This window comes from Mucilaginibacter phenanthrenivorans (assembly GCF_024721155.1).
Lineage (GTDB): Bacteria > Bacteroidota > Bacteroidia > Sphingobacteriales > Sphingobacteriaceae > Mucilaginibacter > Mucilaginibacter phenanthrenivorans.
On record NZ_JAHVAP010000015.1, the window covers coordinates 1 to 115,343 of the forward strand.

The 115,343-nt window shown below is 43.7% G+C and carries 100 protein-coding genes; 42 read left to right on the top strand and 58 right to left on the bottom strand.

Annotated elements, in window-relative coordinates:
* Window positions 1-128: 128 nt before the first annotated feature.
* From KXD93_RS26605 to KXD93_RS26620, 4 genes are all read right to left on the bottom strand, one after another.
* Window positions 129-2,675, bottom strand: coding sequence for a TonB-dependent receptor (locus tag KXD93_RS26605; protein WP_258140573.1), 2,547 nt, complete (start codon window positions 2,673-2,675; stop codon window positions 129-131).
* A 209-nt stretch (window positions 2,676-2,884) separates the two neighbouring features.
* Window positions 2,885-3,373: a TlpA family protein disulfide reductase gene (locus KXD93_RS26610; protein WP_258140574.1), complete on the bottom strand. Its 489-nt coding sequence runs from the start codon at window positions 3,371-3,373 to the stop codon at window positions 2,885-2,887.
* Between the two features lie 43 nt (window positions 3,374-3,416).
* Window positions 3,417-4,433: a Gfo/Idh/MocA family oxidoreductase gene (locus KXD93_RS26615; RefSeq protein WP_258140575.1), complete on the bottom strand. Its 1,017-nt coding sequence runs from the start codon at window positions 4,431-4,433 to the stop codon at window positions 3,417-3,419.
* A gap of 145 nt (window positions 4,434-4,578) precedes the next feature.
* The gene (locus tag KXD93_RS26620; protein ID WP_258140576.1) at window positions 4,579-7,008 is read right to left on the bottom strand and encodes a zinc-dependent metalloprotease; all 2,430 of its coding nucleotides are present in this window, start codon (window positions 7,006-7,008) and stop codon (window positions 4,579-4,581) included.
* 189 nt (window positions 7,009-7,197) lie between these two features.
* On the opposite strand from KXD93_RS26620, the gene KXD93_RS26625 reads away from it, so the two are divergent.
* Window positions 7,198-7,617, top strand: coding sequence for a response regulator (locus KXD93_RS26625; protein ID WP_258140577.1), 420 nt, complete (start codon window positions 7,198-7,200; stop codon window positions 7,615-7,617).
* Here KXD93_RS26625 and KXD93_RS26630 read toward each other — a convergent pair.
* Window positions 7,614-8,384: an MBL fold metallo-hydrolase gene (locus KXD93_RS26630; RefSeq protein ID WP_258140578.1), complete on the bottom strand. Its 771-nt coding sequence runs from the start codon at window positions 8,382-8,384 to the stop codon at window positions 7,614-7,616. The two genes, KXD93_RS26625 and KXD93_RS26630, sit on opposite strands and share 4 nt — an antisense overlap.
* A gap of 252 nt (window positions 8,385-8,636) precedes the next feature.
* Here KXD93_RS26630 and recJ point away from each other — a divergent pair, with 252 nt between their 5' ends.
* The 3 genes from recJ to KXD93_RS26645 all read left to right on the top strand — a co-directional run bounded on the left by recJ (window position 8,637) and on the right by KXD93_RS26645 (window position 12,957).
* Window positions 8,637-10,340: a single-stranded-DNA-specific exonuclease RecJ gene (recJ, locus tag KXD93_RS26635; RefSeq protein ID WP_258140579.1), complete on the top strand. Its 1,704-nt coding sequence runs from the start codon at window positions 8,637-8,639 to the stop codon at window positions 10,338-10,340.
* 240 nt (window positions 10,341-10,580) lie between these two features.
* Window positions 10,581-11,348, top strand: coding sequence for an LPS export ABC transporter ATP-binding protein (gene lptB / locus KXD93_RS26640; protein WP_258140580.1), 768 nt, complete (start codon window positions 10,581-10,583; stop codon window positions 11,346-11,348).
* A gap of 88 nt (window positions 11,349-11,436) precedes the next feature.
* Complete coding sequence (locus KXD93_RS26645) at window positions 11,437-12,957, top strand: GH3 auxin-responsive promoter family protein (RefSeq protein WP_258140581.1); 1,521 nt, start codon at window positions 11,437-11,439, stop codon at window positions 12,955-12,957.
* A gap of 21 nt (window positions 12,958-12,978) precedes the next feature.
* Here KXD93_RS26645 and KXD93_RS26650 read toward each other — a convergent pair whose 3' ends face one another.
* From KXD93_RS26650 to KXD93_RS26660, 3 genes are all read right to left on the bottom strand, one after another.
* On the bottom strand, window positions 12,979-13,185 hold the full coding sequence (locus KXD93_RS26650; protein WP_258140582.1) for a hypothetical protein: 207 nt from the start codon (window positions 13,183-13,185) through the stop codon (window positions 12,979-12,981).
* Window positions 13,182-13,619, bottom strand: coding sequence for a PIN domain-containing protein (locus KXD93_RS26655; RefSeq protein ID WP_258140583.1), 438 nt, complete (start codon window positions 13,617-13,619; stop codon window positions 13,182-13,184). Before KXD93_RS26655 ends, KXD93_RS26650 begins: the two co-directional genes overlap by 4 nt.
* Window positions 13,620-13,783: 164 nt before the next feature.
* A complete protein-coding gene (locus tag KXD93_RS26660) occupies window positions 13,784-14,272 on the bottom strand; it encodes a YtxH domain-containing protein (protein ID WP_258140585.1) in 489 nt (162 codons plus the stop codon).
* A 443-nt stretch (window positions 14,273-14,715) separates the two neighbouring features.
* Here KXD93_RS26660 and KXD93_RS26665 point away from each other — a divergent pair, with 443 nt between their 5' ends.
* Together KXD93_RS26665 and KXD93_RS26670 are read left to right on the top strand one after the other, a co-directional pair.
* Window positions 14,716-15,111 (top strand): hypothetical protein, encoded by a 396-nt coding sequence (locus tag KXD93_RS26665; protein WP_258140586.1) that lies wholly within the window; start codon window positions 14,716-14,718, stop codon window positions 15,109-15,111.
* A 10-nt stretch (window positions 15,112-15,121) separates the two neighbouring features.
* Window positions 15,122-15,529 carry a hypothetical protein gene (locus KXD93_RS26670; RefSeq protein WP_258140587.1) on the top strand — a complete coding sequence of 136 codons (408 nt, stop codon included), beginning with the start codon at window positions 15,122-15,124 and terminating at the stop codon, window positions 15,527-15,529.
* Here the strand turns inward: KXD93_RS26670 and KXD93_RS26675 are convergent, their stop codons facing one another.
* Window positions 15,530-16,024: a GNAT family N-acetyltransferase gene (locus tag KXD93_RS26675; protein ID WP_258140588.1), complete on the bottom strand. Its 495-nt coding sequence runs from the start codon at window positions 16,022-16,024 to the stop codon at window positions 15,530-15,532.
* Window positions 16,025-16,876 carry a dihydropteroate synthase gene (folP, locus tag KXD93_RS26680; RefSeq protein WP_258140589.1) on the bottom strand — a complete coding sequence of 284 codons (852 nt, stop codon included), beginning with the start codon at window positions 16,874-16,876 and terminating at the stop codon, window positions 16,025-16,027.
* Between the two features lie 88 nt (window positions 16,877-16,964).
* Here folP and KXD93_RS26685 point away from each other — a divergent pair, with 88 nt between their 5' ends.
* Window positions 16,965-18,122 carry a BT_3928 family protein gene (locus KXD93_RS26685; RefSeq protein ID WP_258140590.1) on the top strand — a complete coding sequence of 386 codons (1,158 nt, stop codon included), beginning with the start codon at window positions 16,965-16,967 and terminating at the stop codon, window positions 18,120-18,122.
* A gap of 45 nt (window positions 18,123-18,167) precedes the next feature.
* Window positions 18,168-18,695 carry a shikimate kinase gene (locus KXD93_RS26690; RefSeq protein WP_258140591.1) on the top strand — a complete coding sequence of 176 codons (528 nt, stop codon included), beginning with the start codon at window positions 18,168-18,170 and terminating at the stop codon, window positions 18,693-18,695.
* 160 nt (window positions 18,696-18,855) lie between these two features.
* On the opposite strand, the gene KXD93_RS26695 is transcribed toward KXD93_RS26690, so the two are convergent.
* From KXD93_RS26695 to KXD93_RS26740, 10 genes are all read right to left on the bottom strand, one after another.
* Window positions 18,856-19,365 carry a phosphoribosyltransferase family protein gene (locus tag KXD93_RS26695; RefSeq protein WP_258140592.1) on the bottom strand — a complete coding sequence of 170 codons (510 nt, stop codon included), beginning with the start codon at window positions 19,363-19,365 and terminating at the stop codon, window positions 18,856-18,858.
* Between the two features lie 119 nt (window positions 19,366-19,484).
* The gene (locus KXD93_RS26700; protein WP_258140708.1) at window positions 19,485-19,883 is read right to left on the bottom strand and encodes a hypothetical protein; all 399 of its coding nucleotides are present in this window, start codon (window positions 19,881-19,883) and stop codon (window positions 19,485-19,487) included.
* Window positions 19,884-20,054: 171 nt separating this feature from the next.
* Entirely contained in the window at window positions 20,055-21,458 is a 1,404-nt protein-coding gene (gene rlmD / locus KXD93_RS26705; protein ID WP_258140593.1) for a 23S rRNA (uracil(1939)-C(5))-methyltransferase RlmD, read from the bottom strand.
* 588 nt (window positions 21,459-22,046) lie between these two features.
* Window positions 22,047-22,241, bottom strand: coding sequence for a hypothetical protein (locus tag KXD93_RS26710; protein ID WP_258140594.1), 195 nt, complete (start codon window positions 22,239-22,241; stop codon window positions 22,047-22,049).
* Between the two features lie 50 nt (window positions 22,242-22,291).
* Window positions 22,292-22,666, bottom strand: a complete 375-nt coding sequence (locus KXD93_RS26715) for a hypothetical protein (protein ID WP_258140595.1) — start codon at window positions 22,664-22,666, stop codon at window positions 22,292-22,294.
* Between the two features lie 74 nt (window positions 22,667-22,740).
* On the bottom strand, window positions 22,741-23,103 hold the full coding sequence (locus tag KXD93_RS26720; RefSeq protein WP_258140596.1) for a hypothetical protein: 363 nt from the start codon (window positions 23,101-23,103) through the stop codon (window positions 22,741-22,743).
* Between the two features lie 12 nt (window positions 23,104-23,115).
* Window positions 23,116-23,847 (bottom strand): ferritin family protein, encoded by a 732-nt coding sequence (locus tag KXD93_RS26725; protein ID WP_258140597.1) that lies wholly within the window; start codon window positions 23,845-23,847, stop codon window positions 23,116-23,118.
* Window positions 23,848-23,927: 80 nt separating this feature from the next.
* Window positions 23,928-25,277 carry a cell envelope integrity protein CreD gene (gene creD / locus KXD93_RS26730; protein WP_258140598.1) on the bottom strand — a complete coding sequence of 450 codons (1,350 nt, stop codon included), beginning with the start codon at window positions 25,275-25,277 and terminating at the stop codon, window positions 23,928-23,930.
* Window positions 25,278-25,327: 50 nt separating this feature from the next.
* Complete coding sequence (locus KXD93_RS26735; RefSeq protein ID WP_258140599.1) at window positions 25,328-25,633, bottom strand: winged helix-turn-helix domain-containing protein; 306 nt, start codon at window positions 25,631-25,633, stop codon at window positions 25,328-25,330.
* Window positions 25,630-26,250, bottom strand: a complete 621-nt coding sequence (locus KXD93_RS26740) for a hypothetical protein (protein ID WP_258140600.1) — start codon at window positions 26,248-26,250, stop codon at window positions 25,630-25,632. Before KXD93_RS26740 ends, KXD93_RS26735 begins: the two co-directional genes overlap by 4 nt.
* Before the next feature lie 124 nt (window positions 26,251-26,374).
* Here KXD93_RS26740 and KXD93_RS26745 point away from each other — a divergent pair, with 124 nt between their 5' ends.
* Window positions 26,375-27,091, top strand: coding sequence for a hypothetical protein (locus tag KXD93_RS26745; RefSeq protein WP_258140601.1), 717 nt, complete (start codon window positions 26,375-26,377; stop codon window positions 27,089-27,091).
* A gap of 148 nt (window positions 27,092-27,239) precedes the next feature.
* Here the strand turns inward: KXD93_RS26745 and KXD93_RS26750 are convergent, their stop codons facing one another.
* The 5 genes from KXD93_RS26750 to kbl form a co-directional block, all read right to left on the bottom strand.
* Window positions 27,240-27,821 carry a TetR/AcrR family transcriptional regulator gene (locus tag KXD93_RS26750; protein WP_258140602.1) on the bottom strand — a complete coding sequence of 194 codons (582 nt, stop codon included), beginning with the start codon at window positions 27,819-27,821 and terminating at the stop codon, window positions 27,240-27,242.
* A 94-nt stretch (window positions 27,822-27,915) separates the two neighbouring features.
* Window positions 27,916-28,326, bottom strand: a complete 411-nt coding sequence (locus tag KXD93_RS26755) for a Rieske (2Fe-2S) protein (protein ID WP_258140603.1) — start codon at window positions 28,324-28,326, stop codon at window positions 27,916-27,918.
* Window positions 28,323-29,357 (bottom strand): phenylalanine--tRNA ligase subunit alpha, encoded by a 1,035-nt coding sequence (gene pheS / locus KXD93_RS26760; protein ID WP_258140604.1) that lies wholly within the window; start codon window positions 29,355-29,357, stop codon window positions 28,323-28,325. Before pheS ends, KXD93_RS26755 begins: the two co-directional genes overlap by 4 nt.
* Window positions 29,357-29,521, bottom strand: coding sequence for a DUF6364 family protein (locus KXD93_RS26765; protein WP_258140605.1), 165 nt, complete (start codon window positions 29,519-29,521; stop codon window positions 29,357-29,359). Before KXD93_RS26765 ends, pheS begins: the two co-directional genes overlap by 1 nt.
* Before the next feature lie 143 nt (window positions 29,522-29,664).
* A complete protein-coding gene (kbl, locus tag KXD93_RS26770; RefSeq protein WP_258140606.1) occupies window positions 29,665-30,855 on the bottom strand; it encodes a glycine C-acetyltransferase in 1,191 nt (396 codons plus the stop codon).
* A 173-nt stretch (window positions 30,856-31,028) separates the two neighbouring features.
* Between kbl and trhO the strand changes: the two genes are divergently transcribed.
* From trhO to KXD93_RS26815, 9 genes are all read left to right on the top strand, one after another.
* Window positions 31,029-31,988 (top strand): oxygen-dependent tRNA uridine(34) hydroxylase TrhO, encoded by a 960-nt coding sequence (gene trhO / locus KXD93_RS26775; protein WP_258140607.1) that lies wholly within the window; start codon window positions 31,029-31,031, stop codon window positions 31,986-31,988.
* Window positions 31,989-32,196: 208 nt separating this feature from the next.
* On the top strand, window positions 32,197-35,085 hold the full coding sequence (locus KXD93_RS26780; protein ID WP_258140608.1) for a triple tyrosine motif-containing protein: 2,889 nt from the start codon (window positions 32,197-32,199) through the stop codon (window positions 35,083-35,085).
* A 271-nt stretch (window positions 35,086-35,356) separates the two neighbouring features.
* Window positions 35,357-38,398: a SusC/RagA family TonB-linked outer membrane protein gene (locus KXD93_RS26785; RefSeq protein ID WP_258140609.1), complete on the top strand. Its 3,042-nt coding sequence runs from the start codon at window positions 35,357-35,359 to the stop codon at window positions 38,396-38,398.
* A gap of 11 nt (window positions 38,399-38,409) precedes the next feature.
* Window positions 38,410-39,900 (top strand): RagB/SusD family nutrient uptake outer membrane protein, encoded by a 1,491-nt coding sequence (locus KXD93_RS26790; RefSeq protein WP_258140610.1) that lies wholly within the window; start codon window positions 38,410-38,412, stop codon window positions 39,898-39,900.
* A 23-nt stretch (window positions 39,901-39,923) separates the two neighbouring features.
* Window positions 39,924-40,778, top strand: a complete 855-nt coding sequence (locus KXD93_RS26795) for a LamG-like jellyroll fold domain-containing protein (RefSeq protein WP_258140611.1) — start codon at window positions 39,924-39,926, stop codon at window positions 40,776-40,778.
* Between the two features lie 93 nt (window positions 40,779-40,871).
* Window positions 40,872-42,539 carry a glucoamylase family protein gene (locus tag KXD93_RS26800; RefSeq protein WP_258140612.1) on the top strand — a complete coding sequence of 556 codons (1,668 nt, stop codon included), beginning with the start codon at window positions 40,872-40,874 and terminating at the stop codon, window positions 42,537-42,539.
* Between the two features lie 49 nt (window positions 42,540-42,588).
* Window positions 42,589-43,929: a glucoamylase family protein gene (locus KXD93_RS26805; RefSeq protein WP_258140613.1), complete on the top strand. Its 1,341-nt coding sequence runs from the start codon at window positions 42,589-42,591 to the stop codon at window positions 43,927-43,929.
* 270 nt (window positions 43,930-44,199) lie between these two features.
* Complete coding sequence (locus tag KXD93_RS26810; protein ID WP_258140614.1) at window positions 44,200-45,951, top strand: discoidin domain-containing protein; 1,752 nt, start codon at window positions 44,200-44,202, stop codon at window positions 45,949-45,951.
* A 184-nt stretch (window positions 45,952-46,135) separates the two neighbouring features.
* On the top strand, window positions 46,136-46,933 hold the full coding sequence (locus KXD93_RS26815) for a carboxylesterase family protein (protein WP_258140615.1): 798 nt from the start codon (window positions 46,136-46,138) through the stop codon (window positions 46,931-46,933).
* A 255-nt stretch (window positions 46,934-47,188) separates the two neighbouring features.
* Here KXD93_RS26815 and KXD93_RS26820 read toward each other — a convergent pair whose 3' ends face one another.
* The 5 genes from KXD93_RS26820 to KXD93_RS26840 form a co-directional block, all read right to left on the bottom strand.
* A complete protein-coding gene (locus KXD93_RS26820; protein WP_258140616.1) occupies window positions 47,189-47,968 on the bottom strand; it encodes a hypothetical protein in 780 nt (259 codons plus the stop codon).
* A gap of 142 nt (window positions 47,969-48,110) precedes the next feature.
* Window positions 48,111-48,326, bottom strand: coding sequence for a DUF2442 domain-containing protein (locus KXD93_RS26825; protein ID WP_258140617.1), 216 nt, complete (start codon window positions 48,324-48,326; stop codon window positions 48,111-48,113).
* A gap of 224 nt (window positions 48,327-48,550) precedes the next feature.
* Window positions 48,551-49,276, bottom strand: coding sequence for a YebC/PmpR family DNA-binding transcriptional regulator (locus KXD93_RS26830; RefSeq protein ID WP_258140618.1), 726 nt, complete (start codon window positions 49,274-49,276; stop codon window positions 48,551-48,553).
* Between the two features lie 93 nt (window positions 49,277-49,369).
* Window positions 49,370-50,320, bottom strand: a complete 951-nt coding sequence (locus KXD93_RS26835; protein ID WP_258140619.1) for an NAD-dependent epimerase/dehydratase family protein — start codon at window positions 50,318-50,320, stop codon at window positions 49,370-49,372.
* A gap of 264 nt (window positions 50,321-50,584) precedes the next feature.
* Complete coding sequence (locus KXD93_RS26840; protein WP_258140620.1) at window positions 50,585-50,779, bottom strand: hypothetical protein; 195 nt, start codon at window positions 50,777-50,779, stop codon at window positions 50,585-50,587.
* Window positions 50,780-50,996: 217 nt separating this feature from the next.
* Between KXD93_RS26840 and KXD93_RS26845 the strand changes: the two genes are divergently transcribed.
* Window positions 50,997-52,007 carry an aspartate-semialdehyde dehydrogenase gene (locus KXD93_RS26845; RefSeq protein ID WP_258140621.1) on the top strand — a complete coding sequence of 337 codons (1,011 nt, stop codon included), beginning with the start codon at window positions 50,997-50,999 and terminating at the stop codon, window positions 52,005-52,007.
* A 287-nt stretch (window positions 52,008-52,294) separates the two neighbouring features.
* Window positions 52,295-53,194, top strand: coding sequence for a LysR substrate-binding domain-containing protein (locus KXD93_RS26850; protein ID WP_258140622.1), 900 nt, complete (start codon window positions 52,295-52,297; stop codon window positions 53,192-53,194).
* 146 nt (window positions 53,195-53,340) lie between these two features.
* On the opposite strand, the gene KXD93_RS26855 is transcribed toward KXD93_RS26850, so the two are convergent.
* The 5 genes from KXD93_RS26855 to pyrR form a co-directional block, all read right to left on the bottom strand.
* A complete protein-coding gene (locus KXD93_RS26855; protein WP_258140623.1) occupies window positions 53,341-54,762 on the bottom strand; it encodes a serine hydrolase domain-containing protein in 1,422 nt (473 codons plus the stop codon).
* 29 nt (window positions 54,763-54,791) lie between these two features.
* Window positions 54,792-55,319 (bottom strand): hypothetical protein, encoded by a 528-nt coding sequence (locus KXD93_RS26860; RefSeq protein ID WP_258140624.1) that lies wholly within the window; start codon window positions 55,317-55,319, stop codon window positions 54,792-54,794.
* 12 nt (window positions 55,320-55,331) lie between these two features.
* On the bottom strand, window positions 55,332-55,589 hold the full coding sequence (locus KXD93_RS26865) for a hypothetical protein (protein WP_258140625.1): 258 nt from the start codon (window positions 55,587-55,589) through the stop codon (window positions 55,332-55,334).
* Window positions 55,590-55,595: 6 nt separating this feature from the next.
* Window positions 55,596-56,522, bottom strand: coding sequence for an aspartate carbamoyltransferase catalytic subunit (locus KXD93_RS26870; protein WP_073404884.1), 927 nt, complete (start codon window positions 56,520-56,522; stop codon window positions 55,596-55,598).
* A 157-nt stretch (window positions 56,523-56,679) separates the two neighbouring features.
* A complete protein-coding gene (gene pyrR, locus KXD93_RS26875) occupies window positions 56,680-57,222 on the bottom strand; it encodes a bifunctional pyr operon transcriptional regulator/uracil phosphoribosyltransferase PyrR (RefSeq protein ID WP_258140626.1) in 543 nt (180 codons plus the stop codon).
* Between the two features lie 185 nt (window positions 57,223-57,407).
* Here pyrR and KXD93_RS26880 point away from each other — a divergent pair, with 185 nt between their 5' ends.
* The gene (locus tag KXD93_RS26880) at window positions 57,408-59,033 is read left to right on the top strand and encodes an aminopeptidase P family protein (RefSeq protein ID WP_258140627.1); all 1,626 of its coding nucleotides are present in this window, start codon (window positions 57,408-57,410) and stop codon (window positions 59,031-59,033) included.
* Between the two features lie 295 nt (window positions 59,034-59,328).
* Here the strand turns inward: KXD93_RS26880 and KXD93_RS26885 are convergent, their stop codons facing one another.
* From KXD93_RS26885 to KXD93_RS26900, 4 genes are all read right to left on the bottom strand, one after another.
* Window positions 59,329-59,727: an ACT domain-containing protein gene (locus KXD93_RS26885; RefSeq protein ID WP_258140628.1), complete on the bottom strand. Its 399-nt coding sequence runs from the start codon at window positions 59,725-59,727 to the stop codon at window positions 59,329-59,331.
* Between the two features lie 474 nt (window positions 59,728-60,201).
* The gene (gene rpsA, locus KXD93_RS26890; protein WP_258140629.1) at window positions 60,202-62,178 is read right to left on the bottom strand and encodes a 30S ribosomal protein S1; all 1,977 of its coding nucleotides are present in this window, start codon (window positions 62,176-62,178) and stop codon (window positions 60,202-60,204) included.
* A gap of 221 nt (window positions 62,179-62,399) precedes the next feature.
* Window positions 62,400-64,313 (bottom strand): glycosyltransferase family 39 protein, encoded by a 1,914-nt coding sequence (locus KXD93_RS26895; protein ID WP_258140630.1) that lies wholly within the window; start codon window positions 64,311-64,313, stop codon window positions 62,400-62,402.
* A gap of 33 nt (window positions 64,314-64,346) precedes the next feature.
* Window positions 64,347-65,018: a hypothetical protein gene (locus KXD93_RS26900; protein WP_258140631.1), complete on the bottom strand. Its 672-nt coding sequence runs from the start codon at window positions 65,016-65,018 to the stop codon at window positions 64,347-64,349.
* A gap of 192 nt (window positions 65,019-65,210) precedes the next feature.
* Here KXD93_RS26900 and tyrS point away from each other — a divergent pair, with 192 nt between their 5' ends.
* Genes tyrS through KXD93_RS30670 form a run of 5 tightly spaced genes read left to right on the top strand, consistent with a single transcriptional unit; the run spans window position 65,211 to window position 68,040 of the window.
* The gene (tyrS, locus tag KXD93_RS26905) at window positions 65,211-66,494 is read left to right on the top strand and encodes a tyrosine--tRNA ligase (protein ID WP_258140632.1); all 1,284 of its coding nucleotides are present in this window, start codon (window positions 65,211-65,213) and stop codon (window positions 66,492-66,494) included.
* A gap of 37 nt (window positions 66,495-66,531) precedes the next feature.
* Window positions 66,532-67,029, top strand: coding sequence for an Xre family toxin-antitoxin system antitoxin (locus KXD93_RS26910; protein WP_258140633.1), 498 nt, complete (start codon window positions 66,532-66,534; stop codon window positions 67,027-67,029).
* A 6-nt stretch (window positions 67,030-67,035) separates the two neighbouring features.
* A complete protein-coding gene (locus tag KXD93_RS26915; RefSeq protein ID WP_258140634.1) occupies window positions 67,036-67,488 on the top strand; it encodes an RES family NAD+ phosphorylase in 453 nt (150 codons plus the stop codon).
* 49 nt (window positions 67,489-67,537) lie between these two features.
* A complete protein-coding gene (locus KXD93_RS26920) occupies window positions 67,538-67,744 on the top strand; it encodes a DUF2683 family protein (RefSeq protein ID WP_258140635.1) in 207 nt (68 codons plus the stop codon).
* The gene (locus tag KXD93_RS30670) at window positions 67,741-68,040 is read left to right on the top strand and encodes a type II toxin-antitoxin system RelE/ParE family toxin (protein ID WP_373417378.1); all 300 of its coding nucleotides are present in this window, start codon (window positions 67,741-67,743) and stop codon (window positions 68,038-68,040) included. Before KXD93_RS26920 ends, KXD93_RS30670 begins: the two co-directional genes overlap by 4 nt.
* On the opposite strand, the gene KXD93_RS26925 is transcribed toward KXD93_RS30670, so the two are convergent.
* Together KXD93_RS26925 and KXD93_RS26930 are read right to left on the bottom strand one after the other, a co-directional pair.
* Complete coding sequence (locus tag KXD93_RS26925; RefSeq protein ID WP_258140636.1) at window positions 68,035-68,715, bottom strand: PH domain-containing protein; 681 nt, start codon at window positions 68,713-68,715, stop codon at window positions 68,035-68,037. The genes KXD93_RS30670 and KXD93_RS26925 overlap by 6 nt on opposite strands.
* A gap of 293 nt (window positions 68,716-69,008) precedes the next feature.
* Window positions 69,009-69,986 carry a LuxE/PaaK family acyltransferase gene (locus tag KXD93_RS26930; protein ID WP_258140637.1) on the bottom strand — a complete coding sequence of 326 codons (978 nt, stop codon included), beginning with the start codon at window positions 69,984-69,986 and terminating at the stop codon, window positions 69,009-69,011.
* Between the two features lie 220 nt (window positions 69,987-70,206).
* On the opposite strand from KXD93_RS26930, the gene KXD93_RS26935 reads away from it, so the two are divergent.
* The gene (locus KXD93_RS26935; protein WP_258140638.1) at window positions 70,207-70,881 is read left to right on the top strand and encodes a lipid-binding SYLF domain-containing protein; all 675 of its coding nucleotides are present in this window, start codon (window positions 70,207-70,209) and stop codon (window positions 70,879-70,881) included.
* Between the two features lie 69 nt (window positions 70,882-70,950).
* On the opposite strand, the gene KXD93_RS26940 is transcribed toward KXD93_RS26935, so the two are convergent.
* The 4 genes from KXD93_RS26940 to KXD93_RS26955 all read right to left on the bottom strand — a co-directional run bounded on the left by KXD93_RS26940 (window position 70,951) and on the right by KXD93_RS26955 (window position 75,611).
* Window positions 70,951-71,823: a DUF7003 family protein gene (locus KXD93_RS26940; protein ID WP_258140639.1), complete on the bottom strand. Its 873-nt coding sequence runs from the start codon at window positions 71,821-71,823 to the stop codon at window positions 70,951-70,953.
* A 14-nt stretch (window positions 71,824-71,837) separates the two neighbouring features.
* On the bottom strand, window positions 71,838-72,176 hold the full coding sequence (locus KXD93_RS26945; protein ID WP_258140640.1) for a hypothetical protein: 339 nt from the start codon (window positions 72,174-72,176) through the stop codon (window positions 71,838-71,840).
* A gap of 203 nt (window positions 72,177-72,379) precedes the next feature.
* On the bottom strand, window positions 72,380-74,821 hold the full coding sequence (locus KXD93_RS26950) for a penicillin acylase family protein (protein ID WP_258140641.1): 2,442 nt from the start codon (window positions 74,819-74,821) through the stop codon (window positions 72,380-72,382).
* A 289-nt stretch (window positions 74,822-75,110) separates the two neighbouring features.
* Window positions 75,111-75,611, bottom strand: coding sequence for a cupin domain-containing protein (locus tag KXD93_RS26955; RefSeq protein ID WP_258140642.1), 501 nt, complete (start codon window positions 75,609-75,611; stop codon window positions 75,111-75,113).
* Window positions 75,612-76,171: 560 nt separating this feature from the next.
* Between KXD93_RS26955 and KXD93_RS26960 the strand changes: the two genes are divergently transcribed.
* The 3 genes from KXD93_RS26960 (at window position 76,172) to KXD93_RS26970 (ending at window position 83,154) form a co-directional block, all read left to right on the top strand.
* Window positions 76,172-80,326, top strand: a complete 4,155-nt coding sequence (locus KXD93_RS26960) for a hybrid sensor histidine kinase/response regulator (protein WP_258140643.1) — start codon at window positions 76,172-76,174, stop codon at window positions 80,324-80,326.
* 427 nt (window positions 80,327-80,753) lie between these two features.
* Window positions 80,754-81,611, top strand: coding sequence for a helix-turn-helix domain-containing protein (locus KXD93_RS26965; protein WP_258140644.1), 858 nt, complete (start codon window positions 80,754-80,756; stop codon window positions 81,609-81,611).
* 67 nt (window positions 81,612-81,678) lie between these two features.
* The gene (locus KXD93_RS26970; RefSeq protein WP_258140645.1) at window positions 81,679-83,154 is read left to right on the top strand and encodes an alpha/beta hydrolase-fold protein; all 1,476 of its coding nucleotides are present in this window, start codon (window positions 81,679-81,681) and stop codon (window positions 83,152-83,154) included.
* A gap of 353 nt (window positions 83,155-83,507) precedes the next feature.
* Here KXD93_RS26970 and KXD93_RS26975 read toward each other — a convergent pair whose 3' ends face one another.
* The 3 genes from KXD93_RS26975 to KXD93_RS26985 all read right to left on the bottom strand — a co-directional run bounded on the left by KXD93_RS26975 (window position 83,508) and on the right by KXD93_RS26985 (window position 86,723).
* Window positions 83,508-85,250: a T9SS type B sorting domain-containing protein gene (locus tag KXD93_RS26975; RefSeq protein WP_258140646.1), complete on the bottom strand. Its 1,743-nt coding sequence runs from the start codon at window positions 85,248-85,250 to the stop codon at window positions 83,508-83,510.
* A gap of 5 nt (window positions 85,251-85,255) precedes the next feature.
* Window positions 85,256-86,008 (bottom strand): hypothetical protein, encoded by a 753-nt coding sequence (locus KXD93_RS26980; RefSeq protein WP_258140647.1) that lies wholly within the window; start codon window positions 86,006-86,008, stop codon window positions 85,256-85,258.
* 145 nt (window positions 86,009-86,153) lie between these two features.
* Complete coding sequence (locus tag KXD93_RS26985; RefSeq protein ID WP_258140648.1) at window positions 86,154-86,723, bottom strand: REP-associated tyrosine transposase; 570 nt, start codon at window positions 86,721-86,723, stop codon at window positions 86,154-86,156.
* 837 nt (window positions 86,724-87,560) lie between these two features.
* On the opposite strand from KXD93_RS26985, the gene KXD93_RS26990 reads away from it, so the two are divergent.
* Window positions 87,561-88,640 (top strand): serine hydrolase domain-containing protein, encoded by a 1,080-nt coding sequence (locus KXD93_RS26990; RefSeq protein ID WP_258140649.1) that lies wholly within the window; start codon window positions 87,561-87,563, stop codon window positions 88,638-88,640.
* Window positions 88,641-88,737: 97 nt separating this feature from the next.
* On the opposite strand, the gene KXD93_RS26995 is transcribed toward KXD93_RS26990, so the two are convergent.
* The 4 genes from KXD93_RS26995 to KXD93_RS27010 form a co-directional block, all read right to left on the bottom strand.
* On the bottom strand, window positions 88,738-90,075 hold the full coding sequence (locus KXD93_RS26995; RefSeq protein ID WP_258140650.1) for an MBG domain-containing protein: 1,338 nt from the start codon (window positions 90,073-90,075) through the stop codon (window positions 88,738-88,740).
* Window positions 90,076-90,185: 110 nt separating this feature from the next.
* The gene (locus KXD93_RS27000; protein WP_258140651.1) at window positions 90,186-91,109 is read right to left on the bottom strand and encodes a hypothetical protein; all 924 of its coding nucleotides are present in this window, start codon (window positions 91,107-91,109) and stop codon (window positions 90,186-90,188) included.
* A 78-nt stretch (window positions 91,110-91,187) separates the two neighbouring features.
* On the bottom strand, window positions 91,188-92,438 hold the full coding sequence (locus KXD93_RS27005) for a DUF2130 domain-containing protein (protein ID WP_258140652.1): 1,251 nt from the start codon (window positions 92,436-92,438) through the stop codon (window positions 91,188-91,190).
* A gap of 143 nt (window positions 92,439-92,581) precedes the next feature.
* Window positions 92,582-93,148 (bottom strand): glycosyl hydrolase 108 family protein, encoded by a 567-nt coding sequence (locus tag KXD93_RS27010; RefSeq protein ID WP_258140653.1) that lies wholly within the window; start codon window positions 93,146-93,148, stop codon window positions 92,582-92,584.
* 119 nt (window positions 93,149-93,267) lie between these two features.
* Between KXD93_RS27010 and KXD93_RS27015 the strand changes: the two genes are divergently transcribed.
* From KXD93_RS27015 to KXD93_RS27060, 10 genes are all read left to right on the top strand, one after another.
* Window positions 93,268-93,858 carry a DUF6624 domain-containing protein gene (locus KXD93_RS27015; protein ID WP_258140654.1) on the top strand — a complete coding sequence of 197 codons (591 nt, stop codon included), beginning with the start codon at window positions 93,268-93,270 and terminating at the stop codon, window positions 93,856-93,858.
* A gap of 280 nt (window positions 93,859-94,138) precedes the next feature.
* Window positions 94,139-95,992: a glycoside hydrolase family 13 protein gene (locus KXD93_RS27020; RefSeq protein WP_258140655.1), complete on the top strand. Its 1,854-nt coding sequence runs from the start codon at window positions 94,139-94,141 to the stop codon at window positions 95,990-95,992.
* A gap of 128 nt (window positions 95,993-96,120) precedes the next feature.
* Window positions 96,121-96,771 carry a beta-phosphoglucomutase gene (gene pgmB, locus KXD93_RS27025; protein WP_258140656.1) on the top strand — a complete coding sequence of 217 codons (651 nt, stop codon included), beginning with the start codon at window positions 96,121-96,123 and terminating at the stop codon, window positions 96,769-96,771.
* Window positions 96,772-96,978: 207 nt separating this feature from the next.
* Window positions 96,979-99,348 carry a glycoside hydrolase family 65 protein gene (locus tag KXD93_RS27030; RefSeq protein ID WP_258140657.1) on the top strand — a complete coding sequence of 790 codons (2,370 nt, stop codon included), beginning with the start codon at window positions 96,979-96,981 and terminating at the stop codon, window positions 99,346-99,348.
* 165 nt (window positions 99,349-99,513) lie between these two features.
* Complete coding sequence (locus KXD93_RS27035; RefSeq protein ID WP_258140658.1) at window positions 99,514-101,232, top strand: alpha-amylase family glycosyl hydrolase; 1,719 nt, start codon at window positions 99,514-99,516, stop codon at window positions 101,230-101,232.
* A 110-nt stretch (window positions 101,233-101,342) separates the two neighbouring features.
* Entirely contained in the window at window positions 101,343-102,665 is a 1,323-nt protein-coding gene (locus KXD93_RS27040) for an MFS transporter (protein WP_258140659.1), read from the top strand.
* 314 nt (window positions 102,666-102,979) lie between these two features.
* Window positions 102,980-105,433 (top strand): glycoside hydrolase family 31 protein, encoded by a 2,454-nt coding sequence (locus tag KXD93_RS27045; RefSeq protein WP_258140660.1) that lies wholly within the window; start codon window positions 102,980-102,982, stop codon window positions 105,431-105,433.
* A 178-nt stretch (window positions 105,434-105,611) separates the two neighbouring features.
* Complete coding sequence (gene glgB / locus KXD93_RS27050; RefSeq protein WP_258140661.1) at window positions 105,612-107,762, top strand: 1,4-alpha-glucan branching protein GlgB; 2,151 nt, start codon at window positions 105,612-105,614, stop codon at window positions 107,760-107,762.
* A 98-nt stretch (window positions 107,763-107,860) separates the two neighbouring features.
* A complete protein-coding gene (locus tag KXD93_RS27055) occupies window positions 107,861-108,079 on the top strand; it encodes a hypothetical protein (RefSeq protein WP_258140662.1) in 219 nt (72 codons plus the stop codon).
* A 155-nt stretch (window positions 108,080-108,234) separates the two neighbouring features.
* On the top strand, window positions 108,235-108,426 hold the full coding sequence (locus KXD93_RS27060) for a hypothetical protein (RefSeq protein WP_258140664.1): 192 nt from the start codon (window positions 108,235-108,237) through the stop codon (window positions 108,424-108,426).
* A gap of 38 nt (window positions 108,427-108,464) precedes the next feature.
* On the opposite strand, the gene KXD93_RS27065 is transcribed toward KXD93_RS27060, so the two are convergent.
* The 6 genes from KXD93_RS27065 to pfkA form a co-directional block, all read right to left on the bottom strand.
* Window positions 108,465-109,403: an SGNH/GDSL hydrolase family protein gene (locus KXD93_RS27065; RefSeq protein ID WP_258140665.1), complete on the bottom strand. Its 939-nt coding sequence runs from the start codon at window positions 109,401-109,403 to the stop codon at window positions 108,465-108,467.
* Window positions 109,404-109,405: 2 nt separating this feature from the next.
* Complete coding sequence (locus KXD93_RS27070) at window positions 109,406-110,833, bottom strand: MBOAT family O-acyltransferase (protein WP_258140666.1); 1,428 nt, start codon at window positions 110,831-110,833, stop codon at window positions 109,406-109,408.
* Window positions 110,834-110,921: 88 nt separating this feature from the next.
* On the bottom strand, window positions 110,922-111,413 hold the full coding sequence (locus KXD93_RS27075) for a gamma-glutamylcyclotransferase family protein (RefSeq protein WP_258140667.1): 492 nt from the start codon (window positions 111,411-111,413) through the stop codon (window positions 110,922-110,924).
* Window positions 111,414-111,528: 115 nt separating this feature from the next.
* Window positions 111,529-112,524 (bottom strand): type I glyceraldehyde-3-phosphate dehydrogenase, encoded by a 996-nt coding sequence (gap, locus tag KXD93_RS27080; RefSeq protein ID WP_258140668.1) that lies wholly within the window; start codon window positions 112,522-112,524, stop codon window positions 111,529-111,531.
* 32 nt (window positions 112,525-112,556) lie between these two features.
* Complete coding sequence (locus KXD93_RS27085; protein WP_258140669.1) at window positions 112,557-113,405, bottom strand: hypothetical protein; 849 nt, start codon at window positions 113,403-113,405, stop codon at window positions 112,557-112,559.
* Window positions 113,406-114,392: a 6-phosphofructokinase gene (gene pfkA / locus KXD93_RS27090; protein WP_258140670.1), complete on the bottom strand. Its 987-nt coding sequence runs from the start codon at window positions 114,390-114,392 to the stop codon at window positions 113,406-113,408.
* 123 nt (window positions 114,393-114,515) lie between these two features.
* On the opposite strand from pfkA, the gene KXD93_RS27095 reads away from it, so the two are divergent.
* Window positions 114,516-115,217, top strand: coding sequence for an NUDIX hydrolase (locus KXD93_RS27095; RefSeq protein WP_258140671.1), 702 nt, complete (start codon window positions 114,516-114,518; stop codon window positions 115,215-115,217).
* Window positions 115,218-115,343: the final 126 nt, after the last annotated feature.

Below are 115,343 nucleotides of genomic sequence, written 5' to 3' on the forward strand. Positions count from 1 at the left end.
TCCCGACACCTTAAGATACAAAAAACGGAGTAGAAAACTAAATTCTATACCCCGTTTGTCCTAATTGGACTTTTTCAGTGCCCTCCATCACAGCGGGTCTTTCGTTTTGTAGGTAGATAGAAAATATTTTATCCTTTCCCTTTCACACCTCCGGCTGCAGGAGTTCCGCCATTTCCGCTGGCTGGGGCAGCACCTCCGCCATTTTCATCAGGCATACTGTCCTGCTGATCCTGCTGGTTGTTGTCCTTTTTCTCCTTGCGTTTTTGCGGGATGCCGTTGTTGCCAAAGCGGTACGACAGCGTGAAGATAGCCGTGCGGGTTGAAAACCTGCGCTCGCTAACCTGTGAGCTGGTAAAGTATGGGGTATTGTAATTAATGTCGGACCTGAACTTGCGGGTGTTAAATATGTCACGCACGTTGGCACTGATGTTCAGCGTTTTGGTGAGGTCGTACTTAACGCCGCCGTCAACGCCGTACATGGCGCGCATTTTTCCCTGGGGAATTACTTGCGGCCCCTGGTAGTCGGCACGAATCTGGAAGCCAAGCGGTTTAATAGGTTTGATGTTGGCGGTGATATTGCCATTCCATGCGTAACCGCTGGTGGCGGCAAGGTTCAGCGCGGCGTCACCGTCAATGTGGCGGTAATAGATATTCACGTTGCCGGTTAAATCAAGCAATGCGCTTGGGCTCACCTTGGCAATCAGCTCATATCCTGCATTTGAAGCCGACTTTAAATTCTCGAAAGTGGTGATCGTCGTATCCAAATTAGTAGGGCTAAGCGGCGTGGTAATGCGCTGGATGTTATCATTCGTCAGCCTATAATACACCGATGAGGTGAGCGTTACGCTTTTCCAGTAGTTAATATAGCTCAATTCGAACGAGTGGGTGTCTTCTGGTCTCAAATCCGGGTTACCCTGCTGGTAATTCAAACGGTCGCTTTCGTCAATAAACGGCGATAGCTGCCTGTCGCGCGGACGTGATACACGGCGGCTGTAACTTAATTGTAAAGTTTGATTTTCTGAAAGCTTGTCGGTTAAAAATACGCTTGGGTAAAGGCGCACATAATCTTGTTTATGCGGCACATTAACACTGTCGATAAGCGAGGTACGGATGTGAGCGTCCTCCAGCCTTAAACCCACCTGTAAGCCGAAATTGCCAAACTGGTGCTGGTAATTGGTATAGGCGGCGTTTACGTTTTCCTTGTAAATAAAGCGGTTGCTCAGGTACGGGTTATAATCGTATCCGCCGGTATTGTTTAGCGTGTCTGATACGAAGTTGTTGTCGCTGTTATTGATGGTGCTGCGTACACCTGCCTCCAGTTTGCCATTGGTAAGCGGCAGGGTGTAATCAGCCTGGATATTCCAGTTTTTACCAGTGCCGGTGGTGGTGTTATGCTGATCGGTGCGGGTGTTTAGTGGCGGGCCGTAGTCGAGATACTCACTGAACAGGTCGTCGAAATTGTTGTTCTTATCGGTGCCGTAGTTAACGTTTGCGGTAAGTTCTTCGCCCTTCTTTTTGTATTTGTGATCAAAATCCACATTGAAATCAAGATTGGTACCGCTGCCGCTTGATAAGTTGTTTTGGTTGATCTGTTGCAGGATACTTCCGTTCTGATTGGTAATGGTACTTCCGCTTTGGTTGCGGTCACGGTCGCGGATATTGACATTGGTTGAGAAGCCCAGGGTTGTTTTAGGATCCAGGTTGATATCGATACCGCCGCGAATATTTTGCCCGGTAAAGGTAAATTGCTGGTTTTGGGTTTGATTTTGTGTTTGGGTTAACGAGTCGGCGATGGTGCTTTTGTTGGTAAAGCCGTCGCCGATCCGGGTGCCCTTGCGGTAGCTGTAGTTACCGTAAATATTTATCTTGCTGTTTTGATAAGCAAGCGCAAAGTTGCCGTTATAGGTGCTTTGTGTACCTACCGACGCACTTGCCGAACCTGTAAAGCCCTTCTGCACATTCTTTTTTAGTACGATATTGATAATGCCCGATTGCCCCTCCGCATCGTATTTTGACGACGGGTTGGTAATTACCTCGATGGTTTCGATAGAGCTGGCGGGGATGGATTGCAGGATGTCCGCAATATTTCCGCCTGTTAATGCCGATGGTTTGCCGTTGATCAATACCCGCACACTGCTCGATCCGCGGAGGCTCAAATTACCATCCACATCAACCTGCACAGATGGCACATTAGCCAGCAGGTCGGTAGCGGAACCACCCTGGCTCACCAGGCTCTGCTCCACGTTGAACGACTTTTTGTCGATCCCCAGTTGGATCTGGCTTTTTTGCGCGGTTATCACTACTTCTTTCAGCACGCCCTTGCCCTGGCGCAGTTTGATATCGCCCAGGTTGATCACCTGTTTTGCCGGGGTAACGTTGATGCTATCCTTTAAAAAGGATAAATAGCTCACATAGGTTGCGCGCAATTGGTACTGGCCGTTGTCGATACCGGTTAATGAGAAGTTGCCCTGCAGATCGGTCTGCATGCTTTTTATAGGGTGATTATCTGATTTACGAACAAGAGATACGGTAGCCAGCTCCAGCGGTTGGCTATTCACCGCGTCCACAAGCCTGCCTGATATGGTACCGCCAGCCGGGGTTTGCTGTGCCTTTAAACTGATAAAAGAAAATATGCAAAGCGAAAAAAAGATCGTTTTTATTACATTTTGATTCATCCCGCAAAAATCACTTTTTTAGATTTTATACAGCAATAAAGCATGTAACTATGTTGATATGAACGGTGCATTTTTGGAGGATTGGATGAAAACTGGTGTAAATGTTACACTTATGTGAAAAATTGCAGAAATAACAATGCCTCCTTTTTGAACCCGATGACTATTTTAACCCGGAGTTCACAAAGGAGGCACAGAAAAATATAATCAGCTTACAGCTTCTTCACATCAGTAACCAATTCTTCAACTCTTGGCGGCTTCTCGTAGTACTTAAACGGCTTGCCGCTTTTGTCGTAAATAGCGATGTATGGGGTAGTTGCAACGTGGTAATATTTCTGAACCACTAAGGAATATCCCTCAGTGCCCACTTTAAAATTAGGAAATTTCTTCAGGTCGTAATCGCGGTAAAAAACCTGTGAAGCTTTTAATGGCTGAGCAAAAGTTATCATCACTACCTGCACGTTCTTAAAGTCCTTCATGTAAGGCTTCATCTCGAACATCAGGTGCTGGCAATGGCTGCAATCCGGCGAAAAATAAATGATCATGGTGGCCTTGTTCTTCTTAAGGTTGGCCGGGGTTTCGTAAACGCTGTCGGTAGTTAATATTTTATAAGGGGGAATGGTTGGCGGCGGGGTAAATGTTTGTGCACGGGTGCAGCTAACCACTGCGATAAAGCCTAACAGGAATAATATTTTTTTCATTGTATTTAATTGCAGATTAATCGGGGACATATATACGATATTTTTACGCTTCAAGCAATTCTAATTGCCAGGCGATATGTTCTTCCGTTACCGGATATAACGCATTATCGCGGACTGTATGATAAACGGTTTCAAATAAAGTATTATAGCCACCCCTTAGCGGTTTTAGCCATTCGCTCTCTCTTTTGTTGTCAGGCCCCATAATTACCAGTTCGCCATCGCTGCCTTCGGGTTCCAGTCCATAAGCCGGATCGTTCGGCATCATCCCTTTGTCAAGCTCGGTTTCCTGGGTATCGCGGCGGTCCTTAACAAAGCTGCCCAGCGTGCCATAAATGGCAAAGGCGGGCATCACCTCGGCCATCAACAGGCCTGCGGTTAAATATACATTCAGTTGGTTTGGGTAGAGGAGGTGATAATGAAAATAATCCGGTACTTCCGAGTTCTCCCGGTAAATACCTGTAGTCTTTGTGAAGCTTAACGGCTTGCCAAACAGGGCGATGGCATTGTCTATCAGGTGGGGCCCGAGGTCATAAACCAACCCATTTGCCGCCGCTGCCTTTGATTCCTTAAATGCCTTCGGACTCAAGGCTGTTTTATACCTGTCCATCCGCATGTGTACCTCTATAAGCTGGCCAAGCCTACCGCCTTCAATTACTTCCTTTACGAGCAGGAAGCCGCTGTCGTAACGGCGGTTTTGGTACAGCATCAGGTGCAGATTTTTCTCACGCGCCAGGTCATACATGATCTTTACCTCCGCGCCTGTTGCTGCCGCAGGTTTTTCAAGCAATACGTGTTTACCGGCGTTAAGCGCCCTGATTGTAAAATCGAAATGCGTATCGTTGGGGGTGTTAACAATCACAAGCTCGATCTCGTCGTCAGCCAGCAATTCATCTATCGAGTTATAGCTGATCACATCCGGGTATATTGCGGCGGCTTTTTTCTCATGCCGCTCCACCACAGCTTTAAATTTAAATTCGGGTTTAGTACCCAAAAACGGTGCATGAAATATTCTGCCCGACATTCCGTAGGCCATCAGGCCTGTTACTATTGGTTTTGACATAGGTTTTGTATAGAAATATGTCATTACGATTCAATTCGTGAACTCTGCTAACGGTAATGCAAAGTTCGCGGTTGCTTCGTTCATCGCAATGACAAGTGGGTTTAATTTTTTCAATCCGCACATTCGCACATCCATCATTCGCACATCAATCCTCTCCAATCGGGCTGCCATCCGGCATTACCACGGGTGTTGCCGGTTTAAACTGCGCCGGGTCCTTTTCAAAAGCTTCGATCTGCGAAAGGCCAAATGTAAGGTTTGCCTTATAAGCCGTACCCTCGCCCGCCAAACGCAGGTGGATGATCAACCATGATTTCAGGCCGTCAACTTCCATCAGCGCAATCCCGCGCACGCTTTCGGCCGCATGGTTATCGGTTGCCAAAGTTAACAACTGCTTCAATGTTAAATTGTTCACCATGCGCTGCAATTCGCCTTTGTAACCGGCAAGCTGCGGCGTTTTCCATGTTTGGGCAATCAGTTTATCTATCACCGGGATCAACCCTGGTTGACTATTATCTCTTGAATTATATTCAACCAGCCTTGCGGCACGCTGTGGCTGCAGCATAAATTGCAGGGTAGTGGCGGCGGCTCCTTCAGCAGCAGCCATTGGATCGAATGTTAAGCCGGTTCGCGATTTAAACAGCTCGCGGGTGCGCGGGTAACCGGGCGGCCTCGGCGGGATTTTTTCAATCAATGCTTCAGGCAATGCCAGCGCATCCGGGCTTACCGAACGCATCAATGCATTAAAAGCCTTCCACTGCTCGGCAGCTGGAATAAACCGCGTAGTAGGCTGGCCGTCGTTTTTAAGGGCATAGGTGTAATAAACGCCACCCAGCATTTTTGAAGCGGCTTCCACCTGGTAGCGGTGCAATAAATATATCGGTACCAATGGTTCCTCTATGGTGGCCATTGGCGCATCCTGGCGAATAGCTTTTTCTGAAAAATTATCTAATAATTTCCTGCGGATGTCGAGCAGGCGGTTGAGTTCATCGGCGGCGTTTGTGCCGTTGTCCCACAGGTGGGCGAGGGGATGGGCTCCGCTTGCCGGGCGTGCGTCCTCGTCTGTTATATACACCTGTCCCTGTTTCAGGGTTTCGGCTAAAATTCCTTTTAAAGCCTCATCCTCGTTTGTCCCGGCCGGGAAGTCCTGGTAGCCGTATAAAATGGCGCGCTTGTCCCAGGTGCCAATTTCTGTGGTATAAGCGTTGGACAGGTCGACAGTTCCCTCGGCATTTAAAGTAAACGCAGGTGGTGGGTAATCCATAACCGAAGCACGTTTATTGGTGCTGGCAGCAAAGTTATGTTGTAAACCAAGCGTGTGCCCAACTTCATGTGCTGCCAACTGGTGCAGGCGGGCGATGGCCATTTTTAACATTTTATCGCTGCTGGGTTTACCATCTTCGTAAGGTTGCAAAAGTCCCTCGGCAATTAAAAAGTCCTGCCTGTCGCGCAGCGAGCCTAATGATACCTGCCCCTTGATGATCTCGCCCGTGCGCGGGTCATTGATCGACTCGCCGTACGACCAGCCCCTCGTCGACCTATGGATCCACTGGATCATATTATAGCGGATGTCCATCGGGTCGGCATCTTCCGGCAACAATTTCACCTGGAACGCATCCTTATAACCCGCAGCCTCAAATGCCTGGTTCCACCATGCTGCGCCCTCCATCAGGGCGGTGCGTACAGGTTCAGGTGCGCCGCGGTCAACATAGTAAATAATAGGTTTTACCGCCTCGCTCATGGCAGCAGTTGGATCCTTTTTTTGCAGGCGATGCCGGGTAAGCATATGTTTTACTATCGGCTGATCTATCGGCGTAGCGTAATCCATATAGCTCAGATCATAAAAACCAGAACGCGGATCAAACTTGCGGATCTTATAACCATCATCGGGCAGCTTAATAAACGATTGGTGCATCCTCACCGTAACAGAATTAGGATCGGGCGTTACAGAGCTGATCTCTGCACCCTTTGCTTTTCCTGTAATAGTGATAGTCGCTTCAAATTCCGAATTCTCAGGGAAGCTTTTGGTATTAGGTAAATAGATTGCCGAGCGCGTTTCGTCTAAACTATAGCCGCCCTGGTCGCTGTTCCCCAGCTTGTCGGCCAAATGGTGGCTATCGCGCAGCAAAAACGGTGTGAAATCTATCAAAACCTTGTCACCATCCCGGGCCTCAACTTTAAATCCCCAGATAACCGATTGTGCAAACGCCTCTTCTACCGATTTTCGCTCATCGGCGTTATTGCTCACCGCACGGTAGGTGTAATTAGGCTGCATCAGCATAACTTTTGGCCCGCTTTTTATAAATTTTACGATGCGGCTGTCGCCAATTTGCCCACGGTCTAACCCTAAATCGTTTGATCCTACTCCGGAAGGTAGCGAATTCACATATAAAAATTCGGTATTAAATTTATCCACCTCCAGCAGGATCTTGCCTGTTGCTTCATCCCAATAAAAATTAAAATACCCGGTGTACTTTGTAAGACCTTTTGTTGCCGACTGAATGTCAGCGGTTTTCTGGGCTTTTGCTATGGTTGTCAGGTTAACTATCAGTAAAAAAAGCAAGGAGATTTTTTTCATGGACGGGCTATTGGAATGTTCAGCCTAAAGTATTAATTTTAATCAATATTACCCAATCAAGCCCTCGATTGAGCAATTGAACCTAATAATTACCGTTTAACTTTTATCATAGTTTTCTTAAATTATTCGTAAAAGGAATATAACCTTTTAAATTTTTGTTGCGTATAAAGCATATCATAATTTAGTTATATGGAGTTTAATAGCAGATCTGTTAGTATTTTACTTGTTGATGATGATGAAATAAATAACTTCATTTCCATCAAGCTGATAAAGAAGGCGCTCTCGAATACCGAGATCATGGCTTGCCTTAACGGTAAATATGCTATTGATCAGTTAGTGGAATTGCAGAAGGAGTCGCCGGAGAGATTGCCTGATTATATCCTGCTGGATATAAACATGCCGATAATGAATGGTTGGGAATTCCTGGATGAGTTTAAGCGCCTCAACCTTGATCCGCTGGGCAAATGCAAAATTTATATCATCTCGTCTTCTGTATTCAGTAACGACATCAACAAGGCACGTTCGTATCCACTTGTTAAGGATTTTATTTCAAAACCATTAAACGTTGAAAAGATAGTTGAACTTTTTAAAGTTGAAGATCCGGCTTAAGCAGGGATAACCTTAAAATGTTCGTCGTTATAAACTACCTTACCAACGCATAAGGATTTTGCGTGATAAAATAAGCAGGTCCAACCCTGTGCTGCCGCTATTTTGCCATATTCTTCCCTAAGCTGCATCGCCTTCCGCCCGTCATAATCATATTTTGCTATAAATTTCCTGATCAATTGTTCAGGTTCAGGCAACTCGTCGCCGCCAAAAAAACATTTATCGCCATTGTTTTCCATCCAGATCACCATGTGATAAGGAGCATGTCCGCCCGACAGTTCATAACGGATTCCCGGTTTAAATTCGCCGCTGCCCTCAACAAGGGTTAGTTTAATATTGCCTTGCAACGCCTCGAAAATTTCCTTATGGTAGGATGATGAAGCGCCGGACAAGCCTGTTTCCCATTCCCGCTTCTGAATCACATGCTCTGCATTTGGAAAGCTTGGTACTAATTTACCGCCGCGCTCTACCACTAAACCGCCGGAATGATCATAATGCAGGTGCGACATGATCACCAATGTTACTTCCTCCGGGTCAAACCCTGCGTTGCGGATGTGCTGGTGGATAAACAATTCGTCGCGGGTATCTTTGTAACCAAGGCCGGTGTCTAAAAGTATCAGGTCGGTATCAGTTTGAACCAAAAACGGATTTACATGGATGAAAAGCGAAGCCGGCCTGTCCTTAGGGCTATCAATTTCAGGGTTAAAAGGGATGAACTTTTTAGTAGCATCAACAGAATAAGAGCCCTCGGCTAAGGTGAATATTTTCATTTGTATATGATATAAATGATCCACTCTTGTCATTGCGAGCGATAGCGTGGCAACCTCGTCGCCCTGCATTTTCGCCCTGTATAGCTACGAGGTTGCTTCGTCGTACCTCCTCGCAATGACAATGTGAGTTTGTATAATATGTGTAGATAAAGTGTGGATTTAACGTTATGATTTTTTTTCCTAATCTCTAACCTCTTGTCTCTAATCTCTAAACCTAATCCCTATCTTTATCGTTTTTTAAGCTACAAAGATATGAATAAACGGTGGGCAGTGCTGCCAGATGTTGATCAGGATGAAGTAAAGAATTTAGCTGCCGCATTAAATATTGATCCGATTTTAAGTACACTGCTGATCCACAGGGGGATTAAGGATTTTGACGAGGCAAAGCTGTTTTTCAGGCCTGACGAGCGCCACCTGCACGACCCGTTTTTAATGGCTGGCATGGAGCAGGCTGTCCTGCGGATAGAAGCTGCAATGGAAGCCGGGGAAAAGATTTTAATTTATGGTGATTATGATGTGGATGGCACTACTGCCGTATCATTGGTTTACAGCTTCTTCAAAAAATATTACGATAATTTAGAATATTACATTCCCGACCGTTACCTGGAGGGTTATGGCATCTCCACAAAGGGGATCGATTATGCTGCTGACAATAATTTCAAGCTGATCATTGCGCTGGATTGCGGCATTAAGTCGGTTGATAAAATTGCTTATGCTAACACAAAGGGCGTTGATTTTATCATTTGCGATCACCACCTGCCGGGCGAGGAACTACCCGCCGCCGTTGCCATCCTCGATCCAAAACAGGCCCATTGTGAATATCCCTTTAAGGAACTTTCCGGCTGCGGCATTGGCTTTAAGCTGATCCAGGCTTATGCCGAAAAAAATGATATCCCGTTTAGCGAAGTGAATTGCTACCTGGACCTGGTGGCCATCAGTATTGCTTGTGACATTGTACACATAACCGGCGAGAACCGCGTGCTCGCCCATTTGGGATTGGCTAAAATAAATAGTAACCCCTGCATGGGCGTTAAAACCCTGATGGAAGTTGCAGGGCGGGGAACGTTCTACACCATATCCGATGTGGTGTTTTTGCTTGGGCCGCGCATTAACGCTGCCGGGCGAATTGATGACGCCAAACATGCGGTTGAACTGCTGATAGCGGCAGAAGAACACATCGCTAAGGATAAAAGCGAAATGATTAATGTTAGGAATACCGAACGTAAGGGCCACGATGTATCCATAACCGATGAAGCTTTGGGGATGATTGACAACGATGACGCACTGATCGCCAGGAAATCCACCGTGTTATTTAACGAAAACTGGCATAAGGGCGTTATCGGTATCGTTGCTTCGCGCTTAACCGAAAAATATTACCGGCCAACAATTGTGCTTACACGTTCCAATGGTCATGTGGCCGGTTCGGCGCGTTCTGTTTTGGGATATGATCTGTATGAAGCCCTTTGCGGGTGCAGCGATCTGTTGATCCAGTTTGGCGGACACAGGTATGCAGCAGGCTTAACCATGCTGCCCGAAAACGTGGAAGCCTTTTCGGCAAAGTTTGAGGAAGTGGTATCGGCAACAATAAAACCTGAACAATTGATCCAGCAGATACAGATTGACGCAGAATTACGTTTAAGCCAGGTAGAACCGAAGTTTTTTCGCATCCTGAACCAGTTTGCACCCTTTGGGCCCGAGAATATGGCGCCGGTTTTCATAAGTAAAAATGTGTATGTTAGCGGTTATGCAAATATGGTGGGCGCTAATCACATAAAAATGACTGTAATGCAGGAAGATTCGGCTATGTTTGATTGCATTGCATTTAACCAGGGCGAACACCTGCCCCAATTGTTAAAAAACATACCATTTGATATGTGTTACACCATTGAGGAAAACGTTTGGAAGGAAAAAAGAACGATACAGTTGAATGTGAAGGGGATTCGGTTTAGTGATTAGAGGCTAGAGATCAGAGGTTAGGGAAAAGTAGATAGACGATGGTCCATAGTCCATGGAAAGAAAGTTCATAGTTGATGGTTCATAGCTCATGGTAGGAAGAGTCAATAGACGATGGTCCATAGTCCATGGAAAACGAGTCTTAAATTATAAAGAATCAGATAATACTCTAATCAGGCAAATCATGGTTCAGAAACAAAATCGGTGAAATCAAACAAAAATCGGTGAAATCCAATAAATAAAGTGAACTTAAGAGCAGAAAATCTATTAAAAAAATATAAGCAGCGTACGGTTGTAAACGATGTAAGCTTCAACGTGTCGCAGGGCGAGATCGTAGGTTTGCTGGGGCCTAACGGGGCGGGTAAAACTACGTCGTTTTACATGATTGTGGGATTAATAAAGCCTAATGAGGGGAAGATCTTTTTAGATGATGTTGACATTACCGGCGATGCCATGTACCGCCGTGCCCAAAAGGGGATAGGTTACCTGGCGCAGGAGGCGTCCATCTTCAGAAAGCTTTCTGTCGAGGATAATATAAAGGCCGTTTTGGAAATGGGTACCATGCCAAAGGATCGCCAGAAGGATAAGCTGGAAGAATTGATAGACGAGTTTAGCTTGCATAAAGTACGCCGTAATCGTGGCGATTTACTGTCGGGCGGTGAGCGCAGGCGTACCGAAATTGCCCGTGCACTTGCTGCCGAGCCTAATTTTATTTTACTGGATGAGCCTTTTGCTGGTGTGGATCCTATCGCTGTGGAAGAAATTCAAACCATGGTGGCTAAACTAAAAACCCGCAATATCGGCATCCTGATAACCGACCACAACGTACAGGAAACGCTTTCCATTACAGATCGCGCCTACCTGCTTTTTGAAGGCAAGCTGCTGGAATCGGGCGTACCCGAAGTGCTGGCCAATAACGAAATGGTGCGTAAGGTGTACCTCGGCTCGAATTTTGTTTTAAAAAGAAAAGTTTTCAATTTTGATAAGCCTGCGGCAGAGATTAGAGAATAGAGGCTAGAGATTAGGAGGAAAAAGCACAGGGTTTTATCTAATATATTCAATCACTAATTCACTAAATCACAAATTCACCACTCACCACATGACCCTTTTTAACTCCGTTTTTACCTGGTTCATGAAAAAGCGCATCCACCAGATCGAGCTTTTTATGAAATACCCAAATGAGGTACAGGAGGAGTGGTTTGAGCAACTCATCTCGGGTGCGGAGAAAACCGAGTGGGGCCGTAAGTACGGTTATAAATCCATTACTCATTTAGAACAGTTTAAGGAGCGGGTTCCCATCCAGAACTACGATACGCTGAAGCCCTATATCGAGCGGATGTTGAAGGGGGAGCAAAATGTGCTTTGGCCCTCGGAGATCCGGTGGTTCGCCAAATCATCGGGCACCACCAGCGACAGGAGTAAATTCATCCCGGTAAGTGAGGAATCATTAGAGGAATGCCACTTTAAGGGCGGCAAGGACCTGCTTACCATCTATTTTAACAACGTTCCCAATGCCCGCATGTTTACGGGGAAAATCCTTACCCTTGGCGGCAGCTACCAGGTGAGTGAGCTAAGCGCTGATACTTCCTTTGGCGATCTTTCGGCTGTGCTGATGAAAAATTTGCCCCTTTGGGCCGAGCTACACCGCACCCCGCACATGGACATTGCCCTGCTGGATAACTTTGAAGAGAAGATTGAGAAAATGGCATACGCCACCAAAGATGTGAATGTAACCAGCCTGAGCGGCGTGCCTACCTGGAATATTTTATTATTTAAACGTATTCTTGAGATCACCGGCAAAAAGAACCTGCTGGAGGTATGGCCCAACCTGGAGCTTTATTTTCACGGCGCAGTAAACTTTACACCCTATCGCGAGCAATTTAAAAAGCTGATCCCGAGCGATAATATGTATTACCTGGAAAATTACAATGCATCCGAAGGCTTCTTCGGCATTCAGGATACCCGCGAGCCAGGCGAAATGCTGCTGATGCTGGACTATGGAATATTTTACGAGTTTTTACCGCTGGAGCATTTACACGACGAAAACCCGCAAACATTGACGCTGGATGAGGTAGAACTTGATAAAAACTATGCGCTCATCATCAGTACCAATGCGGGTTTATGGCGATACATGATAGGCGATACCATTAAGTTTACATCCCTTTCACCATTCCGCATCCAGGTAACCGGGCGTACAAAACATTTCATCAATGCCTTTGGCGAGGAACTGATCATAGATAATGCCGAGCGTGCATTGGATGAAGCCTGTCAGCAAACCGGCGCCATTATCCGCGATTATACCGCAGCCCCCATATACTTTAACGGCGACGAATGCGGCGCTCACGAATGGGTAATTGAATTTGAAAAGAAACCCGCCGAGTTTGAGCGGTTTATTGACATTTTAGATGAAACCCTGCGCCGCGTAAACTCCGACTACGATGCCAAGCGGTTTAAAGACCTGGCCCTGCGCCGCCCGATAGTACACCGCGCCCCTGAAGGAACCTTCTTTAACTGGATGAAAGAGAAAGGTAAGCTGGGTGGTCAGCATAAAGTACCGAGGCTTGCCAATAACAGGGAGTATATTGATGAGGTGTTGAGGGTGATGGAGTTGGTGGGGTAGAGGATTATTAGAAAATATTTGCTAAGAACTTTTCTTCCTGCCAGCCATAGCTTTAGAACTTATCTCATTTACCCCAAGATCTCCAAAAAGATTTTTTTGCCATGTAGTGTAATCAAATGGATCCCTGTTAAGCAGGGTAATAAAGCGTTCTGCGTCAACTTCTCCCAGGGCGTCAAGTAATGCGCCCAATCCTTTCTGTTTTACTTCTGTATCAGTTATCGTTGTCATAATTCTTCAACTACTTGTATAAATTCAACAGGGCTAAGTACTTTAATTTCATTGATGCCTTGCGTTTTCTTATGAATCAAATCGTCTGTGGTTAAAAAATATTCACATTTCGCTTCTACTGCACAAGCTAAGTGCAGCGCGTCCTTTGATTTAATCCCTTGTTTTACAAATGTAAGGGCTTTCGATATAATATCCTTATTTTCTATTACATCAATAATTGAGAGCCCTTTCCATTTTTCAATGGTATACTTTCTCTCAGCAAATGGATTGGCATCGTTTTCAAAATCAAGTATATATGACCAAGCTAACTCTAATCTCCTTTCTCTGATTAATAATTGGACATATAGCTTTGCATCGGTTTCTAACTTTACCCGAATACTCGATTGATTATCAAATGGTCTGTTAAAACAACAGTTATCTAGGTAGATACGCATATTTCAAATATAACTAACGTTGTCAATAGCACAAGAAAATATCTAAGATACCGTACTGAATCCATGAGTAAAAAGGGCAAACTTGGCGGTCGGCGCGTCTGGCCAATGACAGGGAATATATTGATGAGGTGTTGAGGGTAATGGAGTTGGTGGGGTAGAGTTGATTATTTCTCCCCTTTTATCTTCTCAATAGCCATTTTCCACTTATCCCTGTTATAAACAACAAACTTTTCTTCGTTGCCGTTGGTTGTTTGGATCTCCAAACCTCTATTGATCACCCCGAACAGGTTGTAGAAACTTACTCCCCTGATGCCATCAATGGTAATTTGAAGCTCGTGATTTTGGGCGTTGAATTTATGGGACTTGAAATACAGCTTATCATTTAACAGGTATAATTTGCCACCAACCGCTTCACCATTTAAAAAATGATTTGCACCGCCGACAAATATTATCGATTCATCGCTATTGATGGCGATATTGGTTTGCCTTTGAATGATTTTGGAAGATGAAAAGAAATATACTGTAGCTGCAAAAAGTAAACCTGCAACTGCCCCGCTTATAGTGCCAATCAGCAACCCCTGCTGCAGTACAAAATATGCACCTATAAAAATCACAAGGATGCCACCCGGAATTATTGCATTTTTTCTTTTCATAACTTTTTTCTATAACGCTTGTTGTTTTACGTAAATGTAATGATTTGACGGATGTGACGCCAAATAGTTACAAAATTTATCTTGTAATCTGTGAAATTTTAGGGGGGGAATGGGATGACCCGTAGGGTCTACCTCTTTGTAGAAAATATAGAAGTAAATATTTTGCCTCTTAGAGGCTACCCTTTGTCGGCACAATGTAAGCGGGATAAGCTTGGGACCAAAGTTTATTGAAAATACAACAACATATAATGTAAAAGGGTAGCCTCTACGAGGCAATAGAAGTCGTATCGGGATTTCTACAAAGAGGTAGACCCTACGGGTCAAGCGTTGGGATTGTGGTGCTTATAGAAAAGTACAGCGAAATAAAATACCAGTCATTTATTATTTATAACCTGCTGTAGCGTTGTTAATTATATCGCCGTAATAACAATAAATAAACCGGCGTGAAAATATTTTTATTTATTATCTGCATATCAGCGAGTATTGCCGGCTGTAAAAAGGGCAACCTTATTCCAGCCGGATTAACCGGCACATGGGAATTGAGGCATTATTCGGGCACCATTGCCGGGGTTGATAAGGATGTGCCTGCAGGGAATGGTACTTTGATGCAATTTAAGTCGGACGGCACCTACGCAAGCTTCACCGACTCCAAACAGAATTCGCAGGGGCCTTATAAAATTATAAGGAACAATATAACCGTTGGGGATAAAAAATACGATGGTTTATACCTTAATGGCGGAACTATAGGTAGTTTTATATATTTAAAATCAGATACTTTAACCATTGGAGATACTTTTCCTGATGGTGTGACATCCTTATATGTCAGGCAACAATTATAATTTAACGACTATGAAAAGAATTGCATTTGTTTTATTTGTTGCTTTGATAGCTGCAGGATGTAGAAAGGATAAAATAATTAAGAAAACAACCCCCGCCACCAGCACCGCGTTATTCGCGAAATGGGAACTGTGGTACCAGGATGGCGGTCTGCAGCCGGGGATATATTTTGCGCCGGGTAGTGGCAACATTGTGCAGTTTAATGCTGATAGTACCTATGTTTTTTATCAAAAGGCTGTAGTTATAAAACAGGGGACCTTTCATATCCAGGAAAATGCGTACTCGCTTGGCGCTGGCAAGGTGGCGTATATTTACTTTGATCACAGCACTACAAGTGAGCCGCTCCAACTTAAAAAAGATACCCTGATAATTGGTACCAATATCGCAGATGGGCTGCTATCAATTTATTTAAAGAAGTGATCAGGATTGACCTGTTTTAGCGCGTAAGGTTTTAATATCGTCCCAGCAGATCCAATGCGGGTTTAAATGCACGCCGCCGTATTTTAGGTAAAAGGCCTGGAAAGGGTTGTCGGGTTCAATTCCAACGCAAAGGCTTTGCACATTATGGGTAGCTAACCAGCTTAACAGGTTTTTCAGTAAAAGCGTACCAGCACCACTACGCTGCCGGTCCCGCAAAACATAAAACGACTGGATCTTTGCATCCTTATCATACCTGCCTGTTAAATGGCCGGCTATGTACCCGATTATTTGATCGTCAATAACAGCTTTGTAAACTACGCGCTCCGGTTTCGCGCTTGCCGGGGATAATTCCTTAAAATAGGTGTTCCAGCGGTAAAGGCGGGTGTCATAATCAATCGCAACTTCTTCATTTTTTTCAAATGATCGTAGTTTGCTTTCAATCTCTACGTTGGTGAGCGCTTCAATATCCGCTATGGTCGCAATTAGAATTTTCATCTATTTACACCTTTCCCAAATCATAATTGCTTCAACGGCTTCCTTAACATCATGTACGCGCAATATATTGGCTCCTTTTGTGAGGGCGATGGTATTTAATGCTGTGGTTCCGTTCAATGCATCGGCAGACTTACCGCCGGTTACCTTGTAAATTATGCTTTTGCGGGAAATGCCAACCAATACCGGCAATCCCAACATGTCAAAATCCTGCAAACGGCTCATTAAAGCGTAACCCTGCTCCGGCGTTTTTGCAAACCCAAAACCGGGATCGATCACTACATCATGTACGCCCAACTGCTTTAATTGGTAGTACCTGCTAGTAAAGTAATCATACACTTCTCCAAAAATATCTTCATAATCCGTAAGCTGCTGCATGTTTTGCGGGTTTCCCCTCATGTGCATTAAAATATAAGGCACCTGCAAGCGGGCAACAGTGGCAAACATATCAGCATCCAACTGCCCGCCGCTGATATCATTAATAAGATGTGCGCCTGCTCTGATCGCTGCCTCCGCAACCTGCGAACGGAATGTATCGATAGACAAAACAGCTTGAGGGAGGCTATTCACTATCGCCTCAATCACGGGCAGCAACCGGTCGGTTTCTTCCTGTATGGAAATATCGTCCGCGCCGGGGCGTGAGGAATAGGCGCCAAGGTCTAAAAAATCAGCGCCTTCAGTAAGCATTTTTTCTGCCTGTTGTAAGGCGTCGTCGACACCTTGCTTGCGGCTGCCCGCATAAAACGAATCCGGCGTGAGGTTGATAATGCCCATCACTTTCGGCTTACTTAAATCAATAAGTTTCCCGCCTGCATTCAGCGTTACCTTTTTACGAAAAGATGTATCTTTAGCCATTCTAAAAGTTGAAAGCGTTGTAAACGTTGTGAGGGTTAAAATTGCTTAACCTTTTCAACAACTACAACTTTTGCAACACTTATAACAAATGAAAAACAAAACATCACCCCTGGTATGGGCTGCCCGCATTTTGGTTGGCCTGCTTTTTATATTTTCCGGCCTTGTTAAAATAAACGACCCGCTTGGCTTCTCGTACAAGCTGGAAGAATATTTCGAAGTATTCCATATGACGTTTTTGAGCGGCCTTGCGCTTACCATAGCCATAGCGTTATGCGCGCTTGAAATTATCCTGGGTTTTGCTTTGCTGATAGGGGTACGGGCGGTATCGGTTGCATGGGGACTACTGCTGCTGATCATCTTTTTTGCCTTTTTAACCTTTTACTCGGCAGCTTTCCATGTAGTGGAAACCTGCGGATGTTTTGGCGATGCCATTCCGTTAACGCCATGGCAGTCGTTTAGTAAGGATCTGGTTTTATTGTTGTTGATATTGGTGCTGTTTCGCAACCGTCGCAATATCGAGCCGCTATTCAGCCCTAAAACCGGAGATAATTTGCTGATTGCTGCTACTGTTCTGTCAGTTGGCTTTGGTTTATACACTTATAATTTTTCACCTGTTGTTGATTTTCTGCCGTATAAAATCGGCGCTAACCTGCTTGATGAAATGAAAACCCCGCCGGGTGCAAAGCCGGATGAGTTTGAGCTTACCTATAACCTGAAAAATAAAAAGACGGGTGAAGCCAAAACCATGACCAACACCGACTACATCAAAACCAATATCTGGAAGGATAATAATTGGGAGGTTGTCGGGCAGCCGGAAAGCCGGCTGGTGAAGAAGGGTTTTACCCCGCTCATCCGTGATCTTGCCATCCAGGATGCACAAGGGAATGATTACACAAAGGAACTGCTGTCAAACCCATACACCAACGTCATCATCGTAGCCGATAATTTGGATAAAGCCGATGTGGAAGCAATAGACCGCCTGAATGCCATGGCCATAAACCTGGCGCAAAATTTTAATACACGTACAGTAATGCTTACCTCCAATTCGCACCAGTATACCGAAGCGTTCAGCAAGCAGCACCACTTAATGTTCGAGATTTTTTATGCCGATGGGGTGCCGCTGAAAACCATGGTACGTGCCAACCCGGGCATCCTGCTGATGAAGAACGGAATAGTGATCAACAAATGGCATTACCACTCCATGCCGAAATACGATGATTTGGTAAAGAAATATTTCCAGCAGTAAAGTAGTCCATGGGCCATAGTCGATGTTCCATAGTAAGAAAAAGTAATGAGTAATTCGGAAGATAAAGGTTTAGGTTTGATATTTTTGATTGGCTTTATGGGCTGCGGCAAAACTACGCTGGGACGTAAGCTGGCATCCCGGCTGGGTTATGAGTTTATGGACCTTGACCATATCCTGGAGGCACAAGCCGGCATGAGCATAGCCGAATATTTCAGCAGCTTTGGCGAGGATGCCTTTCGCAAGCTGGAATCGGAAGTATTAAAGCAAACCAAATACCCTGAACATGCGGTGATCTCAACTGGCGGAGGCTTACCCTGTTTTTTTGATAACATGGAATGGATCAACGCCCATGGTAGGTCCTTATACATCCAGCTCTCACCCAAAACCCTCGCCGACAGACTGGAACACGAAAAAGTTACCCGTCCCCTGCTGCGCGATAAACATGGCGATGCGCTGATTGCCTTTATTGGTGAAAAATTGCTAGAAAGGGAACCGTTCTACAAGCAGGCCACTGTTACTGCGAATGGTTTGAGTTTGACTGCTGAGAAGGTGGTGGAGATGCTGTTAGTATAAATTACAGTTTGTCATTGCGAACGAGGTACGAGTGAAGCAATCTCGTCGCCAATGCATTAACGCTATGCAAATTCTACACTTTTCTATTCGCCCTGTACAGCTACGAGTTTGCTTCGTCGCTGCGCTTCTCGCAATGACATAGTTTGATGATTTATTTATTCTACCTCAAATAAACCCCATCCTCTTTACCTTCCTCATCCAAAATAACATCCACAAACTCCTTCAATACGGTTGAAAGCGCCATGCCGGCATAATCGGTGGTCATCGGGAATTTTTTGTGGTTGCGATCTATCAACACGGCGGTGCGGAGTTTTTTCAGCGGTACATCGCGGAAAACGCCAAAGCCATAAGCTAATGTTTTGCCGCTGTTCAGTACGTCATCCACCAAAACAACTACCTTATTGCTGCAATCCTGCACATCGAAGTTGATCTTGGCCTTAAGGCTGGTGCTTTGCTTATCAAGCTCGATGCCTATAAAGGTGCTTTTAAAGGGCGCAATATTATCAAGAATGCCTTTTATCCGCCGGGCAATTTTATCGCCGCTGGGCAGGATGCCCGCTATCAGGATCTCTTCTTCCTCAAAATTATCCTCCAGGATCTGGTAGGCAATCCGGTCAATCTTCTGCTGAATTTGCTGCTGGTTTAATATAAGGAGGTGTTTGTCTGACATTGCTTTATTGTTGTGTTGAGCTATTGTTGTATTTCGGACTGTATTGTTTATTACGATTGCCTTTATAAAAGTAAAATTAAACCATTTAACAATACAACTCTATAACAATTCATCTATTATTATTTCACATACGGTACATAAACAAAATTCGCACCCTCGGGTACCACCACAAATACACACATATAATCGTGCGGGTTTTTATAGCTGTTGATAAACCGTTCCTTCAATACTTCCTTTATAACCCCTTTCTCAACAAACTCCTCGAGGGTGGATGCGTGGATGCTCCACTCAGTGTTAAGGTCGAAGCGGTCGAGGATCAATTCGCCTAAGGCTAATTCGTGCTGATGGGCTATAAAGATGGGATAGCTGGAAAGTCCCTCAACCATAATTTCAACCGCAACCTCGCGGATGGATTCATTGAAAAATTTCAGATCCTTTTCCAAACTCAACAGCGGACTTTCCTTTTGTACCCCCTCGTTGTTATCTCTATTTTCGTTTAAAAGTTCTTCCGGTTCCATATTATTATTTTTGATTGCACCGATTTCTTGATTCATTACACCGATTTTGACCGCTGATTTTACTGATTTAATTGATGACGCTGATTTCAAGTCTAATTTTAATCCTCACTATGGACTATCGACCATCGTCCATGGACCTTCTACCATGAACTATGAACCATCAACCATGCACTACCTCAATACCAACAGCACAACATTTTCCACATGCTGCGTATGCGGGAACATATCCACCGGCTGAATTTTTACCGTGTCGTATTTTTCCTTTAATACCAGCAGATCGCGGGCCTGTGTCGCGGCGTTGCAGCTTACATAGACAATTTTGGGCGCTTCAATTTCCATAAGGCGTGCCACCACATCCGGGTGCATGCCTGCGCGCGGCGGATCGGTGATGATCACATCCGGCTTGCCGTGTTCTGCTACAAAATCAGCAACCAGCACATCCTTCATATCGCCGGCAAAAAATTTGGTATTGGTGATGTTATTGATGGCTGAATTGATCTTCGCATCCTCAATAGCCGAGGGTACGTATTCAACTCCTACAACCTCGCGTACGCTACCTGCAATAAAATTGGCAATGGTGCCTGCGCCGGTGTATAAATCGTAAACCAGTTCATTGCCGGTAAAGCCTGCAAAGTCGCGGGTTATTTCGTATAGCTTTAATGCCTGGATGGAGTTGGTTTGATAAAACGACTTCGGCCCAATGCGGAACTTGATGCCATTCATTTCCTCGTGGATATATTCCGGTCCTTTAAAGGCAATTACTTCCTGGTCGAAAATAGTATCATTCTTTTTTTCGTTGAGGATGTAAAGCAGGGACGTGATCTCCGGGAAGTTACTGTCGATGTAGGTCATCAGCTTATTCACTTCTTCCTCCGTGGCGTAAGCAAAAACCACGATCACCATTACTTCGCCGGTTGATGAGGTGCGGATAATCAAATTCCGCAAAGCACCGGTATGCGCCTTCAAATCGTAAAAGGTATAGCCCTCGCGGATCACAAACTCACGGATGGTATTCCTTAAGGTATTTGATGGTTCGGCCTGTAACCAGCAATGGTTAACATCCAATATTTTATCAAAACGCCCGGGGATGTGAAAGCCCAGTGCATTCATGTTCAGTTCCTCGTTATCGCGACTCTCGCCATCATATAGCCAGCGCTTGTTGCTGAAGGTATATTCCAGCTTGTTGCGGTAATATTTGTCAGCAGGGGAGGGCACAATGGCATCCATGTCGCTTACATCTATCTTAGCCAGTCGTGTTAATGCATCGGCTACGGATTTTTGTTTGAATTTCAGCTGCGCTTCGTAGGTCATGTGCTGCCATTTACAGCCGCCGCAAGTGCCAAAGTGTTCGCAAAAAGGCTGGGTGCGGTATTCGGATGGTTTTTTGAGCTCAGTTATCCGGCCTTCACCGAAATTCTTTTTGCTGCGGTAAATCATTACGTCGGCAATATCACCGGGTACGGCCTTGTCAACAAACAGCACAAAATCATCGGCCTTACCTACACCTTTACCCTCTTCGGCAATGTCGATAATGGCAACATCTTCAAAAAACTTCTTTTTAGCAACTTGATTCATCAGGGTGCAAAGGTAGGGAAATGTTGATTAAAGTTGTAAGGGTTGTAGAGGTTCTAATTGTTGTAAGGGTCGGAATGTTTAACGGGAGAACGGGCAAAAAGCATCATAGTTGGCTGCGGTCAGCCAACGGCGAAAAGAATAAACTTACAGTCAAATAAACATATTCACTACCTCTTGCCAGAAATTATCCGGCTCATCGATGAATATATCGAACTGCTCATCTATCATGTCTGAAAATTCCAATAGCTCCCGACTCATAATAAATTGCCTTGAAATACAAATAAACTAAATTATATACCAAAAACCAAATTGGTATTGTGTAATTTAAACAATATTTTCGTTAAATTCTGTTAAAGTTTTAGGCGAGGGCTCCAGCTTATAAAACCAGGAGCCTGCGGCGATGCAAAAACAGGTGCAAAGCGTTAATCCGCCAAAACCTCTTGTTATGTTAAATGCATCGACCGGCGTTAGAATCACCATAAACGTTCCCATTGCCAACAAAATACCCGAAATGGATATTATCGTCAGGCGGGTGATCCGCTGTTTAAAATAGGTAACAGTTAATTGAATAATGATGAGAAATATTACCTAGGTTATAAACGAAAACAGGAGCTCAAAAACTAAGATCATCCCGTATTGATAGGCTGCTCTGTTTATCTGTTCATAAACACTGTCATTCAACACATTTCCCCCTGAATATGCGAGTATGGAAAACACCAACGGCGTAATAGCTACGCTGGTTAACCAAACTTTTAGACTGTATATGAATGATTTGAAAAGCATGACTATTGTATTTTGATTTTTATTAGATAAGTAATTGACGTTATAGCTTTCTATTTTCCCAAAATAAGGAACCGAGCCATTACGCTAAGAATTAAGAGGATCGGTAAGGCAAAGGAGAACCAATAGCCTAGGGCAAACAATCGATTCCTGAATAGCAGGCTGTTATTTTTATTAAATGATGTATCGACTATCCACCCTAAGGTGTAAAAAACATTCGCAATACAGATCATTATAAAATAAGCGAAACCCTGGAAGGCCATCTCAAAAATGGTTTCCTCAAATTCTTCATGTGGTGCAATAATTATGGGGCTAAGCACACAATAAAGTGCAAAGGCAATTATACCGGCGATAACAAGGCCCTTGTTATATTCTATTCTTTTATATAGCCACCACTGGCTTGATGTGGTTAATGTGTCTGTGTTCATGGTAATACTTTTTATTGTGTGTTGGCAAAATATTGCTTATCGTGCAGGCCCGCCCTGAATGACCGGCGAGGTTCTCATTCAAAATTTCGCCTCCTCTTCAATTCCATCAAACTATAAATCTTTCTTTCAACCGTTTTAAGTTCATCCCATTTTGGTCCCTTTTCTACGCCATGTTCTCTTTTCTCCACCAAAACCTTATCGCCCTTAATTGCGCAGTGGATGTAGCCGCGCTCATCGTCGAATGTGCCCAGGTAAACCCGGAAGTTGGTGGAGTCGGTAAGGTATTCGGCTTTCAGGTTGCCTACAAGGCCGGTGCTGTAAACTTCCACATACAGGTTACGGTCAGTGTTAAATGTGTAGCGGTAATTGTTTTTATCGCGGATCTTGATGTAACTGATCAGCAGCCCAATGCTTGCCAGGATTATGTATCGTTTCATATCGTTTTTGAATTAAATTAATTGCATTACCAGCGGACTGGTGATCTTTTTAATGGTTTTATTATACTTCAGGTACATTTTGTTCATGTAGCCTTCAAAAGTGTTGCCGCCTGCTTTGAATAGTCCGCTGTTGGCATACCATACCAACAGCGAGGTGCAGTAAAAAAAGCACTTGTAAACCGGCTTGCGCCAATTTTTGGAAAAGGCAGATTTGCTGTAATAGATGGCCGCCAGGTGCTCGGTTTGGTAAGTGATGTGATAGGCCTCATCTATCAAAATATCGGTGCAGATCTCCTTTAACAGCCCGCAGCCGGTAGCATCCTTAAGCGATTGGTAAAAGATCTGCGCCGTGCTTTCTACAACTATAACCGCTAGTGTCCATGACTCCATGCTGGTGTTCAGGTGCCTAACCCACCTGAACAGGCTGTCGCCCCAGTTCTTCTTAATGCGCGGCATGCTAATCCTGTCGAGGTAGGTTCCTAAATTATTACCATGCTTTTGTTCTTCCTTTATGAACAGCCTGGTGGCTTCCACAAATTCAGGTTCGCCGGTTTTGAGCGCGTATTTTTCTGCTGCGGCTATCAGCTGCCGGCCTTCGGATGTTTCACCCAATTGCCAGGCCTGCAGGGAATGCAATATGGTGGTAATTTCATTTTGGGTGATGTTGGGCTGCTGGTCCCAGTTGATCCGTTTTTGGAGGAGATTTGCCTTGAAATGCCCTATCCAGTAAGCGCTTGTATGCATGGTAGTTTATGTTGGAGTGTTTTCGGATTGAATTTAAACCCCTCTCCAAACAGGAGAGGAGTTGGGGTTTAGGTAGCTGTTTATTGTTTATCCCAATTGATCCTTCTTGAAAAATACATCAACATCCCGATAATGATAAATAAGGCCACGCTGCCCATCATCAGCGCAAAATCTTCCAGCTGGATAATCACGAATATGAACGTGTAGAAAACCGACAGGATAAAACCGAAAAGCAGCGCGGCATTCCTGTTCTTAAGCAAGGATCCGATAAACGTAGTGATCAAAACTACAGTTGCTACAGAGGCCAGCAGGTAAGCCGGGTTAAAGCCGATCTGTTCGGAAAACGATAGCAGCAGCGAATAGTAAATGATCATGGCTGCGCCTATCAGCAGGTAGTTAAAAGGATGGATCTTTTGCTTGCGGATGATCTCCGTTAGGAACAGCGAGATAAAAGTGAGCATAATGATCAATAAAGAATACTTGCTGGTACGCGTTGTTTTTTGATACTGGTCGACCGGGAGCAGCAGTTTTACACCGAATGATACATCAGCTTCCTTCTTTTCATTGCTGAGCAGGGTGTCATTTCCTAACCATTGCTGCGGATAGGGCCGGTTGTAATACAGCATTTTCCATTTTGCCAAAAATCCCTTGCTGTCCACATTGCGGGTATCGGGTAAATAGCGACCATCAAAGCTTGGGCTGGCCCAATCGCCTTTTGCTTCCACATCAGTTGTTTTACCCAGGGGTAAAAAGCTTAACTCCTGGCTGCCCTTCAAATCCAGTGAAAAATCAAACGGGATCTCGCCGGGCTTTACGGCTGATAAATTGATGTTTGCTTGCAGACCCGTAACAAATGGTGATTGTTCGTCAAAGATAGGTTCAGCCTGGCCCGATTGATCTGCCGCGTTTATGATAGGGTTGGTTTTCAGTCCCTTTAAATCCGAAATACTGAATGCCACCCGTGCTTTTTCGGGGATCAATTGATTGGGCTGTAAATTAAGCTTGTTGAGGTCGGCCTGCGTAAAATTTCCGGATACCTTTACTATCGTATTATACACCGCCACGTTAAAAATACCACGGTGCAGGATCTGTGTTTTCAAATCCGCTTTAATATGCAGGTTATCCGGCAGGACGTACAGGTTTTCAATCACGTCCTTTTCGGCATCCTGTTGTTTGTCGTTAACATATTTAACATGTTTTTTGTAGGGGATGACCAATACCGGCCCCTTTATCTCCTGGCTGCCCGACCATTTGTCCGCCACGTCTTGCATCATGACGTCCTGCCGGGAAGCGCGTTCATTGATCAGGCTTTCAACCAGCGACGAGGGGATCAGCAGCACCACGGTCAGAATGCCAATAAATGCGAGTTTAACAGTGACGGATTCTTTTAGCCAGTGCATGAATCCCTTTTTTTCTTCAATTTGTTCCATTGTGATTTTATTAAAAGTACTTTGTATTTCAAAGTTATTGGGTAAAAAAATTAGCTCTTCTTCTGTTGTTTAATTAATTGCTCCAAAGCATCCAGGTGCTGCTTGAATGCCTTCCTTCCATTTTCTGTAGCTTCATAAGTGGTATTAGGCTTGCGGCCCAAAAATGATTTGTGTACAATGATGTATTCCTCCTTCTCCAGCGCCTTAAGGTGCGAGGCCAGGTTACCGTCGGTAGTGTCCAGCAGTTCCTTAAGCGAATTGAAGTCATAGCGGTCATTTACCACCAGCACGCTCATGATCTGTAACCTCAGGCGGTTTTCAAACGCCTTATCTAATTTTTCAAAGGGGACTTTCACCTATCGTATTTTAAGTACATCAGGCTGCCATACACAATATGCAGCACACCAAAACCAATGGCCCAAAATAGTAAACCATATCCGGGCAGGCAAGCGGCAATTAAGCCCAAAATAATTTCGCACAAGCCAAGGTATTTTACCATGGTAAAGGTGAAATTGCTTGCGCCAACCAGCGAGAGCCCGTAGAAAATAAGTGAGGTTGGCCCCACAATGCCATAATATCCCCTGAAAATAAAGATGAGGATAACAATGCCACCGGTAACCAGCGGCGTAGCCATGTGAAACAACAAAGCCCGGCTGGTTTTACCCCAAACCGGTTGACCTTTCCGCTTTGCCTTTTTTGTGGTCAATATTACCCCGGTGATCACCGAAAGCAACAAGGTAAGCGATGCAATTGCGATCAGGTCATACAAAGGCACCGGGTCCGTATGCAGGTTTAGCGACGTGTAGATCCTGGAGCTTCCGCTGTAAACTATGCTGTAGGCAAGGCCTGCCGCAATCAGTGCGTAGATCCCCGCCAGTATGCCTGACAATCCGCTGAGGGAAATGAATTTTGAGGATCGCTCCATCAGGCTGCGGATGGACGCCAGCTCGTTTTGAATTTCGTTTTCTTCCACTTGAAAGCACTTTGTTATTCAAAGTAAATAATAATTATTTGATTGTGCAAATTTTATTTTATTTCTAGAACTTAAGACTTACGAAGTTTTAAAAACTTCGTAAGTCTTTGCTAGATTTATAGCTATGAAATCTGATCTGGATGAACTTATTGAATTATTGGAAACGGAAGCTAAAGTAATAAAAGCCTGTATCAAGGAGAACATTGAAGAATGGGATTACCAAATAGCCCATCATAATTCGCGCGCACTTTTTAAATTGAATCAAAAATTAAATGTGCTTCATAAGATGAAAGATCCATTGTATGAGGAAAAGAGGAATTTAGAACGTATGATCATGATTCATGAAAAACACATCAAACTGGACGCGAACACTGGAATTGTCGATTATTATCTAGAGTTGCTGGAAGAAGATAAACGCAAGTTGCAAGGACTAAAAGATCAAAAAAGTGTTCCAATCTATGATGATCAAAAAATAGATGACGCATTGTTTAGTGTTTGGGCGGGTATTTATAAGGGTTTTACCCTTTACCTTAACAAAGAGGGTAATTTGGCTATAACTTTTGAATCAGTAGAGGAAGAGGTAATAGATATTTCTGTCACCGTAAAATCAGTGTTCAACGTTGACTATTTTTTTGGTGATGACGACGAAGAGGACAATCCTTTGAATTTATTCAAAGGATTGGGTTTCATGTTGAACGATGTCGGTAATAGGCTGGTCTACAAATATGACATGGGAGATTTTAAAGATGCCGGTGAAATTAAGATACTGCTTTCAAGGCTTGTGTATGACGTTTTTACATATGCTGAATTGGATAAGCCGACAAGGTTGATGTATTTTTAAGTATTTCCTTCATCTGAATCAGAATTTGCAGAATTAAAGAATTAACAGAATCTTATCCGCGTTATTTTGAAAATTTAAAAATTCTGTAAATTCTGATTCAGACAAAATTAAAAAATTCCGAAATCGAACATCCGACTTCCGAAATTCCTCAAATTGTTATCGCCGCTTTAACCAAATAAGGCAGGATCTCCTTCTGGAAAGAAACAAAATTCTTCCGTACGTCACTGTCGCTTACCGAGGTAAAGGCAAAGCTGAAAACGATACTTTTGCTGCACTTGATTAAAAAGCGCAGGCGTTGCAGGTAATTTTCCTGCCGACGCAGATCGGTGAGTTGGGAGAATGCACTCACCAGCATTTCCTCCAGCTCGTTGGAGAGGTTTTTCAGAAAGTCCTGGGAGTTTGTTGATTCGCGGATAAAATCCCAGCCGATGAACTCGTTACACACGGTGTAGCTGAGGCGGCAGGTTTTCATGATGAGGATATTTAGATGGGCCTCCTCATCCATTTCGGGCGTATTGCTGTGGATCAGCTCATCGACAGAAACTTTGATATAGTCCATGAGCAGGGAGTGTAAAACATCCTCCTTGCTTTCAAAATATTTGTAAATAGTGGCCTTGGCAATTTTGGCCCGCTTGGCAATTTCGTTTACGCTGGTTTTATGATAACCGAATTTCCGGAACAGGTCTTGCGCTGCCCGCTTAATGCTTTCTTTTATTTTATCGGCTTCCATGTATCAATTAGATACAAATATCTCAAAATTACTGACATTTGAAGCATGTGATTTGAGTAATCTGCTTCCCAAGACTTTTGAAATTACACTATTATTAATTTGATACGTAAATCTCGTTCTGACTTACTTGTACATAATATGACCGTAACGATTTGGTTGCAGGCGCCTTTACAGGCGATCCATCGCTCATGGAAAACATGGCGCCGCTTACAGGATCAGTAGCGGTAAAGCCTGAAGGATCAACGTTTACCGCATTGTGTTGCGCTGGGTTAACGGTGCTGCAACGATCATAAGAGGCATAGGTACCATCGGGCTCACGGTATATAATTAAGCCCGCCACACCACCGCCGACTAACACAAACCCGCCACGCGCATTAAGCGCAGCCATGCGCGGGTCAGTGATAGACGCGCTGAAATTTACAGGAACACTTGGAACTACATTCCCGCTTTTACCGCATGAAATAAATGCTAGGGGGATAATGGCAAGCAGTAATAGTTTCTTCATATAATATCCGACTGGAATTGCTTTAGAAAACGAACATCGTTTTCAGAGAATAAACGCAAATCACGTATCACATATTTTAAGTTCGCAATTCTTTCTATTCCCATCCCAAAAGCAAAGCCGGTAAATTTGGCGCTGTCGATGCCGCAGTTCTCCAAAACGTTCGGATCAACCATGCCACAGCCTAAAATTTCCACCCAGCCGGTGTATTTACACATGTTACAGCCCGAGCCGCCGCAAATGGTGCATGAAATATCCATCTCAGCAGATGGCTCGGTGAACGGGAAGTAGGAGGGGCGAAATCGCACCTTGGTACCATCGCCGTAAAGCTCCTGCACAAAGTGGTAAAGCGTTTGTTTTAAGTCGGAGAACGAAACATTCTCGTCTATATATAAACCTTCCACCTGGTGAAAAAAGCAATGTGCACGTGCAGAAATAGCCTCATTACGGTAAACCCTGCCCGGCATAATAGCGCGGAACGGTGGTTTGCCATTCTCCATCATCCTAACCTGCACGGATGAGGTATGCGTACGCAGAGCAATATCGTCCTTACCATGGTTTTTCTTGATAAAGAAGGTATCCTGCATATCCCTTGCCGGGTGTTCCTCAGGGAAATTCAATGCCGAGAAGTTATGCCAGTCGTCCTCAATCTCCGGCCCTTCAGCCACAACAAAGCCCAGTCGTTTAAATATATCGATGATCTCGGTACGGATTAACGACAAAGGGTGACGTGAGCCAACGGCAAAGCCATCACCGGGAAGGGTGAGGTCAAGTCCTAAGTCTTGAGTCTTAAGTCCGGAGTCGGTTGATTCTTTTAATTCTGTATATTTTGCTTCGGCCAGTTGTTTGAACTGGTTAAGCACTTTGCCGAAGGTTCGTTTCTCTTCAGGGCCAACAGTTTTAAATTGCTCAAACAGGTCCTTAATAATACCCTTGGTGCCTAAAAATTTTATCCGGAACGCTTCCAGTTCATCTGCATTTGCTGGTGAAAAGGCGTTGATCTCGGCTGTATATTGATCTATTTGGGCTTGCATTATGATACTTTCTTTAATTTGCGTTCTGCTTCTTGTTCTTTTGCGATAATTTCTTCAAAGATATTTTCTACAAATTGCGAAGCTGTTATTTTTTGCGCTTTGGCCTGCGCTTTTATATATTTAATGGTTTCTACAGGTAAAGTCAGTGTTAGTCGCTTTTTCATAAAATTATATAAGCTGACAATTTACGAAAAATTTAATAATTATGTCATTGCGAGCGAGAGCGCGGCAACCTCGTCGCCATGCACTGGCGCCATTCCACGGTGAGGAGATTGCTTCGTCGTTCCTCCTCGCAATGACAAGAGCGTTATTTTATCACTCCCAATTCTTTCCCAACTTTGGTAAACGCTGCAATAGCTTTATCCAAATGCTCAGGTTCATGCGCTGCAGAGATCTGTACCCTGATCCTTGCCTTGCCCTGCGGAACTACCGGGTAGTAAAAACCGATCACATAAATACCCTCATCCAACATCTTGGCGGCAAATTCCTGTGCAAGCTTAGCTTCATACAGCATAACCGGAACAATAGGGTGTACACCCGGCTTGATATCAAAACCAGCTTCGGTCATTTTTTGGCGGAAGTATTGGGTATTGCTTTCCAGCTTATCGCGCAGGTCGGTGGTTTCGCTTAGCATGTCAAGCACGGCTATTGAAGCGCCGGTGATTGATGGCGCCAATGTATTTGAAAACAAATATGGCCGCGAACGCTGGCGCAGCATATCAATAATCTCTTTACGACCACTTGTAAATCCACCCGACGCACCGCCCAATGCCTTACCAAGGGTACCGGTGATAATATCTATCTTACCCATTACACCCTTATGCTCATGCGTACCCCTGCCGGTTTTACCCATAAAGCCGGAGCAATGGCTCTCATCTATCATCACCAAAGCGTTGTATTGCTCGGCTAATGCGCAAATTTTATCAAGCTGTGCAATGGTGCCGTCCATACTGAACGCGCCATCGGTAACAATGATCCGGTGACGGCAGCCCGCAGTGATCTTTAATTTCTCCTCCAGGTCGGCTATATCGTCGTGCTTGTAACGCTGGCGCTGAGCCTTGCACAAACGCACGCCGTCGATAATTGATGCATGGTTCAGCTCGTCAGATATAATTGCATCCTGATCATTAAATAAAGGTTCAAACACACCACCGTTGGCATCAAATGCAGCGGCATATAATATGGTATCCTCGGTTCCTAAAAACTCAGCGATCTTTTTCTCTAAGGTTTTGTGTATGTCCTGCGTGCCGCAAATAAAGCGCACGGACGATAAACCATAACCATGCGTATCCATGGCCTCTTTTGCTGCCGCGATAACCTTTGGGTTGTTTGATAAACCTAAATAGTTATTGGCACAAAAGTTTATAACCTCTTTACCGCCCTGCACGGTGATATCCGCACCCTGCGGCGAAGTAATGATCCGCTCGCGTTTATATAAACCGGCATTTTCAATATCGGCGAGCTCCTGTTGCAGTACCGGCTGTAGTGTGTTGTACATAATGAGTCAGTTATTATAGGGTGCAAAATTAGGCATTTGAGGTGAAAGCTTAAAGCCGAAAGCTAAAAGCTTTTAACTAATGCAGGCTTTAAGCTTTATCCTTTCAGCTTTCAGCTCTTTTTTTTACATTTGCACCTCATTTAACACCGTTTGCAGCGGTATCAATGAATGTTATGGGAAAATACAACACACTACTGTACTATTGTTATTCAACAATAGCCGATGCGGAGCAATTTGCCGCTGATCATTTAAAATTCTGTAAAAGCCTGGATTTGGCTGGTCGCATAATAGTGGCCGAAGAAGGATTGAACGGCACTGTTTCAGGTTCGCCTGAATCCTGTAAAATCTACATGGATACCCTGCATGCCGATCCGCGCTTTGCAAATATCGATTTTAAGGTGGATGAGGTAGATACGCCCTCGTTTGTAAAAATGCACGTGCGCTATAAATCCGAAATTGTGCATTCAGGCCTGCGCGACCCGAATATCATCAATCCGCAACAAAAAACCGGCAAGCACTTGGAGCCAAAGGAATTCCTTGCGATGAAGGATGCCGAAGATGTGGTGATATTGGACGTTCGTTCAAACTACGAGCATAACCTGGGCAAATTCAAAAACGCCATCACGCTGGATATTGAGAATTTTCGCGATTTTCCGGCGATGATCAACGAGCTGGCCCAATACAAGGATAAAAAGGTGATCACCTATTGCACTGGCGGCATCAAATGCGAAAAGGCATCGGCGCTGTTATTACACGAAGGCTTTAACGATGTATACCAGCTGCATGGCGGCATTATAAAATACGGCAAGGAAGCAGGAGGGGAGGACTTTGAAGGCAAATGCTATGTGTTTGATAACCGCCTTTCTGTCGATGTAAACAGCGTGAACCCGGTGGTGATCTCAACGTGTTTAAACTGCAGCAAAACCACGCCGAAAATGATCAATTGCGCCAACCCGGAATGCAATGAACATTTTACCCAATGCGATGAATGCGGCGAAAAAATGGAAGGCTGCTGCAGCGATGCCTGCAAAGAGCATCCGCGCAAACGGGTTTACGATGGTACCGGTTATTATGTAAAGATCCCGCAACCGGTTAACACCGCAAAGAAGACAAAGGTTCAGTTGGCTGAATAATTTGTGTTAATTTTCTATCTTCACATCGTCATTGCGAGGAACGAAGCAAACTCTGCTTAGGACAAATCAATTACCCAAATGTTTTGGCGATACTAAAGCCGGCGGTTTGGCAGCTACATGGCTTGCTAGTCCTTGATTTGCATGTGTAGGGTTTGCTTCGTTCCTCGCAATGACGCTTGGCTAATTTGCCGTTGTTTCATATAATCCTATGCGTAAAGCGCTACTATTATTTTTTTCCTTATTTATATTTATCGCATGCATCCATGCTGCCGATATCAAAAGCATCGGCGTGCCTTATGTGCAAAATTATACCAAGGCTTTATACCAGTCAGGAAATCAAAACTGGTCTATAACCCGTGACGAGCATGGCATTATGTACTTTGGTAACTCCGAGGGCCTGTTAACGTTCGATGGTAAATACTGGCAATCGTATCCCATGCCCAACGGCCTTATCGTTCGCTCAGTAGCTGCGGATGGAAGGGGTAAGATCTATTCAGGCGGCTTTGGTGAGTTCGGTTACTGGGAAAACAATAAAAATGGCTCACTTAAATATCACTCTCTTACACAGCTTGTCCCTAAAAAATATCAGCCCATAAACGAAGAGATCTGGAAAATTTATGTAGATAACGGCAGGGTTATCTTCCAGTCGTTTGGCTCTATTTATATTTACAGCAATGGCCGGATAGATGTTGTTAAAGGAGTCAACCCGTTTCTATTTCTTTATAAAACAAATAACCGCTACTTTATCGAGGAAGTAAATAAGGGGCTTTTTGAACTCATCGGAAGCAAGCTTGAGTATATAGCAGGCAGCGATAAAATGGGCAACAGCGGTGTTTTATCCATACTTCCAATGCCGGGCAATAAATTCCTGATCGGCACTGCGCGTAATGGTTTGTTTATGTACGATGGTAAACAAATTACCGAATGGGCCAACAGCGCTAACGACTTTTTAAAAACCTTTCAACTTAACAACGGCGTGTCGCTGTTAGGTAAGTACATTGCCTACGGCACCATTTTAAATGGTGTTATTATAATTGATACAGCCGGCAACGTGGTACAGCACATCAACAAGTCGAGCGGGTTGCAAAATAATACCGTGCTAAGCCTGTTTATCGATAGCGAACAAAACCTGTGGGCGGGTCTGGATAACGGCATCGACCGTATTGAGGTGAATTCGCCCCTTTATTTTTATTTCGATAAGAGCGGCCGCTTCGGCACAGTTTATTCAAGCATTATCTATAACAACAAGATCTATCTCGGCACCAACCAGGGATTGTTTTACAGCGATTGGGTAGAGAATGGCAACAAGCGGCTGTTCCAGTCGTTCGATTTTCAATTGATCCCCGGCTCACAGGGGCAGGTTTGGGAGCTTTCCCTGCAGGATGGTAAATTGCTTTGCGGACATAACACAGGCACATTCCAGGTAAACGGGAGTACTATCTCCCGGATTACGGGCATCAGCGGTGGCTGGACCATAAAGAAGCTGAATACCAGTCAACTGATCCAGGGAACCTATACAGGCCTGGTGTTTTATAAAAAGGATAATGCTGGTAACTGGCTGTTCGATCACAAACTGGAAGGCTTTGGTGAGCCGTCGCGCTATGTGGAGCCGGATATCAAGGGGCAGATCTGGGTGAGCCACGCCTATAAGGGGATTTATCGTGTAACACTAACTGGCAATATGAAGGCCGCCGCCGCCGTAAAATATTACGACAAGCGTTCAGGCTTGCCGGGGAGCTATAACATCAACGTATTTAATCTTGATAATCGAATCGTCTTTTCTTCCGATTCCGGATTTTATGTTTATGATGACATCAGCGACCGGTTTTCAAAATATCAGCAGCTTAATAAAATGCTGGGCAGCTTTTCGTCATCAAACAAAATAATACCGGCGCTTGGAAAAAGATACTGGTTTATTAATCATGGCAGGGTGGCACTGGCAGATTTGTCGGTGCCCGGGCGAATGAGCATCGATTCCAACCGGTTTAATATCCTCGACGGCCGGATGGTTAAGGACTATGAGAACATCAGTCGCATAAACAGCTCTATATACCTGATAAGTGTAGACGATGGTTTTGTGATTTTGAACGATGAGGACGCCCTGCAGCAAACCAGGATCAAATTACCAAAGGTGCTGGTAAGGAGAATTGAAAATATAACAGATCGTATAACTCCAATAACCGATAACGGCAATCAAAATGATATCGAGATTCCGTACGCCCAAAACAACATCCGGATTTCGTATTCGCTGCCATTTTACCGGCAGGAAAAGGTACGGTTTCAGTATTATCTTGACGGCTACTCCAGGCAATGGAGCGACTGGACCACGCAAACGCAAAAGGAATTTACCAACCTTAACCAGGGAGCCTATAGTTTTAAGATAAGGGCAAAAATAAACGAGGAAAACGTGTCGCCGGTAACTACGCTTACCTTTACCGTACTATCACCATGGTATGCAAGTAAAATAGCCATGTTGTTTTATGTGCTGGTTGTTGTGCTTGCTTATGTTTTGGCAACCCGGTATTACAGGTTAAAGCTAAAAAGGCATCAGCACCATATCCACGAAAAGCTGCAGAAGGAGAAGGAGGAGTTTTTGAAGCAGGAGGCCATTATAAACGAGCAGGAAATTGTAAAGATAAAGAACGAGCAGCTACAGGCTGACCTTGCCAGCAAAAGCCGCGAGTTGGCCAACTCGGCTATGAACATTGTTTATAAGAACGAGCTGCTGCAAAAAATAAGCGAGGAAATGACCCACCTGAAGGACAGTAGCGGAAAGCAACTGGCAGAGGAGCAGCTGCGCCGCATTCAGAAGGTAATTGACGAGGGCATGAGCGACGAGCGCGACTGGAACATATTTGAAAGCAGCTTTAACGAGGCTCATGAAAACTTCTTCAAAAAATTAAAGTCGGGCCACCCTGACCTGGTACCCAACGACCTTAAACTTTGTGCCTATTTAAGGATGAATATGAGCAGTAAGGAAATGGCCTCGTTGCTGAATATTTCTCTCCGCGGGGTCGAAATCCGCCGTTACCGGCTGCGTAAAAAGCTTAACCTGGAACATGATAAAAACCTGGTTGAGTTTCTCATTGAGCTTTAACACTACATCATTACCTCTCATACCTGTTTTTAAATGTAGTACCTTGTTACATGCTAATGTAGTATGTTTGTGTTACATTATGTCCGCGTAATTATCTTATTAATAGGTGTTTATAAAATTAAAATCATTTCGGTGAGCAAGTGGAAATGGGAGTGATGTAATAATGTAGAGTTATATAATTTGTTATAATTGTATTATCTCACCAACTTCGAACTGCAAAAAAGACCAATTTTTTTTAAACCAATTTTTCTTAAAATTTCAATTAACCACTATGAAGAGAATTTTTACAATCTCAGGGTTAGTACTATTTTGTTTTCTTTTTATTAATGCTGCATTTGCACAAACCGCTGTAAAAGGTACAGTAACTGATGCAACTACAGGCGAAACACTTATAGGTGTCAGCGTATCAATAAAAGGAACAACATCCGGTACTCAAACCGACGTAAACGGAACCTACACACTTACAGCTCCCGCAGGCGCTGTATTAACATTTACATACATCGGGTATACCACCCAGTCAGTTCCGGTAAATGGACAAGCCTTACTTAACATTAAGATGCTTGCATCAGCCAGTCAGCTCGACCAGGTAGTTGTTATCGGTTACGGTGTTCAGCGCAAAATTGACAACACAGGTTCGACTGTTGCAGTTAAAGGCACCGAAATTGCAAAGCAGGCGTCAACCAATCCGTTGAGCGCATTGCAGGGCAAAGTTCCCGGCGTTAACATTATCAACAGTGGTTCGCCGGGTTCAAGCCCGCAGATCAGCATCCGTGGTTTAGGCACCGTATACGGTAACGTGAGCCCGCTGTTTGTTGTTGATGGGGTTTGGTACAGCGATATCAGCTTTTTAAATAATAACGACATCGAGAATGTTACTGTATTAAAGGATGCATCAAGCACCGCTATCTACGGTATTCGTGCCGCAAACGGCGTAGTATTAATAACCACCAAACATGGTGTGAAGGGCAGGACTGTGATTAACTACAATGGCTACGCAGGCTGGCAGTCAGTTACCAACCAGGTGAAAATGGCAAACGCTACTGAATACGCTACTGCTATTAATGAGCTGGTTGTTTACAATAACAATATTGGCGATCCGGCTGATGCAAAACCGCCATTGTTTGCTAATCCGGCAAGTTATGGAAAAGGTACTGACTGGTATGGCCAGATCTTAAGAAATGCATTTGTGACAAACCACCAGGTTTCGATAAGCGGTGGCAATGAAAAAACAACTTATGAATTGTCATTTGGCTATTTAGACCAGGACGGCCTTGTTCGTAATAATAATTACAAACGTTATACGCTTCACATTTCAAACGACTTTACTCCAGTTAAAGCTTTGAAAATTGGCTACAGCGCAAATGGATTATACAGCATATCGAATGACCCTCCGGGCGGAATTTTCCACCAGCTATTTTCAGCTTCGCCTACCTTGCCTGTTTTTTATGCTGATGGCAAGTACGGTGACCCTGCTGATTATGGTACAGGTAACGGTAATAACTTTAACCCGGAAGCTACACTGGATTTTAATAACCAGCGGTCTGTTAATCATCGTTTAACCGGCGATGTACACGCAGAATTATCAATCCTGAAAAACCTGAAGTTTAAAACCAGTTTTGGTGGCGACATTGGCCAGGCAGAATCCCGCGGATTTACGCCTATATATTCAGCAACAGCAGCTCAGAATAGTAAAAATACGAGCTTAGATCTTGCTCATACCGAAAATCGTAACTGGATCTGGGAAAATACACTTACTTATGATTATAAGTATAAGGAACATAAATTAACCGCTTTGGTGGGCTATAGTGCACAGAACAACAGTGCATACCAGCGTACAGCAAGTGCCGATAATGTTCCCTACGCAAAAAATGGTAACATGTACACTTCCTTCCCGGCAGGCGATTCTGTTTCATATGCAAGGGATGCCGGTGCACAGATCCATAACCGCGCGCTATCACAATTTGCCCGGGTAAATTATTCGTTTGCAGACAAATATTTATTAAACGCTTCTATCCGTCATGACGGAGCTTCACAGTTTTATCCAAACCCCTACGGTTGGTTCCCCTCGGTAGGCGCGGGTTGGGTTGTCACCAATGAGTCGTTTATGAAGAGTCAGCACTTTATTGATGTATTGAAACTTCGCGGAAGTTTTGGTAAGGTTGGTAACTCGGTAGTACCGATAAACCCATCGGTACAAACGGTAGCGGCCGACCCATACCTAACTGCTATTTTCGGAGGTGTACCTGTACAGGGCGCCAGCATAAATTCAATTGTGCCGCCGGTTACAGTTTGGGAAAAGGCACAGGGTACCGATGCAGGTCTTGAAGCCGGATTTTTAAATAATAAACTGACTTTTGAGGCGGATTACTACATCAGGAAAACTGAAGATGCGATATTTGCCATACCTGTTCTTGCGTCAATTGGTACCAATAGCGGAAGCCTTATAGGTAACCAGGCCAGTATTCAAAACAAGGGCTTTGAATTTTCATTAACATGGAAGGATTCGCCAAACAGGGATTTTTCTTATTCTATTAGCGGTAATATAGGCGTAAATGCTAACAAGGTACTTACCGTACAAAGCGGTAAAAACCCGATATATTCAGGTGGGAACGGCATTGCCAACGGTAACCTGGCTACACGTACCGTGGTTGGAGAGCCAATTGGTGAATTTTACGGATACAAAGTTACCGGCATATTCCAAACCAAAGCACAGGTTGCTGCATCAGCTCAAAAAGCTACCACTGCACAACCAGGTGACTTTATTTACCAGGATACAGACCACGACGGCTCAATTACAAGCAAGGATCGTGTGGTATTAGGCAACCCGAATCCCAAGGTGAACTATGGTTTTAACACCTCGTTCACTTACAAGCAATTTGATTTGGCTATCGACATGCAGGGTGTTGCCGGTGTTGATGTTTACAACGCAAACATTGGCTACCGTTTCGGCAATGAAAACTTTACCCAGGATTTTTATGATCACCGCTGGCACGGGGCAGGTACTTCAAATACCTATCCGTCAACCTTTGTAGGTGCGAATGATAACTCTAAGCCAAATTCATTCTTTGTTGAGAGCGGCGCTTACTTCAGGGTGCGTAACGCACAGTTAGGCTATACGTTGCCAGGCAATTCGCTTAAGAAATATGGCGTGCAAAAAATAAGATTTTATGCCAATGCCCAAAATGCCATTAACATTTTTGGATACAAAGGTTTCACGCCAGAAATTGGCGGTGGCGTAGGATCACTTGGCATTGATGACAGCGTATACCCGCTGTATGCAACCTATAATTTTGGTGTTAACGTTACTTTTTAATTTAGATAAAGATGAAGATTAGTAAAAAATTATTGCAAAAAGCATTGGGGCTAAGCTTTATTGCAGCTATTATGATTTTCCAGGGGTGTAAAAAAACCTTCCTGGATGTTAACCCCGCGGGTAATGTGGCAGCTACGCAATTCTGGAAAACGCAGTCAGATGCTACCCAGGCTGTTTCAGCCATGTATGCAAACCTGCACGAATGGACTAATATTGCATTCGCACCTATTGCGGTTGAAAGTATGGGATCGGACGATGTAAACAAAGGCAGTACCGCTGCCGATGCTGCGTTCATGAACGACTTTCACAACTTTAGTGCAAGCGCCGGTGAGGGCCAAATCTCCGACTTTTGGGGTGGTGAATACAAAACCATCAATTTTGCTAACCAGATCCTTGACAATGTACCCGCCATCAGCATGGATGCCAGCTTAAAATCAAGGTACCTTGCCGAAGCAAAATTTATACGTGCCTGGTGCTATTTCAGGTTGGTAAGAGCGTTTGGCGATGTTCCATTGCGTTTACATGTACCAAAAAGTGCCAGCGAATACAATATTCCGCGTACGCCAAAGGCACAGGTATGGACAGCTATTGAAACGGATTTAACCGATGCAGCAGGCGTTCTGCCACAATCATATGCTGCGGCCGATGTTGGCCATGTTACCAAAGGTGCAGCTTTAGCGTTGCATGCAAAGGCGGCCCTTTATCAAAAGAAATGGGCCGATGTGGTGAACTACACCAACCAGGTAATGGGTTTGGGCTACACCTTGTTTACTAACTATGAGAAAATGTTCAGAACTGAAAACAAAAATAACTCTGAATCTATTTTTGAAATTCAATGTGCGCTGATCCCGAATAATCCTAACGCATCAAATTCGCAATACTCACAGGTACAGGGTGTTGATGGTTCAACCGGCGGCGGTTGGGGCTTTAATGTGCCAAGTGCCAGTTTGGTTGCTGCTTATGAATCAGGAGATCCGCGTAAGGATGCTACCATCATTTTCAGAGGCGAAACTACGCCAGAGGGTGATGTGATCCCTGCTACAGGTAACAGCACCATGTACAACCAAAAATCATATGTACCATTCGGTCTTTATGTATCAGGCTTTAACGAAGGTTGCCAGCAAAATAAGATTGCCCTGCGCTATGCTGACGTATTATTGATGAATGCAGAAGCTAACAACGAAATGGGTAATTCTGCAGCAGCGCTTATCCCGTTAGAGCAGGTTAGGGCACGTGCACGTACAGGTACAAGTCCAGCTGCCAACGTATTGCCAAAGGTAACCACCACTGACCAGGCTGCGTTGCGTTTAGCCATCTACAACGAAAGACGGGTAGAGCTTGCTTTAGAGTTCGATCGTTATTTTGATGTAATCCGCCAGGGAAGGGCCAAGGAATTATTTGGTTCAAGGGGATGGACAACCGGTAAAAATGAGGTTTGGCCATTACCGCAAAACGAAATTGATTTAAGTGCAGGAACGTTGGTGCAAAATCCTAACTATTAAAAATATTATAAAAATATAAAGAGATGAAAACAATTAAAAATGTATTTATAACGATGCTTACGGGTATTGTTATGGTTTTCACAATATCTTCTTGCCAGAAAAAGTTTGATGCGAGCACTTATGCTCCAACAAAACCACTGCCATCATACGGGGGCTATTCGAGCTCGAAGGATATTGATCCGGCAAGCCTGGTGGCTTATTGGGCATTTAACAATTCGCTTGTCGATAGTGTTTCAAAAGCAGTGGGTGTTTCAACCGGAACATCGTTTGGCACAGGGGTAGCAAAAGGAAAAGGTTTACAAGGTGCGCTGAATAGCTATGTGCTGAGTGACGCTTCGACAGCATTGGCTAACCTGCATAGTTTTACCATAAGCGTTTGGGTTAATACACCACCGCCATCCACAGGCATTATCGGCTTTTTTAGCCTTGCCAATACCAAGAATTTTTGGGGTAACATGGATATGTTCTTTGAAAATGGCAGCGATAATACCAATGGCAAACTAAGGTTCCACATGTCGCAGGCTGGTGGTGACTTTACCTTTTCTGTTGATAATGTGCCAAATATGTTTAACAAATGGGTTAACATCATTATGTCATACAACGAAAACGGTGGTAAGTGCGTACTTTATGTGAACGGAAATTCAGTGGCTTCGGGTACAGCAGGATCTTTAACAGGTCCGCTTACATTTACAAATGTAGGTAAGGTGGTATTTGGTTGCGTTCAATTCATGACCACACCAAGCCAGACATCCGGTACTGATTCACAGCCATGGGCCAGCTTTAACGTAGGTGGTACCGATCAGGTTAGAATTTATAACGACGTGTTGTCCGCAACCAAAGCATCAGCTTTGTACAATTTGGAGAACGCCGGAAGATAATTGGGTGATTGATTATATGGGGTTGCCGGGGAATCCTGGCAGCCTCTTTTTTTAAATTCGGTAAAAAAGGCGATAGGGGATCTTGATCCAGGCATGAGGTATTTTAAAAATTTTAGCGGGTTTGCAGTGTTGGCGATTTTAATAGCATGCGGCAAAGGGAAGCAAGTAACGCCGGTAACGCCTGTTACTCCGGTAACTTCGTTTACCTTTAATTCGCTTAAGGTTAATGGGGTGAGCAATGGGTTTACCTACACCAATGTAAACAGTAAACCTGTAATCAAATTATCCTTTTCGGCGGCTATCAGCCAGGCCTCAATAGCGGGCAGTATCAGCCTGAAAAACAAAACAGGGGCGACAACGGCGTTCACCACCAGTTACGAAAATAACGATAGCACAATTGTTATTAAGCCAACATTACAATCTATTACACAATATTCATTGTCGGTTTCAACAAGTCTTAAATCAGCAAAAAACACGACCTTGCAATCGGCATTGAGTGTGAATTTGACTACAGCTATTGATTCGACCGACAAATTCCCTGTTATAACTGACGATCAGTTACTTGACCTTGTTGAAAAACAAACCCTTAAATATTTTTACGACTTCGGGCACTCAATCAGCGGCCTTGCGCTTGAACGTAATACATCCGGTGATGTAGTAACCACCGGTGGTTCAGGCTTTGGCGTAATGGCCATTGTTGCCGGGGTAAGCCGTAATTTCATCAGCCGCGCCGATGGCTTAACCAGGATGCAGAAGATGGTGGCCTTTTTAAAGGATAAGGCCCAAACCTTTCATGGTGCATATCCGCATTGGATGAATGGCGCTACAGGTGCAGTGATCCCCTTCAGCACGCAGGATGACGGTGCCGACCTTGTTGAAACATCATATTTAATGCAGGGATTGTTAACGGCACGCCAGTATTTTAGCGGAGCCGGAGCAGATGAAACTAAATTAAGAACAGATATAAACACAATTTGGAACAATGTGGAGTGGGACTGGTTCAGGCAGAATAACCAGAACACTTTATTCTGGCACTGGAGCCCTAACTACGGATGGTCCACAAATATGCAGGTTAACGGTTGGGATGAAGCTTTGATAACTTATGTTATGGCAGCATCATCAACCACGCACCCTATAACAAAGGTGGTTTACGATAACGGATGGGCGGTAAACGGAAACATGAAAAATGGCAATACATATAATGGGGTTAAATTGCCATTGGGCCCCGCAGGTGGCGGTCCGCTGTTTTTTGCGCAATACTCCTTTTTGGGGATCAATCCCAACGGCTTAACGGATGCTTACGCCAGCTATGACGTGCAAAATAAGGCGCACACCATGATCAATTATAACTATTGCGTGGCAAATCCGCAGGCTAACAATGGCTACAGCGCAGATTGCTGGGGACTCACGGCCAGTGATATCGAAAACGGTTATACCGCCAGTTCGCCAACAAATGACGTTGGTGTAATAGCACCGACAGCTGCAATTGCTTCTTTGCCATACACGCCCACGCAATCAATGCAGGCATTGAGGTTTTTTTATTACAAACTGGGCGATAAAACCTGGGGACAGTACGGGTTTTACGACGCATTTAACCTCTCCACAACCTGGTTTGCCAACTCATACCTGGCAATTGACGAGGGGCCGATAATTATAATGACGGAAAATTACCGAACGGGCTTGCTTTGGAACTTATTTATGAGTTGCCCCGAAGTAAAAACAGGAATGAAGAACTTAGGCTTTACAAGCCCGAAACTCTGAGGCAAGTAAAATGCCCATGGTTACCAACAAAAACTGAACAATTAAACTAATGAAGAAACTACTATTTCCCTTATTAATATTACTAACCACTTGTGTAATGGCGCAACCCATTACTACAAAAGAGGACGGCATTAAACCTGTAGGCATAATAAAGGGCCTTTCGGACAGCGCATTGCTTGATGTGGTGCAGCGCCAAACGTTCCGTTACTTTTGGGATTTTGGTCACCCGGTAAGCGGCCTGGCCCGCGAGCGCAGCAATGTGGCTTATGATTATGGCAACGAGGTAGTTACAACCGGCGGTTCAGGGTTTGGGATTATGGCGATGATTGTTGCCGATCACCGCAAATGGATCCGCCACGACCAGGCTGTTGACAGGATGCTGAAGATCTTGTTTTTTTTAACTAAGGCTGATTCCTTCCACGGTGCATTCCCGCATTGGCTAAATGGCACTACAGGCAAAGTTGTTCCATTTGGACGTAAGGATGACGGGGCTGATATTGTGGAAACTTCCTACCTTTTTGAAGGCTTGTTATGTGCCCGTCAATATTTTAATGCTGACAACCAAAAGGAGGACAGGATCAGGGGTTTGATAAATGGCCTGTGGGGCGATATGGAATGGAGCTGGTTTACCCGCGATGGCAGGGATAATTTGTATTGGCACTGGTCGCCGAACAATGGGTGGACAATGAACTTCCCCATCCGTGGCTTTAATGAGTGTATGATCACCTATATCCTGGCTGAGTCTGCCGAAAGGTATCCGGTTTCCGCAGAGATTTATGATCGTGGATGGGCACAAAGCGATTTCTTTAAAAATGGTCAGACCTATTATGGCCATAAGCTGCCGTTAGGTTTTCCGTATGGCGGCCCGCTTTTCTTTTCGCAATACACTTTCCAGGCGCTTAATCCCAAGGGTTTAAAGGATCAATATGCCGATTACTGGGAGCAAAATTTAAACCATACCCTTATCAACCACGATTATTGCGTTGATAACCCTAAAAAGTTCAAGGGCTATGGCGAAAACTGCTGGGGACTTACCGCCAGTGATAACTTTGAAGGTTATAATGCCCACTCACCGGATAATGACCTGGGCGTGATAACACCAACGGGAGCATTATCGGCATTCCCGTATACTCCGGAATATTCAATGAAGGCGCTTCGTCATTTTTATTATGATCTGGGTGATAAGATCTGGGGCGATTATGGTTTTACCGATGCCTTTAGCGAATCGCATAATTGGTATGCAAAATCGTATCTTGCAATAGACCAGGGGCCGATTGTAGTAATGATAGAGAACTACCGCAGCGGTCTGATCTGGAACTTATTTATGAGCTGCCCGGAAGTAAAGCACGGCCTTAAAAAGCTGCATTTTCAAAGCCCGGGATTGAATTAAGAAAATAACAATTAAAAACTTTGTCATTGCGAGGAGGAACGACTAAGCAACCTCGTCGCTATGCTGATCGCTATTCAGGTTATACACTTTTTTGTCCGCTCTGTATAGCTACGAGGTTGCCGCGCTACGCTCGCAATGACAATTTTTTTGTGTTAGCGATAGCAGTGGATACCGGCATCGTGACCAAGGCCTGCGGGCGTATGAACGAATAACGCGACCGCTTCTATCAGCGGGAACACCCAAAAGAATACAACAACCTATATAAAACAAATGAAAAGGTGCATCATTATTTGCTTGTATATAAGCATGTTTTTATCCGCTGCAACATCCATCGCGCAGCAAAAACAGCTAACCTACTGTAACCCCATAAATATAGATTACGGGTACACGCCCATCCCCAACTTTGCAGCAGGAGGCAAGCACCGCGCCACCGCCGACCCGGTGATTACTATGTATAAGGGCGATTACTACTTGTTCTCCACTAACCAGTGGGGCTACTGGTGGAGCCATGATATGTACCACTGGAATTTTATTTTCCGGCATTTTTTACGGCCGGAGCATAAGGTTTATGACGACCTGTGTGCCCCGACCGTTTGGGTTAGAGGCGATACGCTGATGGTGTTCGGCTCAACATATTCTGCAAATTTCCCTATCTGGATGAGCACCAACCCAAAAGCCAACGAGTGGAAGGAAGCTATCCATGAGTTTGAGCCCGGCGGCTGGGATCCTGATTTCTTCAACGATGACGATGGTAAGCTTTATATGTACAACGGCAGCAGCAATACCTATCCGCTTTACGGTGCGGAGATAGATCCGAAGACATTCCATTTAAAGGCGTACCGGAAGGAAATGTACTTTTTGCAGCCATTCCGCTATGGCTGGCAGCGCTTTGGTGAAAACCTGGATGATACTTTCCTTGATCCTTTTATTGAGGGCGCATGGATGACCAAGCACAACAATAAATATTACCTGCAATACGGTGCGCCGGGTACTGAATTTAGCGGGTATTCGGATGGCGTAGTGGTGGGAGATAGTCCGCTGGGGCCCTTTACGCCGCAAAGTATGCCGTTTAGCTATAAACCCGGTGGATTTGCGCGCGGAGCTGGCCATGGCAGTACCTATACGGATGCCTGGGGCAATTACTGGCACATCGCGACTATGGTTATCGGTGTAAAAAACAGCTTTGAGCGCAGGCTGGGCATTTGGCCCGCAGGCTTTGATAAGGACGATGTAATGTATAGTAACACGGCCTTTGGAGATTATCCCACCTACCTGCCCGATGGTAAGGCAGATCATCTTAAAAGCCGCTTCACCGGCTGGATGCTGCTGAACTACAACAAGCCGGTTACGGTATCATCAACCCTTGGCGGCTACCTGCCAAATAATGCCGTTGATGAAAGCATTAAAACCTATTGGAGCGCCAAGACAGCCAACCCGGGAGAATGGATAGTAACCGATTTGGGCAGTGAAAGCACCGTAAACGCCGTACAAATAAACTATGCCGACCAGGATGCTACCATCCTTGGCAAGGCAACAGACACCTATACCCAGTATAAGCTATATTATTCGTCTGACAATAAAAGCTGGAGGGTACTTGCCGATAAAAGCAAAAACAAAACCGATGTACCGCATGATTACGTAGAACTACCATCTCCGGTAAAGGCCCGTTATATAAAACTGGAAAACGTACATATGCCAACCGGTAAATTTGCCATAAGCGGCCTGCGCGTTTTCGGGAATGGCGGCGGCGCAAAACCTGATACCGTACAAAGTTTTATTGTGTTACGTACTGAAAAGGACAAACGCAGCGCATGGATAAAATGGCAGACAGTTGATAACGCCTACGCCTACAATATTTATACAGGCGTAGCGCCCGACAAGCTATATAACTGCATAATGATACATACATCCAATGAGTATTATTTTAAGGCAATGGATAAGGATAAGCCTTATTATTTCCAGATAGAAGCCATTAATGAAAATGGGGTATCGGAACGGACAAAGGTGATGAAGGTGGAGTAGGGAGGAAGTCTTAAGTCGGGAGTCTTTAGTCTTGAGTGAAAAATGAAAAGGAAGCTGCCTTTTTTCCCTAATTAACGACTATCGCCCCTGGATTTAAGACTCAAGACTTCTCAAACAATGCAAGATTTATCAAACCTATACGTTAAATTCGCGTTAGGTAAAGCGATCATATCTACCGTTTCTTATGAAAATACACAGATCTGTAGTAAAAATACTTTTTATATGCCTGCTGTTCCCGGTGTTATCGCGGGCGCAAAGCAGTTCATCCTTTGATAAAGGTTCATATATTTCAAAAGGCGATACGTTGCCTTACCGCATTTTGTTCCCTCAAAATTTCGATCCAACAAAAAAATATCCTTTAATATTGGTGCTCCACGGTGCTGGTGAGCGTGGCAATAATAACGAATCACAATTATTATATGGAACCCGTACTTTTTTAAGGGACACCATCCGTCAGCGATATGCCGCAATTGTGGTTTACCCGCAATGCCCGGCAAATAGCTTTTGGTCGAACTGTAAGTTTGAAGAGGATTCGGTAACCAATAAAACCAAGTTTATTTTTCAAACAGGCGGAGCGCCTACCAGGGCGATGAAAAGCCTGTTGGGTTTGCTTGATAATTTTTTGGATAAGCCATACATTGATAAACACAAGGTTTACGTTGGTGGCCTTTCAATGGGCGGCATGGGAACGTTTGAACTTTTACGCCGTAAGCCAAATATTTTTGCGGCGGCTTTTGCAATTTGTGGGGGCGACAATTCCAACAACGTGAAAAAATATGCTAAGAAGGTCCCGCTTTGGATTTTTCATGGTGAAAAAGACGAGACAGTGCCATATGCCCATTCGGAGCTAATAGTTGCTGCTATTAAAGATGCGGGTGGTGATCCGAAATACACGCTTTATCCCAATGATGGACATAACAGCTGGGATGACGCCTTTGCCGAGCCATTGTTGATACCTTGGTTGCTTTCGCATACGAAATAGGTGTAATTAGCTTCTCCGTGCGCGTCATTGCGAGGAACGAAGCAACCTCTACAATCAACGAACCTTTATGCTGATGGAACCTTACAGCTGCCTGATTGGTCGCCACAATATTTTCGCTCCCTGATCTGCATAGTTTATGCTGATGGAACCTTACAGCTGCCTGATTGGTCGCCACAATATTTTCGCTCCCTGATCTGCATAGTTTAGAGTTTGCTTCGTTCCTTACAGCAATGACGCAGGGTTGAAAAGATTGTTTTATTCCTTCGGCTTCGGTGGTACAAACCTTGGCTTGTAAGCAGGTTTCTTTTCAGTAATTTCCTGCGATGGCGGCGTTTCGTTTACAGTTGGTGTATCATCTGTTGTTTCAACCTTTGGTTTTGGCGGAATGAATCTTGGCTTATATGCCGATTTGGGTTCTGTTACTTCAGGAGCAGCCGGTGCAGCAGCTGCGGTCGCAGGTGGATTTTCTTCAACTTCAGCTTTCGGTTTCATTTTAAACCGCGGCACGAACCCGGCGGGCTTAGCAGCTACAGTTTCTGCAGCGGGCGTTTCGGGGATATCAGCTTGCGGATTTGAATTTTCATCCCCTTCTGTTTTCGGTTTCATTTTAAACCGTGGCACAAATCCGGCAGGCTTAGCAACTGCATTTTCAGCAGGTGGGGCCGGGGCTGGTTCGGTTGCGGTAGGCAATTCATCCTTTTTATCCCCAATAGCTGGCTTGGCGATACCGGCAGCGCGGAATTTAGGCGTAAAACCAACTTTTGGCGATGGTGTTGCCTGTGGTTGCTCCGTTAAGCTTTCAGTTATGGTTTGTTCGGCTAAAGGATTTGCAATGTGCGGCTTCTCAGTTTTTACTTCCGGGGCCAGGGGAAACTGCCGCCTGGTTTTATTGAACCAGTATTTTTTGGTATGGTCGAAGCTCTTTTCGCCCATTTGTTCGTAATGATTTTTAAATTCAGCAAAAAGCGCTGGCTCTGCCTTTTCTAAGGCAACAAGGTCAACTCTTTTCTTCTTAAAAAACTCATCGAAGGTCATGGGTTATGAATTGATATTTTGAACTTGAAGATTAAAAACGTGTCATCGCGAGGTACGAAGCAATCGCGAACTATGCAAGTTCTACACTTTTCTAAGTACTCTGTATAGCATGCTATTGCTTCGTGCCTCGCAATGACACCGGCTATATTGACACATCCAGGTCAAGCTGATTAAAATGGATTCCCTTATCCGTTTGCGTCCAATCCTCACGTTCCCCATCGGTAGCGTTCATCAACTTTGGAAAAAACTCCAAAGGAAAAACCTGTTGTTTGCCACCTTCCCGCTCAATAAAAAGCAAGCCGTTGCTAAAGGTTACTTTAACTTTCTTTTCTTGCTTTCGTGAGGTGAATAGTGGCATGTTGTTATATTATTTAACTCGTCATTGCGAGGAACGAAGCAACCTCTACACAGAACAATTAACGGATTGAAATGTTGGATGAAGCTTACAGCCGCCGTTTAGTAACCACAATACAATTGCTCCATTATCTGCAAGGCTTAAAGTTTGCTTCGTTCCTCGCAATGACGCACGGGCTGGCAATTTCTAAATCCGAAATCGAAATTTCTAAATCCGAAATCAAAAAACTACTCCGCCATGTTATGATACACCGCCTGCACATCATCATCCTCTTCCAAACGGTCTATCAGCTTCATGATATCAACGACCTGTTCTTCAGTAACTTCGTGGAATGATTGCGGTACACGTTCCAGTTTGGCCGATTTTACCTCGATACCGATCTCTTCCAGCATTTTCTGCATCTTGCCGAAATCTTCAAACGCAGTATGGATCACTGCTATATCGTTGCCGTTTTCATCGGCTTCAACAAACAGGTCTTCCAAACCGGCATCTATCAGTTCAAATTCAAGTTCTTCCAGGTCGCGATCACCGGGCTCAAAGGTGAATACCGACTTACGGGTGAAAATAAAATCCAATGACCCTGTTTTACCCAATGCACCACCATATTTGGTAAAATAGCTGCGTACGTTGGCAACGGTACGGTTGGTATTATCTGTTGCCGTTTCAACTAAAACTGCTACACCGTAAGGGGCATATCCCTCATAAACCAGTTCTTCATAATCCTTCTCATCACGACTGGTAGCCCTTTTAATTGCTGCCTCAACGCGGTCCTTGGGCATATTCACTGCCTTGGAGTTTTGTACAGCAGTACGTAAACGCGAATTGGTATTGATATCACCACCGCCGGCCTTTACAGCCATTACAATTTCCTTGCCCAAACGGGTAAACTGCACCGCCATTTTGGCCCAGCGCTTAAATTTTCTCTCTTTACGGAATTCGAATGCTCTTCCCATATTTAGCCCCCCGACCCCCTGAAGGGGGAGGTTTTATTTAATTTGATATTTATAATTAGCCCGCTCGTTCCCCCTTTAGGGGGTTAGGGGGCTCTAAATTACATTTTTTAAGTTAATTAGCATATCCTCCACCATTTTTGGCAGGTTATATTCCAGTTGCCAGCCCCAGTCTTTTTGGGCATAGCTGTCATCGATTGATTTTGGCCAGCTATCGGCAATTGCCTGGCGTGGGTCGCTGTCAACGTAGCTTATTTCAAAGTTAAGGATATGCTTTTTAATTTCATCAGCGAGTTGCTCAGGGGTAAAGCTTATACCCGCCAGGTTGTATGAAGACCGGATGCCGATGGTATCCGCAGGCGCATCCATTAACGTAATGGTTGCCCGGATGGCATCGTCCATATACATCATTGGCAGGGCAGTGCCGGCTGATAAAAAGCTCTGGTATTTGCCTTGTTTTAATGCCTCGTGAAATATGTGCACTGCGTAATCGGTAGTGCCGCCGCCCGGGTTTGCCCGCCAGCCTATAAGGCCGGGATAACGGATGCTGCGCACATCGAGTCCGTATTTTTCAAAATAGTATTCACACCAGCGTTCGCCGGCCAATTTGCTGAAACCATAAACTGTATTGGGATCCATTACGCAATATTGCGGGGTATCAAATTGCGGCGAATGTGGCCCGAAAACAGCGATGGAGCTTGGCCAGAAAACTTTGGCGACTTTAAACTCTACCGCAAAATCAAGTATATGCAGCAGGCCGGTCATGTTTAGGTCCCATGCCATCTTCGGCTTTTGTTCGCCAACAGCAGATAGTATGGCGGCTAGTAAATAAACCTGCGTGGGGCGGTGCTTATCGAAGATATGGTGCAGGTTATCCTTGTCGAGCACGTTGGCAATTTCATAGGGCCCGCTGTTGCGGATGGCATAAGCCGGACTCTTAATATCTGAGGCTATTACTGCTTCGGCGCCGTGGATGTTTCTTAATGCTTTTACCAGTTCGGTGCCAATTTGCCCGTTAGCGCCAATAATTAAAATCTTTTCGCTCATGAAATGCCAGTTTTACCCGGCAAAGGTAAAAATTTGACGGGAATGATTAAGTTTTCGTGAAATAAAGATTACGTCACACTGCCAGATATTCCAACGTAAACGAGGGTTAACGACTGCTTTTTCGGGATACGTGGTTTTGCGGTTAACGATCTGGTAATCCATTGGGGTTTGGTACTGCAAAAGTTTAGGAAAGTAAGCCGGATTTAAATGTTAAACCCCTCATTTTTTGATGAGGGGTCGTAAAGAAAATCAATTACTAAAAAATCAATCTGCAAAGGTAGCTACTGCAAAAAACACAAATAAAGATATTCCTGCTAATACCAATAACAATGCAGTGTTTTGCTTAGCCGAAATGATTTCAGATATTTTCCCTGTGTCCCTAACCTGTGTGAATTTTAAGTGATAACGAATTGAAAGCCCGACAAGTAAAACGGGCAATAGTAAAAATAAATATTTCATAGATTTAACATTGGTGTAACAATCTGATAACGCAGTAATTGAGGGTTTGTTTTGAAACTTTTTTAACTTGCTGGTAACTTATTTGTTGCATTTGCCCATAACCACTACCGGGCCTTACTTTGTATACTAATCATATAGAATTAATATGGTGGCGAAAGCCGGAAAAAATTCTCATATTTGTAGCTAATTTTTATTATTTAATAACATATAAAACAAAATGAAAGTCGCAGTAGTAGGTGCCACAGGCTTGGTTGGCACTAAAATGTTGCAGGTTCTCGCAGAACGCAACTTCCCCGTATCAGAATTAATTCCGGTAGCTTCAGAAAAAAGTGTAGGTAAAGAAATCACTTTTAAGGGTAAGCAGTACAAGGTAGTTTCTGTTGAGGATGCGATAAAGCAGAAGCCCGATGTTGCTATATTTTCGGCAGGGGGCAGCACTTCATTGGCGCAGGCGCCGCTTTTTGCAGCAGCCGGCACAACTGTTATTGATAACTCATCCGCCTGGCGTATGGATCCTACCAAGAAACTGGTAGTGCCCGAAGTTAATGCAGATGTGTTAACCGTAGATGACAAGATCATCGCCAACCCGAACTGTTCAACAATCCAAATGGTAGTGGCCTTAAAGCCATTGCATGATAAATATAAAATTAAAAGGGTAGTAGTATCAACTTATCAGAGTGTAACTGGTACCGGTGTAAAGGCAGTTGAGCAAATGTTTAACGAGCGCGCGGGCATCGACGGCCCTAAGGTTTATCCTTATACCATCGACCTTAACGTGATCCCTCAAATTGATGTATTTACCGAAAACGGTTACACCAAAGAAGAAATGAAAATGGTTAACGAGACCATTAAAATAATGGGCGATGACAGCATTAAGGTAACCGCTACCACTGTGCGCATCCCGGTAATGGGTGGTCACTCGGAATCGGTAAACATCGAGTTTTTGCATGATTTTGATTTGAGCGAAGTGAAGGAATTACTGGCAAAATCACCGGGCATTGTTGTGGTTGATGATATAGCCAACCTGAAATACCCGATGCCGCTTGACGCACACGACAAGGACGAAGTTTTTGTTGGCCGCCTTCGCCGTGACGAAAGCCAGGAAAAAACCCTGAACTGCTGGATAGTATCAGATAACCTGCGCAAAGGCGCTGCTACCAATGCGGTGCAGATTGCGGAGTATTTGGCTGCGAAGCATTTGATTGGTTCTGCAGTAGAAGTTGAATAGGTTAGATTAGGTTGATTGAGTGGTAGAGGCACAATACTTTGTGTCTAACTAACGAGTTCAGTTTATTGAAATACAAATTATAGGGATGATCGGGAGATTATCCCTATTTTTATGAAAGAAATACTTGGTTAGAATGTAGCGGCGCAATGCATTGCATGTAACCATGCAAAAGTAACAATGCCAGATCAATAGGATTTGCACGCGGAAGACGCAAAATATTGCGTCTCTACAATAGCCAAACAATTCATTATAACTTTCTTTTATATCGTTTCATTATCTTTGAAACCATGATCTCCTTTGCTCACCGTGTTTTTATGGAAGTTGCTGCCAACTTGAGTTTCTCGAAGGCGGCGCAGGTGCTGTTTGTTACGCAGCCTGCCATCAGCAAGCATGTAAAGGCGCTGGAAGATCAATACAAGGTTCCCTTATTTGAGCGCAAGGGAAACAGTATTTCGCTTACCGAGGCGGGTCAAAAGCTTAACGAATACCTGCAACAAGCCACCGAAATTGAACGGAAAGTGGAATATGATTTGTCGGTATTGAGCAGCTTATCGCAGGCTGCCGGGCATTTACGGCTTGGGGCGAGTACTACTATCGCCCTATATATTTTGCCATCTATTCTTTCCGGTTTCCAACGGGAGTATGCCAATGTTGATGTGCAGCTGGTTAACCGCAATTCAGAATACATATTGAATGCGTTGCTGAACCACGAGGTTGATATCGGTATTATCGAGGTTGATAACAAACTGACCACGGTTTCCTATAAACCATTTATGAGCGATGAAGTGATCCCGGTTTGTTCGGCTAATAGTCCATTGGCTGGGAAATCATTAACGTTAAAACAGTTTGTTAAAACGCCACTGGCGTTGCGCGAGCGTGGTTCAGGAACGCTGAACGCCTTGCTGAAATCACTATCCGGGTTGCATATTAAACCAGCTGATCTATCCATAAAAATTCGTTTAGGCGGCACCGAGGCGCTGAAAAACTTTCTGCTGGCCGATCAATGTCTTGGCTTTATGCCCCGCCCGTCCATCATCCGCGAACTCCGCGAGGGCGACCTTGTTGAAGTACCTGTTGAGGGGCTAAAAATAACCCGCGATTTCTTTTTCATCCGCCGTAAGGGGACTGAAGATTATGGGTTGACGGGTAACTTTATCAATTATGCGTTGCAGCATATTGGGGAGTAATTAAAAGCTATGTCATTGCGAGCGCAGCGCGGCAACCGCACGCCGTGCACAACCGCCAATGCAAGTAGTACACCTTTCTGTTCGCCCTGTATGGCACGCGATTGCTTCGTGCCTTTACAGCAATGACAATTTGATTTTATATCACTTCACTTCATCAACTCCCTCAAGATCCCTGCCCCAACAGGATCAGTTGGCTCATAGGCATTTGAAAGTACAATTACTGCAATATTCTTTTCCGCATTAAAAGCTAAAAAGCTGTTACTGCCGTACGTGCCGCCGTTATGGAAGTAATAAGGTATACTATTTACATTGATCACATGCCAGCCCAGCCCGATTCTTACATCTTTTGTAAAAGTGATCTTATGTGTTAGTAGGATAGCCTTTGACAGGGAATCAGTGCCAGGATGCATATTTGCTTTGGCATATTTAAGCATATCGTTAGCTGTCGAACGTAAAGCCCCGCAGGCGGCAAGCACGTCGAAATCCCAGGCTATGGTCGGCAGGCCATCGGAATTGTAAACGGAAACAAAGCGCGGCGAGATCAGCGGGTTTAGATATTGTGCGGTACTCAGCATGCCCAGCGGCCGGGTTATTATTTGGGCAACCATTTGTTCAAAAGGCTTACCGCTTACATATTGCAGGATAGCCCCCAGCAGTCCGACACCTAAGTTGGAGTAGGCATACTTTTCGCCCGGTGCAGTAGTTAGCCGGCAGGTTTTTAGGTAACTGTACATCATCTGCTTGGTATAGTCCTTATAAGGATCAAAGGGATCGGTTACAGTCTCCTTCAAATTATCCGGAATACTTGGGAACCCTGAAGTGTGATTGATCAAATTCAACAGCGTAATGCCTTTTAGCGATTGATTTACAGCCACCGAATCGGGGAGGTACATGGTTATCGGGTCGGTAAGTTTAACCTGGCCTTCGTTTACATACCAGGCCAGCAAGGTTGCCGTAAAAGTTTTGGTAATGGAGCCGATCTCGAAAAAATTATTGCCATCGGGGATCCTGCCGGTTCCTTTCACCGTTTCGCCATAGCCGTATAGCGATGTTTTGCCATCCTTAATAATTCCTATGCAAAGGCCTACAGTATTTGCCTTTTGAATGTACGTGCGGGCAACGCTGTCCACCTGCTTATCCATAATCGAGAGCATCGGGTTGGATGTGGCCACAAGCCCGGTTTTATCGCTAACAGGTTCGATATAGGGTTTAAAAATAAATGTTTCCAGCTTGTCCTTCTGGTCCAGGCTGATAAACACTTGCATGGTAACATTGTTAAAAGTAACCTTATAGGTAGCCAGACTGTTATTCACAAAGCTCATCAGCTTTGATTCCTTCATTTCGCCGAGCGGGAAAAGTTGCTGGTTGGCAATGGTATTCCAATTCGTTATGTTGACTTCCTTTTGAAAGGCATCACCGGTTAGGTTATAAACTGCGTCGGCATTTTTAGCGTTGAAGTATAACTTGACCAGCAGGAACACCGAATCAACTTTTTTCTGTTGCAGGGTTTGGGCTGATGCGGTGGCTGACATGGCGAATAACAAAAGGATAATAAGTGCTGACCTCATAAATTAATAATTCTCAACCTATAACGGTACTATGACTGATTTAATGCAAAGGGATCGGTTAAGCGGATAAATTTTTGTTCGTTTCGGAACCATAGAAACCTAAATAAAAGAATCCCAATCAATACGCCAATTAAATATGTGTATCCTATAAAGTTAAACATGTTTGAAAGATCTGCCGATATGTAGGTAAAAAGATCTTTTTTTACGAAAATAGCAGTTGCGCTGATGATGAAGCAAAAAGCAAATCCATAAAAGATGCCGCCGTCAACCAATGAATATTTTATCAGCCCTGTTTTCCGGGTGTATTCCCAATCCTTAACAAACTTGATGTTATTAAGATCCTGTGGGGTAAGGCCCCTCCGCTTTAGTCGCTGTTCATACTCCAATTGGCTTTTGTACCTGGAGTAGCCGGGAATAAGGCCGATAATCTCAACAATAACAAACCAAAAGATGTAGCTTTTATCCTTTAAAATAAAAAATACAATTGCCGGAAATATTAAGGACAGCAGAAATCCTATGAAACTAATTTTTAAATATTTTTTAAAAACCGGGTTCATAAGTGTGTTAATTTATAATGGTTGTTGTTGAGTGCCGGTATTATTGAGATCTTGTTTTTTGGATTGAACCTTCCTGGCTTGATTATTTCTCGCCCTATTATCCCTGAATTTCGACGAGACAGCAATGCCGAAAATTAACGCTCCGGCAATCTTTGTTAAAGTAAAGTCAAGTGTAGGATGAATTAAGCCCTCGTATATAAAAGCGCATACGCCAATGGCCACCGCAATGCCGAGTAAGTTTGATTTGCAATATTTAATAAACTTACTCATTTGCCTTTACGGTGTTTGTCCGGCCAGCAGGAACAGCACGGCCATCCGGATTGCCACACCGTTTTCCACCTGGTCGAGTATGATAGATTGCTTGCTGTCGGCCACATCGCTGGTAATTTCAACACCGCGGTTAATAGGACCAGGGTGCATCACAATGATTTCCTTGTCCAATGAATCGAGGATCTGCTTGTTTAAGCCGTAAAGCATGGTGTATTCCCTCAGGGATGGGAAATATTTGATATCCTGCCGCTCCAGTTGGATGCGCAGCATGTTAGCCACGTCGCACCAGTTAAGGGCCTTGAGCAGGTTATGCTCAACCTTAACACCTAACGAGCCGATATATTTAGGGATCAGCGTGGTTGGTCCGCAAACCATAACCTCGGCGCCTAAATGTTTAAGGCATAATATATTTGAAAGGGCTACCCGCGAATGCAGGATATCGCCCACAATAACTACTTTTTTACCCGCAACGTCACCCAGTTTTTCCCGGATGGAGAAGGCATCAAGCAGCGCCTGGGTAGGGTGCTCATGTGCGCCATCCCCCGCATTTACTATTTGCGCCTTCACATGTTTGGAAAGGAAGATACCGGCGCCTGCGTACGGGTGACGCATCACCACCATATCCACCTTCATGGCGAGGATGTTGTTTACGGTATCTATGAGTGTTTCGCCCTTGCTAACAGATGAAGATGAGGCCGCAAAGTTTACCACATCGGCAGATAAACGCTTTTCAGCCAGCTCAAACGACAGCCGGGTACGCGTTGAGTTTTCAAAGAATATATTGGCAATAGTTACATCGCGTAGGGAAGGGACCTTTTTTATGGGCCTGTTCAAAACCGTTTTAAAGTTATCCGCAGTTTCAAATATCAATTGAATATCTGCCGGGTTAAGGTCCTTGATTCCTAAAAGATGTCGTGTGCTGAGTCCTGCCATGTGTTTGAATTTCGGAATTCGGATGTTCGAATTCGGATTTTATTTTTTTATTCTGCACCATGTCATTGCGAGGTACGAAGCAACCGCGAACTGTGCATGTCCGATCTGCAAATCGGGGTTTGCTTCGTACCTCGCAATGACGCGGGGTTTATTAATTTTATTTTGCGTCAGATAGTAACGTAATTCTATCTTCTCCATCAGTTTCTATCCAGCTTACCACCACTTTCTGTGATGCAATGGAATCTACCTCAATCCCAACATAGTCAGCTTCCACAGGAATGTGCCTTGAGTACCTGCGGTCAACCAAAGCTAGTAATTCTATCTTCTCTGGCCTGCCAAATGCCTGTAGTGCGTCCATAGCTGCGCGAATGGTGCGACCAGTCCAAAGCACATCATCCATCATGATCACTTTTTTGTTCTCTATAATGAAATCTATTTTGGTTTGATTGGGTACCAGTTGGTCGCGGCGGCGGAAGTCGTCACGATAAAAGGTAATATCAAGGTCGCCTTGTAAAATTGTTGCTTCCGGTAATATTTTGCGGAGTTCCTCGGCAATGCGCTTGGCTAAATAAATGCCACGCGGTTGAATACCGATAAGCACCGATTCAGAAAAATCGTTATGATTTTCGATTAACTGACGACATAAACGCTGTAATGTGATTTGAAATTTTTGACCGTCGAGCAGTGTAAGATTTTGCATCGTATGGGTGGATTTGGGCAAAGGTAAATATTTTTAGTGATTTGTTAATTGAAGATTAGTGTTTTTAGTCCGAAAGACGGAAAAGTCCGAAAGAAGCGAAGTAGGAAAACTTGGAAATGTTTTTTGAATTAAATTTTGTCGTATCTTAAACCCGTTTTTACAATTAACTCAACTGACCATTTATTATGAAGTTTTTAGCCAAAGGCTTTTTGGTTGCGGCGCTTGCTTGCTGCACTGTGCCTGCATTTTCGCAGGATTATAACGGCCCGCAAAGTTTACCCACAGATTATCTGACGCCCGCATTTCATGCCGGTCGTCGCCAGGCATTGCGCGATATGATGCCGGCAAATTCTGTTGCCGTGATATTCGCCTATCCTGAAAGGATTTTCTCGAAGGATGTGAATTATGTTTACCATGCTAATCCGGACCTGTATTATTTTTCAGGATACAAGGAGCCTGACGCGGTTTTGCTGGTATTTAAGGAAGTACAAGCCGATGGCGACAGCAGCTATAACGAACTGATATTTGTTCGTCACCGCGACCCGGCGCAGGAGCAATGGACAGGCAGGCGGCTTGGTGTTGCCGGTGTTAAGGCTCAACTGGGTTTTAAGCGCGTTTACAACAGTGAAGAGTTTGCCAAATTTCCTATCGACTTTAAGAAATTCAAAACCGTTATTTATGATGCCATTCCGGAAGAAGTTGGCGAAGGCAGCGGAGCAGGGAGCCTAAAGGAACTGGTTACTACCTTTAAAACCAAGGCTGATATAAAGGAGACAGATAAGCGCCTGTTAAATGATCTGGGAATAATAGGCCAATATGCAACGCCAAAAAATATCGACCGGATCATGGCGTTTATAAAGCCACGATTGGATGGCGAAGCCTATAAAAATGATCCGCTGATCCAGGAACTGGTTGCCAAACCGGATTCGGCTACCTTGATGGATGTTAAGGCAAAGATCGCAGCTAACCCGTCCGGACTGGCTTTATTTACCAAGTATACTACTGATTTGCGCGGTGTTAAGCAGCCGGAGGAGTTGGTTTTGTTGAAGAAGTCGGTTGAGATCTCGAGCTTTGCCCATGCGGAGGCAATGCGCGCCGTTACCCCAAAAATGTCTGAAAGGGAACTTGAAGGTATTATGCTGTATGTACACAAAAAGTACGGTGCAGAAGATGAAGGTTATCCGCCAATTGTTGGTGCTGGTGGCAACGGCTGCATTCTGCACTACGAGGAAAACAGTGCAACAGAAGTTAAAAACCAATTGGTGCTGATGGATGTGGGTGCTGAATACCATGGTTATAGTGCTGATGTTACCCGTACCTTCCCGGCTAATGGAAAGTTTACCGAAGAGCAAAAGGCCATTTACCAGATAGTATACGATGCACAGGAAGAAGTATTTAAGTTATGTAAGGACGGCATACCATATGGCGACCTGGAAACCAAAACCCGCGAAGTGCTTTCCTCACGGCTGATAGCCCTTGGAATTATTAAGGATGCGAAGGAAGTAGGTAAGTATTACCCGCATGGTGTATCGCACCATTTAGGTTTGGATGTACACGATAAGGGCGGATACGGCGTTCCGTTAAAAGCGGGGATGGTTATTACTGTTGAGCCGGGGATTTATATTCCTGCCGGTAGTCCGTGTGATAAAAAATGGTGGAACATTGGTGTGCGCATTGAAGATGATGTGCTGATCGGTAAAACCGGCGGTACGCTGTTGTCAATTGATGCCCCGCGCAAATGGCAGGACGTTGAAAAAACCGCAGCCGAGAAAAGTATTTTTGATGGTGGAAAGTTTCCGGAGTTGAAGTAGAAGATAAACGTTAATTGCAATGGCGCCGGAGCATGATTTTCTCCGTGCGTCATTGCGAGGAACGAAGCAACCTCTACGCAGGACAATCAACGGACCTTTATGTTGATGTGACCCTGCCGCCGCCCTCTCTCCGCGCGTCATTGCGAGGAACGAAGCAACCTCTACGTAGGACAATCAACGGACCTTTATGCAGGTGTGACCTTACAGCCGCCTACTGCTCACCACAATATTTTCATTCCCTGATCTGCATAGTTTAGAGGTTGCTTCGTTCCTCGCAATGACGTAGTGTAATAATTTATTGGTCCGATAGCCTTTTCAACGCTTCCATTGCCCTCTCCGCATCCTTTTTCGCAACAAAAATATGATCATGATAAAACGCTGCCACCACATTGCAGCTAATACCTTCCTCTGCCAACGCGTTTGAAAATGCTGCCGTAAGTCCTACCGCTTCCAGTGATGAGTGAATGGTTAATGTTATCCAGGCTGCTACGTAGGAGTAACTTAGGTTTAAATGATCAGCCAGGTCTTTAGCAAGAATAACTGTCCAGCCTTCTTCTGCTTCTTTAAATACGCTGATTGTTTCTTTTACATCGATATTAGCTAATGTATCAATCGTACAAAAAACATAATCGCCTTCGTTTAGCTTGGGCGTCATTGATCTTAATAAGGTATTGATGTCGGTTTCTCCGCTCATTTTTAATTTTTATTGAGGTGGATTTGCGATGACTGCTACCGAGAACAGGGTTACAAAGGTGGTAAGCAAAAATAAAATTATTAATGCGATCACTTTAGTCGATCGCAGAAGTATTGAAAATGTCTTCCAGGCACTCGTGTAGTTAAGCATTAAATTCCACCAGCTTATCAAGCTTAAAATAGAAATTGTAGCCAGGATAATTACTATTAAAAAGTAAGGTATCTTATAATCGTTGAAGTTGACGGCGGTAACTAACATCGTAATTATAACCGAGGTAATGATTAAAAAAGCGCAAGTGATGGGTTTAAATAGATAGCTGATTTGTTGCCGCATATTTAAAGGTACTAATTAATAGAATTAGTTATATAAAGTTGATAGGATGCTCCTACGGAGCAGGTTTACTCGCGGATTTAACCATAAAAAAGCCCTCCCGAGCAAACGGGAGGGCTTAAAGGATTTAAATTTATTTAAAGCTTATTCAGCAGCTTCTTCTTCAGAAGCTTTCTTTGTTGTAGTAGTAGCTTTACGTGCTTTGTTTTCAGCACCTTCCATCTGCTCCTTCAACTGTGCCAATACGCTAAGATCGCCCAATGTTGATTTCTCAACAGAGTCCTTCACTTTTTTCACAGCGTTGCTTGCAGATTTTGCTTCCTTTTTACGGGATTCAAATTCCTGAACACGTTGCTCGGCACGGGCTTCTTCCCAAATGCGTGAGTGAGAGATAACGATGCGTTTGTTTTCTTTGTTAAATTCAATAATCTTGAATTCAGCAACTTCATCAGCTTTAACGCTCTTGCCGTCTTCCTTAACCAGGTGTTTGGTTGGCGCGAAGCCTTCAACACCGTAAGGTAAAGCAACAATTGCACCTTTTTCAGTTACTTTCAATACAGTACCTTCATGTATCGAGTCGATAGTAAAGATAGTTTCAAAGGTATCCCAAGGGTTTTCTTCAAGCTGTTTGTGGCCTAAGCTTAATTTGCGGTTTTCAACATCAAGTTCAAGAACAATCACGTCTAATTTTTCACCAACCTTAGTGAATTCGTTAGGGTGATTTACTTTTTTAGACCATGAAAGGTCGCTGATGTGGATCAAACCATCAATTCCGTCTTCCAGTTCAACAAACACACCAAAGTTGGTCATGTTTTTAACTGTAGCAATATGCTGAGTACCAACTGCGTAGCGGTCGGCAGCATTTTGCCATGGATCAGGAGTTAATTGTTTAATACCTAAGCTCATTTTGCGTTCGTCGCGGTCAAGTGTTAACACTTGTGCTTCAACTTCGTCACCAACTTTCAGGAATTCCTGTGGGTTACGTAAGTTTTGTGACCATGACATTTCTGATACGTGGATCAATCCTTCAACACCAGGGATGATTTCAAGGAATGCGCCGTAATCAGCAACGGTAACAATTTTACCCTTAACCTTCGAGCCGATCTGGATACCTTCATCCAGTGACTGCCAAGGGTGTGGCGTAAGTTGTTTCAAGCCTAAAGCGATACGTTTTTTCTCATCATCAAAATCAAGAACAACAACGTTGATCTTCTGATCTAATGCTAAGATTTCGCGTGGATGCTCTATGCGGCCCCAAGATATATCGGTAATGTGTAATAAACCGTCAACACCACCAAGGTCGATGAATACACCAAAGTCGGTAATGTTTTTAACGGTTCCTTCAAGTACCTGTCCTTTTTCAAGACGGGCAACAATTTCGGTTTTTTGGTTTTCTAAATCGTCTTCGATCAGCACCTTGTGCGATACCACTACGTTCTTAAACTCGTGGTTGATCTTAACAACTTTGAATTCCATTGTTTTACCCACATAAACGTCATAATCCCTGATAGGTTTAATGTCGATTTGTGAACCTGGTAAAAAGGCTTCAACGCCCATAATATCTACAATCAAACCACCCTTAGTTCTGCTCTTAACAAAACCAGTGATGATTTCATCATTGTCCAATGCAGAATTAATGCGTTCCCATGATTTTTGAGTTTTTGCACGTTTGCGTGACAATACTAACTGACCGTTAGCATCTTCCTGCGACTCAACAAATACTTCAACTGTGTCACCGATCTTCAGATCAGGTGTATCACGGAACTCAGATACTGATACCAAACCGTCAGATTTAAATCCAACATTTAATACAACATCCTTACTGTTAACATTTACAACCGTACCGGTGATGATTTCGCCTTTGGTGATAGAGCTAAAAGTTCCATCATACATTTTCTCGAATTTCTCACGATCACTGTCGCTGTAATTACCAAATTTTTTCTCATCAGCATCCCAATCGAAATCTGCCGGGGCTACTGTGATCTTTGATTTGATCTCATTGATGAAATTTGAATCAGCCTCTGATTCAATAGTTTCTTTTTCCTGAGGAGTTGCTCCAACTACTTCGAGTTCAGCCTCCTTAGCTTTTAATTCTTTTTCTGCTTCCTGTTTTTTTGCCATTAAATAAATTATCTCCTTTTCCCAATTTGTTAATTGGGACTGCAAAGGTAGGTATATTAATTTTATTTAGAAAAGAATATTTTGATGTTAAATGCTGATTTTTAGGGCATTTTAACGGTTAAGCAGCGTTTTTTCACCTGGGGACTACTATAAACGGCGGTAAATCCCAATTTAATTATTCCTGTTGGCGAGATTCTTTAGAAGGCACCCTGGTAAAACTCTTATTTATAAAACCAAATTATCTTATTTTTTACAGATGTATTTACATACCGCTTGCCTTCGTAATCAATAAACGGCTTGTTGGCGGTTGTTGAAATTATACAGTCGATTTTTACCATATCTGCTTTAGCTGATTTGCTGAAGTTATTTACGCCTATATATAAAGGATTGAGTTGCCTGCTGAAGCACCGTGAAAATAAAGGGTATTCCCAATCATCAACGCCAAAAATTAATCCAATGTTTTTATAAGATGATTTTTGAACGATAGAATTAATGCTGTTATACTCATTATATATAGGGATGTTGCCAATAAAATATTTCTGATATCCGGGCTGGAACATCTTATTCGAAAACGGGCGCCTTTCGGTATGAAGCACCACCAATAAGGCATATATCATTAACAATGGCGAAAGCCAGTAAAACGCCTTCCTGAACCATGAATACAAACTCAAGCAATAACAGATTAACGGCACCGCAATCAAAAACATTTCGATGTGCAGCCTGGAATGCCAGGGCTGCCATTTTAGGTAATAGCAGAAAAATATGGCCTGTAACAGTAGAATCGCCAATAAGGATGTAACTATTACATTACGCCTGCCATTAAGCAGGTTGTATATTATTAGCACAGTAGAAATGATGATCAATATAAAATGAAATGGGTTTGGTGATCCTTCTTCATCTGTGGTAAGCGTTATTGTAGTGTATTTTAGGTTGCGGTAGTTTACTGCCGTATCATTGATATCGAGCCCGGCAATTTGGTGCAACCTATGGATAACCTTATCTGAAAAAATGGCGGCGGGTTTAAAAAGCATTACACCCGTGTGCATCCCCGCATTTTTAACAATACTGGAAGCCAGCAGGGCGGCGCTCATTTTCTGGTTGGAGTACATGTTTGATTCAGCCTTGTCAACGCCGAGGATATTATGCGTAAGCTGGTAGTTGCGCGAAAAATGACCAAAGTTTAAGCCGATCACGATAACTATCGCCGCAAACGAATAACCTAAACTCCAATAGTTTTTGGTTTTAAGTAGTTGTATCACCACAATAATCCCAAAGAATAAAAGAACCGGAGGCAGGTATATATAAGCTGTTCCCTTAGTTAACAATGCCAAACCTGTTGCTAAACCTAGGCACAGATAGTTTTTAAACATCGGTTGCTTAATGGTCTTCACAGCAAAAAGGAACGCTGTTAACACAAAAAAAGCAACCACAATATCATTCTGCGTGCTTCCCGCCTGTAGTAAAACTTCTGGAATTGTTACCGAGAGCACAATTGCGATGATCTTGTATTGCCTGTTCAAGCCGAACTGCTCAACTATTGATACAACTGTAATTACAGAAAAGAGCAGGGAAATGAATTGAACAAGATTGGAGAAAACATCGCTTCGGCATAAAATGCCGAAGTTCATGATCACATATTCGGCAAAGGGGGGCTGGTAAAGCTGCCGGGTGATATCAGTTGGATAATGCGCAACAGATTGATGACTTACCCAACTTGTGATTCGTGCCATGTGGTAGGTCATGGCGTCCCAGTTGTTGGGCGGATATATTATTGCCGCTATAAAGACTAATACCAGGATAAGGGTGGATGCTGTAAAGAGCGCTTTGTCGGCTTTAGTTAGATCAGATATTTTTTGCCTGGTTGCAATCCATAAATCTGACGTAAAATCGCGGGTCCGCTGGTTATTCCTGTATAAAAATATGATCAATGCCAGGGTGGTTACCGACCAGCCTATTAATAAAAACTGGTAATTAAGCTGATGGAACAGACTCAATACCTCTACCAGGAAAACTACTATTGCTGAAAAGCTTAGCGCACTTACAATCAACAATTCTTTTTTACTGATCATTTTGGCTGAAATACCTAATGACAGGAAAATTGATATAAAACAAAATAAAAGGATTGCAATTCCCATGGTCAATTATAGGAAATTTAAATTGATATGGGATTAATCGATCGTTAGCTTACTTTCAATCCCATCAAAAACAGACATGAAATTATCCAGTAAACTTTCGCGATAGCTAACCAAAACTGTATTAATAGCAGCTTCGTGCTCCGGTGTAAACGGATTGTTCCATACCCGCATACATATGCGTTTTAGGGCATAGGCTATTTGTTCCGTTTTTGAGTAGGTGTACAGGTAACGGCTTTTTTTGAATTCAGCGTAAAATTTATTGAATACCGAAGTGTCCTTCAGCCCTGCAAAAGTTAAGAATTCGTCGATAATGGGGAGCCGGCATCCGTCGAGATGATCATAAAACCCATCCACTGTTATTTTTTGAGTGGTCAGCAACAGGTTATCCAGTATCAATTCCAATGCTATATGGCCCAAAAAGAATGGCTTTACCGGCGAGCCCTCGATGGCGGGCAGGAGTAGTTTTTTTAGCTGATGCGAATGATGCAGGAAAAATTCGTCCGAATGAAAATACCGGTCGACCTCCAAGTGCTTGTTCCAGCCGGCGATGATGGAGTTTACTGCATTATCGGAATGGTGAAGCTTTTCGGGATGGAGGACTACGGTTTTATCAGCATTTTTCAAAAGATCGGGCAATATCGTTCCCAAAATATGGTAACAATTGTCAGACTCCCGGTCGAAATAAAAATGAGATAAAAAATTCATAGTAGCCCTCTTCAAGTATCGCGATCAACCCAAAATAGAGAAAAAAATCGGGATTCCCCTGATTGTAAATCGATTTGACCGATCACAGACATTTTAACCGGCTCAATAATCGGTGAAATCATCCAAAATCGGTGTTATCATATTATTATATTTGCCGTCCCGATTACAACCGGGCTTTAAATAGAACACATAATGAACTTTGTTGAAGAATTACGCTGGCGGGGCATGCTGCATGATATTATGCCCGGAACCGAGGAACTGTTAAATAAGGGAATGGTATCGGGTTATATAGGTTTTGACCCAACTGCCGATTCGCTCCATGTGGGTAGCCTTGCGCAGATCATGACCATGATCCATTTTCAGCGGGCTGGCCATAAGCCATTTGCGCTGGTTGGCGGTGCTACCGGTATGGTTGGCGATCCCTCAGGTAAATCGCAGGAACGTAATTTGCTGTCGGAAGATGTATTGCAGCTGAACCTGGCAGGTATAAAAGGCCAGCTTGAAAAATTTCTTGATTTTGATTGCGGTGCAAACAGCGCCCAAATGGTAAATAATTACGACTGGTTCAAGGATTTTACCTTCCTTGATTTTATCCGCGAGGTTGGCAAGCACATTACCGTTAACTACATGATGGCCAAGGATTCGGTTAAAAAACGATTGGAGGGCGAAACCGGCATGTCGTTCACTGAATTTACTTACCAGCTGGTTCAAGGCTACGATTTCTATTATTTATGGAAAAACCATAACTGCGCACTGCAAATGGGCGGATCCGACCAATGGGGTAATATCGTAACAGGTACCGAGCTTGTTCGCCGTAAGGGGGCCGGGGAGGCGTTTGCACTAACTACCCAACTGATAAAGAAGTCAGACGGTACAAAATTCGGTAAAACAGAAGGCGGCAATATCTGGCTTGATTCAACCAAAACATCCCCATACAAATTCTACCAGTTCTGGCTGAATACAAGCGATGAGGATGCAAAAACTTATGTGAGGATCTTTACTTTGTTTGATAAAGAAACCATTGAAGCTTTAGAAGCCGAACAGGATGCTGCACCGCATTTAAGGGTACTGCAAAAAGCTTTGGCAAAAGATATTACGATCCGTGTACATGGTGAGGCTGCTTATGAAAAGGCGATCAAGTCGTCAGAATTTTTGTTTGGAAACATCGGCATTGAGTTTTTAAGTGAGTTGAATGACGATGAGGTGCTGGGATTATTTGAGGGTGTACCGAATTTTAAGGTGAGTTTGGCTGATTTGCAGCAAGGCGTAAATGTGGTTGAATTGTTAGCTGCACATACAACTGTTTTCCCGTCAAAAGGCGAAGCAAAAAAAATGATCCAGGGTGGAGGAACTGCTATTAATAAACTGAAGGTCAACTCTGCGGATGATATTTATAATCATGAAGTATTAATAAGCGGGAAATATTTAGTGGCGCAAAAAGGTAAGAAAAATTATTTCTTAATTATTGCTGAATAATTTTAATTTGCGACAAAAGGTAATTATATTTGTACATATGTCGCATAAGTCAAAATATGAAGATACGCCAGACATCGTAAGCGAGCCGATGGTAGCTTATGTTGTCCAAAGCCAGGGCAATTCCTTTTATAATTTATTAGGAAGCACTAAATCGTTAAAGTTTTCTAATGATTTTGATTTAATAAACATAGCACGCAAGGGTTTTTCAAAGCGCACCTTGCTTGCTCTTGCTAAAAAAATCTCCTTAAATATCCAGGAGTTAGCCAACATACTGCACATTAGTGAGCGCACTTTACAACGCTACGATGATGATGATCTTATCAAAACTGAATACGCCGAGAAAGCCGTTGAGTTAGCCCGCCTTTATACCCGCGGTGAGGAAGTATTTGGCTCCATTGATAAATTCAAATTATGGGTAAAGGCACCAAGTCTTATCTTTAATGGCGAGGCCCCGGTTACCATTTTGGATACCTCCGCAGGTTTTGATTTGGTTTTCAAGGAGCTTGGCCGTATTGAACACGGCATTTTTGCTTAATTCCTGATGATACTTTACCGGATAGGAAAATGTATTTATGCCGACAATTTGAGCGGCGAGTGGAGTCGTTTATATGGCGGCCGCTGGAATAGCGAAGGCAAACCAGCATTATATCTTGCTTCATCCCGTTCATTGGCTATGTTAGAAGTGCTGGTGCATCTGCAGCCATTAATGATCCCTAATGATTTTTGCCTTGTAGAAGTGGAAGTGCCTGGTAGCAGCATCAGCCAGGTTTTAGTTGATGACTTGCCAGGAAACTGGAAAGATGTTTCGCCGCCGCGGATCCTGAAACAAATTGGAAATAATTTCCTGGAAAATAAAAGGCATTTGATGCTGAAGGTGCCCTCGTCCATCGTGCCGATGGAGCATAATTACCTGGTAAATGTATTACACCCCGATATGAAAAAGGTTAAGGTGTTGAGCAAGGAGCCCTTTGATTTTGACAGCAGATTAGTATAGTTTTCCGGTTTGATTTTTTAATTAAATATAGTATTTGTACATTTGATATATGGATGCTTTGATAGTTTACCCCGATAACAAAGAACAGTTGGCTGCGTTAAAGGCTGTTATGAAGGCTATGAAAATTTCCTTTGAGCAGAAAGCAGAAATCTATCCCGATTATGTAATTAAAGGCGTAAAAGAGTCATTACAGGAATCAAAGGATGGTAAGCTTACACCGTATACTGGCATTAGAGATATGCTAAATCTGGCATGAGTCTGCAAATTTATTATACTCCGAGGTCAAAGGAAACTTTGTCATCGGTTTACAATTTTATTCTTGGACGATTCGGAAAACGATCAGCCGATAAATTTATATTAAAAGCAGAAAAAACTATTTCGCTCATAGCTGAATTCCCGCTTATGTTCAAGGCTTCCAGCATCGACGAAAATGTCAGGATTGGCTTAATTACAAAACAAACTTCTTTATTTTACCTTGTCAAGGAAACCTCAATCGACCTTCTGTTCTTTTGGGATAATAGACAGGAACCAGTATTACCTTCCTTATTATAAGTCGCTCAGCAAATCCAGCTTCTTATGGTTATATTCTTCCTGCGAGATCAACCCATTGTCAAACAACATTCTTAGTTTTTTTAGCTTTTCGGTAAGCTCATCCGGTTTGGGCGCTTCGTGTACAACAGGCGCCGGAGCAGGTGCTGGTTCCGGAATATGCACTGGTTCTGATTCAGGAGTTGCTAAAACTGGTGTAACAGGATGCTGCGATGATAAACGCGACGCGTTTTCAAACTGTATTGCGCCTGATTCTGCGCGTTTTTCTTCCAGGTCGCGCAGGCGGCGGGCTTCACGTTCTGATTCCTTGCGTTCCTGTGCGTATTGGTATAATTTACGGGCCTGTACCTTTGGCAGGTAATCAACGCCCATTTCGGCGCCGTTGGTGGTTTTTACACTGAATATAGCGCCAATGATCTCTTCCTTGGTGTAAACGTCGATGATGTCCTTCCAAACAAAATCAACAAATTTTATGGTTAAACCGAGATTGGCAGGGGTGAAAAATAAGATCCTTTTGTTGGTTAAAGCAACGCAATCAGGAAACAGGTTTACTATAGGTTTTTTCTGAACTGCAATATATAATATTTCTTCACCCGTTGTGAGCAGGTCGGCAAGGCGCAGGTATATTTTTTCAACAGCTTTTGGGTCTTGTTCTTCGTTCAAAAATTTCTCGATCATGACAATACTTAGTTAGTATGGTGCAAAAATAATAATATTATGTTAGTAGCAAGTTAAGTTTTTGAGGTTGATTCCCTATGCCCCGTTAGGGGCAAAATATTGGTAGCACAATATTCGAAAGAAAAATCCGTGCCGTAGGTACGTAACATCGCCGGACATGTAGTATACGTTGCATACCTACGGCATGCTAAAATACTAATGTTGATTTTCTACCAATATTTTGCTCCTACGGAGCCGCAAAATCAGATAGATAAACTAACGGTTCAATAATGTCGACCTAAATAGATCTTTAATTAAGCTATCAGCAAATTACAACCCCTTATATCCGAGTTATCAAATCGCCCCAAAACCTCGAACGATCCATCTGCGTAAACCTTGCCCAAATCCTGCGTTGCGATAAACGAGCAGGAATTGATATTTGCCAGGTCGATAACGTTGATGCCGCCGGCTTTGTTGTTCTGCAAAAGATCAAGCGGATCGTTGGTATCCCTTGTAATGATCTTCATCCATGGCGGACAGTCAAAAATGCCTTCACCCTTTGAGTATGCCTGTGAAAGCAGCTCCGTCATACCGTATTCCGAATGAATGGCTTTAACACCAAAGCCATTACACAATTGCTTATGCAATTCCTCGCGAATCATTTCCTTGCGGCGCCCCTTCATACCACCTGTTTCCATTACTATCAATTCGGGGAAGTTGATTTGATAAGCTTCAACAAAATCAAGCAGGGCAAAGGTTACGCCTATTAACAGCGTTGGTTTTTGTATCGATTGTTGTTTTTTAAGCTGAATAAAAAGCTCCTGGTGGTTATATAAATAAAACCCACTGTCCGCATTTTTTGATTGTTTGATGAGGTCATCAGCCATATAGATCAATGATGACCCTTCGCGTTCCAGGTAGGCTGGCAACAGGGCAAGGATAGTATATTGTTCTATATCGCCATAAAACAGCCTGAACGCATCACGGAAGCTTTGGGTATACCAGCTAACATCTGTTACCAAATGGCTGCTGGTGATCGTGCCTGTGGTGCCCGAACTGGTAAAGGTAACCTCAACTGGCTTATCTGAACTTAGGACCTCGTGCGATTTAAAAAATTCAATCGGCAGAAAGGGGATTTGCCGGATGGTTTGAACCTGCGTGGCATCAATCCTTAATCCCTTTATAAAATCGTGATAAACCTTGCAATTTTCTGCCTGGTATTTAAAGATCTGTAAAGCAGTATCATTAAACGCCTGTTTATTGTTGATCGAAAATACCTGCTGCTTGTTCACAGGGCAAAGATAAGATCAGAATTTACAAAATTTAAGAATTTACAAGATCAGCGTTATGAATTAAACTAATTATGCCGGTTAACATTCTGAAAATTCGATAATTCTGTGAATTCTGATTCAGACAAAAGTTTACAGAAATTAAACAAACAAGGAAAGATTTTTGGGGTTATAAATGTAACATTTGCTTAATTTTTATAATTAATATTAAAGATCACATCCCATGAAAACATTAAAAGCTTTAATGCTCCCTGTAATGCTGAGCATCTTCTTTATAGTTGGCTCGGCATTTACCGATGGCAGCAAGGAAAACGAACGTGTGCACAGCGCATCGAACGTATTACGCGATTTTGGCAAGATGAAGGAAAGCATCCCCCACGACCTGATCTCTGAATACCAGGGCATCGTTATTATCCCTAAATTAATCAACGCTGGTTTTGTTGTTGGCGGTAAAAGGGGCAGGGGCGTTGCCATGGTAAAATTAGGCGACGGAAAATGGAGCGATCCGGTTTTTGTTACTCTGACAGGCGGCAGTATTGGTGCGCAGATCGGCGTACAATCGGTTGATTTGGTTTTGGTATTCCGTCACAAAGGAGTATTAACCAAAGTGAAGAACGGCGATTTTACCATTGGTGGCGATATTTCGGCAGCAGCCGGCCCTGTTGGCCGGAGTTCATCAGCTAATACTGATTACAAACTGGAAGCTGAAGTTTACTCCTATTCACGCAGCCGCGGCTTGTTTGCAGGTATAAGCATAAACGGTTCAAATTTGGCCATCGATAAAACTGCAAACGCTAATTTTTACGGCAACGACTTAAGTTCCAAGGAGATTTTCGATATCGGCAGCAGTAATAAGGAATCGGTTAAAGTGTTGAAAGCATCTTTAGCCGCATTGTAAGCAGAAAGCTTAAAGCAAAAAGGCGAAAGCTAAATAACAAAACCCTGGTAGTCGCCGGGGTTTTGTTATTTACAAACTGCCTGATTCGGGCCAGTTTGTCCAATGCGTGTTTGGGGGTAGGGTTGGCTTATAAAACGAAATATCGCCGGTCGCTATCACTTTGGCGAGTTGTTGCCAGGTTTCGTAACTGCCGGGCCGGTTTTCTTCCCACTCAGTTTTATTCATTTCCCTGGTTTGCGCTTCTTTTTGTTCCGTCATAAATACGAATGTCTCAAAGCTCATACCCTGCATTCGTTCTTTGTTTAACTCATAAGTGATGCGCAATTGCCCTGGCGTTAGTTCAGGCGCTAAATAGCCATTAAAGTCCTTGTGGTACCATTCATCCAGCACCAGTATTTTTTTAAGATCCGCGGGAATACATTCGTATAGTTGCTCATCGGTAGCCATGAAGGCTTCGCTGTCGTTAATTATTGCAAGTCGGGCGGCTTCTTGAACGCCAATCTCGCCGGCTTCGTATTCATTTAATTCGATACCATTGTCGATATAATCCTGCGGGTTTGTGCTCAGTTTTACTTTTTTGCCGCCCACAAGCCAATATTTGGCATCCGGATTTAAGCTGAAACCGATATCATCGGCAGATTCAGCGAAACTTTCCTCATCGATAGGGTTAATGCTATAACTTTTCATTTCATGCCCTCCCCTGATCGGCAGGTTTTGAAGGCAGTTTCCAAAATAGGCAATTTCCAATTCTATCCCGCTGCCGCGATCAATAAACCCGAGGCGTTCGGCGACAATTGCCCATCTGTCATCATCGCCCCTGAAAATGTTTAAACGGCAGTCTATTAAATAAATATAAGGGTGCCCAAGTTCAATGAAATGATTATAAGTGGCCTGGTCGTTTGAATTGTCAAGCGTCGAGATTATTTCGTCTTCAGTAAGCATCAGTTATACTTATTTTAACTTTTACTAAAAGCTTTTTTTAATAGCACGCCAGATAATGCCGACATCCCCCCAACAATTCCACCTATTAATGCGGTGATGATAAGCAGTAGCACCCAGTTTGGTAAGTTGAACAGTCCTGCCATGCGTTTGGCCAGCATGTTATCATTTGGTACGGTTTTAAAAAGCGCCAATATCGTCCAAACAATAAACACCCCTGCAAAGCCCGACCAAAATGACCGCGCCGGTGTTTTGCCGATGAACAAGGCCGGTAAAAATGCGGCTATAGCCACAACCCACCAGGGCAAAAAGTAACCGCTGGCAAATGATAATATCAGTATGATGAAAAATAGCATAATCCTATTTATTTTTTATTCTACTTCCTGTCATTGCGAGGAGGAACGACGAAGCAACCTCGTCGCTGCGCAGATCGTTAAGCAGGTTCTTTATTTTTCTATCCGCTCTGCAAAGTTCGCGATTGCCGCGCTATCGCTCGCAATGACAAATTTTATTTTAACTAATCTCTAACCACTGGTCTCTACTCTCTGAACCCCAATCACTACTTCACACCCAACGTCAAAGTCGATTTTATTCTATCCGATTTCTCTTCTGCTGAGTTCAAAAATAGTAACTCATTCAGCTTACCATCCCGCCAGGTTTCAAACATATCCTTATAAAAAAAACTGCCCGGGTTGCCTGATTCTCCGCCGGGGAAAACACCAAAGCCTTTAACCGTTGGCCCCATTTGTACTACCATGCGCCATGACGGGCCGTTATTGTCGCGTAGGGCATTTATCACACCACCCCTGCCACCGGCTGAAAACAAGCCGGTACCAAAGCCTGGTAAACTGGCTAAGTGATTGATATAAGTTTGCTTTACTACGCCCCATTGCCATTTATCGCCCGGCGTTTTGCCATGCAGGCGTACCAGGTCGTCTACTGTATTATAAAATGCGTGATTAATCATATCCGCACAGCTTTCCTTTGCGGCGGTATGTACGTCATCAAACCATTTTGAATTTGGCTCGGTTAATAATAGTTTTTCTGTACGATCAAACGACGGGTATTTCAGATAGGTGCCTTTTACCGAAAAATTATCTGTCCACACCAGGTTATAAAAATTGCCCCACCAATTGTTAAAAATGCTGGCGCCAACGGAATTTGCTGCGTAATGCTTATCCCACTTTTTAACTATAGTAAATGCCTTTGCCTGGTCATCGCTCAGTTTTGTTGGGTCGATGTATTTGAGCATGGTTGGTAATACATCCTGGGCTAAAATGCTGTAATTGTCCATTTGCATCAGGCGCATACTATCCACGGTGGCCTTTTGCATCGCGCCAAGCCTGTCGTTTATGCGTTTGCCGCGGTAATATTGTTCATACCGCCAGTTGATATAATATGGGTAGGATGGATCGGTTGACGATTGATTGGCTGAGCTTACAAAGCCCCTTGGAGGGTTTTTAACGGTAGGGTTTTGATCAGCCGGGATCCAGCCGTGCCAGTCGTTGGTTGTGTCGCTGCCATCCATTATGTATTTGCCTTGTTCCTTGAATTTTAAAGGGAATTTACCGTTCGGTGTTATGGCGATGTCATTATCGTTACTCGCGAAAATGAAATTTTGTGCAGGAGCGCTGAAATAGGTAAGCGCATCGCGGTAATCGGCATAATTTCTGCCGCGATTTAGCAGGTAAAAGGTCATAAACTCATTCGACTCATCGTGCGCTATCCAACGCAAAGCATCGCCAACGGGGATGTTTTCAAAGTTTCCTTTAGGCTTTTTAGCCGGTGTTTCGTACACAACCGGGCCGTGATGGGTATACAAAACGGTGTCGATTTCATCCGGCATCCCCAGCACTTTTATAACTTCAATCCGTTTCTTAACCGGGTTCCATTTGTTGTTGTACCAGTACTCGTTTTTGGTTTTGTCCTTAAATTTTACCTGGTACCAGTCCAGCACGTCGGCATCAACATTGGTAACGCCCCAGCTTATTTTTTGGTTATAGCCAATAATCACACAAGGCGCCCCAGGAAGCGATACCCCGTTAACATTCACCGTTGGCGACGACATTTGGATTTGATACCAGATAGCCGGGAAGGTTAAATTCAGATGCGGGTCATTAGCCAAAATAGGGTAACCCGTTGCGGATTTACTGCCCGTGATCGCCCAGTTATTGCTGCCGATGCCATCCACCTTTTCGCGTGGTTTTATATTTTCGGTCATCTCGGCAACGTAATCCTTTGATGGTTTTGGAATAGGTAACGGTTTGAAGTTCCATTTGGTTCCCACGGGGATTATCGGGCTCTCATTAAACGGGTAATCGGGGAAAAGATCGTTCACATCCTTAGCCCCAAAAACGCGAAGGTTATTGGTCATGGCAAACTGATCCGATCCTCCCGCCAAAGTTTCCGACATCAGCTTTAAAAGAAATATACAGTTGATGGGTTTCCAGTCCTCAGGTGCATAATCCAATAACTTAAATTCAAGCGGGTAGCTCTTGGGCGACAGGCTGTGGATATAGCTGTTAACACCGTCGGTATAAGCGTTAACCACCATGCGGGTTTGCGGGTCGGCCATAACGCCCCTCAATCCCTTTTCGGCACCGTAAACCATGCCCATGCGGCGATGGTAGCGGTCAATCTCCAGGGCCTTAGGCCCAACAACCTCCGAAAGCCGGCCTGAAGCGCTGCGGGTTTGAATGTCCATTTGCCACAGGCGGTCGCGGGCGGTTATAAAGCCCTGTGCGTAGTATAGATCGTGATCGTTTTTAGCAAAGATATGGGGGATGCGGTGCTCATCATAGCGCACAATCACCGGATCGCGCAAGCCATCGATCTTTAAGTTTTCAGTTGGCAGGATGTTCCTGCTTTCAGCATTTTGCCAAAACCCTGTTGATGGGTTAAGCAGCACACCAAGAGCCGGAATCTCGCCGATCTTTGTTTCCAGGGCGACAATTATTGTTACTGTAATAATTATAGAGATGGCAGCCTTTATAAACTTCATGTTGGGGTAGCGTTTATTGAGGCAAGGTAATGAAATTTGGCGAAATGGGTGAATAATGAGTGGTGAATTGTGGGTGGATTTTTTTGGGAGGTAGGCGGGAAGTGGGTTGCATAAGCAGGGCGCAGAGTTGACTCACCCGGAGACGCTGCGTTGTCCGACCTCTCTTCGCTGCGCGGAAAGAGGTAGAAAAATGCTCATCAATTAAAACAAACCGTTCTCAAAGCAATTCCCACTAATCACTAATCACTAATCACTAATCACTAATCACTAATCACTAATCACTAATCACTTATCCCAGAAAATCCGGCGGATAAACCTTTTGCCCGTATTTTTCAGCAACGGCCAATAATTTCTTTATTGCTTCCTCATTCATTTCTGGTGGCGGGAGAAAAGTGTTGGGTTCAACGGGTTGGCCGATTTCTAAAAACATTTCTTCCAGTCCGGCTGGAACTACCGTGCAGAGCATGTGTGCCAATGTATCCGTTTTGTTTTTAAAACAGTGCACCATGCCGCCTTTAGGGATGCTTACAAACGAACCTTTTTTGGCGATGTAGGTTCCAGCTTCACTCTTTACCTCAATCTCGCCATCGACGATATAAAACGACTCCTGGAAATCGGCATGTGCGTGCGGACCTGGGCCGCCGTTAGGGGGGATCAGCATATCAATAGTGGCAAATGCGCCGCCTGTTTCCTTGCCGGAAACAAGGATGCGGTAAGTATCGCCAACAACGGACAAGCACTGCCCGATTTCGGCATTAAGGGTAATTGGATCGGCTTTTATGGTTTTCATGATATTTAAATACATATGGTGGGGCGGGCAATTTTCGGGCCAGTAGTTGAGGCCAGGGGGATTTGGCGCAGCTTTTTTTTAATTAAGCTACATTCCCAAACGAAAAAAGAAAGCTCTTATTCATTATCACTGGTAAAATTATGGATATTGCCGAATATTTAATAAAAAAGCATTTAACGAAACAATTTTTCGTTAAATATCGTATAAGTGGCAATCAAGATTAACTTAAAATACAATATATTCTCAGGAATTATTATGAGTGTTAAAAAGCGCCTTAAACATAGCAGGTGCTGATTTTAACTTTTTGCAGTATTCGAATTTATAAGATAAAGTAGTGGTAATTTATCCAAAATCATTACCTTATCTTTATATAAATAAAGAGCATAAGATTTATAAAGATAAACCGATGGTTTTTGCCTTCCCCTTATCCAATAAAAACAAAACCAAATGGATTACTGCAAGGGTTACAAATGGATCTTTTGATTATTTGGAACTATATCCGCATTTAGGTATAAGTTATTTATGAAGCGTCTTTCTCCGGAAAGCAGTGATACAACAAAATGAGACAACTATTACTTTTTATCTCCTGGTTATATCTGCTTTGTCCGGGCTTATCTGATGCACAAGCACAAAGTCCGAAATTTATAAGGCTTTCGACAAATGAAGGGCTTTCCCAAAGCCATGTTAGTACCATTATTAAAGACAGCAGGGGGTTTATGTGGTTCGGCACAGAAGATGGCCTGAACATGTACGACGGTTATAAGTTTACGTATTATAAACACGACCAGAAAAACAAGGCGAGCATTATTGATAGCTACGTGTTAGCTATACTGGAGGACCATGATCGAAATTTATGGATCGGAACCAATAGCGGCCTTGATAGATTTGACAGGGAAGGGACAAGCTTTATCCACTATTCAAATAACCATTTAACTTATAAGGTCAGCGCTATTTTTGAGGATAGCAAGAAAAGGACCTGGTTAGGCACAAGCCGGGGCCTGTATTTATTTGATTCCGCAAGAGGCGCATCAAGGCCTCATTTTGACAATAAGGCCAATGGTTTAACTACCTATTTGATCTCTCAAATTACCGAAGATAATGATGGCTGGCTTTGGATAGGCTCGGATGACGGCTTATATCGTTTTAACCCTGCAAATGGTAAGTCTGTCCGTTATGTTCATAACCCGGGAGATATTAAAAGCATTAGTTCTGACTGGATAAAGGCTGTATATAGAGACGGGAAAGGCAATATATGGGCAGGAACACACGGTGGCGGCCTGGCATTGTATAACAGTAAAAGCGACTCGTTTATAAATTTTAAAAACGACCCGAAGAACGCCAATAGCATTTGTCATAATGATATTCTTTCCATACTGGAGGACGGCGATGGGAAACTGTGGATAGGTACCGAAAATGGCGGCATAAGTGTATTTGATTACCCGGATAATAAGTTTGTTTGTTACAAATACGATGCAAATGACCCTTTCAGCCTTGGCAGTAATTCTGTTTATTGCATATATAAGGATGATACAGGAAATACCTGGATAGGTACCTATTCGGGCGGCGTTAATTTTTTGTCGGGATTTGGTGATAAATTCAGTACATACCGCCAAAACCCAGACAATCCCAATAGCTTAAGCAATAATAATGTTTTATCGATATGGGGAGACGGAGGCGAAGAAAACATCTGGATCGGCACCGATGGCGGCGGCCTGAACTTTTTTAACAGGAAGAACAAAAGCTTTGTTCATTACCAGCACGATGATAATAATACCAATACCATAAGTAATAATTATGTGATGGCGATCGTCCCCCTGGATAAAAATCTTATGGCGATTGGCTACCACGTTGGCGGTTTTGATCTGTTCGATAAAAAAACCGGGATTTTTACACACCATATGCCGCAGGCAAACAATCCGAACAGCCTTTCCATTTCAGATATCAATAATATGTACAAGGACCGGGACGGCAACATATGGCTGGGGACCTGGACGGGGGGGCTTGATTTTTACAATGTAAAAACCGGGTATTTTACCCATTATAAAAACGATCCTAAAAATAGCAACAGCATCAGCAACGATATTGTCACTACCGTATTCCAGGATAAACAAGGTAACATGTGGATAGGCACAGATAGTGGCCTTGACCTGTTTGATCCTAAAAGCGGTCATTTTACGCATTACAGCCATAACGAGGAAAACAAGCAAAGCATTTCAAATAATACGATAGAGTGTGTTGTGGAAGACGGTAAAGGCGAGATCTGGTTGGGTACAAACGGAGGAGGCTTAAATCATTTTGATAAACGGCACCAAACATTTACTTCGTATACCGAAAAAGAAGGGTTGCCCAATGGTGTGATCTATGCGATTTTAAAGGACCGGAAGGGGAATTTCTGGTTAAGCACGAATAAAGGGATCGCCAGGTTTAATCCGCAAACTAAAACTGTACGGAGCTATGGCATATCTGATGGCTTGCAGGGAGACGAATTTAAAGGCCATTCTGCTTTTCAAACTGCAGACGGACAAATGTTTTTCGGCGGTATAAATGGCTTTAGCAGCTTTTATCCTGACAGCCTGAAGGATAATACTTTTATCCCACCGGTTTATATTACAGATTTTCAGATCTTCAATAAACAGGTAACAGCAGGAAGCGAAAACTCTCCGCTTCAAAAAGATATTATAGAAACAAAGACTATAACTCTTTCCTACAAACAATCAGTATTTACATTTGAATTTGCAGCCTTAAACTTTATCAACCCCGAAAAAAACCAATATGCTTATAAGTTGGAAAACTTTGATAAAAATTGGAACTATGTTGGCAATAAACGAACGGCCACCTACACCAACCTGGACCCCGGGCAATATATATTCAGGGTTAAGGCATCAAATAACGATGGAAAATGGAACAGCAAAGACACATTTATCATCATTAATATTAAGCCTCCTTTTTGGCTCACCTGGTGGTTTAAACTGGTCGCTGTTTTAATTATTATTGGCGGCGGGCCTGCATTTTACTTCATCCGCACCCGTACCATCAGGAAACAGAAAACAGAGCTGGAACGCCAGGTTAAAGAACGGACAAAAGAATTGGCCCGTGCCATCGAGGTTGAAAAAAAGTCGGCGCTTGAGGCAGAAGAGGCTAACAAGGCCAAAAGTATATTTTTAGCTACCATGAGCCACGAGATCAGAACACCTATGAATGGGGTGATCGGAATGGCCTCCTTACTTGCAGAAACCCCGTTAGACGACGAGCAGCGAACGTTTACCGAATCTATACAAATTTGCGGGGAAGACCTGCTGACCGTAATCAACGATATCTTAGATTTTTCCAAAATCGAATCAGGAAATATGGAACTGGAGGTAAAAGACTTCAGTTTGCGTACCTGTATTGAAGAGGTTTTTGATGTATTTGCCATAAAGGTCGGCAAGTCTGAATTGGACCTGGTTTACCAGATAGATTTTGATGTACCCGCTCAAATAATCGGCGATAGCTTAAGGCTTCGCCAGATCCTGATCAACCTGATAAGCAATGCCATCAAGTTTACCAAAAAGGGGGAGATTTTTGTAGGCGTACATTTACTCCGGGTTTTAGATGATGACCAGATTGAACTGGGGTTTGAGATAAGGGATACGGGGATTGGCATTCCTGCGGATAAGCTGCACCGGTTGTTTAAAGCATTTTCGCAGGTTGATTCGTCAACAACACGTCAATACGGTGGTACAGGCTTAGGCCTGGTGATAAGTGAACAACTGGTAAAGCTAATGGGTGGAAAAATTAGTGTAGAAAGCGAAATTGGCAAAGGAAGCACATTCTATTTCTCCATCAATACACAAAAAAGCGCACTGACTGATCAAACTTATGTTATCCATGATATGAATGGGTTTGAAAACAGTAAAATTTTGATAGTTGATGACAATGACACCAACTGCAGAATTTTAAAAACCCAGCTTGAGCAATGGAAGCTAAACCCGGTAATAGCCCATTGCGGCGAAGAGGCGCTGCATTTATTAGCACAAAACGATGATCTTAGCCTGGTTATTACCGATATGCAAATGCCGTTTATGGATGGTGTTGAACTGGCAACTTTAATTCGTAAACAATCCCCGCGCCTGCCAATCATGCTTTTGAGCTCTATAGGCTACATTTATCATAAAGATAATCCCGGCCTTTTCTGTTCCATATTAACCAAGCCGGCCAAGCAGCATATTTTAGCCAGGTACATTATTGAGGAACTCAGTAAACAGGGGGATCCAACATTAAACAGGCCGGTACAGCCTGGCATTTCACAACAAAAGTTACCCGGTAGCTTTTCGCAAAAATATCCGTTGAAGCTTCTTGTTGCCGAGGACAACCTGATGAACCAGAAATTGATAATGAAAATTTTGAGCAAATTAGGGTATGCAGCCGATTTGGCAACAGATGGCCTGGAGGCCCTGGAATTTGTCAACAAAACACGATATGATATTATTTTAATGGACGTACAGATGCCCAAAATGGACGGACTGGAAGCCACGCAATTAATAAAAAAACGTTTCCCCGGCCGCCCTGTTATTATAGCGATGACAGCCAACGCGCTTGAGGCCGATGTGAAAATTTGTATGGACGCAGGCATGGACGACTATGTAAGCAAGCCATTTAAATTGGACGATTTGGTTAATACGCTTGAAAAATGGGCCCTGCATCTTCAAACAATTCCCATCAAAACTGATGTTTAAAGTATAGTCTTCGCAAGTATAGTGTTCGCAGGGGGTCCTGAAAGTTTAAGTTAACCCATAAAATCAAGGACTGAAAAACAAGGGCTTGCCAGGGTGGCAAACCCTTTGGAAAGGTTATTCGTTTTTTCAGTCCCTAATGATTGGCTTTAGTTATGCAAATAACAGCCCTTGATTTTATGGGTTAACTTAAATCTGCGAGAGACCCTGCTGGGACGGAAATTACTTGTAGGTTAATTGTTGGGTTTTAACATAATTTAACAGGAAGAACTAATGCGTGTTAAGTAAATTCGGGCTTTCGCACGATGTTCCCGCATAGAAATCTTGTGTAAACAGAAAATAAAATTCAAACAGATGCATTACCCATTTTTCATTGCAAATGGCTTTATGAGTTTTATTATTAAATTGGCATTATAAATTAAGCCGGCAAATGAACAATCAGCAATTACATACTTTTTATCCGGAAGACCCATTGCTGAAAAAGTATATTGACTACTATTATTTTTTAAAAACTGATGATGATAGTTTTTACAGCAGCTACTATTCTTTTCCAAATGTGGCTTATTCATTAAATATCCATAAAAGCGTTTCCTGTGCTATTGATGGCCATACGATCAGTGTGAAAAATGATCCAGGTAACGATTACCTGTGCATACTTCAGGGTAAATACAACGTCCCGATCTTTGTGAAACTGCAGGGTCGGCTTGATAAAATAACCATCAGTTTTAAACCGCTTGGCCTTAACCATTTTATAAAACCAACACTTGATGAAGTTGCACCGAAACCATCTCAAGTATTTACCAACTGGCAAAACCATCCTTCATACAACACTTTCATGCAGGCATTTTTTGAGAGCGGCAGCCCCGTTGCACGCCTGCGTTTATTGGAGAAATTCCTGTTAGCGCAGTACAGGCCTTTGATTGAAGAGCCGCTGCTTGAAAGATCATTAAAAATGCTTACTGATTTCGACCATGAATACACCATAGCCGAAATAGCAAGCTCCCTGATGCTAAGCGACCGGACTTTTAACCGGCTTTTCCATAAACACTTTGCCATATCACCGGTTGCCTTCAGGAAAATTGCACGTTTCAGGCATTCCCTTAACAATAAGTTGTTCAGCCAGCAATTTGGGTCGTTGACTGAGATCGGCTATAAAAGCAATTTTTATGATCAGGCTTACTTTATTAAGGTGTACCGTGAAATTACGGGGGAAAATCCTTCCCGTTTTTTTGACTCCATTACAAAACTGGCCGATGACCGCTTGATATTTAAGTTTATCAGGGAATAAATATTGTCCGAAAAATACAATTGGAGTTGGTGGTTATCAATTTATTTTGATTAATCAATCAACGACTATGAAATATTTATTGTTATTCCTCTTATTCCCACTCTTTACCGGCCAGGCTTTTGCACAAAACCCAATTAAGGAAAAATTGTATGCCGCCTCGTTAAGTGATACAGTTGAATATACGGTATATCTTCCTGCAGACTGGGAAGGCTGGGATTATAACACCAAACACCCAGCCATTTATGCGATAAACTATGGGATGATGAATGGCGACTATCTTGCTGCACAGATCAGCTATTTCAGAAAGGCGAGGTATGCCATGCCTAATAGTGTTATCGTCGTGATTAACGCCAGTATGGAGCGGATGGGATACAGCTATGACACCGGCCTTTTAAGTAAGGAGGGGTTACACTTTGTTGATTTTATGAAGAAAGAGTTGATCCCTGTGGTTGAAAAAAAATATAACACATCCGCTTTCAGGACCTATATTGGCCATTCATTTGCTTCCAGCTTTGGCAATTACATTTTTTTAAATGAGCCGGGAATGTTTAACGGCTACATACTATTGGCTCCCGAAAAAATTGGTGTAGAACATCCGCCGTTCCACCTTTCGGCGAATGCTAAAGCTTACTACAATCATGCTTTTACCTTTTATTATACCGCTGTGGGCGAGAATGACCTGCCGCGGAGGCGCGACTATGCCAAAGAAATAAAAAAGGAAGTTGCGCAGCTTGATACCACCAAGTTCTTTTTCAGGTACGACAGCCTTGCCCGTACCAACCATACCAATATCCTAACCATGGCAATTGAGTTTGCTGCAGAGCACGTCTACCAGTTTTATACCCCTTACTCCGGTAAAGATGAAAAAGATGTTGTAAAGGACCTGCAGGCAGTTACTGGAAGAATTAAAGAAATGTATGGCATTGAGCCGGAGAAAAATTTCACATTTTATTCGCCCTTTGCCCATGAAGCGGTGACGAACAAAGATTCTGCCGGCCTGGTAAGCGTATTGACCTATTTTAACAGCAACCGTTTAAAAGGCTGGAACCTGATGCAGTTTGGCAGTTTTTGCCTGCAGCTAAAGCTTAAAGACAAAGCGCGGAATTATTTTGAGCAGGCAATTGAAAAAATTACCAGGGAGGAAATGGAACAGAATATAGGCCCCGGCAATTTAATGGCCTGTTACAATTACCTGGCTTTTAATGTTTATGATAATGAGCCGGAAAAAGGCTGGGCCTATTTGCAGCAGGCATTGGCGCTGGCTAAAACCAACAATAAATATGTGCCAAAAGACGGGGAAGCTTATTACAATCTGGGCAAATTCTCGGCCATAAATAACTATAAGGTGCGGGAGGGACTGCAATATTTACAAACCTACCTGCTTAACGAAGCAGGTACCGCCAATGATATGGCCAATTATTATACAGCTAAAAATTATATGTTGCTAAAGCAGCCGCAAAAGGCCAAACCCTATTTGCAAAAGGCCCTTAAAGAAAACGGAAATAATAAAGAAGCTGCGGAATTATTAAAACAATTGGATTAAAGAAATAGCACTTTTGTGTTTTATGAATTTCCACAGGGGCGTTATAGAAAGCGCTCGCTATCGCATAACCGTTCTCGCTTTGTGGCCCGCGCTGAGTTAGCCAATGTGCCAAAATGCACATGGTGTGCAATAACTCGAGCTTATGGTTACCCAAAAGTTACGTTAGCGATTGTCGCGGATACCGGCCTAGCGCTTAAAGCCTGCGCAGTATGAGCAGAAAGCGCGGCCCTGATTTAAATCGGGGAAACACCCAAAACAGAAAGTCGGCAACCGCAAGCAAACAGTTGATGGCAAAAAAGCAACCTGGAGAACAACGCAGACGCTCTGTAAGGATGGGCGTAAATTAAAATGCATTACCTCAAAATCGACACCCACCCGCTCCTGCGTTTATAATTATCATACTTCAGGTCGATAACATAGTAGTATGTGCCTACCGGTAATCGTTTGGAGTTATAAGTGCCATCCCAGGGTTTGGGATAGCCAATTGAGTGAAATAGATGCTGGCCCCACCTATTGTAAATGTCGATTACGGCATCCTGGTAATCCGAAAGGTGGGTAATATCCCAGGTATCGTTAACCCCGTCGCCGTTTGGCGTAAATGTGTTAGGTATGATAATATCGTTTTTAAGCACTTTTACCGTTACGCTTGCGGCGGCTTCACAACCGGCCGGCGATGTTATTGCTAACCGGTAAGCGGTTGTATGTTGTGGTGATGCTAATGGGTTTGGCACGGTGGGGTCACTTAATCCCGCAGCCGGCGTCCAAAGATATGTTTCAACCGGTCCGTTAATTATCGGGTTTAACCGGACAGGATCGGTGCCGGTAAAGACCGCATTTTGACTGATGCTTATAGTTGGAACCTGGTTTACTTTTGCTGTAATCAGGTTGCTTCCAACGGTTACTGGAGTAGCACAAACTGCATTACTGGTTAAACGGCACTCAATAACTTCATTGTTAACCAGGTCGCTTGCTGTATAAACGGGCCCGTTTGTTACCGCTACGTTTCCCCTGTACCATTGGAATAAAGGTAAAGTACCGCGGTTTATGGCACTTGCTGTAAAAGTGACAGGGATGCCCGGGCAAATATCACCTGATGGACTTGCCGCAATGCTTACCGACGGCGACACGTTAGGGTTTACGGTTACCGTCACCATTGCTGATGCGGTACACATATTTGCATAGGTAGCCAAAACATGATAGGTGCCGCTGGTGCTGAAAGTGTTTATCGGATTATCGGGGCTGTCGCCGCCGTCCCATAAATAGGATGTGGCGCCACCGGTTGCTGTTAACGTTACACTACCGCAACCGCTAGTATTACCTGTAATAACGGGTGTTGGGGCCGGGGCAATTGTAATTGTTTTAGAAGAAAAGGTAGTACAGCCATTTGCATTGGTGGCTGTTACAGTATAAGTGCCGCTTTGATGAAAGGTGTTTATGGGGCCGCCGGGCGTGTCGCCGCCATCCCATGAATAAGATACGCCGCCGCTGGCTGTGAGTGTGATGCTGGTACAGTCACTTGCTGTTTCTGAAATTACAGGTGGCAAACCATCGGGCTTAACAGTAATAGATTTTGAAATGGAAGCGGAGCAACCCGTAGCATTGGTAACAGTAACTGAATAGGTGCCGCTTTGATGAAAGGTATTTGAGGGCTTGTCGGGCGTATCGCCGCCATTCCATAAATAAGTAGTGCCACCACTTGCTGTTAGCGTTACACTGCCGCAACTACTTGTGCCGCCTGAAATTACAGGCACGGGAGGGGAGCCAAGCGTTATTGTTTTTGAGGCGAACGAAGTGCAGCCGCCTGCATTGGTAGCTGTTACTGTGTACGTACCACTTTGATGAAAGGTGTTCGAGGGTTTATCAGGCGTGTCGCCGCCATTCCACGAATAGGATATGCCGCCGCTGGCCTTAAGGGTAATACCGCTGCAGTCGCTTGCTGTTTGGGAAATTACCGGCGGCGAACCATCAGGATTAACGGTAACAGTTTTTGAAGCTGAGGTTGTACAACCTGCTGCATTGGTAACGGTAACTATGTAGGTGCCACTTTGATGAAATGTATTGGTGGCGCTGTTCGGGGTATCACCGTCATTCCACAAGTAAGTTACACCGCCATCAGCAGTAAGCTTAACATTGCCGCAATTATAGCGCCCTGGGTAATGTTGATGGGGAATGGAGGGGGCCTTAGACCCCAGGTGATGTTGGTATAAAATTCCTCGGTTGTTGAGTTTATGGTAACGCACGTAAAATCGCCCGGAAACATAACTATAGCATAGCCCTCGGTACCTGTTAACGAGGTGCTGCTGTTAAACACCATATCGCCTCTTTGGTATAGAACTACATAAGGAACCGAGAAATCAAGTTTACTGCTTACGCCGGCTGAGTTTCCGAGTGACGATATCAATAATACAGGATTGGTAACTGTTTTTGAAAAGCACATTGTAGTAGTGCCGCCAACTCCTTTGGACCAAGTTGTTTCTGGGACTTGTCCGTCAGGTATTGGCGATGGGTAACCACTAAATATGGAGTAATTATAAATCCCGGGTGTTGAGCCAAAATCAAAATTGGATGTCATGGTTACATTAACCAAACTGCCATCTGCGTCGGTAATTGTACCCGTTGCACTCTGGCCTGCAAAATTACCCCATGTTGCCCAGTTAATGTCGCTACAACTGGATTGCGAATGGGTAACGATAGCGTTGCCTGGCTGTTTTTTCTTTGCCGACTTGTTGTGTTTTAATTTTTTATAAATCCTAAAGTCCGGAAGATTTCCTGCGACAGAATTGATCTGTAAAAAGGATAAGGTTATTAAAAAAAATAAAACTGGCGGCCTGAACTTTACTTTCCCTGGTCTCATTGTATACTCGCTAAAAATACGATTTTAACAGCAGAACTATTGGGGGGAATTTTTTGCGGGATGGGAAATGTTCCGTCCCCGCAGGGTCTCTCATCGAGGACCCTGCGATGTACGAAGCCCATTAGAACCAAATGCCTGCGGACACTCATCCCCAAAACTCCCTGTAATCGGTAATAGTTACTAACGAATGCGGTTTATCATCATGGTAAAAAGCAGCGCTGCTATGGGGGTAATCTGTAAATTCTTTGCAAAGGTTCCATTTGCCGCTAACGGGGTTATGGTGAATATAATCGAGTTTTTGATGAAGGAAAGCGAGCGTGTAAATGGGCTTTGCATCGAACGATGGCTCGAATACTTTATGAAGCTGGCCTTTGGCTATTTCCTTGTCGGTACACGCTGCCGAAAGCTGGTTTAGTATGCTATCCTGATCCATGTTTGTCAATTGTTTGACGAGGTAGTACGCCATAAAACGTTTGCCATTTGCTATTACGGTATTTAAACTTTTAACCGAAGCAGGCAACTGTAGTAGCGCATGTACATGGTTTGGCATTATCACGAATGCCAGGGTTTTGATTTGGTACTTCTGGTCGATAACTTTTAGCCAGTTGTACACCAGGTGATACGAATTGGTTATTTCGAACAGGGGGATCCAGTCAAAACAGGTAAAGGTTATAAACCAGGTGTTTTCGGTCAGGTTATGCCGGGTTCTGATCATGCGTAAATATAGGGATTGTTGGATGATATTGAAATGGGCGGTATGACTGGGACGGTGGGTTATTGGATACCATTGACATAGTGCAGCGCAGGGTCCTCTGCGAGAGACCCTGCGGGGGACGGGAATCATATTATCGGTATGACGGCGGGTTATTACACGCCATTGGCTTCATACAGCGCAGGTTCCTCTGCGAGAGAACCTGCGGCGACGGGAAAGTATTGCGATAATAAATGCTCAAACTTGCAAATTATCTCACCCAAATTCCTTATATTTGTATATCAAATTCACTACCTAAAGCCGATCATATACCGCCATCAGCTTTTCAAAAATCACTGCTCGTTCTTTGTAATTTGTTGCACCTCCACCGGGTGAAAAATGCCTAAAAATGCTCAATTTCGCTGTTTTTAAGGTTGAATTTCGGCCATTTTATCAGGGGTAAAACATCCGTCTTCCTCGTAATCGGGATTTTTATCATGTGCAAAATACGCTCTACCCTCGTAATCGATTTTTTTATCAGGAGTAAAACCGCATTTCACTCTCGTAATCAAATTTTTTATCAGGAGCAAAACCACGGCTTACCCTCGTAATCGAAATTTTTATCAGGTGCAAAACAGTGTTTTACACTCGTAAAATCGGCTTTTTTTAGGCCAAAAGCTATTTTCGGGGCGCGGCGCTAAATTTAAAATAGTTTTAAACTATTGACAATCAGGTTATTGTAAAATAGGTATTCGAAAAATCCCCTTCCTCCAAATATATTTCCCGCCTGCAACCAATTACCCGAACCAGACGTCTAATGAAGTGAGCTTCGCAAATTGTTTGAGCAACCCCATTATCTGTATGAAACACCTTTTCGCACTATTTGGCTTCATCATCATATCTGCAGGTCACCTGTTTGGCCAGGGATCAGGCCCCGGTAATTTTATCGATTCATTTGTGAGCAAACATAATTTTAATGGCACCGTGCTCATCGAACAAAAATCAGCCAGCACCTATCACAAAAGCTATGGATTGGCCAATATGGAGTTTAAGGTAGCCAATACTAACGATATGCGGTACAAGGTGGCATCGATCACCAAAATGTTTACCTCTACCCTGATTATGCAACTGGTGGAGAAGGGATTGATAGACCTTGAAAAACCATTTAATACCTACCTGCCGGATTGTAAGGGTGAGGCAGCCGGCAAGGTGACCGTCCACCAATTACTGAACCATACCTCTGGGATTGCGAATACGGATACGGTAAAGTCGCTGGAGGTAGCCTTGAAGTTTGGTGTGCCATTTTACCAGAAACCACGCAGTACCGATGAACTTTTGTCCATTTGCGTCAATGGCAAGCTGGTTAACCAGCCGGGCAAGGTTTTCGACTATAACAATGCCGATTATATAATCCTTGGAAAGATCATCGAACGGCTTTGTCACAAAACTTACGAAGAGGTATTGAAGGAAAAGATCCTGCTGCCCTTAAAAATGGAAAATTCGGGACTGCTGTACCAAAAGGACATTATAGCCAACCTGGCCGATACCTATATGTACCGCGATGACATTAAACAAATGGTACCCGATTTGCCCGTTTACCCAGAAAACTGGTATGCCGCCGGGGCAATGTACTCCACGGCTACCGACCTGCTGAAATTTACCGATGCCTTGTTTGCCGGTAAGCTGGTGAAGCAGGAATCACTAAACCGAATGTTCGTGTCCGGGCTTGGCGAATACGGCTTCGGTGTATGGGTTTACGAAAATTACGACATCAACGGTAAAATGTACCGTATAGTAAAACGCCCCGGACTGATAATGGGCGCGCAGGCAATGATGTTCCATGTGTTGGGCGAGGGCACAACCATCATCATCCTCAGTAACACCGCCACCACTAGTTTGGATGAATTTGCAGCAGAACTTGCGAAGCAGGTGGTGCGTTAAGGGAGGTAGGAATGTAGAATAATGAATTTTGAATGTCGAACGACGGAGTTATTTCATTATTGGTGTTCGATATTTTTTCACACCGTGTTTTTGAACTCTAATAAACAATAGTCACATTTCCGCTCAGTCTTTTCGCATTGTTGTTTATTGAAATAACATAAAAATATACCCCGGCGGGCAAACGCTTGCCTTTATGGTAACCTGTCCACGGCGATGGATAGCCCCGACTTTGAAATACCGAAGCGCCAAAGCGGTTATAAATGTTCACTACGGCAGTTGCATCAGCTTCCAGGCCCATGATGTTCCAGGTGTCGTTTATGCCGTCGTTATTTGGGGTGAATGTGTTGGGAATGGTAATACCGGGCGGGTTAATTACCAATACCCGGGTTGCGCTGGCAGTATTATAATCAACATTGCCTGCCTGGGTTGCCGTTATGTTAACTGTGCCTGCCAAAAGTATTTTTACCTGGTTGCCGTTGATGATTTCGGCGGTATTTGGATCGCTGCTGGTAAAGGTTACCGGCAAGCCCGAACTGGCCATGGCTGTCAAGGAAAAATCTGCATCGCCAACGGCTCTGGGTGGCAAGGCTGCAAATGTGATCTGCTGGTCGGCTTTAGTTACTGTAAGCGTGCCCGCAACGTACACAGGTGTATAATTCAGCGATTCTACGCCGCTAACGGTGATAGGGTAGGTGCCGGGATCCGAAAATACCCCGGCAGTTGTGGATGCTGTGGGTTGTACGTCAAAGCTTGTACTGTTATCTCCGTTTACAAAGCCGCTATAGCTGAATTGCAGTGGAGGGTTTGGCTGTCCATATGGCCTGTCCGCATCCTTGGCGGTGATAACCAGGGTAATTTTATTGATGGTTAACACGCCGGTATTGTACTTAATATCGTAGTTTTTTGCTTCGGCCCCGCTTGCAGTTATGGGGTAAAACCCCACGTTCGACGCAGAAGTTGCCGGGGTAGCGCCAATTGGTGATTTGGTAAAAACGGAAGCATCATCGCCATTTACAAACCCCGTATATGTAAAAGTGAACAAGGGGAGCGGATCAGCATAAAAGATCCGCTTGTTTTCAGGCCTTACTATCAGTACAGCCTGGTTAACGGTTAACGTGTGTGAAACCGGGTTAGCTGCAGAATATGTTGCGTTTTCGGGCTGGGATACGGTTATGGTACAGTTGCCTGCACCGGTAATGTGCACATTGCCGGTGTTATCAACAGTTGCTACAGAAGCGTTGTCGCTTGAATAGGTGAGTTGAATCGAAGCGTTGGAACTGCTTGCTGCCAGGTTAAAATTCACATCGCCATATGTTTTAACAGGTGGCTGGGCAAAGGTAATGGTCTGCGGCACACTATTCGGAACCACCGACGATTGGGCGTACCCTTTTACCGCGATAATTAGAAACAGGAAAAAGCCTAATTGCCTCAACACCGTATGATTAAATTAATGCAGCAGTAATATACTGTTAAATATAATCATCAATGTTGATAAGGATGAGCGGATGCTATGTTAAAACAAAAGGTTAGCTGATAACTTTGCGATCAGTACACAATTACCTCATTGGTACTCCGCCTGTCGGCAACTTTTCCGGTATGCACGTCAATCCACAGGTGATCAACCACAGTATACTTGCCTTCACCCTTTTTGTAATTTTTATATTCCCTTATGATAGATCCGGATTTCGGATCGTACATAATTTCCCCTTCGCTAGTGAAACTGTATTGCCTGGCTACCAAATTGGACGCCGCGCTATCGATAATTATTGATTTTTCAGGGTGATGCTTGATGTCGGGAAGTTCAATAATTCCCATCAAACTACCTCTTTCATCAAGGTTAAGGCTAAAGTTATAAAGCGTTTTATGCTTAACTGAATCCCAAACCATAAAACAAAGCGAATAATTGGGTGCGCGGAATTTCTTGGGATCAATTTTGGGGTTGAGTGAATAAAACTTTTTTAAATTAACCCATTGACCGCCATTCAGGATTAGCTTTTTATAGAAGTCTTCACCCACACGGTCGGTAAGGTATGTTCTAATTTTTGACTGTATTTTCGCAGGCAGATCATCAAGGAAAAAAGCCTCCCGTGCATAATAACGGGGATACATTAGTGTACCGCAAGTATAAGCAACCGGGTAATTAGTAGCTGCCAGCTTTAAAATTACAGGTGAGTTCTTAACGCCGGTAATATCATATCTGCCCGTCTGCACGGAATTATTCCAACTGTTTAGTATTTCAAACTGGTAGGTGGCAGTCGAATCATATTTCCTATCAGTAAAAGTATATACTCCGGATACGTCGGAGCTGGTGAAGTCAATATATTCCTCGTTGTTCTTTATGATTGTACCCCATTTTTTCGACATAGGTTTGCCGCTGATAGCATTAACAATGGTAAACGTAAAGGTTCGCTGTGCCAAAGCAAACAAAGGCAGAAGAAAGGCAAGCAGTGTTATTAGTCTTTTTATCACAGTGAAACCTATAATTTCATAAATCCATCAATCTCGTTCAATTCATAAGCACTAATCCCTAAAATCCCTTAATCCCGGTCATTCCAACAACAACGCATCGTCATCATCCGTCAAACTCAGCTGGATCACATCGCTGCCTGCAATGCCTTCGATGGAGCCTTGGATATGGGCAGCATTCAGCAGCACCTTCTCCAGCTGCTTTTCGCGGGCTTTCCATAGTTTTTCCATGGCATCGCGTTCCTTTTGGATGCTCATGCGCATGCTCAAAAAGCCCTCTCGGATGGCCTTCCATTGTTCGCTGAATTCGCTGCTGATAAGGTAATCATACAGCAAATGCATTTTGTCGCCCTTGTTGTCTTGTGATTTGGCGAGGTTGCTCAACTTTAAAATACCGTCCCGCAAAATGTAGGCAACGGCACGCACTTCGTCGAACGAGCAGATCCAAACGCCATCCTTTTCACCGAAGCAATCCATCCCCTTAGGATAGCACTGGCTCACGATAACTGCCACATCAACGCCGATGCTGCGCATATCCTTTTTGAGCTTCTCTATCCAATCGGCCCCAAAATCCTTGGTGCGTTTGCTTTCATAAATAATGCGGCCGCATTCCTGTCCAAACTGATTACGCACGGTTTGTACGCAGTCGGCGCCACGCACGCCCTTGCCTACCTCGCTGATGAGGTCGAACGGAAAATTAACGCGCAGTAAATCTTCTAAAATAAGTTCCTGCGCCTCACCCTGCAGCTGCATGGAGCCTTGCTCAGCCTTGCGCTTCATTTCGTCAGCCAGCTTTTTCTGGTCATCCAGCTGTTTTTCCAGTTCTTTAACTTTTAGCTGGTAGTCGGTGTCCTTCAGGTTGAATTTCTCTGTTTCCTGTTTTCTTATTTGGTCGGTAAGCTCATTGCGTTGTTCCTGCAATTTACGTTGCAGCTCCAAGCCAAGTTCTGCTTCCTTTTCATTCAGGGCCTTTTCCTTTTGAAGAAATTCAAATTCTTTTTGGCGGCTTAATTTTAGCTTCTCGTCCTTTTCGTTCAACGTATTTTGCAGCAGCTGCATTTGGTTCTCAAAATCGGTGGCTATTGATTTCCGCAGACTTTGCTCAACCGACAGTTGCAATTGTTTTTTCTCATCGGCCAGGCGTTGTTCATATTGCTGGGCTTGTTGTTTTTCGCGGGTTGCAAAATCATTTTCCTTGCGGCGGTATTCTTCCTCCTTTTGCTGGGTATACTCCTGCATCTTCACCCGGAGCTCCTTTTTGTACTCCTCCGCCATCACTTCCTCAATTGGAAAACCGAACCCGCAGCTGGGGCATTTAACTTCTGTTGCCATATTTTAAAATAGGGTTTAAAGATAGGGGTTTGAGGGAGGGAATGGAAATGATTTTTGGGGAGGTCCATAGTCGATGGTCCATAGTCCATGGCAGGAGGACTTTTTAACTATGGACTATCGACCATGGTCCATGGACTACTTTCCTACCCTACATACACCTTACACCTGCCCAGCCAGCTGCTGAGCCATTGTTTGTCTGTAGGGTTTAGCTTCACCCGTTCGTAGTAATTTGCTACGCGGATCCCGTTGAAGGCGGTAACAAAAAGATTAGCCGGCAGCGAATTAATGCATCCCCTGGTAAGTTTACCTATTTGCCCATCAACGCCAACCGCGTTGTGCTGTACAGTGTTGCAGGCCATTTGAGCAACATAATCCATCGAGATGAGACAAGGATTAACGGCGCAGTCGAACATGGCATTGGCCGCCTGCTGATCCGTAATTGTGCTGAGTTTGTAGGCATCCCAATAACCCGATTGGTAAAATTGCTGGATGTTAGTTTGTAATGTATGATTGGCAGCAAAGAGCTTGTTAAGCGCAGAAATGGTTGCACCGGGATTGGCTGCTTTTATTTGGTCAATAGTTGGCCAACCGCTCCAGTTTGGGTTTTGAGAACGGTCAACACCCATATAAGTTTCAGCCTCGCCGTCGCCGGGGTTGTACCCGCCCTCAGTTTGCATGGTTATTTGAAAGGCAGTTAAGAAATCAGCCATGGTATTGGGGTTTAGTTGACTAAAGGTAAGTGTTTTAGTTAGGAGTTGATAGTTCAAAATAAAAAAGAAATTTCTTCGGCTAGTTTAATAACTATATATTTAGTTTTTAAATCAACAACATGAAAAAGCTAACTATTATCCTCCTCTTCTGCTCATTTTTCTCCCTAAAACTATCGGCCCAAACCGTAAAGCACGACACGCTATTGATCCAAAAAATTGATTCCATGTTTAAGGACGACCAATTTTGGCGCAAGGAGAATGCTAAGGCAGGGAGCAAAACGCCGTCCAAATATGATGACGAAACAATTCAGCGAAAATGGGCTGAGGCTGATAGTATCAATCAGGTAAAAGCCAAAGCTATCATTAAAAAATATGGTTACCCCGGCTACAGTTTGGTAGGGGAGTGGTCCGCTGATTTTTGGGCTATAGTAGATCATTGTGACGACGATATTCCCTTCCAGGAACAAGTATTGGCTTTAATGAAAATTGAGATAGCGAAGAACAATGCCAGCAAAGAAAATTATGCCTATTTGACCGACCGGGTGCTGGTAAATAAAAAACAAAAACAGATCTACGGCACACAGATCCACATTGATCCTAAAACACACAAAGCATCGCCGTTTCCATTAAAATATCCCAAAAAAGTTAACGCGCTGAGAAAAAAAATGGGGATGGGTACTGAAGAAGAATATTTAAAGGGTTTTCAATAAACCTGTAGCTACTGTAGGGGCGTATCGCATACGCCCTCGCCATGCGCTGTATTTGTTTTCGCAATGCGATCCGGGATATATCCATGCATTCGCTCACCTGTATAGGGCGTATGCTATACGCCCCTACCCCCCCAACACTAATTATAATTTCTATCGTATATGCGCACCCAAAAACTAAATTTCACTTTTTCGTACAACAAATCATTTTTATTTTAAATTTGGAACGCGGATGATCGAAGAATTCATCACCCCGCCCAATTATCTTCTGATAAAACCTGGTATGAAAAAATTATTGTTTTTTACAGCTTGCTGCCTGTTGATGGCACTGGGCTCTTTTGCTCAAATTCCTGCCCTGGAACGCGTAGAACCTATGTTTTGGTGGGTTGGTATGCATAATCCTAACCTGCAACTGATCGTTCATGGCGACCATATTGCCGACCGAAAAGTGGAACTGAACTACCCCGGTGTTAAGCTGGTCGCGGTTCATAAAGTTGAAAATCCGAATTACCTTTTTGTTGATTTACGCATTTTATCGGGTGCAATTCCGGGAACGTTCCCGATAAAGTTTATAAAAGCCGGTGAAAAGGCGTTAACATATAGTTATGCGCTCAAGGCACGGGACCGTTCGCCCGGGCGTGCGCAGGGAGTAACCAGCAGGGATTTGATCTATCTCATCATGCCCGACCGCTTCTCCAATGGCGATCCCTCGAACGACTCGTTTACCAACCTGCGCGAGCAGGGCATCCACCGCGATTCGATGTTCAGCCGTCACGGCGGGGATTTGCAGGGGGTGATGAACCACCTGGATTATCTGAAGGATTTGGGTGTTACAGCCATCTGGCTAACACCCGAAATTGAGAATGATGAGCCTCATGCTTCCTATCATGGTTATGCCGTTACTGATTATTATAAGGTTGATCCGCGCTATGGCACCAACGAGCTTTATAAAAAGTTTGTTGAAAAATGTCATAGCATGGGGATGAAGGTGGTAAAGGACCTGGTGCACAACCATGCCGGTACCGAAGGATATACCATTAGTGATATGCCGATGAAAAGCTGGGTGCATCAATGGCCGAAGTATACCAAGTCAAACTTTAGGGATATGGCGGTAATGGACCCGCACGTTGCACCGTCAGACCGTAAGCAAATGCTTGACGGCTGGTTTGACCATCGCATGGCGGACATGAACGAGAATAATCCCTATGTTCAAAATTTCCTTACTCAAAACCATATCTGGTGGGTTGAATATGCAGGTGTCGATGGCTTCCGTTTGGATACTTACCCGTATAACGACCCGGAGTATATGGCTAAATGGGCGGTTGATGTGAAGAATGAGTTCCCGCACCTTTCTATATTCGGCGAAACGTTGGTTTGGTCAGCTGCTAATCAGGCTTTCTTTACACAGGGTAACACCGTTAACCGTGGTTTTGATACCCACCTGCCAGGCGTAACCGACGGCGTTTTAAAGGAAGCAATTTACGATGCGCTGAACGCCAACGAAGGCTGGACTGAGGGGGTGAATCGTCTGTATTCAGTGCTGGCGCAGGACTTTTTGTACCAGGATGTAACCCGCAATACCATCTTTTTAGATAACCATGATATGAGCCGCATCCTGTCGGTAGTGGGTGAAGACATCAATAAGTATAAATCGGCCATGGCCATGCTGATGACCATGCGCGGCGTGCCGCAAATGTATTACGGCGATGAGATCCTGATGAAAAACTTCTCGAACCCGGATGGACTAGTGCGGGAGGATTTTCCGGGCGGCTGGGATGGCGATAAAAAGAACAAATTTACGGCTGAGGGGCGTGACGATAAGGAAAATGATGCCTTTAACTACATAAAAACGCTGGCGAATTACCGCAAAAATACCTCCGCTTTGCAAACCGGGAAAATGATGCAGTATATCCCTGAAAACGGCATCTATGTATACTTCAGGTATGATGATAAGAAAACAGTAATGATGGTTTACAACAGTACCGACAAGGAGCAAATTACCGGGACAACCCGCTATTACGAACGGATAAAAGGCGCGAAAACTGCTAAAAATGTAATTATAGGCGGTAATACCGGCCTTGATAAGCTCACAGTAGGCCCAAAATCAACATTGGTACTGGAACTTGAGACCAAGTGAAAATATTTAGAGATTAATAATTGAATGATGATTTTTTAACGGTTAATTAGTGAATTGATAAAAATGATTGTCGTCGAACAATTCATAACCAACTAAGCCCTAATTATTTAAATTTGCGAACAAATATAATGAGTACTATAAAAGCCTGTATTTTTGATTTGGATGGAGTGATTGTCGACACGGCCGTTTATCACTACAAAGCATGGAAACGATTAGCCGATGAACTGGGCATCAACTTTACAGAACACGATAACGAAAGACTGAAGGGCGTTAGTCGGGTACGGTCGCTGGAAATCATCCTGGAATTGGGGCATGTTACAAAAACGCCCGAAGAGCAGCAGGAACTGGCCACCCGTAAAAACGACTGGTATGTGGAAATGATAAACCGCATGACGCCCGCCGAAATATTGCCAGGAGCAAAAGAGTTTTTGGAAACCTGCCGCGCCGCCGGAATAAAAACCGCATTGGGCTCAGCGAGTAAAAACTCATCTACCATACTGAACAAAATTGGTTTGTCGCACCTGTTTGATACGATAGTGGACGGCAACCATGTAAGCAAAGCCAAACCTGATCCTGAAGTTTTTTTGAAGGGTGCCGAAGCACTGGGTGTAATTCCTGCCGAATGCGTGGTGTTTGAAGATGCCATTGCAGGCGTTGAGGCAGCCATAATCGGGGGAATGAAGGTAGTTGGCATAGGACTACCCGAAGTGCTCGGGGAAGCCAACATAGTGATAAGCGGGTTGGATAAGATGAGTTTGGAGATACTCAGAGAATTATAAATAAACCAAACCAACCTTGTCATTGCGAGGTACGAAGCAAACTCGTAGCTATGTAAGCGTGGAAGCGAGATGTAAACGCGCGACGAGGTTGCCGCGCTATCGCTCGCAATGACAAATTTAAAAGAACGAAGTTAAAGTCCTCTCCTTTGGAGAGGATTTAGGTGAGGCAAACAAAACAACAACTGAATACACAATTACTACATAAGAATGAAGGACTACATTGAAGTTGATGAGTGGAAGATTATAGAAGATGGTTTTAACCCACATCATAATAAGGTATCCGAAAGTATATTTAGCCTGGGTAATGGCCGGATGGGTCAGCGGGCGAACTTTGAGGAAGCATACAGCGGCGATACATTACAGGGTAACTATGTTGCCGGGGTGTATTACCCGGATAAAACCCGTGTGGGCTGGTGGAAAAATGGCTACCCTGAATATTTTGCCAAAGTACTTAATGCAGCAAATTGGATAGGCATCGACATAAATATCGACGGCGAACAACTTGACCTTGCTAAATGCGAAGTGATAAGTTTCAGGCGCGAACTAAATATGCAGGAAGGCTACCTGAAAAGGAATTTCACGGCAAAAACGGCCCTTGGGAAAATTGTTGAGGTGGAAGCTACCCGTTTTTGCAGTATGGCTGATGATGAGGCCGGCGCAATAAAATATACAATTACTCCTGTTAACTTTTCAGGCTCATTAACCATTACCCCGTTTATTGACGGCGATGTAGTTAACAAGGACTCAAACTACGACGAGAAATTTTGGGACGAAGTAAAAAAGGAAAGCTGGAACGATGGTGGCTTCATCCAGATGCGCACCAAAAAAACAGGGTTCGAGGTAGCAACGGGAATGCTGATCAGTGTGCTGCAGGCCGGCGAGCCTGTTAAACTACACACCCAGGCAGTTACCAAAGAGAAATATATTGCTGCAAAATTTAAATTGCAGGTAACAGAGGAGCAAAACACAACCATTATTAAATATGCTGCTAACCTGTCGTCGCAAAATTATGAGGCGGCGGACCTTGCAGCTAATTTGAAAACCACCTTAGCCAATATCAGCAAAAAGGGCTTTGATACCATGTTACAGGAGCAGGCTGATGCCTGGGCCGAAAAATGGAAAATGAATGATATCATCATTGAGGGTGACGCATCTGCACAGCAGGCTATCCGCTTCAATATTTTCCAGCTTAATCAAACTTATACCGGCGAGGATGATCGTTTAAATATCGGCCCCAAAGGTTTTACCGGCGAAAAATATGGCGGTTCAACTTATTGGGATACCGAAGCTTACTGTGTGCCGTTTTACTTGTCGACAGCAGATCAAAAAGTTACTAAGAACCTGTTGTTATACCGCTATAAACAGTTGGGTAAGGCTATTGAAAACGCAAAGTTGCTGGGCTTTAATAACGGCGCCGCGTTATACCCGATGGTTACCATGGATGGTACCGAATGCCATAACGAGTGGGAGATCACTTTCGAGGAGATCCATCGAAATGGAGCAATCGCATATGCTATTTTCAATTATGTAAGATATACGGCTGACGAAGCTTACCTGGCCGATTATGGATTGGAAGTGCTGATAGCCATTGCGCGCTTCTGGTCGCAAAGAGTTACATTCTCGGGCGACAGGCAGCAATATGTTATGCTGGGTGTTACCGGGCCTAACGAATATGAGAATAACGTAAACAACAACTGGTACACGAGCACGCTGGCTACATGGTGCATGAAATATACCATGGAAGTTGCCGAAAAGGTTAAGGCAACCGACGCTGCAAAATATGCAGAATTGGTAAGCAAGATCAGCTTTAAGGAAGAGGAAGAAACTGCCCGCTTTAAGGATATTATCGCAAAAATGTATTATCCTTATGATGAGCGGCAGCAGGTATTTTTACAGCAGGACGGCTATTTGGATAAGGAACAGATCCTGGTTAAAGATCTTCCGGCAACGGATCGCCCTATCAACCAAAAATGGAGCTGGGACCGGATCCTGCGTTCTTGCTACATCAAACAAGCTGACGTTTTACAGGGAATTTACTTTTTTGAGGATCAGTACGATATAGAAACCATCCGCAGGAATTTTGATTTTTACGAGCCACGTACGGTACATGAATCTTCCTTATCGCCTTGCGTACACGCTATTTTAGCTGCAAAGTTAGGCGATGAGGCGCGCGCCTACGAATTTTACCTGCGTACCGCCCGTTTGGACCTTGACGATTACAACAACGACACCGAAGACGGCTGCCACATCACATCAATGGCAGGCACCTGGATGTCGGTAGTGGAAGGTTTTGGAGGGATGCGTGTAATTGATGGCAAGCTGTCGTTCCAGCCGTTTTTGCCGGGTAAATGGGCGTCGTTCTCGTTTAATATAGGTTTTAGGGGTACTGTCGTGAAAGTGACTATATCCAAAGACACGACAAGAATCCGACATTTGTCAGGTCCGGAAATAAAAGTGCTTGTTAGGGGACATGAAATGGATGTTCGGCCTAATTTCGTTGCAGCGATGAAGACTACTACTATTTTGTTAACGCCTCCATCGCTTGATCAAATTTATAACCAAAAAAATGAACATTGAGGTCTTTGGTTAGTAACGATTATACATTGAACGTAATAATACAACGTAAAACAACGGTGCAAAAATATTTGGCGTAACAATATGAAACGGCACTTATTTATCTTAACAATACTGGTGTCTTTTTCAACTATATGCTTAGCTCAGCATCACGATAAAAAGATAAAAATGGAGTCATCCGCAACAAATAAATTGATCATTTACCAACTACTGCCCCGCCTGTTCGGCAATACCAAAACCGTTAATAAATTTAATGGTTCTATTGAGGAAAACGGATCGGGAAAGTTTAACGATATTAGCGATAAGGCTTTACAGGAAATTAAGGCGATGGGGTTTACCCACGTTTGGTTCACCGGGGTAATTGAACATGCCACCATGACGGATTATTCATCATTCGGCATCAAGGCCGATGATCCGGATATAGTAAAAGGCCGCGCGGGCTCACCTTATGCGATTAAAGATTATTATGATGTTGATCCTGATCTTGCCGTGGATGTAAAAAACCGCATGGCGGAATATGAGGCTTTGATCAGTCGTACCCATATCAACGGACTTAAAGTTTTAATGGATTGTGTGCCTAACCACGTTGCCCGTACCTATGGCTCGGATGTAAAACCGGCAGGCGTAAGGGATTTTGGGCAGGATGACGACACCACACAAGCCTTCAGCGCTAAAAATGATTTTTATTATATCCCCGGCCGGCATTTTACCGTGCCCGCCGGGTATAATCCGGGCGGCGATGAGCTTAAAAGTACCCTAAAGGACGGCAAGTTTGATGAGCACCCGGCAAAGGCAACAGGAAATGATGTATTTAGTGCATCGCCGTCTATCAACGATTGGTTCGAGACTATGAAGCTGAATTATGGCGTCGATTATTTAAATAACCATACACCGCACTTCGATCCGATTCCGCCGCTATGGAATAAGATGTATGACATCCTGAATTTTTGGGCTTCAAAAGGCGTAGACGGGTTCCGGTGCGACATGGTGGAGATGGTGCCATTTGAATTTTGGGGTTGGGTAATCCCGAAGCTAAAGGCACAGCACCCCGGCCTGATCTTTATCGGCGAAGCATATAACAGCACACTTTACAAAAAATACATCAATACCGGTAAGTTCGATTACCTGTACGACAAGGTAGGTCTTTACGATGCCATCAAACGCCTTACCCGTAATGAACCAAACGCTACCACTTGGGATATTAACCATGTTTGGCATAATGAAAGTAATGGCATCGACGGCCACATGCTCCGCTTTATGGAAAACCATGACGAGCAACGTATTGCATCAAAGGAATTTGCAGGCAACCCATGGAACGCTATCCCTGGAATGATAGTTACCGCAACTTTGGCTACCGGGCCGGTGATGATTTATTCGGGCCAGGAAGTAGGAGAGCCGGGCGCAGGGGCCGAAGGCTTTGGCGGTGACGACGGTCGTAGCAGTATTTTTGATTATTGGGGTATGCCCGAGCACCAGAAATGGATGAACAATGGCAAGTTTGATGGCGGGCAGTTGTCTGACGATCAAAGCAAACTCCGCAGCTTTTACAGCAATTTGTTGAATACTGTACATAACAACGAGGCCTTTACAACCGGCGAATTTTATGAGCTGATGGTAGCCAACGAGCACCAACCCGGTTTTAATACCCGGCTGTATATTTTCCTGAGATATACTGCCAAACAACGTATATTAGTAATTACCAATTTTAACCGCAGCGAACAAACCATAACCGTTAAACTGCCGGACGACCTGCTTAAACAATTAAACATAAGTGGGTCAAAGCAGTTTAAGGATTTGTTGAGCGGAACCAATTATAATACAAACGATATAAACAACGGAATTACGCTAACATTGCCAGCCACAAGCGGGATGTTGCTGGAGTTTTAATACGATTTTAAGATTTGAATGATTAACTGGATCCTACAGGTATAAAGTGATCCTGTTAATCGTTACAATTCCAAAATCGCGTCAACCAATAAACAATTGAATTAAAATATATGGCAACTTTAAGCAGGACCCACAAGCCGAGGCTAAGCTTTTGGCAAATATGGAATATGAGCTTCGGCTTTCTAGGCATTCAGTTCGGGTGGGCGCTGCAAATGGCAAATATGGGAGCCATTTATGAATACCTGGGTGCAAAGCCTGATAAAATACCCATGTTATTTTTGGCGGCGCCATTAACTGGTTTATTGGTACAGCCAATAGTAGGTTACATGAGCGACCATACCTGGCATAAAAAGCTGGGGCGTCGCAGGCCTTATTTTCTTGTTGGAGCAATTGTAAGTTCTATTGCCCTCCTTTTTATGCCTAATTCTTCCACGTTGTGGATGGCAGCAGGTCTATTATGGATAATGGATACCTCTATCAACGTTAGCATGGAACCATTCAGAGCATTTATAACCGACAAACTTCCTGACGATCAGCGTACCAGAGGTTTTGCTATGCAGAGTGTTTTTATTGGGTTAGGTTCTATAGTAGCGTCGGCACTTCCATGGATGATGGCTCATTGGTTCCACGTAATCAATAATGTTAATAGTGGCCCCATACCTGCAACGGTGCGATATTCTTTTTATATAGGTGCCTTTGCATTTATAACGGCAGTGTTGTACACGATAATTACAAGCACAGAGTATCCACCGGCAAATCTGACGGATAAATTAAAAACAAAAGAGGAGAAAAAAGGGTTTGGCGCCGGGGCTAAAGAGATATTTCATTCTATCGGAAATATGCCAAAAAGAATGAGAAAGCTTGCATTGGTGCAGTTTTTTACCTGGCCGGGCTTGTTTTTAATGTGGTTTTACTACTCGCCCGCAGTGGCGCGAAATGTTTTTGGCGCAGTAAGTGAAAAAACGGCTTTATATACCCATGGAATTGAATTTGCCGGACTCACATTATCATATTATAATCTTGTAACCTTTGTTTTTGCGTTTTTTTTACCGTTTATAGCCAGCCGGATAGGACGCAAGTATACGCATATGGTATGTTTGCTTTGTGGTGCTGCAGGTTTGATATCTGTTGCTTTTATCCACGTGCCGGAAATGTTATATTTATCAATGACGGGGGTGGGGATTGCCTGGGCCAGTATACTATCTATGCCGTATGCTATGCTGGGTGGCTGTCTTCCTGAAGATAAGGTGGGTATTTATATGGGCATTTTTAATTTTTTCATTGTGCTGCCCGAGATCTTGGCTTCGTTGTTTTTTGGCTGGATAATGTCGCATTTATTGAATAATAATCGTTTGCTTGCTGTTGAAATTGGAGGTTGTTTGATGATTTTAGCGGCATTATTAACATTATTGATCAATGAAAAAGAGGAATAACAATCTTTCCGCAGAACATTGAAACCGGCGCGGTTAGAAGCCAAATATTGGTAGAAAAAGCACAGAAAGAATTTTTTGCCAGTAGAGGCAGCACCTTTACGATAAATATTGCGTTATACATTAACCCTGATGCACTAAAAATCCCACTTATTTTTGTTGATATCTTTAAAAAGGTACCGTCTCCATAAATGAAATCAACTTTAACAAAAAACTGTATTTGGCACGGTTAATGGTTTTAGAAAAATATGTATTATTGTATATTGCGTACAGGATACACAATGTGTTTGTTTGGGGATAGAGACTAAAAATATTTAATGGAAGACAATATACTTAACCAGGAGCTGATAGCTAATAGTTTAATAGAAGAGGAAGAAGAGTTTCATCACCTTAATAATCCTGCAGATGGAATAAAACCCATCATCAAGAAATACCTTGGCGTGCCCAATCACGTCGACCAACAGGATAATAAGTTTTTTTTTACCGATGGGGATGCAAAAGTAGAGGTAACCGTAATTACAGACGAAATCATCCGTGTAAGGTTAGCACCGCACGGCGTGTTTTTGGAAGAATTCTCGTACGCGGTACCTAAGCTGGAACATAAGGCAATTGCATTTGCCTTACATGAAGATGCACTGGAATTTCGTGTGTCAACCAGCGCTGTACATTGCCATATCCGTAAGGAAGATTTCTTTATATCATTTTCTGATAGCCAGGACCATATTACCAGTTCGGACGCTGTGCCGATGCATTGGGAGGAGAATGTTAAGTTTGGCGGCTATTATGTTTACTGTACAAAAACCTGCTCTGAAAAGGAAAGCTTTTTCGGGCTGGGCGATAAACCCACCGAGCTTAACCTGCGCGGAAAAAGATTAAGAAACTGGAACACAGATGCTTATTCATTTGCCTGGAACCAGGATCCGCTTTACCGCAGCATTCCGTTCTATATCAGCTTAAACGATGGTATAGCCCACGGCATCTTCTTCGATAATACGTTTAAGGCACATTTTGATTTTGGTGCAGAAGACCCCACAAAGACCAGTTTTTGGGCTGATGGAGGCGAATTGCAATATTACTATATCCACGGGCCGCACATGATGGACGTGGTAAAAAGTTACCATTATTTAACCGGTACCCACCCTATGCCGCCGCTTTGGGCATTTGGCTATCACCAATGTAGGTGGAGCTATTACCCTGAGGCCAAGGTGAGAAAGATTGCCAACGGCTTCCGTGAGAATAAAATTCCATGTGACGGAATTTATCTCGACATAGATTATATGGACGGGTACCGCTGCTTTACCTGGAACCGCAAATATTTCCCCGATCCTAAAAAGATGATTAAAGAATTAATCGCTGACGGCTTTAAAACCGTAGTGATTATTGATCCGGGCATCAGGGTAGATGATAATTATTCGGTGTTTAAAGAGGGTAAGGAAAAACGATATTTCTGCCGCCGCTGTGATGATTACTTTATGGAGGGCCACGTATGGCCGGGCCGTTGCCAGTTTCCTGATTTTACCAATCCCGAAGTACGCGAATGGTGGGGAGGCTTGTTTGACGAGCTGGTTCAATTAGGCGTAGCGGGTGTTTGGAATGATATGAACGAGCCGGCCGTATTTGGTGCAGGTACGTTCCCTGACGATGTTCGTCACCAATATGATGGCTTCCGCGGATCACACCGCAAGGCCCATAATGTTTATGGAATGCAAATGGTGCGCGCTACTTACGAAGGTTTGCGCAAACTGATGAAAAATAAGCGTCCTTTTACTATCACAAGGGCGGGCTATTCAGGTGTGCAGCGTTACTCGTCTGTTTGGACAGGGGATAATGTAGCATCGTGGGAGCACCTGAAGCTGGGTAATATCCAGATGCAGCGATTATCTACATCGGGCATTTCCTTCTGTGGAACTGACATTGGCGGCTTTAGCGGCGAGCCTGACGGCGAGCTGTTTACCCGCTGGATCCAGATGGGAACATTTTCTCCGTTTATGCGTGCACACTCTGCCGGTGATACCAAGGAGCGTGAGCCATGGAGCTTTGGGGCGCCGTTTACCGATATCAACCGCAAATTTATAGAGCTGCGTTACCGCATGCTGCCTTATTTATATTCAACCTTCTGGGAGCATCACCGTTACGGCTTTCCTATTTTAAGGCCGATTGTGATGCAGGAGCAGGACGAGATCAGCAACCATTTCCGCCAGGACGAGTTTACTTATGGTGATAAGATCCTGATTTGCCCTGTACTTGAACCTGGTCAGCAAAGCCGCATGGTTTACCTGCCAAAAGGCAAATGGTATAACTTCTGGACCTACGAAATGGTTGATGGTGGACAGGAAGTACTGGTGCCTACACCGTTGGAAACCATCCCGATTTTCGTAAAGGCAGGCTCTGTTATTCCTGAATATCCTGTAATGCAATATGTTGGCGAAAAGGAAATTGAGGAGGTAAAGCTGAATATCTATTACAGCAATTACGAGGTTAATTCGTTCCTGTTTGAGGATTACGGCGAAACGTTTGCCTACGAACAGGATATTTACCTGGAGAAGAAATTTGTAGTAAGCGGCAAAAGTACGCTGTTAACCATTCAACAATCTATGGAGGGGCTTTATACGCCACGCTACGAAAGCTATCATTTTAATGTGATAGGTTTGCCATTTGCTCCCACCAGGATCTTAGCGGACGGGAAGGACGTGCCATTCAGCATCGACGAAAATAAAAACGTTGAATTTAAATTCACCAAGAACTTTAAGCAGATAGAGATTGTGAAATAGAGATTAGTGGTCAGAGATCAGTTGAACGCGGAATAATTGGAACTTACGAAGTTTTTAAAACTTCGTAAGTTTATCGCTTCATAAAAAGAAATCCTCAACCTCTTATCGCTATATTTGTTATAAACCAATTACCGACCTCAAATATTTTACCCTAAAGGCCTTATGGCCCTTCTGCACTATGGCAAAAAAACACGATCAAACGGAACCTGCAAAGCCTGCAGCTAAATCTGCGGCAGCAAAAAAAACAGTTAAGCCAAAGGCAGAGGCCCCTGTAAAAGAGACTGCACCTGCTAAACCGAAAGCTAAACCTGCCGCAAAGAAGGAAGCTGCTGCGCCTAAAACCACTAAAAAAACAACCACAGTTGTATTAGCGCCGCCACCACCGGTTTTAAATGCCGTTGAAGTGTACAGCAGTTTTACCGATTTCGATATTGCCCTGTTTAAGTCGGGCAAGCATTACAAGCTGTATGAAAAATTTGGTTCACATGTAATTGAATTTAATGGTGTTGTAGGTACTTACTTTTCTGTTTGGGCGCCAAATGCACAGTATGTGTCGCTGATTGCCAATTTTAACGGCTGGAACCGTGGCTCACATCCCTTATATGTTCGCTGGGATGGCTCGGGGATATGGGAGGGCTTTATACCCAACATAGGCGTTGGCGAAACGTATAAATATTACATCAAATCATCTACAGGAGAGGACCTTGAAAAAAGCGATCCGTTTGCATTACGCTGGGAAGTTGCTCCAAAAACAGCATCCATAGTTGCTGACACTTTTTACGAGTGGAAGGATAATGAATGGATGGCCACACGTGAGGGGCATAACGCGCTGAACAGGCCATATTCGGTTTACGAAATGCATATTGGCTCGTGGGCAAGGAGCTACGAAAGCCCTGATGAATTTTTAACATATGATCAGCTTGCCGAGAGATTAGTGCCTTACATCAAGGAAATGGGCTTTACGCACGTGGAGTTTATGCCGATAATGGAGCATCCATATTACCCGAGCTGGGGATACCAGATCACTGGCTTCTTTGCCGCATCATCAAGATATGGTACGCCTCAACAACTGATGTATTTGATTGAGGAATTGCATAAGGCAGGAGTAGGGGTGATCCTGGATTGGGTACCATCCCACTTCCCGGGTGACATTCACGCCCTATACAAATTTGACGGTACGCACCTTTATGAGCACGCCGATCCGCGCAAAGGATTTCACCCTGATTGGAAATCGTACATATTTAATTACGGACGTAACGAGGTTCGCGCGTTTTTAATAAGCAATGCTATTTTTTGGCTGGACAGGTACCATGCCGACGGACTGCGTGTAGATGCAGTAGCGTCCATGCTGTACCTTGATTACTCACGTAAACACGGTGAATGGGAAACCAATATGTACGGTGGGAACGAAAACCTGGAAGCTATCTCATTCCTAAAGGAATTTAACGAGGCGGTTTACAGCATCTTCCCCGACACACAAACCATCGCTGAGGAATCCACCTCATTTACGGGAGTGAGTCGACCGGTTTACACTGGTGGCTTGGGCTTTGGTATGAAATGGATGATGGGCTGGATGCACGATTCTATAAAATATTTTTCGACTGATCCGCTTTATCGTAAATATCACCACAACCAGATCACTTTTAGCCTGATCTATGCCTTTACAGAAAACTTTATGCTGCCCTTCTCGCATGACGAGGTAGTTTACGGAAAAGGGTCGATGCTGCGTAAGATGCCGGGTGACGAATGGCAGCAATTTGCCAACCTGCGTTTGCTTTACAGCTATATGTTTACCCATCCCGGTACAAAGCTGCTGTTTATGGGAGCCGAATTTGGGCAAGGCACAGAATGGAACTTCCAAAATTCGCTTGACTGGTACCTGCTTGAATACCCTAACCACCAGGGAATAAAGGAAACCGTAAAGGCATTGAACCATTTATACCGCGATGAACCCGCACTTTACGAAAAAGGCTTTGAATGGAGCAGCTTTGAATGGGTTGACGGCGGCAACTCAAACGATTCGATATTGGTTTATAACCGCAAGGGGCACGATGTTGAGAACGACCTGGTTGTTATCTTAAACATGACGCCAATAACACACCATGGTTATAGGATCGGTATGCCAACGAAGGGCAAATGGACCGAGATCTTTAATTCCGATGCAAAAAGATTCTGGGGCAGCGGTGTTGAAAATAACGGACAATTCGCTACCGATGCTATTAACTGGCATGGCAGGGATAATTCAATTTTAATAACCATTCCGCCTTTGGCAGCAGTAATATTTAAAAAGGCAGCTGTTGTACCCGCTAAATACGAATTAAAAAAATAGTTATCTGAATGTTAATAACTTAGCTAAGTTAAAGGAACCTTTTTTATCCCGGTTGCGTAATAAGTACATTGATTCTTTAAGACGGGTCAATCCATATTATGAACCCTAAATATCGTTCACTGTACCTGATGATTGGCTTTGCCGGATTTGCATTTCTTGGTTATGATGCATTTATTGCGTACCCGGATATCAATCCGTTAAGAGTTTTGTTAATTGCGGCCCCGGATATGGTTTTCTTTTTTCTTGCATACAGAACATACCCTGTTGAGGAAACTGGAACCCTGAAAACCAGTAAGGTGAAGTCGTACCAGAGTTAGATAATATTTACTAATAAAGATATTTAGTTGAACAGTCTTCAAATAGTCATTGAAAAATGGTTTATTTGAAGACTGTTTGCATTCTAGCCCTTATTAGTCGCTGCTAAAACATTATTGTCAGATACCCGGTTGTTAAAAGATTAGAACTTAAAATTATGAACCCTAAATACCGTATCCTTTATTTAATAGCCGGAATACTTGCCTTAGGGTTAGTTATTTACCAGGCTGTTACCACATATCCGGCGCTGAATTATCCCAGGTTAGGGCTTAATACAATTATTTCTATCTTCTTCTTTTACCTCTCCTACAAAACTTACCACGAGAAAAAGGATGGGGAATTGATGTAGTTATTTGACAGTTAATCTGAATATTTATAATAAGGCCTTTATTGAACTGATAATGGTTTGATCTGTTTGATCTTCTCAATAATTACAGATGTGTATCTTTTCGCCCCATTTATATTGAGGTGTTCATCATCAAAAAAATAAACCTTGTTCTTGAAACGGTCATCGTTAGCGAAGTCGAAGAAGGGCACATGGGTGTCAGTAGCAATTTTTGCGGCAATTTGCGATGTGCGGGTGTTCGAGCGCAATTTCGGCAGTACCGGTGAAATAAAAACGAATACCTTAATGTGTCGTTTCAAACATTCGGTAAGGAACGATTTATAAACGTTAACATAATTTTGGTCAATAGCACTATCCGTATAATAGTTTCCCTTAAATACAGTCTTGATGGTATCAGTTAATGGGATGAATCCCAACAGGCTATCAGCCTTAAACTCCGTTTTGTTCTTATAAATGTTGCGATTAATTATAGAAAAAAGCTGCGAATTAAACTGGTAAGTTTTTGACAGAACCTTTATTTTTTCGAATGCAGATCGCTGATTAATTATTGAGCGAATTTCAGGGTGTTGGTCATAGTAAGGTAACAGGGAAGATAGATGATCATACCCGGCCGGGTTCACGCTGAATTCATCAGCTCTTATATCAAGGATAATAATCTTTGGTGTATAACGCTGTAGAACACATTTCAACATCGCATATGAATATAGCAGGTAATTACCCCTGGCTCCGGTATTATAACAGCTCAAATGCACACTGTCCGCCAGTTGTTTCGCAACGTAATGATGTACAGCGTGGGATGATCCTATGACCAGCAATTGCTGATCAGCATAGTTGGCGACGTAGGTTGTTGTGTTGCCAATTATCGAGTCATGCTTGAAATAAAAATATTTTAACACGCTGCCTGTCGTATAATCAAGCACAATTAGCAATAGGATGAACAGCACCAGCTTTTTTATCAATGCCTTTAAATTATAGCTCATCGTCAAAATTGAAAGTAAATAAACTGGCCGCCATCAAATACGCCAAGCATTATGATGGCAATTACCAGTAGCCCGTATGAGAAATTTCTTATAAACGAATTGGAACTATTGAACACGGTAAACCGTTTGTTGAAATATTCGGTCTTAACCTCGTAAGCCAATAGGATGAGGATGCCTATAATACAATAAAACAACGTGTATTCGCCGCGCCATACAGTGCCGCTGAATGAGAAGATCTTTTTAAGCACAATGACAGACTCTGTAAAGTTGTTTGCTCTGAAAAACACCCACGAAATGGTAATGAAAAGCGTGGTCACCATCACCTGCAGCATTATTTTTAATACGGGAATCTTATCTAAATAGGTTACCCTGAAAAATACCGGCCAGAACTTTCGGGTTAGCCTTAAAAAGATCAAATAAAAACCGTTCAATGCACCCCAGATAACAAAGTTCCAGCTGGCGCCGTGCCACAAACCACTTATAACAAAAACAACAAGCAGGTTAAAGTAAGCCATTGGTAATGTTACCCGGTTACCGCCCATTGGAATGTACAGGTAATCTCTAAACCACGTAGTTAACGATATGTGCCACCTTTTCCAAAATTCGCTCACGTTGCGGGCCAGGTATGGCTGGTTAAAATTGGTTAGCAGCTTAAAGCCTAACACCCTGGCTGCGCCAAGGGCAATGTCGGAGTATCCTGAAAAATCACAATAGATCTGGAACGCAAATAAAAAGGTTGCCACCAGCACAGTTTTGCCGTCGTGATGAAGCGGGGCTTTATACACAGCGTTTACATAGATGGCGATACGGTCGGCAACCACCAGCTTTTTAAAAAAGCCTCTTAGCATCAGCTTTAAGCCCGATGAAATATTGTCGACATTAAGCGTTTGCTTTTCGTAAAACTGGTAGATAATGTTTTGCGGCCGCTCAATTGGTCCTGCCACCATCTGTGGGAAGAACATGACATACAATGCATAGATACCAAAATGTCTTTCGGCCTTTTGAGTGCCCCGGTAAACCTCGATAATGTAGCTCAGCGCCTGGAATGTGTGGAAGGAAAGCCCGATAGGTAATATAAAATGAGACAGCGGAATACTGCCATGATAGCCAACGTGATTCAGTAATACGGAGATATTGCCTGCAACAAAGTTGTAATATTTATAAAAGCCCAAAATTCCGATGTTCGAAAGAATGCTTATTACGAGCAACAGTTTTTTTGCACGCCCTGTAGTTCGCTCCAAATAAATGCCGACAAAATAATCAATGGTAATGGTAAACGCCAGTATCAGGATGTAAACCGGGATGTAGGCCATGTAGAAATAGCAGCTGGCAGCCAGTAACAGCAACCATCGCCATTTAAAGGGCGTTAAATAAAACGCAGTAACTACCGCTATAAAGAAAATAATAAACTGAACGGAGTTAAAAAGCATTTAACAGCAATAGCGAAGTTTTACGTGCTCAATATAGCAAGAAATGCTTTTACCTTCAGTTTATGAGGAGATTGCAGCGCTTATTTTTTTACTTATTCAATCTTTTTTCCCGCCTCTCGTCATCCGGATCAACTTTGAATGGCATCATGGATATTTTTTTGATATAGTCTTCCGGTAGCCCCGCATTTTTAGCAAGGCCAATCACCTTTTTCAGGTACCAGTCGTAAGGTAGCAGGTGCGTGTTTACAGCATGGGGTAGGGCAACAAAGGCGCAGGCAGTATAAATTTTGTTGTTGAGATCAATGCAGGTAACAGTTTCCAGCATAAAGTCGCTGCTAAATGTTTCAGCATTAAAAAAGTTTGATTTTTCCTTGTCATCTAGGGATACCAGCACCCCCCATACACAGTCGTTAGGGTCGGATGATTGCAGGATATTCGCCTTTGACGAAAGATCATCGGCAGTTTTATTGAATATGAAGTTATAACCCGGCAGTTTGGCAATGCCAATCTTTTTGGCAGACGGAACAGTTTTTGCAAAATGCTCGACATCCATATTACCTGCAAATGAAAATAATATCATACCTAATAAATTAAGAAAGACGCATTTTGTTTTAACGCGGTTATGGAAAGTTATATTATAAAAAAAGCTCCCCAATAAATCGGGGAGCTTTTCCTATAATGAATAAAAGCTTTAATTAAACTTTACCTAATTCCTGAACAAGGTCGATCAGTTTGTTTGAATAACCCCATTCGTTATCATACCATGATACAACCTTAACGAAGTTATCATTCAAAGCAATACCTGCCTTAGCATCAAAAATTGATGTACGTGCATCGCCTTTGAAATCTTCAGAAACCACGTCATCTTCAGTATATCCTAAAATACCCTTTAGTTCGCCTTCTGATGCTGTTTTCATAGCAGCTTTGATTTGGTCGTAGCTGGCGCCTTTTTTAAGACGTACAGTTAAGTCAACAACAGAAACGTCGGCAACCGGAACACGGAACGACATACCTGTTAATTTACCCTTTAATTCAGGGATAACTAAAGTAACCGCCTTAGCGGCACCTGTTGATGAAGGGATGATGTTCTGGTAAGCGCCACGGCCACCTCTCCAGTCCTTAGCCGATGGGCTGTCAACTGTTTTTTGGGTAGCTGTAACCGCGTGTACGGTGCTCATTAAGCCTTCTTCAATACCAAAGCTGTCATTCAATACCTTTGCGATAGGAGCAAGGCAGTTGGTGGTACATGATGCGTTTGATACAATGGTATGCTCGGCGGTTAATTTTTTGTTGTTAACACCCATTACAAAAGTAGGGGTATCGTCCTTTGCAGGAGCACTCATTACAACCTTCTTAGCGCCGGCATCAATATGTTTTTGAGCTGTTTCCTGTGTAAGGAACAAGCCTGTTGATTCAATAATAATTTCCGCACCAACTTCATTCCATTTTAAGTTAGCAGGGTCTTTTTCAGCAGTTACGCGGATAGTTTTTCCGTTTACTACCAAATGACCACCTTCAACAGCAATAGTGCCCTTGAACTGACCGTGGGTTGAGTCGTATTTTAACATGTAAGCCATGTAGTCAGGCTCAACAAGGTCATTAATACCAACAACTTCAATGTCTGGTCTTTCAATTGCAGCTCTGAATGCCAGGCGGCCAATACGGCCGAAACCGTTAATTCCTATTTTCATGATTTTATTAATTTTTAATTGAGTAGTACTTTTTAAGTTCTGTTAGCGTAATATGTAAGCAAATTGTTTATTGGTTCCTTAATTATAGTGGCAACTTTAAGATTTGCACCGGCAGCTGCCTCTTTTAATTCATTTTGAAAGCTTGCAGCAACAGAGCCCGCAAAATACAAAAAAGCTTCGGGATGTTCATCATGCAGGGGTAATAAATAGGTGGTCATCAGCTTGTCGAAGCCTGCTCTGATGATGCCTTTTATGTGGCTATCTTCCTGGTTATCAACAAAAAACTCGGTGAATGAACTCAGGTAAACAGCCGGTTGTTTTTGCCGGTAAATTTTTTCGAGCAGGGTTGTGCGCTCAGGATCATAGCGCTGTACAAACTTTTTGCGGATATGCTCCGGCAATGTTTCGTTCATATAACCCTTAACCAGTTGACGGCCAAGCCAATTGCCAGATCCCTCATCGGCTAAAATGTAACCCAGCCCATAATTGTTTGGCTTTACCTTTTTTCCATCGTACCAGGCCGCATTTGATCCGCTGCCGATGATGCTGATGATGCCAGGTGAATTTTTGCAGCAGGCAATCGCCGCCGCCGTAATGTCGTGCTCAACGCTTACCTTGCCGAATTTGAAAAATATGGAAAACGCGGTATGAACGGTGTTTTTAAGTTCAGGTGTGAATGAACCCGCGCCGAAAAAGTAGATCCTTTTTATTTCTTCGGCGTGATGAATGAGGTTGATATTTTTGCTGAGCAGCTGTATGATCTGTTTTTCGTCGTTAAAATACGGGTTTATACCGGCTGTTTTAAAGGAAGCGATGGTCCGCTCCCTGTCGAATAGCCGCCACTCGGCGTAATTTGATCCGCTATATACAACTGCGTTCATTTAGATCGATAGTATTTCGGCCATCTGCATCAAATCTTCTTCCAGTTTAAATGTATGTTGATTAAGTGCCTCTTCGAGGCTTGTTATTTTAATGAAATTGGCTTCCAAACCAACCATCGATTGTGTTTTGCCTGCTAATAACGCGTTCACAGCAGCATAGCCAAGGCGACTTCCCAGCACCCTATCGAACGCCGACGGGCTGCCTCCGCGCTGCAGGTGCCCTAATATGGTAACTTTTACGTCGTATTGCTTTACTTCCTTCTGCACTTTTTTGGCAATATCATAAGCGCCGCCGTTTTTATCGCCTTCAGCAACAATAACTATACTTGACGACTTTTTATTTAATGAGCCGTTTTTAAGGTTTTCTATCAGGTCGTCAATTGCCGTAGTCTTTTCGGGAAGCATTATTGCTTCTGCACCGCATGAGATACCCGCCCGCAGGGCAATTGCACCCGAATCGCGGCCCATAACCTCAACAAAGAACAAGCGGTCGTGCGCATCAGCCGTATCACGGATCTTGTCTATGGCCTCAATAACTGTATTGGTAGCAGTATCAAATCCAAGTGTATAGGTTGATCCGTAAAGGTCGTTATCGATAGTTCCGGGTACGCCCATCACCGCAATATCAGGGAATTTTTTCGAAAAGCGCAAAGCGCCTGTAAATGTACCATCGCCGCCAATAACTACCAGGGCGTCAATGCCTTGTTTTTTTAGGTTCTGGTAGGCCAGGTCCATACCTTCGTCTGAACGGAAGGGCAAACAGCGGGCGGTTTTTAAAATAGTGCCCCCTAAATTTAGGATGTTACTTACTGAACGGGCTTGCATTTCGTACATGTCATCCTCTATAAGTCCCTGGTAGCCACGGCGTATGCCTACAACCTGTAACTTATTATAGATGGCGGTTCTAACTATAGAACGGATGCAGGGATTCATTCCCGGAGCATCACCGCCCGACGTTAAAACTGCAAGCTTTGATATTTTTTGCATTTGTTAGATTAATTTGGAGCTACGAAGATACTGTGTAAAATTTACACCTTTAAATTTAATTTTTTTTTTTACTTTAGCGGGTAACCAATTAACAACAATATTATTCCTTAAAAATTACCCGCTTTGGAAGTTAAGCTACCCACATTTAACTCAGTATTTTCAATCGATTGTGTAATATTCGGTTTTGAAGCCGGTGAACTTAAAATATTACTCATAGAACGAAACGAAGAGCCCTTTAAGGACTGGCTTGCCTTGCCCGGCTATATAGTTGAGCAGGATGAAAGCATTGACGATGCTGCCGAACGTATTTTATATGAGCTTACCGGCCTGCGCGACCTGCACATGCAACAGTTCCATACTTTTGGAGAGGTTGCCCGTCACCCGCAGGGCCGCGTAATAACGGTTGCCTACTATGCGTTGATCCGCATAAACGGGCAAAAGGAGCTACGGCCGGTTACCCAATACGCCCGTAAAGCCTTTTGGCACCCGGTTAACGAATTGCCCAAGCTGGCGTTCGACCACTCTGAAATCTTTGAAACCGGCTTTAACAAGATCCGCCGCCGCTTAAATTACCAGCCAATAGCATTTGAGCTGCTGCCTGAAAAGTTTACGCTTACACAGCTACAATCGCTTTACGAGGCGGTTTTAAACAAAAAGCTGGACAAGCGGAACTTCAGAAAGAAAATGCTGAGTTACGGCTTCTTAAAAGAACTGGACGAAAAGCAAAAAGGCGTATCCTATCGCGCAGCAAAACTCTACAAATTCGACCGCCGCAAATATGCGAAGATCTTTAATAATGAATTGAACCTGGATAAGGTGGGTTGAGTTTAGTTAATTAGAGGTTAGAGACCAGAGATTAGTTTTTTGGTCCGAAAGTCAGTAAAGTCCGGAAGTCCGAAGGAAAAAGAAAGGCCCTTGCAATTTAATTGCAAGGGCCTTATATATTTTGGC

Coding starts and splice junctions, on each gene's coding strand:
- KXD93_RS26605 (WP_258140573.1), bottom strand. CDS start 2,675: ATGAATCAAAATGTAATAAAAACGATCTTTTTTTCGCTTTGCATATTT.
- KXD93_RS26610 (WP_258140574.1), bottom strand. CDS start 3,373: ATGAAAAAAATATTATTCCTGTTAGGCTTTATCGCAGTGGTTAGCTGC.
- KXD93_RS26615 (WP_258140575.1), bottom strand. CDS start 4,433: ATGTCAAAACCAATAGTAACAGGCCTGATGGCCTACGGAATGTCGGGC.
- KXD93_RS26620 (WP_258140576.1), bottom strand. CDS start 7,008: ATGAAAAAAATCTCCTTGCTTTTTTTACTGATAGTTAACCTGACAACC.
- KXD93_RS26625 (WP_258140577.1), top strand. CDS start 7,198: ATGGAGTTTAATAGCAGATCTGTTAGTATTTTACTTGTTGATGATGAT.
- KXD93_RS26630 (WP_258140578.1), bottom strand. CDS start 8,384: ATGAAAATATTCACCTTAGCCGAGGGCTCTTATTCTGTTGATGCTACT.
- recJ (WP_258140579.1), top strand. CDS start 8,637: ATGAATAAACGGTGGGCAGTGCTGCCAGATGTTGATCAGGATGAAGTA.
- KXD93_RS26645 (WP_258140581.1), top strand. CDS start 11,437: ATGACCCTTTTTAACTCCGTTTTTACCTGGTTCATGAAAAAGCGCATC.
- KXD93_RS26650 (WP_258140582.1), bottom strand. CDS start 13,185: ATGACAACGATAACTGATACAGAAGTAAAACAGAAAGGATTGGGCGCA.
- KXD93_RS26655 (WP_258140583.1), bottom strand. CDS start 13,619: ATGCGTATCTACCTAGATAACTGTTGTTTTAACAGACCATTTGATAAT.
- KXD93_RS26660 (WP_258140585.1), bottom strand. CDS start 14,272: ATGAAAAGAAAAAATGCAATAATTCCGGGTGGCATCCTTGTGATTTTT.
- KXD93_RS26670 (WP_258140587.1), top strand. CDS start 15,122: ATGAAAAGAATTGCATTTGTTTTATTTGTTGCTTTGATAGCTGCAGGA.
- KXD93_RS26675 (WP_258140588.1), bottom strand. CDS start 16,024: ATGAAAATTCTAATTGCGACCATAGCGGATATTGAAGCGCTCACCAAC.
- folP (WP_258140589.1), bottom strand. CDS start 16,876: ATGGCTAAAGATACATCTTTTCGTAAAAAGGTAACGCTGAATGCAGGC.
- KXD93_RS26685 (WP_258140590.1), top strand. CDS start 16,965: ATGAAAAACAAAACATCACCCCTGGTATGGGCTGCCCGCATTTTGGTT.
- KXD93_RS26690 (WP_258140591.1), top strand. CDS start 18,168: ATGAGTAATTCGGAAGATAAAGGTTTAGGTTTGATATTTTTGATTGGC.
- KXD93_RS26695 (WP_258140592.1), bottom strand. CDS start 19,365: ATGTCAGACAAACACCTCCTTATATTAAACCAGCAGCAAATTCAGCAG.
- KXD93_RS26700 (WP_258140708.1), bottom strand. CDS start 19,883: ATGGAACCGGAAGAACTTTTAAACGAAAATAGAGATAACAACGAGGGG.
- rlmD (WP_258140593.1), bottom strand. CDS start 21,458: ATGAATCAAGTTGCTAAAAAGAAGTTTTTTGAAGATGTTGCCATTATC.
- KXD93_RS26710 (WP_258140594.1), bottom strand. CDS start 22,241: ATGCTTTTCAAATCATTCATATACAGTCTAAAAGTTTGGTTAACCAGC.
- KXD93_RS26715 (WP_258140595.1), bottom strand. CDS start 22,666: ATGAACACAGACACATTAACCACATCAAGCCAGTGGTGGCTATATAAA.
- KXD93_RS26720 (WP_258140596.1), bottom strand. CDS start 23,103: ATGAAACGATACATAATCCTGGCAAGCATTGGGCTGCTGATCAGTTAC.
- KXD93_RS26725 (WP_258140597.1), bottom strand. CDS start 23,847: ATGCATACAAGCGCTTACTGGATAGGGCATTTCAAGGCAAATCTCCTC.
- creD (WP_258140598.1), bottom strand. CDS start 25,277: ATGGAACAAATTGAAGAAAAAAAGGGATTCATGCACTGGCTAAAAGAA.
- KXD93_RS26745 (WP_258140601.1), top strand. CDS start 26,375: ATGAAATCTGATCTGGATGAACTTATTGAATTATTGGAAACGGAAGCT.
- KXD93_RS26750 (WP_258140602.1), bottom strand. CDS start 27,821: ATGGAAGCCGATAAAATAAAAGAAAGCATTAAGCGGGCAGCGCAAGAC.
- KXD93_RS26755 (WP_258140603.1), bottom strand. CDS start 28,326: ATGAAGAAACTATTACTGCTTGCCATTATCCCCCTAGCATTTATTTCA.
- pheS (WP_258140604.1), bottom strand. CDS start 29,357: ATGCAAGCCCAAATAGATCAATATACAGCCGAGATCAACGCCTTTTCA.
- KXD93_RS26765 (WP_258140605.1), bottom strand. CDS start 29,521: ATGAAAAAGCGACTAACACTGACTTTACCTGTAGAAACCATTAAATAT.
- kbl (WP_258140606.1), bottom strand. CDS start 30,855: ATGTACAACACACTACAGCCGGTACTGCAACAGGAGCTCGCCGATATT.
- trhO (WP_258140607.1), top strand. CDS start 31,029: ATGGGAAAATACAACACACTACTGTACTATTGTTATTCAACAATAGCC.
- KXD93_RS26780 (WP_258140608.1), top strand. CDS start 32,197: ATGCGTAAAGCGCTACTATTATTTTTTTCCTTATTTATATTTATCGCA.
- KXD93_RS26785 (WP_258140609.1), top strand. CDS start 35,357: ATGAAGAGAATTTTTACAATCTCAGGGTTAGTACTATTTTGTTTTCTT.
- KXD93_RS26790 (WP_258140610.1), top strand. CDS start 38,410: ATGAAGATTAGTAAAAAATTATTGCAAAAAGCATTGGGGCTAAGCTTT.
- KXD93_RS26795 (WP_258140611.1), top strand. CDS start 39,924: ATGAAAACAATTAAAAATGTATTTATAACGATGCTTACGGGTATTGTT.
- KXD93_RS26800 (WP_258140612.1), top strand. CDS start 40,872: ATGAGGTATTTTAAAAATTTTAGCGGGTTTGCAGTGTTGGCGATTTTA.
- KXD93_RS26805 (WP_258140613.1), top strand. CDS start 42,589: ATGAAGAAACTACTATTTCCCTTATTAATATTACTAACCACTTGTGTA.
- KXD93_RS26810 (WP_258140614.1), top strand. CDS start 44,200: ATGAAAAGGTGCATCATTATTTGCTTGTATATAAGCATGTTTTTATCC.
- KXD93_RS26815 (WP_258140615.1), top strand. CDS start 46,136: ATGAAAATACACAGATCTGTAGTAAAAATACTTTTTATATGCCTGCTG.
- KXD93_RS26820 (WP_258140616.1), bottom strand. CDS start 47,968: ATGACCTTCGATGAGTTTTTTAAGAAGAAAAGAGTTGACCTTGTTGCC.
- KXD93_RS26825 (WP_258140617.1), bottom strand. CDS start 48,326: ATGCCACTATTCACCTCACGAAAGCAAGAAAAGAAAGTTAAAGTAACC.
- KXD93_RS26830 (WP_258140618.1), bottom strand. CDS start 49,276: ATGGGAAGAGCATTCGAATTCCGTAAAGAGAGAAAATTTAAGCGCTGG.
- KXD93_RS26835 (WP_258140619.1), bottom strand. CDS start 50,320: ATGAGCGAAAAGATTTTAATTATTGGCGCTAACGGGCAAATTGGCACC.
- KXD93_RS26840 (WP_258140620.1), bottom strand. CDS start 50,779: ATGAAATATTTATTTTTACTATTGCCCGTTTTACTTGTCGGGCTTTCA.
- KXD93_RS26845 (WP_258140621.1), top strand. CDS start 50,997: ATGAAAGTCGCAGTAGTAGGTGCCACAGGCTTGGTTGGCACTAAAATG.
- KXD93_RS26850 (WP_258140622.1), top strand. CDS start 52,295: ATGATCTCCTTTGCTCACCGTGTTTTTATGGAAGTTGCTGCCAACTTG.
- KXD93_RS26855 (WP_258140623.1), bottom strand. CDS start 54,762: ATGAGGTCAGCACTTATTATCCTTTTGTTATTCGCCATGTCAGCCACC.
- KXD93_RS26860 (WP_258140624.1), bottom strand. CDS start 55,319: ATGAACCCGGTTTTTAAAAAATATTTAAAAATTAGTTTCATAGGATTT.
- KXD93_RS26865 (WP_258140625.1), bottom strand. CDS start 55,589: ATGAGTAAGTTTATTAAATATTGCAAATCAAACTTACTCGGCATTGCG.
- KXD93_RS26870 (WP_073404884.1), bottom strand. CDS start 56,522: ATGGCAGGACTCAGCACACGACATCTTTTAGGAATCAAGGACCTTAAC.
- pyrR (WP_258140626.1), bottom strand. CDS start 57,222: ATGCAAAATCTTACACTGCTCGACGGTCAAAAATTTCAAATCACATTA.
- KXD93_RS26880 (WP_258140627.1), top strand. CDS start 57,408: ATGAAGTTTTTAGCCAAAGGCTTTTTGGTTGCGGCGCTTGCTTGCTGC.
- KXD93_RS26885 (WP_258140628.1), bottom strand. CDS start 59,727: ATGAGCGGAGAAACCGACATCAATACCTTATTAAGATCAATGACGCCC.
- rpsA (WP_258140629.1), bottom strand. CDS start 62,178: ATGGCAAAAAAACAGGAAGCAGAAAAAGAATTAAAAGCTAAGGAGGCT.
- KXD93_RS26895 (WP_258140630.1), bottom strand. CDS start 64,313: ATGGGAATTGCAATCCTTTTATTTTGTTTTATATCAATTTTCCTGTCA.
- KXD93_RS26900 (WP_258140631.1), bottom strand. CDS start 65,018: ATGAATTTTTTATCTCATTTTTATTTCGACCGGGAGTCTGACAATTGT.
- tyrS (WP_258140632.1), top strand. CDS start 65,211: ATGAACTTTGTTGAAGAATTACGCTGGCGGGGCATGCTGCATGATATT.
- KXD93_RS26910 (WP_258140633.1), top strand. CDS start 66,532: ATGTCGCATAAGTCAAAATATGAAGATACGCCAGACATCGTAAGCGAG.
- KXD93_RS26915 (WP_258140634.1), top strand. CDS start 67,036: ATGATACTTTACCGGATAGGAAAATGTATTTATGCCGACAATTTGAGC.
- KXD93_RS26920 (WP_258140635.1), top strand. CDS start 67,538: ATGGATGCTTTGATAGTTTACCCCGATAACAAAGAACAGTTGGCTGCG.
- KXD93_RS30670 (WP_373417378.1), top strand. CDS start 67,741: ATGAGTCTGCAAATTTATTATACTCCGAGGTCAAAGGAAACTTTGTCA.
- KXD93_RS26925 (WP_258140636.1), bottom strand. CDS start 68,715: ATGATCGAGAAATTTTTGAACGAAGAACAAGACCCAAAAGCTGTTGAA.
- KXD93_RS26935 (WP_258140638.1), top strand. CDS start 70,207: ATGAAAACATTAAAAGCTTTAATGCTCCCTGTAATGCTGAGCATCTTC.
- KXD93_RS26940 (WP_258140639.1), bottom strand. CDS start 71,823: ATGCTTACTGAAGACGAAATAATCTCGACGCTTGACAATTCAAACGAC.
- KXD93_RS26945 (WP_258140640.1), bottom strand. CDS start 72,176: ATGCTATTTTTCATCATACTGATATTATCATTTGCCAGCGGTTACTTT.
- KXD93_RS26950 (WP_258140641.1), bottom strand. CDS start 74,821: ATGAAGTTTATAAAGGCTGCCATCTCTATAATTATTACAGTAACAATA.
- KXD93_RS26955 (WP_258140642.1), bottom strand. CDS start 75,611: ATGAAAACCATAAAAGCCGATCCAATTACCCTTAATGCCGAAATCGGG.
- KXD93_RS26960 (WP_258140643.1), top strand. CDS start 76,172: ATGAGACAACTATTACTTTTTATCTCCTGGTTATATCTGCTTTGTCCG.
- KXD93_RS26965 (WP_258140644.1), top strand. CDS start 80,754: ATGAACAATCAGCAATTACATACTTTTTATCCGGAAGACCCATTGCTG.
- KXD93_RS26970 (WP_258140645.1), top strand. CDS start 81,679: ATGAAATATTTATTGTTATTCCTCTTATTCCCACTCTTTACCGGCCAG.
- KXD93_RS26980 (WP_258140647.1), bottom strand. CDS start 86,008: ATGAGACCAGGGAAAGTAAAGTTCAGGCCGCCAGTTTTATTTTTTTTA.
- KXD93_RS26985 (WP_258140648.1), bottom strand. CDS start 86,723: ATGATCAGAACCCGGCATAACCTGACCGAAAACACCTGGTTTATAACC.
- KXD93_RS26990 (WP_258140649.1), top strand. CDS start 87,561: ATGAAACACCTTTTCGCACTATTTGGCTTCATCATCATATCTGCAGGT.
- KXD93_RS27005 (WP_258140652.1), bottom strand. CDS start 92,438: ATGGCAACAGAAGTTAAATGCCCCAGCTGCGGGTTCGGTTTTCCAATT.
- KXD93_RS27010 (WP_258140653.1), bottom strand. CDS start 93,148: ATGGCTGATTTCTTAACTGCCTTTCAAATAACCATGCAAACTGAGGGC.
- KXD93_RS27015 (WP_258140654.1), top strand. CDS start 93,268: ATGAAAAAGCTAACTATTATCCTCCTCTTCTGCTCATTTTTCTCCCTA.
- KXD93_RS27020 (WP_258140655.1), top strand. CDS start 94,139: ATGAAAAAATTATTGTTTTTTACAGCTTGCTGCCTGTTGATGGCACTG.
- pgmB (WP_258140656.1), top strand. CDS start 96,121: ATGAGTACTATAAAAGCCTGTATTTTTGATTTGGATGGAGTGATTGTC.
- KXD93_RS27030 (WP_258140657.1), top strand. CDS start 96,979: ATGAAGGACTACATTGAAGTTGATGAGTGGAAGATTATAGAAGATGGT.
- KXD93_RS27035 (WP_258140658.1), top strand. CDS start 99,514: ATGGAGTCATCCGCAACAAATAAATTGATCATTTACCAACTACTGCCC.
- KXD93_RS27040 (WP_258140659.1), top strand. CDS start 101,343: ATGGCAACTTTAAGCAGGACCCACAAGCCGAGGCTAAGCTTTTGGCAA.
- KXD93_RS27045 (WP_258140660.1), top strand. CDS start 102,980: ATGGAAGACAATATACTTAACCAGGAGCTGATAGCTAATAGTTTAATA.
- glgB (WP_258140661.1), top strand. CDS start 105,612: ATGGCAAAAAAACACGATCAAACGGAACCTGCAAAGCCTGCAGCTAAA.
- KXD93_RS27055 (WP_258140662.1), top strand. CDS start 107,861: ATGAACCCTAAATATCGTTCACTGTACCTGATGATTGGCTTTGCCGGA.
- KXD93_RS27060 (WP_258140664.1), top strand. CDS start 108,235: ATGAACCCTAAATACCGTATCCTTTATTTAATAGCCGGAATACTTGCC.
- KXD93_RS27065 (WP_258140665.1), bottom strand. CDS start 109,403: ATGAGCTATAATTTAAAGGCATTGATAAAAAAGCTGGTGCTGTTCATC.
- KXD93_RS27070 (WP_258140666.1), bottom strand. CDS start 110,833: ATGCTTTTTAACTCCGTTCAGTTTATTATTTTCTTTATAGCGGTAGTT.
- KXD93_RS27075 (WP_258140667.1), bottom strand. CDS start 111,413: ATGATATTATTTTCATTTGCAGGTAATATGGATGTCGAGCATTTTGCA.
- gap (WP_258140668.1), bottom strand. CDS start 112,524: ATGAAAATAGGAATTAACGGTTTCGGCCGTATTGGCCGCCTGGCATTC.
- KXD93_RS27085 (WP_258140669.1), bottom strand. CDS start 113,405: ATGAACGCAGTTGTATATAGCGGATCAAATTACGCCGAGTGGCGGCTA.
- pfkA (WP_258140670.1), bottom strand. CDS start 114,392: ATGCAAAAAATATCAAAGCTTGCAGTTTTAACGTCGGGCGGTGATGCT.